The 111828-nt window shown below is 73.2% G+C and carries 101 protein-coding genes and 2 pseudogenes (1 of these 103 running past the window's edge); 40 read left to right on the forward strand and 63 right to left on the reverse strand.

Annotation, left to right across the window (positions count from 1 at the left end; genetic code table 11):
* On the reverse strand, nucleotides 1-452 hold the beginning of the coding sequence (locus tag ACFRAC_RS16590; RefSeq protein ID WP_382924599.1) for an acyl-CoA dehydrogenase family protein. The gene continues 700 nt to the left of window position 1, outside the view; only the first 452 of its 1152 coding nucleotides appear in the window; it begins with the start codon at nucleotides 450-452; its stop codon lies beyond the left edge, outside the window.
* Nucleotides 453-518: 66 nt separating this feature from the next.
* Here ACFRAC_RS16590 and ACFRAC_RS16595 point away from each other — a divergent pair, with 66 nt between their 5' ends.
* Both ACFRAC_RS16595 and ACFRAC_RS16600 read left to right on the forward strand, forming a co-directional pair.
* Nucleotides 519-1160 carry a TetR/AcrR family transcriptional regulator gene (locus ACFRAC_RS16595; RefSeq protein ID WP_361339812.1) on the forward strand — a complete coding sequence of 214 codons (642 nt, stop codon included), beginning with the start codon at nucleotides 519-521 and terminating at the stop codon, nucleotides 1158-1160.
* Between the two features lie 286 nt (nucleotides 1161-1446).
* Complete coding sequence (locus ACFRAC_RS16600; RefSeq protein ID WP_382924600.1) at nucleotides 1447-2394, forward strand: DMT family transporter; 948 nt, start codon at nucleotides 1447-1449, stop codon at nucleotides 2392-2394.
* A 24-nt stretch (nucleotides 2395-2418) separates the two neighbouring features.
* Here the strand turns inward: ACFRAC_RS16600 and ACFRAC_RS16605 are convergent, their stop codons facing one another.
* The 10 genes from ACFRAC_RS16605 to ACFRAC_RS16650 form a co-directional block, all read right to left on the reverse strand.
* A complete protein-coding gene (locus tag ACFRAC_RS16605; protein ID WP_382924601.1) occupies nucleotides 2419-3501 on the reverse strand; it encodes a Zn-dependent alcohol dehydrogenase in 1083 nt (360 codons plus the stop codon).
* Nucleotides 3502-3542: 41 nt separating this feature from the next.
* The gene (locus tag ACFRAC_RS16610) at nucleotides 3543-4931 is read right to left on the reverse strand and encodes an aldehyde dehydrogenase family protein (RefSeq protein ID WP_382924602.1); all 1389 of its coding nucleotides are present in this window, start codon (nucleotides 4929-4931) and stop codon (nucleotides 3543-3545) included.
* A 149-nt stretch (nucleotides 4932-5080) separates the two neighbouring features.
* Nucleotides 5081-6418, reverse strand: a complete 1338-nt coding sequence (locus ACFRAC_RS16615; RefSeq protein ID WP_382924603.1) for an ABC transporter ATP-binding protein — start codon at nucleotides 6416-6418, stop codon at nucleotides 5081-5083.
* Nucleotides 6419-6569: 151 nt separating this feature from the next.
* A complete protein-coding gene (locus tag ACFRAC_RS16620; protein ID WP_382924604.1) occupies nucleotides 6570-7361 on the reverse strand; it encodes a class F sortase in 792 nt (263 codons plus the stop codon).
* Nucleotides 7351-7965 carry a hypothetical protein gene (locus ACFRAC_RS16625; RefSeq protein WP_361339797.1) on the reverse strand — a complete coding sequence of 205 codons (615 nt, stop codon included), beginning with the start codon at nucleotides 7963-7965 and terminating at the stop codon, nucleotides 7351-7353. Before ACFRAC_RS16625 ends, ACFRAC_RS16620 begins: the two co-directional genes overlap by 11 nt.
* Nucleotides 7966-8065: 100 nt before the next feature.
* Nucleotides 8066-9304 carry an MFS transporter gene (locus ACFRAC_RS16630; protein WP_382924605.1) on the reverse strand — a complete coding sequence of 413 codons (1239 nt, stop codon included), beginning with the start codon at nucleotides 9302-9304 and terminating at the stop codon, nucleotides 8066-8068.
* A gap of 40 nt (nucleotides 9305-9344) precedes the next feature.
* Nucleotides 9345-10790 (reverse strand): CitMHS family transporter, encoded by a 1446-nt coding sequence (locus ACFRAC_RS16635; protein ID WP_382924606.1) that lies wholly within the window; start codon nucleotides 10788-10790, stop codon nucleotides 9345-9347.
* Nucleotides 10791-10925: 135 nt separating this feature from the next.
* Complete coding sequence (locus ACFRAC_RS16640; protein WP_382924607.1) at nucleotides 10926-13178, reverse strand: molybdopterin oxidoreductase family protein; 2253 nt, start codon at nucleotides 13176-13178, stop codon at nucleotides 10926-10928.
* 101 nt (nucleotides 13179-13279) lie between these two features.
* Nucleotides 13280-13882, reverse strand: coding sequence for a TetR family transcriptional regulator (locus tag ACFRAC_RS16645; RefSeq protein WP_382924608.1), 603 nt, complete (start codon nucleotides 13880-13882; stop codon nucleotides 13280-13282).
* A gap of 65 nt (nucleotides 13883-13947) precedes the next feature.
* A complete protein-coding gene (locus ACFRAC_RS16650) occupies nucleotides 13948-14472 on the reverse strand; it encodes a hypothetical protein (protein WP_382924609.1) in 525 nt (174 codons plus the stop codon).
* A 183-nt stretch (nucleotides 14473-14655) separates the two neighbouring features.
* On the opposite strand from ACFRAC_RS16650, the gene hmgA reads away from it, so the two are divergent.
* The 3 genes from hmgA to ACFRAC_RS16665 are packed head-to-tail and all read left to right on the forward strand — an operon-like array spanning nucleotide 14656 to nucleotide 17918.
* Nucleotides 14656-15972, forward strand: coding sequence for a homogentisate 1,2-dioxygenase (hmgA, locus tag ACFRAC_RS16655; protein WP_382924610.1), 1317 nt, complete (start codon nucleotides 14656-14658; stop codon nucleotides 15970-15972).
* Nucleotides 15973-15999: 27 nt separating this feature from the next.
* Nucleotides 16000-16749, forward strand: coding sequence for a GntR family transcriptional regulator (locus ACFRAC_RS16660; RefSeq protein WP_382924611.1), 750 nt, complete (start codon nucleotides 16000-16002; stop codon nucleotides 16747-16749).
* Between the two features lie 26 nt (nucleotides 16750-16775).
* On the forward strand, nucleotides 16776-17918 hold the full coding sequence (locus ACFRAC_RS16665; protein ID WP_382924612.1) for a type ISP restriction/modification enzyme: 1143 nt from the start codon (nucleotides 16776-16778) through the stop codon (nucleotides 17916-17918).
* A 4-nt stretch (nucleotides 17919-17922) separates the two neighbouring features.
* On the opposite strand, the gene ACFRAC_RS16670 is transcribed toward ACFRAC_RS16665, so the two are convergent.
* Entirely contained in the window at nucleotides 17923-18636 is a 714-nt protein-coding gene (locus ACFRAC_RS16670) for a TetR/AcrR family transcriptional regulator (protein ID WP_382924613.1), read from the reverse strand.
* A gap of 63 nt (nucleotides 18637-18699) precedes the next feature.
* On the opposite strand from ACFRAC_RS16670, the gene ACFRAC_RS16675 reads away from it, so the two are divergent.
* Both ACFRAC_RS16675 and ACFRAC_RS16680 read left to right on the forward strand, forming a co-directional pair.
* Nucleotides 18700-19638, forward strand: coding sequence for an ATP-binding cassette domain-containing protein (locus ACFRAC_RS16675; RefSeq protein WP_382924614.1), 939 nt, complete (start codon nucleotides 18700-18702; stop codon nucleotides 19636-19638).
* Nucleotides 19635-20417, forward strand: coding sequence for an ABC transporter permease (locus ACFRAC_RS16680; protein ID WP_382924615.1), 783 nt, complete (start codon nucleotides 19635-19637; stop codon nucleotides 20415-20417). The genes ACFRAC_RS16675 and ACFRAC_RS16680 overlap by 4 nt, the downstream gene beginning before the upstream one ends.
* 244 nt (nucleotides 20418-20661) lie before the next feature.
* Here the strand turns inward: ACFRAC_RS16680 and ACFRAC_RS16685 are convergent, their stop codons facing one another.
* From ACFRAC_RS16685 to ACFRAC_RS16695, 3 genes are all read right to left on the reverse strand, one after another.
* Nucleotides 20662-20931, reverse strand: coding sequence for a hypothetical protein (locus ACFRAC_RS16685; RefSeq protein WP_382924616.1), 270 nt, complete (start codon nucleotides 20929-20931; stop codon nucleotides 20662-20664).
* A 126-nt stretch (nucleotides 20932-21057) separates the two neighbouring features.
* Nucleotides 21058-21870: an anti-sigma factor domain-containing protein gene (locus tag ACFRAC_RS16690; protein WP_382924617.1), complete on the reverse strand. Its 813-nt coding sequence runs from the start codon at nucleotides 21868-21870 to the stop codon at nucleotides 21058-21060.
* Nucleotides 21867-22409, reverse strand: coding sequence for a sigma-70 family RNA polymerase sigma factor (locus tag ACFRAC_RS16695; RefSeq protein WP_382924618.1), 543 nt, complete (start codon nucleotides 22407-22409; stop codon nucleotides 21867-21869). Before ACFRAC_RS16695 ends, ACFRAC_RS16690 begins: the two co-directional genes overlap by 4 nt.
* Nucleotides 22410-22618: 209 nt before the next feature.
* Between ACFRAC_RS16695 and ACFRAC_RS16700 the strand changes: the two genes are divergently transcribed.
* From ACFRAC_RS16700 to ACFRAC_RS16715, 4 genes are all read left to right on the forward strand, one after another.
* Entirely contained in the window at nucleotides 22619-24154 is a 1536-nt protein-coding gene (locus ACFRAC_RS16700; protein ID WP_382924619.1) for a DUF4331 domain-containing protein, read from the forward strand.
* A gap of 113 nt (nucleotides 24155-24267) precedes the next feature.
* The gene (locus ACFRAC_RS16705) at nucleotides 24268-25773 is read left to right on the forward strand and encodes a tetratricopeptide repeat protein (protein WP_382924620.1); all 1506 of its coding nucleotides are present in this window, start codon (nucleotides 24268-24270) and stop codon (nucleotides 25771-25773) included.
* Nucleotides 25770-27422 (forward strand): nickel transporter, encoded by a 1653-nt coding sequence (locus ACFRAC_RS16710; protein WP_382924621.1) that lies wholly within the window; start codon nucleotides 25770-25772, stop codon nucleotides 27420-27422. The genes ACFRAC_RS16705 and ACFRAC_RS16710 overlap by 4 nt, the downstream gene beginning before the upstream one ends.
* 72 nt (nucleotides 27423-27494) lie before the next feature.
* Nucleotides 27495-29084 carry a serine/threonine-protein kinase gene (locus tag ACFRAC_RS16715; RefSeq protein ID WP_382924690.1) on the forward strand — a complete coding sequence of 530 codons (1590 nt, stop codon included), beginning with the start codon at nucleotides 27495-27497 and terminating at the stop codon, nucleotides 29082-29084.
* 14 nt (nucleotides 29085-29098) lie between these two features.
* Here the strand turns inward: ACFRAC_RS16715 and ACFRAC_RS16720 are convergent, their stop codons facing one another.
* Complete coding sequence (locus tag ACFRAC_RS16720) at nucleotides 29099-29908, reverse strand: SGNH/GDSL hydrolase family protein (protein WP_382924622.1); 810 nt, start codon at nucleotides 29906-29908, stop codon at nucleotides 29099-29101.
* Nucleotides 29909-30222: 314 nt separating this feature from the next.
* On the opposite strand from ACFRAC_RS16720, the gene ACFRAC_RS16725 reads away from it, so the two are divergent.
* The 7 genes from ACFRAC_RS16725 to ACFRAC_RS16755 all read left to right on the forward strand — a co-directional run bounded on the left by ACFRAC_RS16725 (nucleotide 30223) and on the right by ACFRAC_RS16755 (nucleotide 39996).
* A complete protein-coding gene (locus tag ACFRAC_RS16725) occupies nucleotides 30223-31431 on the forward strand; it encodes a S8 family peptidase (RefSeq protein ID WP_382924623.1) in 1209 nt (402 codons plus the stop codon).
* A 295-nt stretch (nucleotides 31432-31726) separates the two neighbouring features.
* The gene (locus ACFRAC_RS16730; protein ID WP_382924624.1) at nucleotides 31727-32047 is read left to right on the forward strand and encodes a hypothetical protein; all 321 of its coding nucleotides are present in this window, start codon (nucleotides 31727-31729) and stop codon (nucleotides 32045-32047) included.
* Nucleotide 32048: 1 nt separating this feature from the next.
* Nucleotides 32049-33146 (forward strand): GNAT family N-acetyltransferase, encoded by a 1098-nt coding sequence (locus ACFRAC_RS16735; protein WP_382924625.1) that lies wholly within the window; start codon nucleotides 32049-32051, stop codon nucleotides 33144-33146.
* A gap of 371 nt (nucleotides 33147-33517) precedes the next feature.
* Nucleotides 33518-34360 (forward strand): glycosyltransferase family 2 protein, encoded by an 843-nt coding sequence (locus tag ACFRAC_RS16740; protein WP_382924626.1) that lies wholly within the window; start codon nucleotides 33518-33520, stop codon nucleotides 34358-34360.
* A complete protein-coding gene (locus tag ACFRAC_RS16745; protein WP_382924627.1) occupies nucleotides 34357-35361 on the forward strand; it encodes a glycosyltransferase family 2 protein in 1005 nt (334 codons plus the stop codon). Before ACFRAC_RS16740 ends, ACFRAC_RS16745 begins: the two co-directional genes overlap by 4 nt.
* Nucleotides 35358-36158 (forward strand): polysaccharide deacetylase family protein, encoded by an 801-nt coding sequence (locus ACFRAC_RS16750; protein ID WP_382924628.1) that lies wholly within the window; start codon nucleotides 35358-35360, stop codon nucleotides 36156-36158. Before ACFRAC_RS16745 ends, ACFRAC_RS16750 begins: the two co-directional genes overlap by 4 nt.
* The gene (locus ACFRAC_RS16755) at nucleotides 36151-39996 is read left to right on the forward strand and encodes a lipopolysaccharide biosynthesis protein (RefSeq protein ID WP_382924629.1); all 3846 of its coding nucleotides are present in this window, start codon (nucleotides 36151-36153) and stop codon (nucleotides 39994-39996) included. The genes ACFRAC_RS16750 and ACFRAC_RS16755 overlap by 8 nt, the downstream gene beginning before the upstream one ends.
* Nucleotides 39997-40011: 15 nt before the next feature.
* Here ACFRAC_RS16755 and ACFRAC_RS16760 read toward each other — a convergent pair whose 3' ends face one another.
* Complete coding sequence (locus tag ACFRAC_RS16760; RefSeq protein ID WP_382924630.1) at nucleotides 40012-41424, reverse strand: xylan 1,4-beta-xylosidase; 1413 nt, start codon at nucleotides 41422-41424, stop codon at nucleotides 40012-40014.
* A 132-nt stretch (nucleotides 41425-41556) separates the two neighbouring features.
* Between ACFRAC_RS16760 and ACFRAC_RS16765 the strand changes: the two genes are divergently transcribed.
* Together ACFRAC_RS16765 and ACFRAC_RS16770 are read left to right on the forward strand one after the other, a co-directional pair.
* Nucleotides 41557-42651: a DUF5925 domain-containing protein gene (locus ACFRAC_RS16765; protein WP_382924631.1), complete on the forward strand. Its 1095-nt coding sequence runs from the start codon at nucleotides 41557-41559 to the stop codon at nucleotides 42649-42651.
* 43 nt (nucleotides 42652-42694) lie between these two features.
* Nucleotides 42695-43489, forward strand: a complete 795-nt coding sequence (locus ACFRAC_RS16770; protein WP_382924632.1) for a DUF72 domain-containing protein — start codon at nucleotides 42695-42697, stop codon at nucleotides 43487-43489.
* Here ACFRAC_RS16770 and ACFRAC_RS16775 read toward each other — a convergent pair.
* Nucleotides 43477-43848 (reverse strand): GntR family transcriptional regulator, encoded by a 372-nt coding sequence (locus ACFRAC_RS16775; protein ID WP_361339715.1) that lies wholly within the window; start codon nucleotides 43846-43848, stop codon nucleotides 43477-43479. The genes ACFRAC_RS16770 and ACFRAC_RS16775 overlap by 13 nt on opposite strands.
* Before the next feature lie 70 nt (nucleotides 43849-43918).
* Here ACFRAC_RS16775 and ACFRAC_RS16780 point away from each other — a divergent pair, with 70 nt between their 5' ends.
* Both ACFRAC_RS16780 and ACFRAC_RS16785 read left to right on the forward strand, forming a co-directional pair.
* On the forward strand, nucleotides 43919-44848 hold the full coding sequence (locus ACFRAC_RS16780) for a GNAT family N-acetyltransferase (protein WP_382924633.1): 930 nt from the start codon (nucleotides 43919-43921) through the stop codon (nucleotides 44846-44848).
* Nucleotides 44829-45332 (forward strand): DUF402 domain-containing protein, encoded by a 504-nt coding sequence (locus ACFRAC_RS16785; RefSeq protein WP_382924634.1) that lies wholly within the window; start codon nucleotides 44829-44831, stop codon nucleotides 45330-45332. Before ACFRAC_RS16780 ends, ACFRAC_RS16785 begins: the two co-directional genes overlap by 20 nt.
* A gap of 75 nt (nucleotides 45333-45407) precedes the next feature.
* Here ACFRAC_RS16785 and ACFRAC_RS16790 read toward each other — a convergent pair whose 3' ends face one another.
* On the reverse strand, nucleotides 45408-46022 hold the full coding sequence (locus ACFRAC_RS16790) for a class I SAM-dependent methyltransferase (RefSeq protein ID WP_382924635.1): 615 nt from the start codon (nucleotides 46020-46022) through the stop codon (nucleotides 45408-45410).
* Between the two features lie 145 nt (nucleotides 46023-46167).
* On the opposite strand from ACFRAC_RS16790, the gene ACFRAC_RS16795 reads away from it, so the two are divergent.
* Nucleotides 46168-46302 (forward strand): hypothetical protein, encoded by a 135-nt coding sequence (locus tag ACFRAC_RS16795; RefSeq protein WP_382924636.1) that lies wholly within the window; start codon nucleotides 46168-46170, stop codon nucleotides 46300-46302.
* Between the two features lie 36 nt (nucleotides 46303-46338).
* Here the strand turns inward: ACFRAC_RS16795 and ACFRAC_RS16800 are convergent, their stop codons facing one another.
* The gene (locus tag ACFRAC_RS16800) at nucleotides 46339-46788 is read right to left on the reverse strand and encodes a GNAT family N-acetyltransferase (protein ID WP_382924637.1); all 450 of its coding nucleotides are present in this window, start codon (nucleotides 46786-46788) and stop codon (nucleotides 46339-46341) included.
* Nucleotides 46789-46951: 163 nt separating this feature from the next.
* Between ACFRAC_RS16800 and ACFRAC_RS16805 the strand changes: the two genes are divergently transcribed.
* Complete coding sequence (locus ACFRAC_RS16805) at nucleotides 46952-47953, forward strand: lytic polysaccharide monooxygenase (protein WP_382924638.1); 1002 nt, start codon at nucleotides 46952-46954, stop codon at nucleotides 47951-47953.
* Nucleotides 47954-48024: 71 nt separating this feature from the next.
* Here ACFRAC_RS16805 and ACFRAC_RS16810 read toward each other — a convergent pair whose 3' ends face one another.
* Together ACFRAC_RS16810 and ACFRAC_RS16815 are read right to left on the reverse strand one after the other, a co-directional pair.
* Entirely contained in the window at nucleotides 48025-48894 is an 870-nt protein-coding gene (locus tag ACFRAC_RS16810; protein WP_382924639.1) for an esterase/lipase family protein, read from the reverse strand.
* 178 nt (nucleotides 48895-49072) lie between these two features.
* Complete coding sequence (locus tag ACFRAC_RS16815) at nucleotides 49073-49519, reverse strand: MarR family winged helix-turn-helix transcriptional regulator (protein WP_382924640.1); 447 nt, start codon at nucleotides 49517-49519, stop codon at nucleotides 49073-49075.
* Between the two features lie 84 nt (nucleotides 49520-49603).
* Between ACFRAC_RS16815 and ACFRAC_RS16820 the strand changes: the two genes are divergently transcribed.
* Nucleotides 49604-49978, forward strand: coding sequence for a cupin domain-containing protein (locus ACFRAC_RS16820; RefSeq protein WP_382924641.1), 375 nt, complete (start codon nucleotides 49604-49606; stop codon nucleotides 49976-49978).
* 3 nt (nucleotides 49979-49981) lie between these two features.
* On the opposite strand, the gene ACFRAC_RS16825 is transcribed toward ACFRAC_RS16820, so the two are convergent.
* Together ACFRAC_RS16825 and ACFRAC_RS16830 are read right to left on the reverse strand one after the other, a co-directional pair.
* Nucleotides 49982-50962 (reverse strand): hypothetical protein, encoded by a 981-nt coding sequence (locus ACFRAC_RS16825; RefSeq protein ID WP_382924642.1) that lies wholly within the window; start codon nucleotides 50960-50962, stop codon nucleotides 49982-49984.
* Nucleotides 50952-54467, reverse strand: coding sequence for a DNA polymerase III subunit alpha (locus tag ACFRAC_RS16830; protein ID WP_382924643.1), 3516 nt, complete (start codon nucleotides 54465-54467; stop codon nucleotides 50952-50954). The genes ACFRAC_RS16825 and ACFRAC_RS16830 overlap by 11 nt, the downstream gene beginning before the upstream one ends.
* Nucleotides 54468-54623: 156 nt before the next feature.
* Between ACFRAC_RS16830 and ACFRAC_RS16835 the strand changes: the two genes are divergently transcribed.
* The gene (locus tag ACFRAC_RS16835) at nucleotides 54624-55730 is read left to right on the forward strand and encodes a DUF3533 domain-containing protein (protein ID WP_382924644.1); all 1107 of its coding nucleotides are present in this window, start codon (nucleotides 54624-54626) and stop codon (nucleotides 55728-55730) included.
* A gap of 7 nt (nucleotides 55731-55737) precedes the next feature.
* On the opposite strand, the gene ACFRAC_RS16840 is transcribed toward ACFRAC_RS16835, so the two are convergent.
* From ACFRAC_RS16840 to ACFRAC_RS16850, 3 genes are all read right to left on the reverse strand, one after another.
* The gene (locus ACFRAC_RS16840; protein ID WP_382924645.1) at nucleotides 55738-56820 is read right to left on the reverse strand and encodes a S1 family peptidase; all 1083 of its coding nucleotides are present in this window, start codon (nucleotides 56818-56820) and stop codon (nucleotides 55738-55740) included.
* Between the two features lie 427 nt (nucleotides 56821-57247).
* Entirely contained in the window at nucleotides 57248-58153 is a 906-nt protein-coding gene (locus tag ACFRAC_RS16845; RefSeq protein ID WP_382924646.1) for a S1 family peptidase, read from the reverse strand.
* A gap of 543 nt (nucleotides 58154-58696) precedes the next feature.
* Nucleotides 58697-59935, reverse strand: a complete 1239-nt coding sequence (locus ACFRAC_RS16850) for a DUF5685 family protein (protein WP_382924647.1) — start codon at nucleotides 59933-59935, stop codon at nucleotides 58697-58699.
* 314 nt (nucleotides 59936-60249) lie between these two features.
* On the opposite strand from ACFRAC_RS16850, the gene ACFRAC_RS16855 reads away from it, so the two are divergent.
* Complete coding sequence (locus tag ACFRAC_RS16855; protein ID WP_055622772.1) at nucleotides 60250-60687, forward strand: cell division protein SepF; 438 nt, start codon at nucleotides 60250-60252, stop codon at nucleotides 60685-60687.
* Between the two features lie 37 nt (nucleotides 60688-60724).
* Here the strand turns inward: ACFRAC_RS16855 and ACFRAC_RS16860 are convergent, their stop codons facing one another.
* Complete coding sequence (locus tag ACFRAC_RS16860; RefSeq protein ID WP_382924648.1) at nucleotides 60725-61915, reverse strand: acyl-CoA dehydrogenase family protein; 1191 nt, start codon at nucleotides 61913-61915, stop codon at nucleotides 60725-60727.
* 125 nt (nucleotides 61916-62040) lie between these two features.
* A complete protein-coding gene (locus ACFRAC_RS16865; protein ID WP_382924649.1) occupies nucleotides 62041-63642 on the reverse strand; it encodes an MFS transporter in 1602 nt (533 codons plus the stop codon).
* Between the two features lie 455 nt (nucleotides 63643-64097).
* Between ACFRAC_RS16865 and ACFRAC_RS16870 the strand changes: the two genes are divergently transcribed.
* A complete protein-coding gene (locus tag ACFRAC_RS16870) occupies nucleotides 64098-65123 on the forward strand; it encodes a phosphatase PAP2 family protein (RefSeq protein ID WP_382924650.1) in 1026 nt (341 codons plus the stop codon).
* Nucleotides 65124-65217: 94 nt separating this feature from the next.
* Here ACFRAC_RS16870 and ACFRAC_RS16875 read toward each other — a convergent pair whose 3' ends face one another.
* Nucleotides 65218-65433 carry an I78 family peptidase inhibitor gene (locus tag ACFRAC_RS16875; protein WP_382924651.1) on the reverse strand — a complete coding sequence of 72 codons (216 nt, stop codon included), beginning with the start codon at nucleotides 65431-65433 and terminating at the stop codon, nucleotides 65218-65220.
* A 470-nt stretch (nucleotides 65434-65903) separates the two neighbouring features.
* Here ACFRAC_RS16875 and ctaD point away from each other — a divergent pair, with 470 nt between their 5' ends.
* Nucleotides 65904-67586, forward strand: coding sequence for a cytochrome c oxidase subunit I (gene ctaD, locus ACFRAC_RS16880; protein WP_382924652.1), 1683 nt, complete (start codon nucleotides 65904-65906; stop codon nucleotides 67584-67586).
* Here the strand turns inward: ctaD and ACFRAC_RS16885 are convergent.
* Nucleotides 67477-67947, reverse strand: coding sequence for a hypothetical protein (locus tag ACFRAC_RS16885; protein WP_382924653.1), 471 nt, complete (start codon nucleotides 67945-67947; stop codon nucleotides 67477-67479). The genes ctaD and ACFRAC_RS16885 overlap by 110 nt on opposite strands.
* 68 nt (nucleotides 67948-68015) lie before the next feature.
* Nucleotides 68016-68337, reverse strand: a pseudogene (locus ACFRAC_RS16890) (amino acid ABC transporter substrate-binding protein); the annotation flags it as partial.
* Between the two features lie 45 nt (nucleotides 68338-68382).
* Here ACFRAC_RS16890 and ACFRAC_RS16895 point away from each other — a divergent pair.
* Complete coding sequence (locus ACFRAC_RS16895; protein ID WP_382924654.1) at nucleotides 68383-68904, forward strand: ATP-binding cassette domain-containing protein; 522 nt, start codon at nucleotides 68383-68385, stop codon at nucleotides 68902-68904.
* Nucleotides 68901-69579 (forward strand): annotated as a pseudogene (locus ACFRAC_RS16900) (ATP-binding cassette domain-containing protein). The gene ACFRAC_RS16895 and the pseudogene ACFRAC_RS16900 overlap by 4 nt, the downstream one beginning before the upstream one ends.
* Here the strand turns inward: ACFRAC_RS16900 and ACFRAC_RS16905 are convergent.
* Nucleotides 69509-70360: a transglycosylase family protein gene (locus tag ACFRAC_RS16905; protein WP_382924655.1), complete on the reverse strand. Its 852-nt coding sequence runs from the start codon at nucleotides 70358-70360 to the stop codon at nucleotides 69509-69511. The pseudogene ACFRAC_RS16900 and the gene ACFRAC_RS16905 overlap by 71 nt on opposite strands.
* A gap of 110 nt (nucleotides 70361-70470) precedes the next feature.
* Complete coding sequence (locus ACFRAC_RS16910) at nucleotides 70471-71148, reverse strand: transglycosylase family protein (RefSeq protein WP_382924656.1); 678 nt, start codon at nucleotides 71146-71148, stop codon at nucleotides 70471-70473.
* A 543-nt stretch (nucleotides 71149-71691) separates the two neighbouring features.
* On the opposite strand from ACFRAC_RS16910, the gene ACFRAC_RS16915 reads away from it, so the two are divergent.
* Together ACFRAC_RS16915 and ACFRAC_RS16920 are read left to right on the forward strand one after the other, a co-directional pair.
* Nucleotides 71692-72474, forward strand: coding sequence for a hypothetical protein (locus ACFRAC_RS16915; protein ID WP_382924657.1), 783 nt, complete (start codon nucleotides 71692-71694; stop codon nucleotides 72472-72474).
* Between the two features lie 130 nt (nucleotides 72475-72604).
* A complete protein-coding gene (locus tag ACFRAC_RS16920) occupies nucleotides 72605-72958 on the forward strand; it encodes a hypothetical protein (protein WP_382924658.1) in 354 nt (117 codons plus the stop codon).
* Between the two features lie 51 nt (nucleotides 72959-73009).
* On the opposite strand, the gene der is transcribed toward ACFRAC_RS16920, so the two are convergent.
* The 5 genes from der to aroH all read right to left on the reverse strand — a co-directional run bounded on the left by der (nucleotide 73010) and on the right by aroH (nucleotide 77470).
* Nucleotides 73010-74488 carry a ribosome biogenesis GTPase Der gene (gene der, locus ACFRAC_RS16925; protein WP_382924659.1) on the reverse strand — a complete coding sequence of 493 codons (1479 nt, stop codon included), beginning with the start codon at nucleotides 74486-74488 and terminating at the stop codon, nucleotides 73010-73012.
* 78 nt (nucleotides 74489-74566) lie between these two features.
* Nucleotides 74567-75154: a lysophospholipid acyltransferase family protein gene (locus ACFRAC_RS16930; protein ID WP_382924691.1), complete on the reverse strand. Its 588-nt coding sequence runs from the start codon at nucleotides 75152-75154 to the stop codon at nucleotides 74567-74569.
* Between the two features lie 53 nt (nucleotides 75155-75207).
* On the reverse strand, nucleotides 75208-75894 hold the full coding sequence (cmk, locus tag ACFRAC_RS16935; protein ID WP_382924660.1) for a (d)CMP kinase: 687 nt from the start codon (nucleotides 75892-75894) through the stop codon (nucleotides 75208-75210).
* 131 nt (nucleotides 75895-76025) lie between these two features.
* Nucleotides 76026-77111, reverse strand: coding sequence for a prephenate dehydrogenase (locus tag ACFRAC_RS16940; RefSeq protein WP_382924661.1), 1086 nt, complete (start codon nucleotides 77109-77111; stop codon nucleotides 76026-76028).
* Nucleotides 77108-77470 (reverse strand): chorismate mutase, encoded by a 363-nt coding sequence (gene aroH / locus ACFRAC_RS16945; RefSeq protein WP_382924662.1) that lies wholly within the window; start codon nucleotides 77468-77470, stop codon nucleotides 77108-77110. The genes ACFRAC_RS16940 and aroH overlap by 4 nt, the downstream gene beginning before the upstream one ends.
* Nucleotides 77471-77715: 245 nt before the next feature.
* Between aroH and ACFRAC_RS16950 the strand changes: the two genes are divergently transcribed.
* Both ACFRAC_RS16950 and ACFRAC_RS16955 read left to right on the forward strand, forming a co-directional pair.
* Nucleotides 77716-78141, forward strand: a complete 426-nt coding sequence (locus ACFRAC_RS16950) for a Rieske (2Fe-2S) protein (RefSeq protein ID WP_382924663.1) — start codon at nucleotides 77716-77718, stop codon at nucleotides 78139-78141.
* 22 nt (nucleotides 78142-78163) lie between these two features.
* A complete protein-coding gene (locus ACFRAC_RS16955; protein ID WP_382924664.1) occupies nucleotides 78164-78907 on the forward strand; it encodes a DNA polymerase beta superfamily protein in 744 nt (247 codons plus the stop codon).
* Here the strand turns inward: ACFRAC_RS16955 and ACFRAC_RS16960 are convergent.
* From ACFRAC_RS16960 to ACFRAC_RS17015, 12 genes are all read right to left on the reverse strand, one after another.
* Nucleotides 78833-79576, reverse strand: a complete 744-nt coding sequence (locus ACFRAC_RS16960) for a DNA polymerase beta superfamily protein (RefSeq protein WP_382924665.1) — start codon at nucleotides 79574-79576, stop codon at nucleotides 78833-78835. The genes ACFRAC_RS16955 and ACFRAC_RS16960 overlap by 75 nt on opposite strands.
* Before the next feature lie 3 nt (nucleotides 79577-79579).
* On the reverse strand, nucleotides 79580-80602 hold the full coding sequence (locus tag ACFRAC_RS16965; protein WP_382924666.1) for an ADP-ribosylglycohydrolase family protein: 1023 nt from the start codon (nucleotides 80600-80602) through the stop codon (nucleotides 79580-79582).
* On the reverse strand, nucleotides 80599-81336 hold the full coding sequence (locus tag ACFRAC_RS16970) for an NUDIX domain-containing protein (protein WP_382924667.1): 738 nt from the start codon (nucleotides 81334-81336) through the stop codon (nucleotides 80599-80601). Before ACFRAC_RS16970 ends, ACFRAC_RS16965 begins: the two co-directional genes overlap by 4 nt.
* Before the next feature lie 268 nt (nucleotides 81337-81604).
* Nucleotides 81605-82720, reverse strand: coding sequence for a pseudouridine synthase (locus tag ACFRAC_RS16975; protein WP_382924668.1), 1116 nt, complete (start codon nucleotides 82718-82720; stop codon nucleotides 81605-81607).
* The gene (gene scpB, locus ACFRAC_RS16980) at nucleotides 82720-83370 is read right to left on the reverse strand and encodes an SMC-Scp complex subunit ScpB (protein ID WP_382924669.1); all 651 of its coding nucleotides are present in this window, start codon (nucleotides 83368-83370) and stop codon (nucleotides 82720-82722) included. Before scpB ends, ACFRAC_RS16975 begins: the two co-directional genes overlap by 1 nt.
* Nucleotides 83367-84500: a segregation and condensation protein A gene (locus tag ACFRAC_RS16985; protein WP_382924670.1), complete on the reverse strand. Its 1134-nt coding sequence runs from the start codon at nucleotides 84498-84500 to the stop codon at nucleotides 83367-83369. The genes scpB and ACFRAC_RS16985 overlap by 4 nt, the downstream gene beginning before the upstream one ends.
* Before the next feature lie 18 nt (nucleotides 84501-84518).
* Nucleotides 84519-85088: a hypothetical protein gene (locus ACFRAC_RS16990; RefSeq protein ID WP_382924671.1), complete on the reverse strand. Its 570-nt coding sequence runs from the start codon at nucleotides 85086-85088 to the stop codon at nucleotides 84519-84521.
* On the reverse strand, nucleotides 85073-86209 hold the full coding sequence (locus tag ACFRAC_RS16995; RefSeq protein ID WP_382924672.1) for a ParA family protein: 1137 nt from the start codon (nucleotides 86207-86209) through the stop codon (nucleotides 85073-85075). The genes ACFRAC_RS16990 and ACFRAC_RS16995 overlap by 16 nt, the downstream gene beginning before the upstream one ends.
* Before the next feature lie 399 nt (nucleotides 86210-86608).
* Nucleotides 86609-87733, reverse strand: coding sequence for an alanine dehydrogenase (gene ald, locus ACFRAC_RS17000; RefSeq protein ID WP_382924673.1), 1125 nt, complete (start codon nucleotides 87731-87733; stop codon nucleotides 86609-86611).
* A gap of 135 nt (nucleotides 87734-87868) precedes the next feature.
* On the reverse strand, nucleotides 87869-89965 hold the full coding sequence (locus tag ACFRAC_RS17005; RefSeq protein WP_382924674.1) for a tetratricopeptide repeat protein: 2097 nt from the start codon (nucleotides 89963-89965) through the stop codon (nucleotides 87869-87871).
* Between the two features lie 168 nt (nucleotides 89966-90133).
* Entirely contained in the window at nucleotides 90134-90760 is a 627-nt protein-coding gene (locus ACFRAC_RS17010) for an NUDIX domain-containing protein (RefSeq protein WP_382924675.1), read from the reverse strand.
* An 82-nt stretch (nucleotides 90761-90842) separates the two neighbouring features.
* On the reverse strand, nucleotides 90843-92510 hold the full coding sequence (locus tag ACFRAC_RS17015) for a CTP synthase (protein ID WP_382924676.1): 1668 nt from the start codon (nucleotides 92508-92510) through the stop codon (nucleotides 90843-90845).
* Nucleotides 92511-93010: 500 nt separating this feature from the next.
* Between ACFRAC_RS17015 and ACFRAC_RS17020 the strand changes: the two genes are divergently transcribed.
* The 3 genes from ACFRAC_RS17020 to ACFRAC_RS17030 all read left to right on the forward strand — a co-directional run bounded on the left by ACFRAC_RS17020 (nucleotide 93011) and on the right by ACFRAC_RS17030 (nucleotide 98007).
* Nucleotides 93011-94813, forward strand: coding sequence for a glycoside hydrolase family 15 protein (locus ACFRAC_RS17020; RefSeq protein WP_382924692.1), 1803 nt, complete (start codon nucleotides 93011-93013; stop codon nucleotides 94811-94813).
* Between the two features lie 67 nt (nucleotides 94814-94880).
* A complete protein-coding gene (locus ACFRAC_RS17025; RefSeq protein WP_382924677.1) occupies nucleotides 94881-96263 on the forward strand; it encodes an FAD-binding protein in 1383 nt (460 codons plus the stop codon).
* A gap of 67 nt (nucleotides 96264-96330) precedes the next feature.
* The gene (locus tag ACFRAC_RS17030; protein ID WP_382924678.1) at nucleotides 96331-98007 is read left to right on the forward strand and encodes a PucR family transcriptional regulator; all 1677 of its coding nucleotides are present in this window, start codon (nucleotides 96331-96333) and stop codon (nucleotides 98005-98007) included.
* An 11-nt stretch (nucleotides 98008-98018) separates the two neighbouring features.
* Here ACFRAC_RS17030 and ACFRAC_RS17035 read toward each other — a convergent pair whose 3' ends face one another.
* The 6 genes from ACFRAC_RS17035 to ACFRAC_RS17060 form a co-directional block, all read right to left on the reverse strand.
* Nucleotides 98019-99158 carry a glycosyltransferase family 4 protein gene (locus tag ACFRAC_RS17035; RefSeq protein WP_382924679.1) on the reverse strand — a complete coding sequence of 380 codons (1140 nt, stop codon included), beginning with the start codon at nucleotides 99156-99158 and terminating at the stop codon, nucleotides 98019-98021.
* 332 nt (nucleotides 99159-99490) lie between these two features.
* On the reverse strand, nucleotides 99491-100255 hold the full coding sequence (locus ACFRAC_RS17040) for a hypothetical protein (RefSeq protein ID WP_382924680.1): 765 nt from the start codon (nucleotides 100253-100255) through the stop codon (nucleotides 99491-99493).
* A 52-nt stretch (nucleotides 100256-100307) separates the two neighbouring features.
* Nucleotides 100308-102026 (reverse strand): DNA repair protein RecN, encoded by a 1719-nt coding sequence (recN, locus tag ACFRAC_RS17045; RefSeq protein WP_382924693.1) that lies wholly within the window; start codon nucleotides 102024-102026, stop codon nucleotides 100308-100310.
* 203 nt (nucleotides 102027-102229) lie between these two features.
* The gene (locus ACFRAC_RS17050; protein ID WP_382924681.1) at nucleotides 102230-103135 is read right to left on the reverse strand and encodes an NAD kinase; all 906 of its coding nucleotides are present in this window, start codon (nucleotides 103133-103135) and stop codon (nucleotides 102230-102232) included.
* The gene (locus tag ACFRAC_RS17055; protein ID WP_382924682.1) at nucleotides 103132-103947 is read right to left on the reverse strand and encodes a TlyA family RNA methyltransferase; all 816 of its coding nucleotides are present in this window, start codon (nucleotides 103945-103947) and stop codon (nucleotides 103132-103134) included. The genes ACFRAC_RS17050 and ACFRAC_RS17055 overlap by 4 nt, the downstream gene beginning before the upstream one ends.
* Before the next feature lie 7 nt (nucleotides 103948-103954).
* A complete protein-coding gene (locus ACFRAC_RS17060; protein ID WP_382924683.1) occupies nucleotides 103955-104284 on the reverse strand; it encodes a hypothetical protein in 330 nt (109 codons plus the stop codon).
* A 42-nt stretch (nucleotides 104285-104326) separates the two neighbouring features.
* On the opposite strand from ACFRAC_RS17060, the gene ACFRAC_RS17065 reads away from it, so the two are divergent.
* Nucleotides 104327-104674, forward strand: a complete 348-nt coding sequence (locus ACFRAC_RS17065; protein WP_382924684.1) for a sterol-binding protein — start codon at nucleotides 104327-104329, stop codon at nucleotides 104672-104674.
* On the opposite strand, the gene ACFRAC_RS17070 is transcribed toward ACFRAC_RS17065, so the two are convergent.
* From ACFRAC_RS17070 to ACFRAC_RS17085, 4 genes are all read right to left on the reverse strand, one after another.
* The gene (locus ACFRAC_RS17070) at nucleotides 104658-105524 is read right to left on the reverse strand and encodes an ABC transporter ATP-binding protein (RefSeq protein WP_382924685.1); all 867 of its coding nucleotides are present in this window, start codon (nucleotides 105522-105524) and stop codon (nucleotides 104658-104660) included. The two genes, ACFRAC_RS17065 and ACFRAC_RS17070, sit on opposite strands and share 17 nt — an antisense overlap.
* A complete protein-coding gene (locus ACFRAC_RS17075; RefSeq protein WP_382924694.1) occupies nucleotides 105521-106540 on the reverse strand; it encodes a FecCD family ABC transporter permease in 1020 nt (339 codons plus the stop codon). The genes ACFRAC_RS17070 and ACFRAC_RS17075 overlap by 4 nt, the downstream gene beginning before the upstream one ends.
* A 71-nt stretch (nucleotides 106541-106611) precedes the next feature.
* Entirely contained in the window at nucleotides 106612-107655 is a 1044-nt protein-coding gene (locus tag ACFRAC_RS17080; protein WP_382924686.1) for a FecCD family ABC transporter permease, read from the reverse strand.
* A gap of 69 nt (nucleotides 107656-107724) precedes the next feature.
* Nucleotides 107725-108753, reverse strand: coding sequence for an HAD hydrolase-like protein (locus tag ACFRAC_RS17085; RefSeq protein ID WP_382924687.1), 1029 nt, complete (start codon nucleotides 108751-108753; stop codon nucleotides 107725-107727).
* A 72-nt stretch (nucleotides 108754-108825) separates the two neighbouring features.
* On the opposite strand from ACFRAC_RS17085, the gene ACFRAC_RS17090 reads away from it, so the two are divergent.
* The gene (locus tag ACFRAC_RS17090; protein ID WP_382924688.1) at nucleotides 108826-110118 is read left to right on the forward strand and encodes a DUF1015 family protein; all 1293 of its coding nucleotides are present in this window, start codon (nucleotides 108826-108828) and stop codon (nucleotides 110116-110118) included.
* 54 nt (nucleotides 110119-110172) lie between these two features.
* Here the strand turns inward: ACFRAC_RS17090 and ACFRAC_RS17095 are convergent, their stop codons facing one another.
* A complete protein-coding gene (locus ACFRAC_RS17095; RefSeq protein WP_382924695.1) occupies nucleotides 110173-110907 on the reverse strand; it encodes a hypothetical protein in 735 nt (244 codons plus the stop codon).
* Nucleotides 110799-111695, reverse strand: coding sequence for a hypothetical protein (locus ACFRAC_RS17100; protein WP_382924696.1), 897 nt, complete (start codon nucleotides 111693-111695; stop codon nucleotides 110799-110801). Before ACFRAC_RS17100 ends, ACFRAC_RS17095 begins: the two co-directional genes overlap by 109 nt.
* Nucleotides 111696-111828: the final 133 nt, after the last annotated feature.

A 111828-nucleotide genomic window follows, 5' to 3' on the forward strand; every position in this document is an offset into this window, starting at 1 on the left:
GAGATGACGTAGTCGTCGCCGTCGCGTACGGCCCGCGTGGCGAGGCTGCCCGCGTCGGAGCCGGTGCCCGGCTCGGTGAGGCCGAAGCAGCCGACCAGCTCGCCCGCGGTGAGCCCGGGCAGCCAGCGCCGCTTCTGCTCCTCGCTGCCCCAGGCCGCGATCGTCTTGGCGACCAGGCCCAGCGAGACGGACACGATGCCGCGCACGGACGAGTCGCCCCGCCCCAGCTCCTCGGTGACCAGGCAGTACGCGAGGTGGTCGCCGCCCGAGCCGCCGTACTCCTCGTCGATGGTCAGGCCCAGGAAGCCGACCTCGCCGAGCTTCTTGACGATCGAGCGGTCCACCTCCTCGGCGCGGTCCCAGGCGACGGCGTGCGGGGCGATCTCACGTGCGACGAAGTCCCCGGCGAGCCGGCGGACGGCGGCCTGCTCCTCGCTGAGCTCCAGGTTCATGCGGCGGACACCTCACCATTAAACTAACACTGCTAGTTTCCATCGGGCAGCCCTACTATGTGCGCCATGGCCCGACCGCGCAAGCCCCTCCTCAACTACGACCGGATCGTCGCGACGGCCCGCGAACTCGTGGACACGGAAGGCCTGTCGGCTCTCTCCACGCGTCGGCTCGCCGCCGAGCTGGGCGTCAGCGGCCCCTCCCTGTACAACCACTTCCGCACCAAGGACGAGATCCTGGAGGCGGTCGCCGACTCGGTGAGCGCCCAGGTCGACCTGTCGATGTTCGAGGACGGCCGCGACTGGCGGACCGCGCTGCACGACTGGGCCGTCTCCTACCGGGCGGCCCTGCGCGACCACCCCAACATCGTCCCGGTGCTGGCCCGCGGCCCCGGCCGCCGCCCGGCCGCGCTGCGGCTCGCGGACGCCGTCTACGGCGCGATGGTCGAGGCGGGCTGGCCCGCGTCCCAGGCCACCTCCATCGGCGCGCTGATGCGGTACTTCATCATGGGCTCGGCGCTCGGCTCCTTCGCGGGCGGTTTCGTGGACGACGCCAGCGCGTACGACCCCGCGGACTACCCCCACCTCGGCCAGGCCCACCTCCTCGCCGAGCAGCAGGAGAAGGTCGACGAGCGGGCCTTCGAGACGGGCCTCGCCGCCCTGCTGGACGGGCTGGCCCTGCAGTACGCGCGCCTGGCCGGCGAGAGCTGACGCGGGCGAACGGACCGTTCGGCGCCGGCCGAAACGTCCGTGCCCCGTCCTGGCAGGCATGGCCACCAGGGAACCCCAGGCACCGCGGCTCGCCCGGCTCGCGGCGCCCATCGCCGACGAGACAGCGGGCGTTCCTCGGCCTGCTCGGCGTCGAGGTGGGCGCCCTTCGCTGAAGGCCGCCGTCCGCAGCTGAAGGCCGCCGTCCGAAAACCACTTTCGCCGAGCCCCGTTCCCGGTCCACGATCCACCGGTCCCCACCCGACTCCTCCCGACGCCCGGAGCCTTGATGACCGCCTCCCTCGCCTCCCCGTCCCGCCGTACCGGGCTGCTCGCCGCGGGCGCCGCCACCGTCACCGTCGTGCTGTGGGCCTCGGCGTTCGTGTCGATCCGCCGCGCGGGCGAGGAGTACTCCCCGGGCGCGCTGGCGCTCGGACGGCTGCTCGTCGGCGCCGCGGTGCTGGGCGCCCTCTGCCTGATCCGGCGCGAGGGACCGCCGCCCCGGGCGGCCTGGCCCGGTGTCGCGATATCGGGCTTCCTCTGGTTCGGCCTCTACAGCGTGGTGCTGAACTGGGGCGAGCAGGAGGTCGACGCGGGCACGGCGGCCCTGGTGGTGAACGTCGGGCCCCTCCTCATCGCCCTGCTGGGCGCCCGGCTGCTCGGCGACCCGATGCCGCCGCGGCTGCTGGCCGGGATGGCGGTCTCCTTCGCCGGTGCGGTGACCGTGGGCGTGTCGATGTCGGGCGGGGGCGGTTCCTCGGTGCTGGGTGTGGGACTGTGCCTGCTGGCCGCCGTGGGGTACGCGGGCGGGGTCGTGGCGCAGAAGCCGGCGCTGGGCCACGCCAGCGCCCTCCAGGTGACGACGTACGGGTGCCTGGTGGGCGCGGTGCTGTGCCTGCCGTTCGCCGGCCGACTGGTCACGGAGGTGGGGGACGCCTCGCTGCCGGCCACGCTCCACATGGTCTACCTGGGGGTGTTCTCGCTCGCGGTGGCCTTCACCACCTGGGCGTACGCCCTGGCCCGCACGACCGCCAGCCGGATGGGCGCGACGACCTACGCGGTGCCCGCGCTGGTGGTCCTGATGTCGTGGCTGGCGCTGGACGAGGTGCCCGGGCCGTTCACGCTGGCGGGCGGGGCGTTGTGCCTGGCCGGCGTCGCCGTGTCGCGGTCGGGCTCGCGGGCCGCCCGGGTGGTGGCCGGGGCACCGCGCACCGGGCGGACCCACGAGTCGCTGTGACCGGGCCCTGAGCGCCGGGGCCGGTCAGAAGACGACCAGGGCCCGGCCTCCCTTGCCGGCGAGCATGTTCTCGAAGGCGGCCGGGATGCCGTCCAGGGCGATCCGCTCCGTCACCAGGGCGCCGAGGTCGAGGCGGCCCTCCCGGGCGTGTCCGGCGAGGACGGGCACGTCCCGCGCCGGGTCGGAGTTGCCGTAGACACAGCCCGCGAGGGTGCGGCCCCAGTGGAAGATCTCCAGAGCGTTGAAGGTGACCTGCTGGTCCTTGCCGCCGATGCCGACGACCGTGGTGCGGCCGCCGCGCCGGGTGGAGTCCCAGGCGGCGCGGATCGTGGTGGCGCGGCCCACGCACTCGACGGCGACGTCCACGCCCTGCCGGCCGGTCAGGCCGCGGATCTCCCGGGCGGTGTGCTCGGAGGCGACGACGTAGTCGGTGGCGCCCGCCGCGCGTGCCAGTTCCTCCTTCGCCGGGGAGACGTCGACGGCCACGATCCGTCCGGCGCCCGCGATCCGGGCGGACTGGAGCGCGGCCAGGCCCACGCCCCCGACGCCGAACACGGCGACGCTCTCGCCGGCCCGGACCCGCGCCGAGTGGTGCACGGCGCCGTAGCCGGTGAGGACGGCGCAGCCCAGCAGGGCGGCGTCGGTGAGCGGCACCCCGTCCGGCAGGGGCAGGACGCAGTTCACCGGGACGACCGTCTCCTCCGCGAACGCCGCGACGTTGAGGCCGGGGTGGAGCTCGGTGCCGTCGGCGGTCCGGGCGTGGACGTTCGCGGCGCCGTTCAGCGCGTTGGCGCACAGCCACACCTCGCCCAGCCCGCAGGCGTGGCAACTCCCGCAGGACGGAGCCCAGTTCAGGACGACCCGGTCGCCGGGGGCGACACCGGCGACGCCCTCGCCGACGGCGACGACGGTGCCCGCGCCCTCATGGCCGAGCACGGCGGGGACGGGGACGCGCATCGTCCCGTCGGACAGGGACAGGTCGGAGTGGCAGACACCGGCGGCGGCGAGCCGGACGCGGACCTGGCCGGGTCCGGGGTCGGGCAGGACGATCTCGGTGACCTCGAGCGGGGCCCCGACGGCGGGCAGGACGGCGGCGCGGACGGCCATGGCGGACGACTCCTCGGTCCTAGAAGGGCTGGTGGCGGGCCTCAGAACTGCAGGGACTTGGTCTGGAGGTACTCGGTCAGGCCGTGTGCGCCCAGTTCCCGGCCGACGCCCGACTGCTTGTAGCCGCCGAAGGGGGCCAGCGGGTTGAACCGGCCTCCGTTGATGTCGACCTGGCCGGTGTCCATGCGGCGCGCGAAGGCCACGGCCTGTGCGTCGTCAGCGGCCCAGACGGCACCCGCGAGACCGTACACGGTCCCGTTGGCGATCCGCAGGGCGTCCTCCTCGTCCTCGTAACGCAGGATCGACAGGACCGGCCCGAAGATCTCCTCCTGGGCGATCGTCATGTCGGGACCGACGTCGGCGAAGACGGTCGGGCTGACGAAGTAGCCCTTCTCGCGCGGCGCTTCCGGGCCGCCCGCCACCATCCGGGCCCCTTCGGCGACGCCCTTCTCGATGTAGCCGAGCACCCGCTCCTGCTGCCGGGCGCTGACCACGGGGCCGATGCGCTCGCCGTACTTCGCGGCGGCCTGCGCGGCCAGCTCCACGGCCTCGTCGTACCGGTCGCGGTGGACCAGCATGCGGGTCCAGGCGCTGCACGTCTGGCCGGAGTTGGACATCACGTTGGCGACACCGACGTTGACCGCCTTGGCCAGGTCGGCGCCCGGCAGGACGACGTTGGCCGACTTGCCGCCGAGCTCCAGGGCGACCTTCTTGACGGCGGCGCCGGCCACCGAGGCGATCCGCCGCCCGACGGCCGTGGAGCCGGTGAAGGAGACCAGGTCGACGCCCGGGTGCTCGGCGAGCGCCTGCCCGGCGACCGGGCCGAGCCCGGTGACCAGGTTGAAGACGCCCGCGGGGAGCCCGGCCTCGTGCACCGCCTCGGCGAACAGCTGGGCGACCAGCGGGGTGTTCTCGGCGGGCTTCACGACGATCGTGCAGCCCGCGGCGAGCGCCGGGGCGGCCTTGGCGACGATCTGGTGGAGCGGGTAGTTCCAGGGCGTGATGGCGCCGACCACGCCGATCGGCTCGTGGTACACGGTCGAGTTGCCGACCTTCTCCTCGAACGCGTACGTGCCCGCCAGCTCCGCGTACGAACCGGCCACCGCGATCGGCACGGCCGCGTGGACGGCCTGGGAGAACTTCAGCGGGGCGCCGAGTTCGGCGGTGACCGTCGTGGCGATCTCGTCCCGGCGGGCGTCGAGGACGTCCCGCAGCGCGGTCAGCCGCGCGGCGCGCTCGGCGGGCGGGGTGGCGGCCCACCCCGGCAGCGCGGCCCGGGCGGCCCGTACGGCGGCGTCGATGTCGGCGGCGGTGCCGGCCGGAACCGTCCCGATGACCTGCTCGTCGGCCGGGTTCACCACCTCGATGACGTCCTGGCCGGCGGCGGGGCGCCAGGCTCCGTCGATGTACATGCCGTCGTGTGCCTTCATGGCGGTTCCTCCCGGGGCGGGCCGTCGACCGGCCGCCGCCGCGTTCGTCGTTCCGGCTGTGGTCATCCGGTCCATAAACTAGCGGCGATAGTTTTAGCGCGCCAGGGACCCCGGGGGATCGGCCCGCTCCAGGAGCCACCTTCACGCCGTCACTCCTCCAGGTCCGGCAGCCGCGCCGGGGCGGGACAGATCCGGTCGCCGTGCTGGTCGAAGACGAACAGGTGGGCGATGTCCACGAGCAGCGGCACCTGCATCCCGTGCCGCAGCGCGAGGTCGGGGGTGGTGCGCACGATGAGGTCGCCCGGGAGCCGCCCCTCGGGCGGCGCCGGTTCGCCGGCCGGACCGGTGGGTTCCTCCACCGTCGCCACCGGGCCGGCCCGCAGGGCGCCCGCCCGGCCGCGCAGCCGCTCCAGCACGGTGCCGCCCCCGCGGCGGCGCCGCCGGTGCGGCGGGGCGGGACGCGGCGCCTCCAGGTAGGGGACGACGGCGGGCCGGGAGCCGGTGTTGAAGTGGACGAGCATCTCGTGCCCCTGGAACTCCAGATGCTCGACCAGTCCCGTGATGTGCGCCTCGCCGGGCCGGGCGGCGGCCCGGTCGCCGATCCGCACGGCCTCCGAGCGCAGGCCCACGATGACCTCGCGGCCCTGCTGCACCCGGAGCAACTGGTGGTCCAGGCTGAGGGGTTCGGGCAGCCGCAGGTACTGCTTGCCGAGGCTGATGGTCATGGCGCCGTCGAGCGGGGCGCGGACGACGCCGCGCAGCAGGTTGATGCGCGGGGTGCCGATGAAGGCGGCGACGAAGACGTTGCGGGGCAGCGCGTACACCGTGCGCGGGGTGCCGACCTGCTGGAGGACGCCGCCGCGCAGCACGGCGACCCGGTCGCCGAGCGACATGGCCTCGGCCTGGTCGTGGGTGACGTACACCGTGGTGACGCCGAGCGTGCGGGTCAGGCCCGATATCTCGGCGCGCAGATGGTTGCGGAGCTTGGCGTCGAGGTTGGACAGCGGCTCGTCCATCAGGAACGCGGTGGGGCGGCGGGCGATGGCCCGGCCCATGGCGACGCGCTGGCGCTCCCCGCCGGAGAGCTGGCCGGGGAAGCGGTCGAGCAGTTCCTCGATGCCGAGCAGGCGGGCGGTGGCCTCGACGCGCGGGCGGGGGTCGGCGCCGGGCGACTCGATGCGCAGCGGGAAGCCGATGTTGTCGCGGCTGGTCATGCTCGGGTAGAGCGCGAAGTTCTGGAAGACCATGGCCATCCGGCGGTCCGCGGGCAGCAGATCGTTGGCGTACTCGCCGTCCAGGAACAGTTCGCCGTCGTCGATCTCCTCCAGTCCGGCGATCATGCGGAGCACGGTGGACTTGCCGCATCCGGAGGGCCCGAGCAGGACGAGGAACTCACCGGGCCGGATGTCCAGCGAGAGCCGGTCGACGATGCGGGCGCCCCGCGTGTACGACTTGCTCACGGCGTGCAGAGAAATGGCGCGTGTCATGGCGGATGCCCCCGGGGGCTCACTCGATCGCCTCGTGCGGTCGTACGGGGCGTGTGAGTCACGGAAGTTAACGGAATGTGTGCGGCCGGGGGAAGGGAACGGGCGGGATCGGGCTGCGCGGTCCAGCACGTGAGAAAGCGGACGCTCCCGTTCAGCCCTTGCGCGCGGGTTCCCGGGTGCCGGTGAGATGCGCGAAGACGACCACGTTGCCCGAGTAGCCGGTCCTGCGGTCGTAGTTGCCGCCGCAGGTGATGAGCCGCAGCTCCGGACGGTTGCGCGTGCCGTAGACCAGCCGGTTGGGGAACTTGTCCTTCTCGTACGACTTGATGGCGTCGACCGTGTAGACGGCGGTGCGCCCGTCGGCGCGCCGGACCTCGACCCGCTTGCCGCGCTTGAGCTCACCGAGGCCGCCGAAGACGGCGGGGCCGGTGTTGGTGTCCAGGTGGCCCACGGCGACGGCGGTGCCCGGCTCCCCGGGGGACGGCCCGTCCGTATACCAGCCGGCCAGTTCGGGCTTGTCCTCGGGCGGTGTGGTCAGCCGGCGCTCGCTGTCCAGGCCCAGGTCCATGAGGTCGGCGTCGACGCCGATGTAGGGGATGACGATGCGGGTCGCCCGCGAGCGGGGCAGCGTGCGGGGCGCCGGGCGCCCGGACGCCGCCTCGGGGCGGGGCGCGGCGGACGTGCGCGCCGGACGCGGGGACGGGGTCCCGGGGCCGGCGGTCCCGGGGGGTGCGGAGGTGGACGGGTCGGGGGAGGCCCCGGGGCGCGCGTCACCGGCCTCGACGGCCCGGGGCTCCGGAGCCGGCGCGGCCGTGCCGGCTCCGGGGCCTTCCCGGTGGGCGATCCGGCTGCCGCCCACCGCCAGGACGACGGCCAGGACCGCCGTCCTGGCCAGCCGGTAGGCGCGCCTGCGGTACCAGGGCCGGCGCCGTCTACGCGCCATGCGACCGGCGACGGAGCCGGAACCACATCACCCCGCCCACGGCGGTCAGGCCGACGGCGGCGGCACCGGCGACCGTGGTGAAGGCCTGGTCACGGGCGATGCCGCCACCCCCGGCGGCCGGTCCGCCCTGCGGGGCGGGCGAGGGGGTCGACATGGAGGCCCGGCAGTCGACGGTGAAGGTCTTCTCCCGGTTGGGGGCGGTGGCACCCGTGAACTCCCAGGTGAGCCGGTACTGGCCGTCCGGCAGTGTCAGGTCCTCGCTGTGCCCGATGCCCCGGTTGAGGGTCACGGTGCCGTTGAGCGTGGCTCCGCTCGGGACCGTCGGCTGAGTCACGATGTTCCAGGTCACGGTCCCGACGGTCTCGAAGTTCGCCAGGTCGAGGTAGAAGCGGCAGACCCTGGGCTCGTCGATGGCGTCGCCGTAGTCCGTGCGCCGGACCCCGTCCCACGGCGCCGTGTGGATCTTGACGGTGCCGTTGTCCCCCGGGGCCATCGGAGCGGCGGCTCCGGCCGACGGCAGCCCGGTGAGCGGGGTCAGCGCGGCGGTGAGCGCCGTGACGGCGGCGATGCGCGCGGCTCGGCGTCGAAGAGGCGTGGTGGGCATGCGAGTCCTCCGAGTCAGACGATTTTCGTACAAATCGCTCGTCTCTGACTCTCTTTCACATCTGCCCTTCAAGATCGTGGAAGCAGGGCCTTACGGGCCATCAGATACCACTCTTTCGACGCAACACGGCCTCCGGTCCGCGTCGCGCGCCGTCGTCCCCCGCCTCTCCGGCCGGCCGCGCGGGCGAGCGCAGGGCCGTCCCCGCCGAGACCAGCAGCAGCGCCCCCAGCATCACGAACGGCGCCGCCACCCCGGCCAGTCCCGCCACCAGGCCCGCCGACGCCGGGGCGGCGACCTGCCCGAGGCGGTTGCCGGTCAGCCGCAGCGCGAGGGCGGTGGAGCGGGCACCCTCGGGGGCCGCCTGGACGACCGTCGTCATGGACAGCGGCTGGCCGACGCCGAGGCAGAACCCGAGCACCGTCAGCATCGCGGCGAGCGCCCACACCGGCACCGGCAGCGCGACACCCGCGCACAGCAGGGCGCCGAGCAGGCAGGTGACGGTCAGCAGCGCCGTGCGGCCGAGCAGCCGCAGCAGGGGCGTCAGGACCAGCCGGCAGGCGATGGTCGCGGCGGCGCGCAGGCTGAGCAGGACGCCGATCACGGAGGGCGCGATGCCCCGGTGCTCGCCGACCACCGGAAGGTAGGCGGTGAGGATGTCGGTGGCGGAGAGCACGGAGAGGCTGACGAAGATGCCCGCGGGGACGCCCCGTGCGCGCAGGATGCGCCGGACGGGCACCCGGTCCCCCGGCGTCGTCAGGGACCCGTCGGCCGTACGGCTCTCTATGCGCCACAGCGAGGAGAAGGCGACCGCGCATCCGGCGCCCGCCACCAGCAGGGCGAGCGCGCTGCCGTGCGCCCGGTCCGGGCCGCCGATCAGCGCGCCCGCCGCGATCGGCCCGACCAACTGGCCGAGGGAGGCGCCGATGGTGAAGTGCCCGAAGTTGCGGTCCTGTTCGTGCGGGGCGGACTGCCGGGCGACGAGGGACTGCGCGCCGATGACGAAGCAGAGGTGGCCGAGGCCCATCACACCGCTCCAGACGGCCATCGCGCCCAGCGAGCCGGCCAGGCCGCTGAGCGCGCAGCCGCCGGATATCAGCACGACTCCGGCCGGCAGCAGCGGCGCACAGCGCCCGTGGTCGGTGCGACGGCCCAGCGGGACCGCGGCGAACAGCGGGAGCAGGGCGTACACCCCCGCGATCACGCCGACCGCCCGCTCGTCGGCGCCGAGCGCGAGGGCCCGGTAGGAGACGGCGGGCCGGGCCATCGACACCGCCCCCTGCGCGAAGCTGAAGGCGATGACGAGGCGGAGCAGCCAGCCGCGGCTCCCACCGGGCTTCATGGTCGTCTCCTTCCGGGACGGGCCGAACGGGGCCTGGGGATCAGACGATTCCGAAGAGGACGCCCGCCGCGAGGACGACGAGGCAGGTGAGCGCGGCCCACTTCACCACGAACCGCGTGTGGTCGCCGAACTCGACCTTGGCCATGCCGACGAGGACGTAGACGGCCGGGACGAGCGGACTCGACATGTGCAGCGGCTGGCCGACCAGGGAGGCGCGGGCCATCTCCAGCGGGGTGACTCCGTGCGCGGCCCCGGCCTCGGCGAGGACGGGCAGGACACCGAAGTAGAAGCCGTCGTTGGACATGAAGTAGGTGAGCGGGAGGCTCAGCACCCCGGTGACCAGGGCCATGTGCGGGCCCATGCCCTCGGGGATGACGTCCACCATCCATGTGGCCATGTGGTCCACCATGCCCGTGCCCTGGAGGACACCGGTGAAGACGGCGGCGGCGAAGACCATGCCGGAGACGTTGAGGACGTTGTCGGCGTGGGCGGCCAGGCGGGCCTTCTGGTCCGGGATGTGCGGGAAGTTCACGGAGAGGGCGAGCGCGGCGCCGAGCAGGAACAGCACCGGGATGGGCAGCAGTTCCATGATCATGGCGGTCAGCAGGGCGACCGTGAGCAGCGCGTTGAACCAGTAGAGGCGGGGGCGCGGGGTGGGCCGGTCCGGGTCGAGCGCGGCGAAGCGCTCGTCGTCGGCGCCGTCCGAGCCGGTGCTGTCCGAGCCGGTGCCCTCGGCGCCGTCTGGGGCGGTGCCCTCGGCGCCGGTGCCCGAACTGTCGCCGACCGCCGGGGAGCCGGCCGTCGCGCCGCCGGCGCCCACGAGGACCGTCTCGGTCTCCTTCTCCGTCACCAGGACCTCGTCCAGGGCGAGCACGCCGAGGCGCCTGCGCTCGCGCACCCCGAGGACGTACGACAGGACGAGGACGGCCAGCAGGCCCACGGCGAGGGCCGGGATCATCGGGACGAAGACGTCGCCGGCGTCGACCTTGAGCGCGGTGGCGGCGCGGGCGGTCGGGCCGCCCCAAGGCAGCGTGTTCATCACACCGTTGGCCATCGCGGCGACGCCGGTCATCACGACCAGGCTCATCTTCAGGCGCTTGTACAGCGGGTACATCGCCGAGACCGTGATCATGAAGGTGGTCGAGCCGTCGCCGTCGAGCGAGACGACCGCGGCGAGGACCGCCGTGCCGACGACGATCCGCATCGGGTCGGCCTTGCAGAACCGCAGGATGCCCCGCACGATCGGGTCGAACAGGCCGACGTCGATCATCACCCCGAAGTAGACGATCGCGAACATGAGCATCGCCGCGGTGGGCGCGAGGCTGGTGACGCCGTCGATGACGTAGTCGCCGAGCTTCGCGCCCTTTCCGACGAAGACGCAGAACGCGGCCGGGATCAGCACGAGTGCCGCGATCGGTGACATCTTCTTCATCATGATCAGGACCAGGAAGGTCGCGATCATGGCGAAGCCGAGAATGGTCAGCATGAATGGATACCTAACGTTCGCCTTTGAACGACCCACCAGGGCCGGCGGTGCGTTGGACGTTAGGTCCCGCCGAACGGCGTTAACAAGACGTTGACATGCGAGCAATAAGCGCAGAACTCCAGGTCAGAGCTTTGCTCAGGTCAGCGCGCTGATCGTTTCGGCCACCGGTGACACCTCGACGGGCACGCCGTTGAGCACCGCGTTGCCGGACAGCGGGTCGAGCGCGCGGCCGTCGAGGAGCTGGTTGACGTTGACGCCGGGGTCGCCGGAGGCGTGGCCCAGCCGGGTGCCGGGGCGGTCGTGGCCCCAGCCGTGCGGCAGGCTCACCACGCCGGGGCGCACGGCGTCGGTGACCTCGGCGGGCGCGGTCACCTCTCCCCCGGCGCCCTTCAGGCGTACGGGTGCCCCGTCGCGGACGCCGAGGCGTTCGGCGTCGTCGGGGTGGATGTGCAGGGTGCAGCGGTTGGAACCGCCGGTGAGGGCGGGCACGTTGTGCATCCAGCTGTTGTTGGAGCGCAGGTGCCGGCGGCCGACCAGGACGAGTCCGTCGGGGCGTTCGCGCAGGGCCGCCCTGAGCCGGGGCAGGTCGCCCGCGAGGGGTTCGGGCAGCAGCTCCACCTGGCCGCTGACGGTCTTCAGCGGCTGCGGCAGCCGGGAGGCGAGGGGCCCCAGGTCGATGCCGTGCGGGTGGGCGAGGAGCCGGTCGAGGGTGAGCCCGTCCGGCCGGGCGCCGAAGCCGTCGCCGTAGGGGCCGAGGCGCAGCATCATGTCGAGGCGCCGCTCGGGGCCGCTGACGCCCGTGAGGAGGGCGGCGAGTTCGCGCGGGTCGCGGCCGTGCACCGGGGAGTGCGGTTCGGCGACGGCCTTGCCGAGGGTCTGCCCGATGACCATGTCGTCCACGGCGGAGGGGTCGGTGCCGTGCAGGCCGGTCGCGGCCAGGACGAGCCGGGCCATGATCTCGGTCTCGGCCATACGGCCCGGCTCCAGCGCGATCGCGGGCCGGGTGTAGCGGACCTGGTTGCGCACGGCGAGGGTGTTGAAGGCGAAGTCGTGGTGCGGGCTCTGCGACGGCGGGGGCGGCGGGAGGACCACGTGCGCGTGCCGGGAGGTCTCGTTGAGATAGGGGTCGACGCTGACCATGAACTCCAGGGAGTCCAGCGCCTTGTCGAGGCGGTCGCCGTCGGGCGCGGAGAGCACGGGGTTGGCGGCGACGGCGATCAGGGCGCGGACGGGCGTGCCCTCGTCGGTGGCGGTGTCGATCTCCTCGGCGAGCGCGGAGAGCGGCAGTTCGCCCTTGGCCTCGGGGTGGCCGCTCACCCGGGAGCGCCAGCGGCCCAGCGCGAAGCCGTGGCCGGGTCCGGCCGGGCGGGGCGTGCGGTCGGTGGCGGCCTGCGGGAAGAGGGCGCCGCCGGGGCGGTCGAGGTTGCCGGTGAGGATGGTGCAGACGTCCACGAGCCAGCTGGCCAGGGTGCCGTGCGGGACGGTGCAGCTGCCGATGCGCCCGTAGACGGCGGCGGTGGGGGCGGCGGCGAGCTCCCGGGCGAGGGTCCGGATGGTGCCGGCGTCCACGTCGCACGCCCCGGCGACGGCCTCGGGTGTGAAGTCCCGCAGCGCGTCCCGGAGTTCACCGAGACCCTGGAGGTGCGGGGCGAGCTCCCCCGGGTCGGTGAGGTCTTCCTCGAACAGCGTGTGCGCGATCGCCGCGAGGAGCAGCGCGTCCGTGCCGGGCCGGATGGCGATGTGCCGGTCGGCGAGCCGGGCGGTGCGGGTGCGGCGCGGGTCGACGACGGTGAGGGTGCCGCCGCGGGCCTTGAGGGCCTTCAGCCGGCCGGGGAAGTCGGGGGCGGTGCACAGACTGCCGTTGGAATCCAGCGGGTTGGCCCCGATCAGCAGCAGGTGCGCGGTGTGGTCGAGGTCCGGTACGGGGATCGCGTTGGCGTCGCCGTACAGGAGTCCGCTGGAGACGTGCTTGGGCATCTGGTCGACCGTGGAGGCGGTGAACAGGCTGCGGGTGCGCAGGCCGGCGAGGAGGACCGGCGGGTAGAGGGCGCCGGCCATGGTGTGCACGTTGGGGTTGCCGAGCACGATGCCCACCGCGTCCGGCCCGTCCCGCTCGACGACTGTGCGGAGGCCGGCGGCCACGGCGTCGAAGGCCTCCTCCCAGGTGGCCTCGCGCAGGACGCCGTCCCGGCGCACGAGCGGGGTGCGCAGCCGGTCGGGGTCCGCGTCGACGGCGCCGAAGGCGGCGCCCTTGGGGCAGATGAACCCCTTGCTGAAGACGTCGTCGCGGTCGCCGCGGGCGCCGGTGACCTTGGTCCCCTCGATGGTGAGCGTCAGGCCGCAGGTGGCCTCGCACAGGGGGCAGATGCGCAGTGCGGTGCGGGACACGGGTCCTCCCGGGGTGGGTGACGGCGGCGGTGCCCGCCGCCGTGCGCCGAGCATACCGACCGGTACGCATGGTGGGGAGTCCCCGGTCGGAGCGGCAGCCCTCAGTCGAGCACCCGGCCGAGATACGCCCGGAGCAGTTCCCGCGCCTCCTGAAGGATCCGCTCGTCGCCCTCCGGAGCCATCCGGAAGGCGAGGTGGACCAGGGTGTCGGCGGTCTCCACGGCGACGAGGAAGGTCCGGCGCAGGTCGTCGTCCGGTTCGTGGCCGAGGTGGCCGGCGAGCAGGTCGGTGAGCCGGTCGGCGACGCGGCGGTTGGGCTCGCCCCGGGTGCCGACCGGGATCTGGTTGCCGAAGTCGACGAGGGAGAACCCGGGCGCGGTGCGCTTCATGGCGACGTACTCGCCCAGGAGGGCGTCCAGCGCGACCCGCCAGCCGCCGCCGGCCTCCTTCAGCCGCTCGGTGACACGGGCGCCGTAGCGCTCCAGGTTGCGCTGGGCCAGGGCGTCGGCCATCTGGCGTTTGTTGCCGAAGAACCGGTAGACCGAGCCGATGGGGACGCCCGCGCGCTGCGCGACGGCCCGGGTGCTCAGTTCGTCGTAGCCGACCTCGTCGAGGAGGTCGGCGCAGGCGTCCAGGATCCTGGTGAGCCGTTCGGCGCTGCGCCGCTGCACGGGCGCCCGGCGGAGCGATGCGGGATGGGGCACGGTCTCATGATGCCCGTCGGCCGCACCCCGGTGAACGTCGGCCCCCGGGCGCCCGGCGCACCTCTTCACGGGGCCGGCCGGCCCGTCGCCTCCGCCTCGGAGGCGGTGATGTCGGCCGTCCGCTCGACGGGCTCGTCGCCCACGGCCCACACCGTGCCGTCGTCGGCGTAGAGCCGGACGGTGACCTGGTGCGTGCCGCGCGGGACGAGGGAGGCGGGGATGCGGTACCGGTCGGTGCGCAGCTCGGCGACGAGGCGGCCGTCCACGAGGAGGCGGGCGAGCCCCCGCCCGGGGGCCGGCTCCGCGCGCGTGTCCGCGGGCGAGAAGCGGAAGTTGCGGAGGCTGAGCCGGACGTCCCAGTCGCCGGCGCGGGCCGGGTCGGGCTGGACCTCGATGCCCACGCCGGGTGCGCCCTGCTCCCCGACCTCGCGGTAGTGCCGGCCCTCGCCGTCCGTGTCGTCCAGGACCTTGCCGACGGGCGAGGAGGCGACGCCGTCCCGGTCTCCGGGCGTGCCGGAGCCGCAGGCGGCCGATCCGGCCAGCAGGAGGGCGGCCGCGAGGGCCGCGGAAAGGGACCGTGTCCACGACATGTCCGGAGACTAGAACACGGGCCTGACAGCCGGGATCCCCCTTGAGTCGGGTCCGTGTCCGCCTCGCGGCGTAGGCGGGCCGGGGCCCGGCGGATCTTCCTGGACGAGTCGGGCGGATCTCTTGCGTGCGGGAAATCGCAATCCTACGGTGAAGCATAGGAATCGGATCGCAAGGGAGCGAGCATGAGCGGGGACGCGCGGAAGACCGCCGAGGGCCTGTCCTATCTGTCCGGGTTCGGCAACGAGCACAGCTCGGAGGCGGTGCCGGGCGCCCTCCCCGAGGGCCGCAACTCCCCCCAGCGCGCCCCGCTGGGTCTGTACGCGGAGCAGCTGAGCGGTTCGGCCTTCACCGAGCCGAGGGCGCACAACCGGCGCTCGTGGCTCTACCGCATCCGCCCCTCGGCCCAGCACCCGGCGTTCACCCGCACCGGCAACGGCGCGCTCCGCACGGCGCCCTTCACCGAGACGGTGCCGGACCCGAACCGGCTGCGCTGGAACCCCCTTCCCGAGCCGTCGCCCGGCACCGACTTCCTGGCCGGGCTGTGGACCCTGGGCGGCAACGGCGACGCCACCCAGCGCGCCGGGATGGCCGTGCACCTGTACCACGCCAACGCCTCGATGGACCGGGTGTTCAGCGACGCCGACGGCGAGCTGCTGATCGTCCCGGAGCGCGGCGGGCTGCTGCTGCGCACCGAGTTCGGACTGCTGCATGTGGAGCCGGGACACATCGCGCTGATCCCCCGTGGGGTGCGCTTCCGTGTGGAGCTCCTGGACGACTCCGCCCGGGGTTATGTGTGCGAGAACTATGGTGCGCCGTTCCGGCTGCCCGACCTCGGCCCGATCGGCGCCAACGGCCTCGCGAACGCCCGGGACTTCAGGGCGCCGGTGGCGGCGTACGAGGACACCGAGGGACCGGTGGAGGTGGTCAGCAAGTTCTGCGGCAACCTGTGGACCGCGACCTACGACCACTCCCCCCTCGACGTGGTCGCCTGGCACGGCAACCATGTGCCCTACATCTACGATCTGCACCGTTTCAATGTGATGGGCACCATTTCCTACGATCACCCCGACCCGTCGATCTTCACGGTGCTGACGTCCCCGTCCGACACCCCCGGACTGGCGGGCGTCGACTTCGTGGTCTTCGCGCCGCGCTGGCTGGTCGGCGAGGACACCTTCCGGCCCCCGTACTTCCACCGCAACGTGATGAGCGAGTACATGGGGCTCGTCGAGGGCGCCTACGACGCGAAGGCGGAGGGCTTCGTGCCCGGCGGCGGTTCGCTGCACAACATGATGTCCGCGCACGGCCCGGACCGGGAGACGTTCGACCGCGCGAGCGCCGCCGAGCTGAAGCCGCAGAAGATCGACGACGGGCTGGCGTTCATGTTCGAGACCCGCTGGCCGGTGACGCTCACCCCCCAGGCGGCCGGCGCCGAGCACCTGCAGCAGCGCTACGACGACGTCTGGGACGGCCTGGAGCGTCACTTCCGTCCGTTGCGCTGACCGATCCGCGGAAGGTACGGATAGCCCGTGACCCCCTTCGCCCCGGACTCCATCGTCCTCAACCGCAAACTGCCGCTCTGGTACCAGGTGTCGCAGTCGCTGCGCGCCTCCATACTGGGCCGCCGGCCGCAGGACCCGTTGCGCCTGCCCACCGAGGAGCAGCTCGCGGAGCACTACGGCGTGAGCGTGCTGACGATGCGCCAGGCGCTGAAGGAGCTGGAGGACGAGGGCCTGATCACGCGGCACCGCCGGCGCGGCACCTTCATCGAGCCGGACGCCCGCCGCGGCGCCCCCGTGCGGCTGCTCGGCTCGGTGGACGCGATCGTGGCCCAGCAGTCCGGCATGACGGCCGAACTGCTGGACCACGGCCCGGCGCCGGTGCCCGCCGAGGTCGCCGAGCACTTCCCGGACCTCGACGAGGTGGCGACGTACCACCGGCTGCGCAGCGACGGGACGACGGGCGAACCGACCAACCACGCCCGCAACTACGTCCGTCCCGAACTGGCCGCGCGCATCGACCCGGACGACCTGCTGCGCTGGCCGATGACCAAGGTGCTGCGGGACGTCGTCGGGGCGGGCATCAGCCGGATCACGGACACCGTGGAGGCCCGGCTCGCCGACCCGGAGACGGCGAGGCTGCTCCAGGTCCCGCTGCTGAGCCCGATCCTGCACTACACCGGCGTGACCTACGACGCGGGCGGCCGGGTGCTGGACGCGGCGGTCATCCACTACCGCGGCGACCGCTTCTCCTTCACGGTGACCCTGGAGGCCACCTGACCCCCGGGCGGCCCGCAGGCCGTACGATGCCGGGCGTGACGCACGACGACGCTCCGCCGCTGGCGGACCTCATGCCGTGGTCCGTCGCACCGCCGCGGCTCGGCCGGGGCTGGCCGGCGGGCCCCGACGCGGCGTCCCTGAGGGCCCGTTGGGACGCGTTCGTGAAGGCCGAGGGCCCGGACCGGGAGGCCCTGCTGGAGCCGACCCGCTCGCGCACCCTGCGCTCGGCGGCCGCGCAGCTGCCCGGCCAGGCCACCGGCACCGGGAAGCTGCTGCGGGCCTCGGGCCCCTGCCCGGAGCCGGTGCGTGTCCTGGCCGCCCCGTTCGACGAGCAGTGGCTGATCCCGGACCACCGGCTGATCGACGCCGCCCGGCCGGAGCTGTGGCGGGTGGCGGACGCACACCAGGTCTTCGTCGTGGAGACACCGGAGTCCGGGCTGCTGGCGACCTCGCTGCTCCCGCTGGTCCGGCCGGGCCGCGTCCGCCCGCTCTACCGGCGCCCACACGGCACGGAACCCAATCTGGCGCCGGGCCTGCTGCCCTATCTCGAAGGCCGCCTGGGCGTCCCGGTCGAACCGTTCGACGTGCTCGCGTGGACGTTCGCGGCCGTCCGCCCGGACCTGCGGGTGCCGCTCACCGACGACCCCGCGCTGTGGGCGCGCGGCGTGGAGGCGGGCCGGCGTGTCCTGTGGCTGATGCGCCGCGACGGCGACCGCCCCAAGCTGCCCGGCGGGCGCCGCCCCTACGTGCGCGCTCCCCTGCCGTCCCGGCCGCCGGCCCTGGAGTACGACCGCGACGAGGAGGTCCTGTCGCTCGGCGAGGGCCGCGTCTCGCCGGTGCCGGCGTCCGCCTGGGACCTCACGGTGGGCGGGGAGCGGGTGCTGGAGCAGTGGTTCGCGGCGCGCACGGCCGCCCCGCAACCGGGCACCCTGGCCGCGATCCGCCCGGCGGCCTGGCCGCAGGAGTGGACCTCGGAATTGCTGGAGCTCGTCACGGTCCTGGCCCTGCTGGCGGAGGCCGAGCCGCTGGGCGAAGACCTGCCGTCCACGGTCACGGCGGCGGATCTGCGGGCGGCGGGCGTGCTGCCGGTCCCGCACGCGGCCCGCCGGCCGGCGTCGGTGCTGGAGGGCCAGGAGGAGGGCCCGGAGGGCCAGCTCGCGCTGATCTGAGACGTCAGCGGGTGGGGTCGAAGGCGTCCAGCACCCGTTCGAGGGCCCGCCGGAACACTCCTTCCAGGTCGATCGGGCCGCTGCTCTCGGCGAAGGCGGCGGCCAGCCGGGGGTAGGCGCCGGTGGCGACCTGACTGCCCAGGTAGGCGATGCGGACCGCGTTCTCCTCCTCCTCGGACCACGGCATGGAGCGGGTGCGTTCGGACGTGGCGATCTCGTTCGCCGTGTAGGTCGTCACCACGCCGTTGAGGAGCGCGACCAGCTCCATCTTCTCGCTGTACGGGGCCTCCAGCGGCTCCAGGCAGTCCAGGCAGTGCTCCAGGTAGCGCAGGCTGTTGGGGCTGAAGCCGTAGACCCCGGACATCAGCCGGGGCGCCCAGGTGTGCCGGTGCAGGATCGCGCGGGTCTCCAGCGCGTTGCGGATCATGTCGGCCCGCCAGTCGCCCGAGGGGGCGCGGATCTCGTGCTCGGCGCCGATGGCGTCGAGCATCAGCTCGTACAGGTCCTCCTTGCGGGGGACGTAGTTGTAGAGCGACATCGTGCCGCAGCCGATCTCCGCGGCCACGTGCCGCATGGAGACGGCGTCCAGTCCGCCGTCGTCGGCGACGCGCACCGCCGCGGCCGCGATGTCCGCGCGGGTGAACGCGGGCCGGGGACCGCGTCCCGTCCGCTCGGGTCGCGCCCAGATCACGCTCGGTACGGACGCCTTGCCGGCCATGGATCACCACCTCGCCCTCCATCCTAGTTACGTACACCGTACGTAGTGCGCTATGGTCGGGCCATGACTTCTACGTACGCTGTACTTAGTGAAGGTCTGCGCAAACGGTTCGGTGAGGTCGAGGCCCTGCGCGGGCTGGATCTCGCCGTCGCGCGGGGCACGGTCTGCGGCCTGCTCGGGCCGAACGGCGCCGGCAAGACGACCGCCGTACGCCTTCTCGCCACGCTGCTGCGGCCGGACGCCGGTTCGGCCCGGGTCGCCGGGCACGACCTGCTCCGCGATCCGGCGGCCGTGCGCCGCCACATCGGGGTCACCGGTCAGTACGCCAGCGTCGACGGCGATCTGACCGGCCGCCAGAACCTCCGGCTGTTCGCCCGGCTGCACCGGGTGCGCGGGCCCGCCGGGCGCGCCGACGAGCTGCTGGACCGCTTCGGGCTGACCGAGGCCGCCGACCGGCCGGCGTCCACCTACTCCGGCGGGATGCGCCGCCGCCTCGACCTCGCGGCGAGCCTCGTCCGCCGTCCGGATGTGCTCTTCCTGGACGAGCCCACGACCGGGCTCGACCCGGCGGGCCGGGGCCGGATCCAAGAGGCGGTGCGGGAGCTGGCCGCGGACGGCACGGCCGTGCTGCTGACCACGCAGTATCTGGAGGAGGCCGACCAGCTCGCCGACGACATCGCGCTGCTGGACCGGGGGCGGATCGCGCACACGGGCTCACCGGCCCGGCTCAAGGCGGTGCTGGGCACCCAGGTCGAGGTGGTGGTCGGCGACGTGGGCGCGATGGTGGACGCCGCGGCGGTGCTGGACCGGCTCACCGGCGCCGAGCCCTCGCTCGATCCCGAGCGGCGGGCCGTGGGCGCCCGCACCCGGGACGCCACCCTCACCCTCCCCCGCCTCGTCCGCGAACTCGACGCGGCGGGCGTGCCGTTGGTCGACGCGAGCCTGCGGCCGCCGACTCTCGACGACGTCTTCCTCCGTCTCACCGAGGAGCGTGCGGCATGAGCGCACTGGTGTACGACGGCGGCGCGATGCTGGGCCGGCAGCTGCGGCGGGTCCGCAACAACCCGGGGCTGCTGATCCTCACCCAGACGATGCCGATCAGCATGCTGCTCTTCTTCGGGTACGTCTTCGGCAGCGCCCTCGCGATGCCGGGCGAGCGGTACCGGTCCTTCCTGCTGCCCGGTCTGCTGGTGGCGACCGCGGCGAACGGGATCATGACCGGCATGTTCCAGGCCGCGCAGGACACGCACCGGGGAGTGACGGACCGTTTCCGGACGCTGCCGATGAGCCGGGCGGCGGCTCCGCTCGGGCTGGCGGTCGCGGATCTGGTGGTGACGGCGGTGGGGACGGTGCCGCTGCTGCTGACCGGGCTCGCGGTGGGCTGGCGGATCGAGGGGTCGGCGCTCGGAGCGGGCGGCGCGCTGGGGCTGTTGCTGCTGTTCCGGTTCGCGATGACGTGGCTCGGGGTGTTCCTGGGGCTGCTCACCCGGAGCGAGGAGGCCGCGGGGCAGCTGGGCGGGGCGACGTTCCTGCTGCCCCTGCTGTCCAACGCCTACATCCCGGCCGACGGGCTGCCGGGGTGGCTGCGCACGGTCGCCGAGTGGAATCCGATCAGCGCGGTCACGACGGCGCTGCGGGAGCTGTTCGGCAACGCGCCGGTGCCGGACGGGGCGGCCTGGCCCGTCGCGCACCCGGTCGCCGGGTCGCTGGCCTGGTGCGCGGTGCTGCTCGCGGTGTTCGTGCCGCTCGCGGTGCGCCGGTACGCGCGCGGCGAGGGCTGAGCGGCCCCGCCGGGAGCACGGCGAAGGCCCCGTCGACATCCGTGGCGGAGCCAGGCCGTGACACGGAGAGGACGGGGCCGGTGAGCGCGGGGGTGGATTCCGGGGGAACCGCCCGCACCCGGGTGGCACTCCGGGACGCCGCTGCGGTGCCGTGGGGATGACGGCGGCGACAGCGCGGCGGCACCGGGACGGAAGGGCCGGCCGGGTACGGGCCTGGAGACGTCGCTCGGCGGTGACCCGTGGGTCAGCGTCCGCCGAACAGCGAGCGACGGAGCCTGCGCAGCGGGGCGAAGAGCGAGACGCGGCGTACGCGCGCGGTCCGGTCGCTGCGCTCGTGCACGGTGTCCCGCGTGGTCAGCTCACGCATCAGCGAAGTCGCCTCGGCAGCCTCCCGCTGGGGCACGGCGGGACCCGCCAGCACCGAGAGATGGCGGTCGAGGCGCGAACTGGTCGCGCTGCTCCCGCAGGTGATCGCAGGGACCCTGGCCCTGCTGCGCACTGTTATCTGATCCATGTCACTCCCCACCCGTACGAGTCCACCCGGCCCGGGCAGGTTAACCCTATCGTCCCGGTGGAGCACGCGTGTATCGCGGTCACAGGATTCACCTTCCCCGTAAGGGTGTTGACGACCCGTAGGCGATTACTCTCCGAATCCGACCGATTTCAGGGCGACTTGGACAATCGGTTGGCTGGTCGGTTGCGGAGATCCTCCGCCGGGCTCGACAGTGACGGCCAGTGACGTCGACGAGGTGCCCAGACCCGACGCGATCAGGGGCGTGTCGCCCTCGAAGAGCCCGAGGGAGCGTGGTTGCGCGCCGGAGCGCATGAGCCAGAGCTGATGCACCCGGCCGCCGGGGGGATCGCCGTACCCGCTCAGAGTGACGACCGCGCGCCCCTCCGATGCGGAAGCCACCACTCCGATCCGTCGGCCCTTCGCGTCCTCGCCGGTGCTCGCGCGGGCGTCGGGCGCGCCCAGAACGTCGGCGATCTCACTCGCCCGGGCCCGTTGGGCGGCCAGATCGTCCCGCGCCTCGTTCGCCTGGACGGCGAACAGGGAGGCGACGACGAGTGCCGCGGCGGCGGTGGCGGTGGCGAACGGCACGAACAGCGGGCGACGGCTCGCACGGCCGCGCGGCGGCGGCTGGCCGCCCCACACGTGCGGCGGCAACTGGGGAGCACGCGCGCGGGCCGGCCCCCCGGCGCTCTCCTGCGGCAGGGTCCGTACGGCGGACAGCACCCGCTCACGCAGCGCGGCCGGCGGGGCCGCGGCCGTCGACCAGGCCAGCCGGACGGCGTCCTCGGTCAGCGCGCGCACCTCGGCCGCACAGACCTCACACGTGCTCAGATGCTTCTCGAAGCGCTGCCGTTCGGCCCGTTCCAGGGCGTCCAGGGCGTAGGGGGCGGCGAGGGAGTGCAGGTCCTCGCGTCTCAGCAGGCGGGCGACGAAGCTCACGCGACTCCTCCCAGGCACTTGCGCAGCTGGGTGAGTCCGTCGCGCATCCGGGTCTTGACCGTGCCCAGCGGCAGGGACAGCCGCTCGGCGACCTCACGGTAGGTGTAGCCCTCGTAGTAGGCCAGGGTGACCGACTGGCGCTGGAGGGCGGTGAGGCGTTCCAGGCAGCGGCGCACCCACTCGCGCTCCAGCCCGGCCTCGACCTCCTCGGAGACGTGGTCGAAGGCGGGCTGCCCGGAGCGCAGGGCCTCGCGCTGCTCGCGTTCGCCGGCGGCGCGGGCGCTGCGCACCCGGTCGACGGCGCGGCGGTGCGCGAGGGTGAGGACCCACGACAGGGCGCTGCCCCGCCGCGGGTCGAACCGCCCGGCCGACCGCCACAGTTCGAGCAGCACCTCCTGCGCCACCTCCTCCGACTGGGCGGGGTCGCGCACGACCCGCCGTACGAGTCCGTAGACCGGTCCCGAGACCAGCCCGTACAGGTCTTCGAACGCCTTCTGGTCACCGCCCGCCACGAGCACCAGCAGCTCGTCCGCGTCCAACTCGCCTCCCCCTCCAGCCAGACCGCATCTCGGCCGTTCCGTCCCACGAGGTCTTCGCAACGAACACACCTCCGGATGGGGTTACGGATCGAGGAGCCGAAAAAGCGGGTCGGACGGGCACGGAAATTCTTTTCGGGATCGACCAATCCGGCCCCGCCCCCACTCCGAATCCCGGTGCGTCAGGCAAGTTGGCACTGAGGACGGACGGCATGACACCTACTTCCAGGAGCGGGGCGGGACGCAGGGGACTCGCGACCCTCGTATGCGGTGCGTTGGCCGCCGGCGGGCTCGCAGCCGCCGGTGTGACCGCGCTGGAACCGGGGGCGGCCTCCGCCTCCAGCCACCGCGAGGCCCCGCTGATCTCGGGGACACCGCAGTACGACAACACGGACGTGTACGCGTTCGTCAGCCCGGACAAGCCGGACACGACGACGATCGTGGCGAACTGGATCCCGTTCGAGGAGCCCGCGGGCGGACCGAACTTCTTCCCGTTCGCCGAGGACGCCCAGTACGACATCCACATCGACAACAACGGGGACGCGCAGGGCGAGCTGCTCTACCGCTTCACGTTCGACACGCACGTCAAGAACAAGAAGACGTTCCTCTACAACACGGGGCCCGTCGAGAGCCTCGACGACCCCGACCTCAACATCACGCAGACGTACGACATCGAGCTGCTGAAGCTGAAGGACCAGCACCTGGTCTCGAAGACGAAGGTCGCCAACGACGTCCCCGTGGCACCGTCGAACGTCGGCAAGGCCTCGATGCCCGACTACGCGAAGCTGCGCGAGGAGGCCGTGCACGAGCTCCACGGCGGCACCACGTCGTTCGCGGGCCAGGCCGACGACCCGTTCTTCCTGGACCTGCGGGTCTTCGACCTGCTGTACGGCGGGAACCTCTCCGAGGTCGGCAACGACACCCTCAAGGGCTACAACGTCAACTCCATAGCCCTGCAGGTCCCGAACCACATGCTCGCCGAGTCGGCTGACCAGCCGATCGTCGGCATCTGGTCGACGACCCAGCGCAAGAACGCCAAGGGCTACTTCGAGCAGGTCTCGCGCCTGGGCAGCCCCCTGGTCAACGAGGTCGTCAACCCGCTCAAGGACAAGGACCGGTTCAACGCGTCCGCGCCCTGGGACGACGCCAAGTTCCTGAAGAACGTCACCAACCCCGAACTGCCGAAGCTCATCGAGGCGATCTACAAGATCCCGGCGCCCGCCGAGCCGCGCAACGACCTGGTCGACGTCTTCCTCAAGGGTGTGAAGGGCCTCAACCAGCCGCCACACGTGACGCCTTCGGAGATGCTGCGTCTGAACACCTCGATCAAGCCGACCGACAAGCCCAAGCGGCTCGGCGTGCTCGACGGTGACAACGCGGGCTTCCCGAACGGCCGCCGGCTCACCGACGACGTGATCGACGCCTCCCTCCAGGTGGTCGAGGGCGAACTGCTGGGCTCGAAGAACGACCTGGGCGACGCGGTCGACAAGAACGACAAGGACTTCGAGAAGTCCTTCCCGTACGTCGCCCTGCCGACGGAGGGCTCGCGCGGACCGCTCGCCAAGGGCACGGACGGCGAGACCGACGTCCGCAGCCAGCTCGGCGACGCGCTCCAGCCGGCCGGGGCGTCCGGCGGCATGGGGAACACGGCGCTGATCGCCGGATCGGCGGGCGCCGGCGCCCTGGGCATCCTGCTGATCGGCGGCGCCCTGCTGTGGTGGCGCCGGATGCGGGACCGGGCGTACTAGCCGACCGCGTACCGGCCTTCGACCGGCGCGGCCCGTGACGTACCCATCCCCCACGGCGCGGGCCGCGCCACACCGGACGAGCACCACCGTTTCGAGACCCACGAGGAGGGGGCATGGCCCCGCCCACGCACGACACCCCGCAGGATCCCGGGCCCGACCGTGACGCGGGTCCGGACACGGCGGCCCCGGCCGGGGGCGAAGGGGCGGGGCCCCCGGAGGACGGGACCAGCGCGGACGGCCGGGCCGGGGCGCGGGACGGCAGCCGGGTCGCCGCGCTGCGCCGCTTCGCCGCCGCCCGCCGCCGCGCCCTGCACCTCACCGGCTGCGCGGCCCTGCTGGCCGTGGCCGTCACCGGCGGCTCGGTGGCACTCGGCGCCGGAGGCGAGGGAACCGCCCCGCGGACCGCCCCCGCCTCGGCGGCCGTCTCCCCCGGTCTGCTCGCCTCCAAGGACCTGGACGCGGGCATCACGGCCCTCCAGTCCCATCTGCGGGGCCAGCCACGGGACTTCGGCGGCTGGGCCACCCTGGGCCTGGCCTACGTCGAACAGGCCCGGACGAAGGGTGACCCCTCCCGCTATCCGCAGGCCGAGCGGGCGTTCGAGCGCTCCCTGGCGCTGGCGCCCGGCACCGACCAGGCCCTGGCGGGCCGCGCCGCCCTCGCGGCCGCCCGGCACGACTTCGAGGGCGCCCTGGCCGACGCCGACCGGGCCCTGAAGGTGAACCCCTACAGCGAACGCGCCCTGTGTGTACGGGTGGACGCGCTCGTCGAACTCGGCCGGTACCGCGACGCCGCCGAGGCGGCGGACACCGCCGACGACCGCCGCCCGGGCATCCCGGTGTTCACGCGCTACGCCTACGTCCACGAACTGCGCGGCGACGTCCGCACGGCCCGGCGCGTGCTGGAGCAGGCGCTGTCCTCGGCGTCCGCCCCCGGCGACATCGCCTACGTCGCCACCCAGCTCGGCCAGCTCGCCTGGAACCAGGGCGACTACGGCACGGCCCTCACCCACTACGCCCGCGCGCTCGCCGCCGACGAGGACTACGTCCCCGCGCTGGAGGGCCGGGCCCGCGCCCGGGCCGCGAGCGGGGACCGGGCCGGCGCGATCGCGGGCCTGAAGGACGTCGTCGCCCGCTTCCCCCTGCCCGGTCCGCTCGTCGCCCTGGGCGAGCTGTACGAGGCGGCCGGCGACCGGGCCGCGGCCGCCGACCAGTACGCCCTGGTCGATGCCTGGACGTCCCTGGCCCGCGCCAACGGCGTGGACGCCGACCTGGACACCGCGCTGGCGGCCGCCGACCACGGCGACAAGGCGGCGGCGCTGCGGGCGGCCCGCGCCGAGTGGGACCGCCGCCGCACCGTGCACACCGCGGACGCCCTCGCCTGGGCCCTGCACGTCAACGGCAAGGACGACGAGGCCCTGCCGTACGCCCGCCGGGCCACGGCCACCGGCTACCGCAACGCCGTGTTCCTCCATCACCGCGGGATCATCGAGCGCGCCACCGGCCGCGCGGACGACGCCCGCACACACCTGCGCGCCGCGCTGAAGCTGAACCCGGGCTTCGCACCGCTGGGCGCCCGCGACGCGCGTGCGGCGCTCAAGGCCCTGGAGGCGGACCAGTGACCCTTCGCCGGCTCGCCGCCACGGGCTCCGCCGTCCTCACGGCGGCCTGCGCGCTCGCCCTCGTGCCCTCGTCGCCCGCGAGCGCGCACCCCCTCGGCAACTTCACGGTCAACCGGTACGACGGCCTGGTGGTCGCCCCCGGAGAGCTGCGCGTCGACCATGTCGAGGACCTGGCCGAGATTCCGGCGACCCAGGCCGGGCCCGCGATCGAGAAGGCGGGTCCGACGGCCTGGGCCCGGCAGCGCTGCGCGAGCGCGGCGCGGGACAGCGCGGTCACCCTGGAGGGCCGCGAGACTCCCTTGACGGTGACGAGCAGTCATGTGCGCGTGCGGCCAGGCCAGGCGGGGCTCGACACGCTCCGGGTGGAGTGCGGGCTGACGGCACCGCTCCCCCGAGGGGCCCCGCTCGCGCTGGAGTTCAAGGGCGCGGGTGGCGGGACCGGGCCCGGCTGGCGGGAGATCACGGCGCGCGGCGACCGGACGACGCTGACCGCCTCGGACGTGCCGAAGGACTCGGCGTCCGCGAAACTGACCTCGTATCCACGGGAGTTGCTGTCCTCCCCCGCCGACACGAGGACGGCGTCCCTGCGGGTGCGGCCCGGCGGCCCGGCCCTCGCCGCCTCCGGCGAGGACGCCCCGGAGCCCTCCTCCGTCCTGCCGCGCGGCGCCGATCGCTGGACGCGGGCCCTGGACGACCTGGTCTCCCGCCGCGAGCTGACCGTGGGCTTCGCCGCGCTCGCCCTGCTCCTCGCGCTCTTCCTCGGCGCGCTGCACGCGCTCGCCCCGGGGCACGGCAAGACGATGATGGCGGCGGTGGCGACCGCGCGCGGCGGCCGGGCCCGGCTCCGGGACGTCCTGCCGCTGGCCGCCTCGGTGACGGTCACCCACACCCTGGGCGTGGTGGCGCTGGGGCTGCTGGTCACCGCGGGTTCGGCGGCGGCGCCCTCGGTGGTCACCTGGCTGGGGGTCGCGAGCGGCGCCCTGGTGACGGCGGCGGGCGTGACCCTGGCCCGCCGGGCCTGGCGGCTGCGCGGTCCCGGCCATCCGCACCCGCACGACCACGACAGCCACCCGCACCCGCATCCCGGTGAGCCCGCGCCCGGCCACGCCCCCGTGCGCCGGCCGGTGCTGGTCGGCGCTCCCGCCGGCGCCGCCCCGGAACCATCCGCCGCGCCGGTCACCCCCCATCCCCACGACCACGTCCGTCCGCACCCCCACGACCACGTCCATGAACACGCCGACCACGGTCACACCCACACCCACACCCACACCCACGGCGGCGTCCCCCACACGCACCCCACCGCCCCCACCCTCCGCGGCACGATCCTGCTCGGCTTCGCCGGGGGGCTCGTCCCCAGCCCGTCCGCCGTCGTCGTGCTGGTCGGCGCCGCCGCCCTCGGCAAGGCCTGGTTCGGGCTGCTGCTCGTCGTCGCCTACGGCGCCGGGCTGGCCCTCACGCTCACCGCGGCCGGGTTCGCCGTCGTCCGGCTGGGTACAGGGGCGATGCGGGTGCTGGACCGGCGTCCGCGCGCGCTGACCCATCCCGTGACGGTCCTCGTCCGCCGTACGGCGCCGCTGGCGTCCGCGGTGCTCGTCGTCCTGATCGGGGCGGGACTCGTGGTCCAGGGGGCGGCATCCGCACTCGGCTGAGCTACTTTTGTGGAGAATGCGCACGGATGCGAAGGGGGGACGCCCGTGTCCGACGACCATGGCGCTGACCGGATGATCGCGGGCCGCTACCGCCTGCTCTCCCCGCTCGGCGAGGGCGGCATGGGCACCGTGTGGCGGGCCCGCGACGAGCTGCTGCATCGCGAGGTGGCCGTCAAGGAGGTCCGCGCACCCGCCGGGCTGGCCGCCTCGGACGTCGAGCGGATGTACGCCCGGCTGGAGCGCGAGGCGTGGGCGGCGGCGCGGGTCGCCGACCGCAATGTCGTCACGGTGTACGACGTGGCCACCCAGGACGGGCGGCCGTGGATCGTGATGGAGCTGGTCCGGGGCATCTCCCTGGCGGAACTGCTGGACGCGGAAGGCCCGTTGAGTCCTCGGAGGGCCGCGCACATCGGCGCCGAGGTGCTGTCCGCGCTGCGGTCCGCGCACGGGGCGGGGGTGCTGCACCGGGACGTGAAACCGGCCAACGTGCTGCTGTCGAACGACGATCGCGTGGTGCTGACCGACTTCGGCATCGCCATGGTCGAGGGCAGCTCGGCGCTGACCATGACGGGCGAGGTCATCGGCTCCCCGGAGTTCCTCGCGCCGGAGCGGGCGCTGGGCCGTACGCCCGGCCCGGAGTCCGACCTGTGGTCGCTCGGCGTGCTGCTGTACGCGGCCGTGGAAGGCAACTCGCCGTTCCGTCAGGACACTCCGCTCAGCACCCTGCGCGCCATCGTCGACGAGGAGCTGCCGCCGCCGCGCCGCGCCGGTCCGCTGGCCCCGGTCATCGAGGGTCTGCTGCGCAAGGATCCGGCCGAGCGGCTGCCGGCGGCGCGGGCGCAGGAGGATCTGCGGGTCGTCGCGGCCGGGGGCACCCCTCGCGGCGGCGGTGCGGGCGCGGTCCCGTACGCCCCGACGATCGCCGCGTTCCCCGCGCCGTCCGGGACCGCCCCGACCGCTCCGGTCCCGCCGCCCGGCCCGACCCGGCCCGCCGGCGCCCAGGTGGCCGGCACGGCTCCGGTGCGCTCCGGACGCGACCGTCGTGCCGCGCCGGTGCTGATCGCGGGCGTCGTCGTGCTCGCCCTCGCGGTCGGGGGACTGACGTACGCGCTGCTCAACCGGGGCGACGACGGCAGGAAGAGCGCCGGCGGGAAGACCGCCACCGCGACAGGCGGGCGGACCGCGGCGACCGGCACGAAGGAGGAGCCCGCCACCAGGGAGCCGAGCACGACGCCGAGCCCGAGCCGGAGCGCGTCGCCGTCGGCCGCGCCGCAGTCGGTGCGGGTGTCGCTGACCGGCTCCCACACGGACTACTCGGGTGCCTGTCCGCCGCCTCGCGGCCAGGCCCCGTCGTTCACGGCGACGTTCACGGTGGGCAGGCTGCCCGCGCAGGTCACCTACCGCTGGGTGTCCGAGGACGGCGACGTCATGGACGAGGGCTGGAAGACCCTGTCCTTCCCGGCGGGCGGCGACCGGACCAGGCAGGACAGGGCGTTCCTGACGACGTACGACGAGAGCGGCACGTTCGCGAGCGAGATCGCCGTCGAGGTGCGCGATCCGGTGCGGACGAGGTCCGCCTCGGTGCCGTTCTCGGTGACCTGTGCGAGCGAGACCCCGTCGGGCGGGGCCTCGCCGTCGTCCGGCGGGTCACCGGACGCGTAGCCGCCGCGGGTGGCTCAACCGGCGGAGTTGAGCGCCGCCAGATATCCACCCGACTGGCCCGCGGCCGTCGGGTGGTACGACTCCGAGATGCTGAGCCAGTTCACGGAGTGCATCCACGGACTGCCGGAGCACAGTTCGTGGCCGGCGAACGTGGTCCGTACGTCGCCGAAGGCGAAGCCGTGGTCGCGGGCCCGCTTCTCGATGGCGGCGTCGATGTGGTCCGCGGCGTCGTTGAGCGCCCGGCGCTTGGTCTCGGACAGGCCGACGCAGCCCGAGGCGCCCAGCTTGTAGAAGCGGGGGTAGCCGAGCACGACGACCCGGGCGGCGGGTGCCCGGGAGCGGATGGCGTTGTACACGGCGTCCAGCCGGCCCGGCAGGGTCGAGTCGACGAACGCCTTGGCGGTGTTGATGCGTGAGACGCAGGCGCTGTCGCCCTGGAGCACACAGGTCGTCATGATGTCGGCGAACCCGGCGTCGTTGCCGCCGATGGACACGGACACCAGGGCGGTGGAGGCGCTGAGCGGGCCGAGCTGACTGGCGGTGACATCACCCGTCTGGGCGCCCGAGCACGCGGTGAAGTCGAACGACGAGGGTGAGTTGGCGGCGGCCCACAGGGCCGGGTACGCCTTCGAGCTGCGCTTGCAGTCCCCACTGTTGCTGAGGTAGCTGCCGGCGCCGAGGCCCGAGGAGTAGGAGTCGCCGAGTGCCACGTAACCGCCCGCGGCGGCGGTGTCGGCGGCCTGCGCCGTGGCAGCCCCGGTGAGGGCGGTGCCGACGGCGAGGAGGAGTGAGGCGACGTGTACGGAAAGTCGGGAACGTCTCATGGAACCTCCCTATAGCAGGATCTCTGCCGTAACCGTCGTACCAACTACGCGTGTTGAGTGGAAGTGTTCATGCCAAAACTTTTGCCGGGCGCCACCCGTCCGAGGGACCTCTTCGCGCCCGCGTTTCATTTCGTGTACATGGCAAGGTTGTTGACAGGTCGTCAACTCCCTTGTCGGCCGACCAGGTGTTGCGGAGCCTTGTCCTCGGCCCGGTACGGGACTCCCCGCACCGGGCCGTGCGTGCGACGACGCACGCACCCCCCACATGTGCGCGCACCACCCCTGCGCACCGCCTTGAGGAGGACTCCCCCGCAATGGCACCACTGCCTAACACCAAGCTCCGGTACGCCGCGATAGCCGGCCTGGCCGCCGCCGCCCTGGTCGGCGGGACCGGCTCGCTGCCCGCCCAGGCCGCCCCGGCCGAGGGCACGGTCCTGGCGGCCGGCTCCCCCACGGCCGTCAAGGACAGCTACCTCGTCACGCTCAAGGACACCGCCGGGCTGAAGGCCGCCTCCGGCACGGGCAAGAGCCTCGTCAAGCGGTACGGCGGCTCCGTGAAGAAGACGTTCGGCGCCGCGCTGAACGGCTACTCCGCCACCCTCTCGGCCACCGAGGCGAGGAGACTCGCGGCCGACCCGGCCGTCGCGTCGGTCGAACAGAACCAGACCGTCCGCCTGGCCGACACCACCCAGAGCAACGCCCCCTGGGGCCTGGACCGCGTCGACCAGAGCGCCCTGCCGCTCTCGGGCACCTACACCTACCCCGACAGCGCGGGCAGCGGGGTGACCGCGTACGTCATCGACACCGGCGTGCGCATCACCCACCAGCAGATCAGCGGCCGCGCCTCCTACGGCTACGACGCCGTCGACGGCGACACCACCGCCTCCGACGGCAACGGCCACGGCACCCATGTGGCCACCACCATCGCCGGCTCCACGTACGGCGTGGCCAAGAAGGCGAAGGTCGTCGCGGTCCGGGTGCTCGACAACAACGGCTCCGGCACCACGGCCGGTGTGATCGCGGGCATCGACTGGGTGACGGCGAACCACTCCGGTCCCTCGGTGGCCAACCTGTCCCTCGGCGGCGGCGCCTCCACCACCCTGGACACCGCCGTCCGCAACTCCATCTCCAGCGGCGTGACCTACGCCGTCGCGGCCGGCAACAGCAGCGCCAACGCCGCCTCGTACTCACCGGCCCGGGTCACCGAGGCGATCACCGTCGGCGCCACCACCAGCACGGACGCCCGCGCCGGCTACTCCAACTACGGCTCGGTGCTCGACCTGTTCGCACCGGGCTCCTCGATCACGGCGGGCTGGCACACCAGCGACACCGCGACCAACACCATCTCCGGTACGTCGATGGCGACCCCGCACGTCGCCGGAGCGGCCGCCGTCTACCTGGCGGGCCACCCCTCGGCCACCCCGGCCGCGGTCGCCTCGGCCCTGACCTCCGGCGCCACCGCCAACGTGGTCACGAGCCCGGGCAGCGGCTCCCCGAACCGGCTCCTGAGGCTCGTACGGTGAGACACCCCCGCACCCTGAACCACCGCACCACCTGAACCAGCGGCCCCCGGAGGCGTCACACCACCGGGGGCCGCCCCCGCGGGAACCGAGGACGAACCGTTGTCAAGGGGCCATCGGCATCTTGACGGCAGATATACCCCTGAGCCACATTGAAGCCCGGCATCCGGCGCTTCGGGGGGCAAAGTCGCCAATGCAGACCATCCATGGCACAACAGCTGTGTCCGACGACGCCGGGCGTGCGCGACCAGGTCCGGGGAGGGACCTGATCCCACTGCTCGCGGGCGCCGCGACGGCTGTGGGGGGAATCGGCGCGGTCCTCGCGCTCGCCGGCTCCGACTCGCCGCTGCGCGGCCCGTTCACCCTGTTCTTCCTGCTCGCGGCACCGGCCGCGGCGATCGCCGCCGCGCTGCGCGGGCTGGATCCCTTCGGCCGCGTCGTGACCTCGGTCGCGGGCGCCGTCGTCCTCGACATGCTCGTGGCCCAGGCCATGCTGGCCCTGCACCAGTGGTCGGTACGCGGCGGGATCGTGGCGGTGACCACGATCAGCGCGCTCATCCTCCTGCTGGTCACGGCACAGCGGCTGCGTGGCCGTACGACCCGAGAGCGGACGGTCTGACGTGGACATCAGCGTGTACCGCCCCGGCGAGCTCAGCGCCGCCGACCGGGCGGCCTGGACCTCCATCCAGTCCAAGGCCCATCTCCAGGGAGCGCCCGAGCTGGGCAACCCCTTCCTCTCACCGGAGTTCACGCTCGCCGTGGGCCGCTGCCGGCGCGGGGTGCGGATCGCGGTCGTCCGGGAGGGCGGGGAGCCGGCCGCGTTCCTCCCGTTCCAGCGGACCGCCACGGGCGTGGGCCGGGCCATCGGCCTCGGTGTCTCGGACGCCCAGGGTCTCGTGCACCGGCCGGGGTTCACCGTCGACACCCAAAAGCTGCTGAAGGCGTGCGGGCTCGCGGTGTGGGAGTTCGACCACCTGGTCGACGGCCAGGCGGCGTTCGCGCCGGCCGCCACCGGCAGCTATCCGTCGCCCGTGATGGACGTCGACCAGGGGTACGACGCCTATCTGGCCCATCTGCGGGAGCACGCGCCGAAGTTCACCCGCACGACCCTGGCCAAGGAGCGCAAGCTGGCCCGCGACCACGAGGGCGTGCGGTACGTGCACGACGAGCGTGATCCGGCCGCGCTGCGCACCCTGATGTCCTGGAAGTCGGCCCAGTACCGCAGGACGGGCCGCAGCGACCGCTTCGCGCAGGAGTGGATCACCCGGCTCGTGGAGCACCTGTTCCACACCCGCTCGGACTCGTTCGCGGGCGTCCTGTCGGTGCTGTACGCGGACGGCCGGCCGGTCGCCGCGCACTTCGGGCTGCGCAGCGAGCGGATCCTGGCCTGCTGGTTCCCGGCCTACGACCCGGCGTTCTCGAAGTACTCCCCGGGCCTGGTGCTGCATCTGCGCATGGCCGAGGCGGCGGCCGCCGACGGCATCGCGCACCTGGATCTCGGCCGGGGCCAGAAGGAGTACAAGGACTCCCTGAAGACACGCGAGCTCACGGTGTCCGAGGGGTGGGTGACTCGGCGTCACCCGGTCGCGTTCGGACACCGGGCACGGCGTGCCCCGGTCCGGGCGCTGCGCAACACCGTGCAGTCACGGCCGGAGCTCTTCGGACCGGCGGACCGGCTCCTGAAACGCATGGGGAAGATCCGTTCGAGCCGTACGTAACGGCCAAACCTACAAAAATGCGAGAACTGGTTCCAGCTCTTGCCATACAGGCGCAATCATCAATACCGTCGTACATCTCACCCGCATCGGACGGTCGGCCCGCGGCTCCAGGGGAGGGACCGAGGGACCGCAGGACGGCACCGGAGCGGGACGCGGTAGGGGGGTGCTCGGTGAAGGTGTCCGCACCGTCGACCGAGTCGTGCCGCGCGACCGGCCGCCGCTCTTCGGGGTGGCCGGCCAGACATGCCAGCTCACCGGACGCACGGGGAGAGACAGCCGCCGTGCTCGGGTGACACAACCCCCCTTTCGAACCGGACACTTCACCGGGCCGCCCAGGGGCGGGCGGTCCACCGGACGAGAGGGACCGACTCATGAGTTCTGTGCTGCGCCCGGCGGTCGCGGGCCACGATCCGTCACCGGCCGGGTACCGGCCCGTCTCCTCACACCTGGCCATCGCACCGCCGGTGAGCGTGGTGATCCCGGCCATGAACGAGGCGGAGAACCTTCCGTACGTCTTCAAGACCCTGCCGGACTGGATCCACGAAGTGGTGCTGGTGGACGGCAACTCCACCGACGGCACCGTCGAGGTAGCCCGTGAGCTGTGGCCCGAGGTCAAGGTCGTGCGCCAGCGCGGCAAAGGCAAGGGGGACGCCCTGATCACCGGGTTCGAGGCGGCCACCGGCGACATCATCGTCATGGTCGACGCGGACGGCTCCGCCGACGGCAACGAGATCCTCAGCTATGTCTCCGCCCTGGTCTCGGGCGCGGACTTCGCCAAGGGGTCCCGCTTCGCCAACGGCGGCGGAACCGACGACATGACGTTCATCCGCAAGCTGGGCAACTGGGCGCTGTGCACAGCCGTCAACCGCAAGTTCGGCGCCCGCTACACCGATCTCTGCTACGGATACAACGCGTTCTGGCGGCACTGCCTGGACAAGATCGACCTCGACTGCACCGGCTTCGAGGTCGAGACCCTGATGAACATCCGGGTCGTCAAGGCCGGGCTGAAGGTGCAGGAGATACCGAGCCACGAGTACCTCCGCATCCACGGCACCAGCAATCTGCGGGCCGTCCGCGACGGCCTGCGGGTGCTGAGGGTCATCCTCAAGGAGCGCTCCAACCGACGTGCGCTGCGCCGCCGCAGCGCCGCCGCGCACTCCCCCGTGCTGGCCTCGGTCGGCTCGCGCTCCCAGGCCCGGGGAGAGATGCCTTGAGCGGTCCCGGCATCTCCGTCGTGATCTGCGTCTACACCGAGGACCGCTGGGAGGACATCCTCGCCGCGGTCGCCTCGGTGCGGGCGCAGGCGTACCCGGCCCTGGAGACCCTGCTGGTCGTCGACCACAACGAGGCGCTGCTGGACCGGCTGGCCAAGGAGTACAAGGAGACGCCCGAGGTGCGGGTGCTGGCCAACGCGGGCCCGCGCGGCCTGTCGGCCGGCCGCAACACGGGCATCGCGGCGTGCCGCGGAGAGGTCGTCGCGTTCCTCGACGACGACGCCGTGGCCGAGCGGGACTGGCTGACGTACTTCGCGGCCGGGTACGGCGACCCGCGGGTCATGGCCGTGGGCGGGCGCACCGAGCCGATCTGGGCGTCCGGCCGCCGGCCGGACTGGTTCCCGGAGGAGTTCGACTGGGTCGTGGGCTGCACCTACCGGGGCCTGCCCGGCGGCCGGACGAAGGTCCGCAACGTCCTCGGCGGCAACGCCTCCTTCCGCCGTACGGCGTTCGACGCCGCGGGCGGTTTCGCGACCGGCATCGGCCGCGACGGCGACCGGCTGCCGCTGGGCTGCGAGGAGACGGAGCTGTGCATCCGGCTCACCCGGGCACGGCCCGACGCGGTGCTGCTGATCGACGACCGCGCGATCATCCACCACCGGGTGCCCGGTCCGCGGGAGCGCTTCCGGTACTTCCGCACCCGCACCTACGCGGAGGGTCTGTCCAAGGCCCTGGTGGCCCGCAGCGTCGGCGCGGACAAGGGACTGGAGTCCGAACGCCGGTACACCACACGGGTCCTGCCGGCCGGGGTGGCGCGCGGTCTGCGGGACGCACTGCTCGCCCGGCCCGGGGGCGCGGGGCGGGCGGGCGCGATCGTGGCGGGGGTGCTGACGGCGGCGGGCGGGTACGTCGTCGGGAGTGTCCGCGCGCGCCGGGGCGGCGCCACGTACGCGGTGGCCGGGATCGAGGGATCGCCGGGCGCCGGAGGGGGGACGGGATGAGCGGGTCGCGGGTGCCGATCCTGATGTACCACGCGGTGTCCACCGCGCCGAACGACGCCACCCGGGAGCTGTCGGTGGCGCCGGAGGCGTTCGCGGAGCAGATGGCCCTGATCGGCGACCTGGGCCTCACGCCGGTGCGTACGGCGCAGCTCGCCGAGCACTGGCGCTCCGGGAAGCCGCTGCCCGAGCGGCCGGTGCTGATCACCTTCGACGACGGCTACGCGGGCGTGCACCGGCACGCCCTGCCCGTGCTGCGCGCCCACGGTTTCACGGCCACGGTGTTCGTCTCCACGGGCTGGCTGAAGGGCCCGCACGACATGGGCGGCGGCCTGGACACCATGCTGGACTGGGAGCAGGTACGCGAACTGGCTGCCGCCGGCGTCGAGATCGGCGGTCACAGCCACACCCACCCGCAACTGGACCAGCTCCCGGACGACCGGCTCCGCTCGGAGCTGATCCTCTGCAGGGAGATCGTCTCGGACCACCTGGGCACCGCCCCGGCCTCGTTCGCCTATCCGTACGGCTACTCCAGCCGCCGGGTGCGTGAGGCGGTGCGGGAGACCGGGTACGCCCAGGCGCTCGCCGTCAACAACGGCCTCGCCCGGCGCCGGCAGGGGCCGTACGCGCTCACCCGGCTCACCGTGCGCCGCACCACCGGCATCGAGGAGTTCGGCCGGCTGGTCGAAGGCCGTGCCGTCGCCCGTACGTTCGCCAGGGACCGCGCCCTGACCAAGGGGTACGCCGTGGTCCGCAGAGCCCGTCAGGTCCGCCGGAAGGCCATCCGTACCCGTGTCTGACACGACGACCACGACCGAGCCCGCCTCGACCGACGCGCCGCCGCCCGGGCGGCCGGGGCGCCGCCTCCGCCTGCCCGGCCTGGGCAGGTCCTCCGGCGGCGGCAGCCAGCTGTTCCGCAACGCCTACGCCCTGATGATCAACACCGGTGTCTCGGCGGTGCTGGGACTGGGCTTCTGGCTGGCCGCCGCCCGCTACTACTCCGAGTCCGCGGTCGGCCAGGGGTCGGCCGCGATCGCGGCGATGAAGTTCCTCGCCGGGCTGACGGCGGTGACGCTGACCGGGGCGCTGGCCCGGTTCATCCCGGTGGCCGGGCGGTCGACGGGGCGCCTGATCCTCCGTACGTACGCCGGAAGCTGTGTGGTGGTGGCGCTGGCCGCCGGGGTCTTCCTGCTGACGCTGGACCTGTGGGGACCGTCGTACCGGTTCCTGCACGGGCCGCTGAACGGGCTGTTCTTCGTCGTCGCCGTCATCGCCTGGAACCTGCTCACCCTCCAGGACGGGGTGCTGACCGGACTGCGCAGCGCGCTGTGGGTGCCCGTCGGCAACACCGTGTTCTCGGCGGTGAAGCTGGGGCTGCTGGTGGCGTTCGCGGTGGCGATCCCGACCGCAGGCGTCTTCGTGTCGTGGGTGGCGGCGATCGCGGTGTCGGTGCTGCCGCTGGGCTGGCTGGTGTTCCGCCGACTGGTGCCCCGGCACATGGCGGCGACCGAGGACCACGCGCGGCCGCCGTCGCTGCGGGAGGTCGGCCGGTTCCTGGCCGGGGACTACACCGGCTCGCTGTTCTCGCTCGCCGTCGTCTACCTCGTCCCGGTGATCGTGGCGGCGCGGGTCTCCGCCGAGGACAACGCGTACTTCTACATCACCGCCACCATCGGCGGCACCGTCAACCTGCTCGCCATCAACATGGGCGCCTCCCTGACCGTGGAGGGCTCGCACGCCCCGGGGCGGCTGGCCGCCGACACCCGGGCGGCACTGACCCGCATGGCCCGCATCATGCTGCCGGTCTCGGCGGTCCTGTTCTTCGGGGCGCCCTGGATCCTGGGCGTCTTCGGCGCGGGCTACGCGGACGCGGCGACCCCGCTGCTGCGCTGGTTCGCGGTGGGCGGGCTGCTGCGGGTCGTCATGGAGACGTACTTCGCGGTCCTGCGGGCGCAGAGCCGGACGGCCGGGCTGGCGTGGCTGCAGGGGCTGTTGTGTGCCCTGGTGCTCGGGCTGACGCTGCTCCTGCTGCCCCGGATGGGCCTGACGGGCGCCGGGGTCGCCGAGATCGCCGCGCTCTCGGTGATCGTGGCGATCGCCGCGCCCCGGCTGTACCGGACGGTGCGGGGCTCCGGGGCGGACGTGCCCGAGGACGCGGCCCCCGACGGGGACCTGGCCGACCTGGGGACCCGGGAGGTGTCCGCCGGGGCGCGCAAGCGCGGGCCCGGCTGGGCGCTGGACAGCGACACCCTCGCGCTCGGCATCCACGTCGACTTCGACCATCTGGAACGCCGGCCCGACGTCCGGCCCGGACCGGGCACCCCGCCCACGGGCACGCCGCGCGTCCGCCCGGAGCACCGGCCCGCCTGGGCCCGCGCGGCGGAGGCCGGGCTGCCGGTGGAGTCGGGGCGCGAGCCGGGCTCGGAGGCGTCGGCGGGTCCCGCCGAGGTGGACGCGCCGTTCGATGACGCGTTCGACGCGGGCAGGGGCGAGGTGACCGCCGCCGTGGAGGAACCCGACGAGACCGCCGCGCCGCCGGAACCCGAAGCGGCACCGGAGCCGCCCGGTCCGGGGGAGCCGCACCGGCGGTCGGACGCGCCCGCGGGCGGCCGGCGCGAGCGGCTGCTGCCGACCCGGGTCGGCGTCGTGCTGGGCTGCCTGCTGGTCGCGGCGCTCCTGCTGTACTGGGTGCCCGCGCTGCGGCTCGGCGAGAGCGACCTGGACCGCATGGGCGGGCTCGGGCTGATCTCGGTGCTGCCGCCGCCGACGCTGCTGGGGGCGGCCCTGCTGGCCGTCGTGTTCGCCTCGCTGCTGTGGCTGAACCGCGAGCACCGGGCCCTGCTGCTGGTCACCCTGCTGGCGACGGTGGTGTCGCTGCACGCCCTGCCCGCGCTGATCGAGACCGAGCCGCGGTTCGCGACGGCCTGGCAGCACCTGGGCTTCCTCGACTACATCGACCGCACCGGCTCCGCCGTCCCGGATCTGGACGCGCGCTGGAGCTGGCCGGGATTCTTCGCGGTGGCCGCGTTCACCGCGCGGGCCTGCGGGGTCGACGATCTGACCGAGGTCGTCCGCTGGTGGCCGACGGCCGTCCAACTGCTGTACCTGGTCCCGATGTTCCTGCTGGTGCGCCATATGCGGGCGAGCTGGCGGGCGAAGTGGACCGGTGTCTGGGTCTTCGTGCTCGCCGGCTGGGTGGGCCAGGACTACTTCTCCCCGCAGGGCTTCACGTATCTGCTGTACCTGGTCTTCGCGGCGGTCCTGCTGGTCTGGTTCCGCGCGCCGCGCGTGATCTGGACGCGGCGCCGGCCCGGCGAGCTGGAGGTGGAACCGGCGAACCGGCGGCAGCGGGCCGTCCTGCTGGCCGTCGTGATGGGGCTGTTCGCGGCCAGTGTCCCGGCCCACCAGCTGACGCCGTTCGTGATGCTGGGCGTGGTGACGGCGCTGGTGCTGCTCGGCCGGTGCGAACTGCGCGGCCTGCCCGTCCTGTTCGGCGTGATGGTGACCGCCTGGATCGGCTTCCTGGCCGAGCCGTACTGGTCGGGGCACTTCGACGAACTGTTCGGCGGGGTCGGCGGGGTCGGCGGCAACGTCACCTCCTCCGTCTCCGGCCGGATCGAGGGCGGCAGCTCGACCCACCAGCTCGTGCTGTACGTCCGTGTCCTGCTGGCCGGCGGGGTGATGGCGTTCGCCTGCTGGGGCTGGTGGCGCCGGCGCTTCCACCACTACCGGGAGCGCTCGCTGCTCATCCTGACCTTCGTGCCGTTCCTCGGCTTCGGCATGCAGTCGTACGGCGGTGAGATGGCACTGCGGGTCTTCATGTTCGCCCTGCCCGGGGCGGCCCTGCTCACGGGGCTGGCCCTGTTCCCGCGGACCGGCGTCACCGCCGAGGAGCGTGAACGGGACCGGGTGAGTCTCGCCCCACTGGCCGCGCTCATGGCGGGGCTGGTGCTCATGGGCGGCTTCCTGGTGGCCCGGTGGGGCAACGAGCCGTTCGAGCGGGTGCGGCCGGGCGAGGTCGCCGCCATGGAGTACGTGTACGCCCACGACGATCCGAGTCTGCGTCTGCTGTGGCTGAGCAGCGACCCGGTCGAGGACGTGACGCCCGCGATGCCGTGGGGCGCCCGGGACATGGAGAAGGTCTCCTATCTGCCGACGCAGGCGCCGGCCGACCCGGTCCTGGTGTCGGGCCTGGTGAAGGCGCTGAAGGACGCGGGCCCGAACTCGTATCTGATGGTCAACCGCGGTCAGGTCACGTTCCTGCGGCTGGACGTGGGCTACTCGCCGACATGGGAGACCCGGCTGCTGCGGAACCTGGACCGGCGGCCGGAGCTGAAGCGGGTCTTCGCCAACGCGGACGTGACGATGTACGCGCTGCGCGAGCAGCCGGCGGGGGCGGTGCCGAAGGCCGATCCGGGTCCGGTCGGGCCGCAGGTGACATGGACGCCGTGGTCGGTGGTCGGCGGTCTCGCGGCCGTCGCGCTGATCCTGCTGCTGGCGGCCCGGGAGATCGTGCGGGTGGCGACCGCGCCGAGCGTGCGGCAGCTGAGCCGGCTGCAGAGCAGTTTCTGGTTCTCGCTGCCGCTGCTGGCGGTGCTGCTGGCCTCGCTGGTGCAGCGGTTCCTGACGATCGAGTGACGGGTGCCGGCTGGCTCAGCGCTCGAGCCACTCGACCTGGTAGGCGTGCAGGGTGACCTTCCTGCCGTCGACCCGGCCGCTGATCTGCCGGTCGCGGGTGTTGACGACCAGCACCGTCTCGTCGGTGGCCAGCACCCGCACGCCTGCCCCGTCCACGGGCACCCGCTCGAACCGGGTGCCCGGCCCGAACTCCTCGCCGAACCGGGAGAGCAGTGCGTACATGGGCAGCTCGGCGCCGCCGCGCGTGGTCGCGGTGGGCGTCCACAGACAGCCCGCGCAGGCGGTGCCCTTCTCGTTCTCCGGGTTCCAGTAGAACGCGGAGGTGGTGCCGCCCTCGGCCAGCGCGATCAGCCCGGTGGCGTGGACGGCGACCCGGCGGGCCTCGGACCAGCCCTCGCGTTCGTCGTCGCCGTCGGCCGGCTCGACGTAGTACTCGGCCCACCACAGCGGGAGGTCACCGGTCTGCTCGCGCACCCACCGGCTGACGTCGGTGAACTTGGCGGTGGCCGCGAACTCGTCGGGCAGCAGTTCGTCGTCGCGGGTGTAGCTGGAGCCGTCCACGACGACGAAGTCGGCGCCGGCCTTGTGCTCGTTCCAGTACCGGAAGGCGTCGACGGTCCGCTGGTCGAGGGCGCCCCACGGGCCCCTGAGGGCTTTGGACGCCTCGTGCGCGCGGGGGTCGACGCTGTCCATCACCAGGTAGGGGCCGCCCACCATGATGTCCCGGTCGACCTTCTTCAGCGCCCGGTAGACCAGGTTGTAGAGCTTCGTGTAGCCCTCGTGGTCCCAGCGGGCCTCGGCGTCGTTCCAGAACCCCTTGAACTCGTTCCAGACGACGAAGTGCCGTACGTCCGGGTAGCGTCTGGCGACCGTCACGGCCAGCGCCGCGTAGTCGTCGTAGTGCTCGGGCTCGGGCGCGGTCTCCAGGGCCGCCTGACTCCAGTCGGTGGCGTCGACGCCGGGCTCGCCGCCCTTCATCCAGTCCGGCGCGCAGCACAGGGTGACGACCGGGGTGCCGCCGGAGGCGCGCACGAAGTCGATGCGACGGTCCATCGCCTCGAAGTCGTAACGCCCGCGCACGGGCTCGGGGTTGTCGGCACCCCAGCCCATGACGTGCTGGATCTGCGGCAGTCCCCCGTCGTCGGCGATCCGGCGCTCGACGCGTGCGACGGCGGCCGGGGCTCCCTCGTCGGCGCTGTGCTGGGTGTGCGTGAACCCCCAGCCGACCTCGGGGTCGCGCGCGTGCGGCGCGGCCGTCGGGGTGCCGTGCACCTTGTCGCCGTCGCGTGTGGTGCCGTCGGCGTCCACGCCGTTGCCGGGAAGTGTGCTCAGGAGGGTCACGATCAGGGCCAGAGCCGCCGCGCCCACCCCGAGCAGCGCGGTGAACCGCCACCGCCGTGCCCCCGAATTCCACCCATGACGTCCCATCAAGGACAACGGTAACGGGGGCGTCGGCCCCCTGGGCAGGTTTCCGCGGCACACGGTGCCCCCACGGCACGGGACGGGGACGCGACGGGGAAACCGCGTGCACGGCGACCCGCTGTGACGGATCATGGCCGCATGTCTGCGAACCCACACGACGCTCTGCCGATCAGGCTCAACGTCGACGACAGCGACTCGCCGTCCGACGTCGTCGACGCGCTGTTCCTCGGCCGCTTCGCGACGGGCGAGCAGCCGTACGCGCACGCGGCGAACATCGACCGCGTCCGGTCCGGGGCGACCCTGCTGCCGGCGGGCGCGCGGGTGCTGCGCGCGGCCCGCGACGACGACCGCAGCGCGACGCTGGCGGAGGGCGACGGCTGGACGCTGCTCGTCTCCCGCTGGAACCGCGGCGCCGACGTCACCGTGACCGCCACCAGCGAGGAACTGGCGGCGCGCGTCCTGAGCGAGGCGACGGACGGCGCGGCGGACGAACCGGAACCGCAGCCGGAGAACGTGACCATGGGCTTCTGGTACGTCTCCCCGCGGCGCGGCCCGCACCGCACGACCCGGCAGATCTCCGCCGGCACCTGGGAGGAGGTGCGGCCCAACTACACGGCACCGGTGGCGGACGCGATGGACCGGCTGATGAAGACGACGCCGGAGGACATCGCGGGCCGTCTCCTGCTGCTGCACGGCCCGCCCGGCACCGGCAAGACGTCGGCGCTGCGGACCCTGGCCCGCTCGTGGCGCGACTGGTGCCAGGTGGACTGCGTACTGGACCCCGAGCGCCTGTTCGGCGACGTCGGGTACCTGATGGACATCGCGATCGGCGAGGACGACTCCACGGGCAAGGGCCGCTGGCGGCTGCTGCTCCTGGAGGACTGCGACGAACTGATCCGGGGCGAGGCGAAGCACACCGCGGGCCAGGCCCTGTCGCGGCTGCTGAACCTCACGGACGGCCTGCTGGGCCAGGGCCGCAACGTCCTGGTCGGCGTCACCACCAACGAGGACCTGGAGCGGCTGCACCCCGCCGTGGTCCGCCCGGGCCGCTGTCTGGCCCGGATCGAGGTGGGGCCGCTGACCCGCCCGGAGGCGATCGGCTGGCTCGGCACGGACGAGGGCGTGGGCCGTGAGGGCGCCACCCTGGCGGAGCTGTACGCGCTGAAGCGGGGCACCTCGCCGACGTCGCTCCCGGACCCGCGGGACGGCGCCGACGCGGGCCTGTACCTGTGACGGCGTTCCCGCCCCCGGCCACCCCGGATGCTTTGATGGATACATGACCCTGTTCGTCGGCACCTCGGGGTGGCAGTACCGGGACTGGCGGAACGTCCTGTACCCGGCGGACGTGCCCATGCGGCGGTGGCTGGAGGAGTACACGGCCCGGTTCGCCACGGTCGAGCTCAACAACGCCTTCTACCGGCTGCCGTCGCGCGAGAACTTCGAGGCGTGGCGCGAGCGGGTGCCGGACGACTTCGTGTTCGCGGTGAAGGCGAGCCGCTATCTGACCCACATCAAGCGGCTGAAGGATCCCGAGGAGCCGGTGCGCCGGCTGATGACCCACGCCGAGGGCCTCGGCGACCGGCTGGGCCCGGTCCTCCTGCAATTGCCGCCGACCCTGCGCGCGGACGCCGGGCTGCTGGACGCCTGCCTGGCGTGCTTCCCGTCCGGCGTCCGGGTCGCCGTCGAGCCCCGGCACGACAGCTGGTGGACGTCCGGCACGCGGGACGTCCTGGAGGCCCGGGGTGCCGCCCTGTGCTGGGCCGACGTGCAGTCGCGCCCGGTGACCCCGCTGTGGCGCACCGCGGGTTGGGGGTACGTCCGCTTCCACGTGGGCCGCGCCCGGCGCTGGCCGCACTACGGCCGGCAGGCGCTGGACACCTGGGTGCGGCGCATCGCCGGCACCTGGTCCGCCGGCGAGGACGTGTACGCGTACTTCAACAACGACCCGACGGGCGCGGCGGTCGAGGACGCCATGACGTTCGCGCGGGCGGCGCGCAGGGCGGGCCGGGAGCCGACCCGCACGCCGGAGCGCCTGCTGGGCCCGGCGCGGGACGCGGCTCAGTCCTCGTAGGCCGCCCGCAGCGCGTCCCGTACGGCCTCCAGCGCCGCGTCCTCGTCCAGGCCGAGCCGGCGGACCCGCTCGGCGTAGACCTGGGCGGCCGATGCCGCCTCCCGTTCCGCGGCCGATCCGGCGGCGGCCACGAACGTGCCGTTGCGTCCCCGGGTCTCGATCACCCCGTCGTTCTCCAGCGCCCGGTACGCCTTGGCGACGGTGTTGGCGGCCAGCCCCAGCGACTGGGCGAGCCCGCGCACGGTCGGCAGCCGGTAGCCCACCGGCAGCACCCCCGACCGTGCCTGCTCGGAGATCTGCGTCCGCACCTGTTCGTACGGCGCGACGGCACTGTCGTCGATGTGGATCTTCAAGGTCACAGGCCGATTGTCCCGTACCCGCCGGAAAATGAGAGGCACCACCGGCAGCTCCCCGATTAGCGTGCGCGCCATGACCGTGATCGTGCGCGACCTCCGCATCGAAGACCCCGACGACGTCGAGCGGTTCGTCCACAGCCGCCACCTCGGTCTTCCGTACATCCTGTGGAACGAGGACGCGGTGCGCCACCGCCAGGCGCATACACACCCCGGCGCGCACTACCGCTCCCTGGTGGCGGAGGAGGACGGCGAGACGATCGGCACGGCCCAGCTCGGACTGGCGCACGACAGCCCGGAGCCGGGCCAGGGCTACCTCAACGTCTATGTGCGGCCGGACCGCACGGGGCGCGGCGCGGGCAGGCTGCTGGTGCGGGCCGCCGAGGAGCATCTGGCGGCGCGGGGCGCGACCAGGCTGTTCTCGTGGGTCCTGGACGCGCCGGGGCACCGCGCGTTCGCCGAACGCCGCGGCTACCGGCCCAGCCGTTCCTCGCACTTCCTGCGTCTGGACCTGGCCGGTGCGGCACTGCCCCCGCTCCAGGACCCGCCGCCCGGCGTGGAACTGCGCACGGCCGCCGACTTCGCGGACGACCCCCGCCCGCTGTTCCTCCTGGACACCGAGGTGACGTCGGACGAACCGGGCGATGTGCAGGCCGAGTTCACCGACTACGAGGTCTGGCTGCGCGAGACCTGGCGGCACCCCCTCCTCGACCTCGACCTCACCTCGGTCGCGGTGGTCGACGGCCGCCCCGTCGCCTTCAGCGCCGCCCACGCGGACCGCGCCGGCCGCTACGCGACGGCCATGACCGGGACCGCGCGCGCCTTCCGCGGGCGGGGCCTGGCCAAACTCGCCAAGAACCACTCCCTGCACCGCGCCCGCGCCGCGGGGTACGAGGAGGCGCTGACCGGCAACGACAGCGAGAACGCACCCATGCTGGCGGTCAACCGCTGGTTCGGGTACGAGATCTGCGCGACGGAGGTGCGGCATGTCCGCGAACTCGGCTGACCGGCCCGGCCGGCTGGACGTGGTGCTCGTCAAGGGCGGGCGTACGAAGATCCGTTACGCGGCGGAGCTGCTGGACGACGACGGCGTCCGCATCGCCGTCCGCGCCCCGTGGGCGGGCTCCGGGGTCCGCGACTTCGGCTTCGTGCGCTTCGAGCCGGGCGACGTCTTCACCGAGTACTACTGGCGCGACCGCTGGTACGCGGTGAAGGAGGTCCGCGCCGCGTCGGGCGCCCGCAAGGGCTGGTACTGCGACGTCACCCGTCCGGCCACGCGGTCCGGCGGCGAGCTGGTGGTGGAGGACCTCGACCTGGACCTGTGGTGCTCGGCCGACGGCGCGCAGGTGCGCCGGCTCGACGAGGACGAGTTCGCCGAGAGCGGTCTGACCGAGGCGGACCCCGAGGCCGCCGCCGCGGCGGTCGCCGCCCTGGACGCGCTGGAGGCGTGCGCGAGGGGCGAGGGCGGCCTGGAGTCTCTGCTCGGCTAGGGGGTGTCCTGTCGGTCAGGCCGGATCAGCGCTGCCCAGCCCTCCAAGACGCCACGGACAGCCCCAACCTGTGTGCTACGGCACGGCGACGACCGCGTACCGCTCGTCGGTCACGGTCCTCCCCCACAGCCGGGCGTCGTCCGACAGATGCTCCACGCGGGCGTCCCCGGCGAGGGGGGCGAGCAGGCCGGTGAGCCGGTCCGCCGGTATGCCGACCGGGCTGACCGTGCCCCACACCCCTTCCACCAGCACCAGCCGCCCTCCGGGCCGCAGCAGGCCCGCCCAGCGCCGCAGCACGCGCGCGGGGTCCGCCAGCGTCCACAGGACGTGCCGGACGAGCACGGCGTCGAAGCGGTCCTCGCCGACCGGTGGCGCCGTCGCGTCACCGACGAGGAACACGGCGTCACGTCCGGCGAGCTTGGCGCGGGCGCGCTCCACCATCGCCGGGGACAGGTCCACGCCCGTCACCCGGTGTCCTTGCTCGGCCGCGAGCAGCGAGAGGCTGCCGGTGCCGCAGCCGACGTCGAGGACGTCGCCGGGACGGTCGGGCAGCCAGGAGCGCAGCCGGTCCGCCCACGCCTGCCGCACCTCGGGGTCGCGCAGGCCGTGGTCGGGCTCGTCGTCGAAGGCGGGCGCGGCGGCGTCCCAGTCCGTGTACGCGCTGCTGAGTGACTGTTCACCGTTGGTCATGGACCCAGCGTGACACCCGCCACTGACAGCGGGATTCGTGACGCCCGCCACTGACAGGACCTGCGGCGATGAGGAACTCTCCCCGGACCCGTCTACCTCCGCGCCGACGCGGAACACGGTAGGCACTGCACTGAAGGAGGCAGCCATGCACCGGACGACCGTGCAGAAGCCCCTGAAGAAGCCGGACGCCCGCAAGGTCCGCGAGGAGGCGGACCAGTCTCCGTCGGGACGGCCCGAGATCCGCAAGGACATCGCCCGCACCTGGTGGCCGGAAGGCTGAGACGCCACGCCGTCCGCCGGACCGGACCGAACCGGATCAGCCGAGCCGCTTGCGGTAGTGCAGACGGTCGTAGGGACCGCTCACGCGCCGCTCGACGAGTTCGTAGCCGTACCTCGGGTAGATCATCTGGTTCTCCCACATCAGGGCGTTGGTGAAGAGCCTGACCTCTGGCAGGCCGAGCGCACGCGCGTGCGTCTCCACGAACCGCAGCAGCCGTCCCCCGACGCCCTGCCCCTGGGCATCGGGGTGCACGGCGACGGTGTCGAGGTACAGGTGGTCGGGGTACGCCTCGACGACGACCAGCCCGGTGACGGGCCGGCCCGTCACATACACCTTCCCCGCCGCCACGTTCGCCGCGTGGTCGGCCTCCATGGGCACGGGGACGACCCCGATGCGCTCGATGTACGGCGTGAACGCCGCGTCGGTCACCGCCTTCACGGCCGGCACGTCGGCGGCCGTGGCCGGCCGGATCTGCTCGCTCGTCATGGGACGACGGTATCTACCTGATCCCAGGCTGAGCGGTTCCTTAAGGCGACCCTAAAGATCGCCATCACCCCTCTCCGGCAGGCGATTTCGTCGTCCGTTCGGGCTAACTTCTGATCGCCCCCACGGGATCACCCCCTGCACCAGGCCCCTGAGGAGATCCGCCATGCCCGCACGCCGCAAGGCCGCCGCCGTCGCCGCGCTCGGTCTGACGCCGCTCGCCCTGACCGCACTCGCCGCCGCGCCCGCCTCGGCGCACGGGTCGATGGGCGACCCGGTCAGCCGGGTCTCGCAGTGCTACGCGGAGGGCCCGGAGAGCCCGAAGTCCGCGGCGTGCGGGGCGGCCGTCGCGGCCGGCGGCACTCAGGCCCTGTACGACTGGAACGGCATCCGCATCGGCGACGCGGGCGGCCGGCACCAGGAGCTGATCCCGGACGGGAAGCTGTGCAGCGCGAACAACGAGGAGTTCAAGGGGCTCGACCTGGCCCGCGCGGACTGGCCGGCGACGAGCGTGAGCAGCGGGTCGTACACCTTCAAGTACCGGGTCACGGCCCCCCACAAGGGCACGTTCAAGGTGTACGTCACCAAGCCCGGCTACGACCCGTCGAAGCCGCTGGCCTGGGGTGACCTGGATCTGGCGAACCCGGTGGCGAGCGCCACCGACCCGGTGGCCGAGGGCGGCTTCTACACGTTCTCCGGCACGCTGCCCGAGCGGTCGGGCAAGCAGGTGCTGTACGCGGTCTGGCAGCGCTCGGACAGCCCGGAGGCGTTCTACTCCTGCTCGGACGTCACCTTCGGCGGCAGCGGCGGGGGCACCGCGGGCGGCGGTTCCCCCGCGGCTCCCGAGGCGTCGGCGGCGCCGAGCGCGTCCGCGCCCTCCGAGGAGCAGATCGAGGCCGGTACGGAGAAGTCGACGGTCGAGCACGGCGGGCACGGGGACCAGGACGCCCGCACGTCGGCGGAGCCGGCCGCGGCCGAGGACACGCCGTCCGTCGCGGCGAACCGGCCGAAGGCCGCGAGCGCCGGGGAGAACCTGGCGGAGACGGGAGGGGACGCCTCCACCGGGTATCTGGCGGTGGGCGGGGCCGCCACGCTCGCGCTGGGTTCGGCGGTCCTGTTCGCGTCGGTGCGCCGGCGGGCGGCGGGCGGCGCCCGGCACGGCGGCTGATCCCTCGGGTTCCGGGGCCTGAACGGCGGCTCAGGCCGGTCAGGCCCCGGCGGTGTGTCCGCGGTCAGCCGCTAACTGATCGCGGACGCGCAGGTGGTGGGGGTGGCGTGGGCCGGGTCGAGGGCGTTGGCCACCTCGTGGAAGGCGATGCGGTCGGTCAGGCCCACGAGGACGTGTTCGGACAGGTCGATCGCGCACTTGTCCTGGATGAGGACGTTCTTCACGGAGGAGCCGGACAGGAACTGGGTCCGGTACGGGGTGACCACCTCGTCGTACTTGGTGGCGATGACGGTGTAGCGCACCCCGGGGACGGTGTCGCCGCCCGCGTTGAGCCGGTTCATGAAGTCGGACCCGGCGACCTGCTGGGCGAGGGCGGGGGTGGCGGCGTTCAGCAGGTCGCCGGCGCCGGGGAAGTACGGCAGCAGGTTGGCGAGCCCGGACAGGGTGGTGCCGTGGTTGTTGGGCGCGATGCCGACGAGGGCGTTCACCTTGGGTGCGCCACCGAGGAACTTGAGGTAGTAGCGGGGCATCATGCCGCCCTGGGAGTGGCCGACGAGGTCGGCCTCGGCGGCGCCGGTGGCCGCGAGCACCTTGTCGACGAAGGCCGACAGCTGTTCGGCGGACTTGTCGATGGGGCCGAGGGCGTGGAAGAGCGGCACGCCGGACAGCTGGCCGTAGTCGAGGGAGAAGACGCAGTAGCCCCGGTCGGTCAGGTAGGGGGCGAGGACCAGCCAGTTGTCGACGGAGTTGGCGAAGGTGCCGTGCACCAGGACGACGGGGTGGGGGTGGGCGGCGGAGGGCTTGCAGGAGTAGTCGTTCCAGCCGCTGCTGGGTGCTGGCGCCGTCGGGGCGGCCTGGGCGGCGGTGGCGGGGACGACGGCGACCGCGGCGGTCAGCAGCAGCGCGGCCAGGGGTCTGAGCACTCGTTTCCAGGGCAGCATCGGGTGATCTCCTCGCGGCTCAGGGGGGAGGTACGACGGCCTTACGCCCTGTGATCCGGATCACGAAGGATGCTGTTCACTCGTCAAGTTACGGGCGAGTAGCGGTGGTGGGAAGTTACGTGTCGGTAAAAAACTTCCAGTGGTAACCGGGGGTTCTGATAATGGCCCTGACAGGCCGTCACCAACTGGGGCGAACCGGGCCGTGCGAGGCGATCCGCGTCAGCCCGTGCAGCAGGGCCCGCAGGTCGCCTTCGCCCAGCTCCTCGGCCCAGGTCCCCACGACCTCCGCCGCCGCCGCCTCGGCGGCGCGGGTGCAGGCCCACCCCCGCTCGGTGAGCACGACCAGCCGGGCGCGCGCGTCACCGGGGTGCGGACGGCGCTCGGCGTAGCCCTTGCGCACGATCTCGTCGACGAGCTGGCTCGCGGCCTGCTTGGTGACGCCGAGATGGGTGGCGAGCTCGGTGACCGTGGCGCCGTCCGGGGCGAGCCGGGCGAACGCGAACCCGTGCGCGGGCCGCAGCCCCTCGAAACCCCGGGCGACCACGCCGTCGTGAATGCGCCGGGTGAGGTCACCGGCGGCGGCGAGCAGGGCGGCGGACAGGGCCATGGCGTCGGAGTTCTGCACGCAGGCATTGAAACACCCTTGACCTGTCGGTCAAGCTGCTTGACCATATAGTCAAGTAGCTTGACCATTGTGAAGGAGTCCGTCATGCCCGTCGTCCGTCCGTCCGACGCCGTGGTGCACGAGATGCACGGCGCCCGTTTCGTCTCGTACGCCACCCCGCGCACCGGCAGCCGGGACCTGTGCGCCTGGCGCGGTGAGGTGCCGGCCGGTACCCGCGCGCCCGCGCACACCGTCAGCAAGGAGGAGATCCTGCACGTCCTCGACGGCGAACTACGCGTCACCCTCGACGGGGAGACGACCCGCGTCACCGCGGGCGACACGCTCATCGTCACCGCCGGTGCCACTCTCACCGTCGAGAACCCGGGCGCGCGTCCCGCGATCACCTGGGTGACCACGCTCGTCGGCCTGGAGGCGGAACTCGCGGACGGGACGCGCATCGTGCCCCCGTGGACCCGCTGAGGGTCACGCGGCCGGCGCCCCCGGCAGCACCGCGCGCGCCCCGAACTTCGCCCGCACACGGTCCGCGACCTCCTCGACGCGGCGCACCTTCTCGTCCACCGGGTCGAAGGTGAGCTGGTACGAGGCCCGTTCGGCCGGGTCGAGACCCTCGGCGCGCAGCGCGACCGCCCGGACGCGGGCGCGCTCGAGGCCCAGGGCGTCGTACAGGTGGTAGGCGGTCCTGGTGAGCGCCACCGAGTGGGCCGCGGGTTCGGCCAGGGTGCGGCTGCGCGTGGTGGAAAGGGAGTCGGCGGAGCGCACGGTGAGGGTCAGGGTGCGGCAGACCTTGTCCAGGGCGCGCAGCCGGGCGCCCAGTTCCTCGGCGGCGGAGAGCAGTGCGCGCCGGTGCCGTCCGGGGTTCGGTTCGTCGCGGGTGAAGGGGCGTTCGGTGGCCGGCGAGCGGGACTCGGCGTTCGGGACGACCCGGCCGCGGTCGATGCCGCTCGCCCTCTCGCGCAGTTCCCGGCCGGCCCGGGCGCCGATCAGCCGCTGAAGGGTGGACAAGGGCGCGGCGGCGACCTGGCCGAGGGTGTCGAGGCCGTACGCGCCCAGGGTGCGGACGGTGGCCGGGCCGACGCCGGGCAGCGTCGCGACGGGCCGCTCGGCCAGGAACTCCGCGAGGGCGTCCGGTTCGCCGGGTGCCACGCCGGTCACGCCGGGCCGGGCGTCCCGCAGGGCCACGCGGGCCGGCATCGGTCCGGGACCCGCGCCGATCGCGCAGTCGACCCCGAGGTGGGCGAGGGCCCGCACCCGGATCATCGCCGCCAGTTCGACGGCGTCCCGCCCGAAGTACCGCTCGGCGCCGCGCAGATCGGCCAGCGCCATGTCCGGGGGCAGCGCCTGGACGACGGGCGTGAAGTCCTCCAGCAGTCCGAGCAGCCCGGGCAGGGCCGTCTCGTCCCCGGTCGGCAGCTGGAAACGTACGCCGAGATGGTCATCCCGCACTCCCCGGACTCTGGTGCCACAACTTCCGTCCCCCCGCGGGCCCTTCGCCCGCGGGACGCAGATCGGCCCAGGGGTGCATCTCGTACCCCGTGGACATGCGGATCGTCCGCTGCCGCTCCATGCGGTCCTGGGCCGCGGAGCCGGCCGGCGCGGGCGCCCCCTCCGATCCGGCCAGCCGGCGGCGCGCCGCCCCCTCGCCGTCGGCGCCGGGGCCGCTCCCGGGGCCGCCGTCACCGGCCAGCCGGGCGGCGACGCCCTCCAGCCCCTCGCGCCGGCGCACCTCCAGCAGGTCCGCGAGGTTCCAGGCGGCGGAGCCCACGACGCTGAGGCTGCGCGGCCCGCGCCGCTGCACGACGCCCCGCACCAGCAGCAGCCAGGAGTGGAAGACGGTGTGGGCGCAGGCGTCGTGCGAGTCGTCGAAGAAGGCGAGGTCGACCAGGCCCGTCCCGTCGTCGAGCGTGCTGAAGATGACCCGCTTGCCGGACCGGATCGGCGGGGTCTGGGTGGCCGCCTTGGCGCCCGCGACCAGCACGGTCTCCCCGTGCCGCGCCTCCCGCAGCCGGCGCGCGCCGACCACGCCCAGCTCCTGGAGGAACTCCCGGTGGTCGTCCATCAGATTGCGCGAGGCGTCCATCGACAGCACTCCCAGCTCGGCGCTGAGGCGCTCCTCCGAGGTCAGGTCGGGCAGTCCGGCCGGGGCCGTCCGCCGGCCGCCGGCCAGCGGGAGCTGGTCCCCGCCGCCGCCCCGGGCGCCCCGGTGCAGTTCGGTCAGGTGCAGTTGCAGGTCCCGCCGGTTGGCGCCGAACGCGTCCAGCGCGCCGACCTGGGCGAGCCGCTGGGCGAGCGGGCGGCTGGGGCGGGCCCGCTCCCAGAAGTCGAGCAGGGAGGCGTACGGCTGCCCGGCCGCGATCCGGGCCGCCTCGGCCTCGCTGATGCCGTGCACGTCGGAGAGGGCGAGCCGCAGCCCCCAGGTGCCGCCGGACTCCCCCGAATCAGACACCAGTTCGGTCCGATGGGTGACGCCCGAGACGTTCACGTCCAGCGGCAGGATCGGCACCCCGCGCCGCCGCGCGTCCGCCAGTAGCAGCCGCTTCGGGTACATCCCGGGATCGTGGGTGAGCAGCCCGGCGTAGAAGGCGGCCGGGTGGTGGGCCTTCAGCCAGGCCGACTGGTAGGTCGGCACGGCGAAGGCGACCGCGTGCGCCTTGCAGAAGCCGTACGATCCGAACGCCTCGACGATCTCCCAGGTGCGCCCGATGGTCTCCGCGTCGTACCCCTTCGCGGCCGCGTGCTGGGCGAACCACACCCGGATCCGCCCCTGCGACTCCGGGTCGGAGAGCCCGCGCCGCACCCGGTCGGCCTCGTCCCGTCCGCAGCCGGTCATGAGGTGCACGATGTCGATGATCTGCTCGTGGAAGACGACGACCCCGTACGTGTCGCGCAGCGGTTCCGCCAGGTCCGGGTGCGGGTAGCGCACCGGCGCCCGCCCGTGCCGGGCCTCGATGAACGGCCGCACCATGTCGGCGGCGACCGGTCCGGGCCGGAAGAGCGAGATGTCCACGACCAGGTCGTGGAAGGTGGCCGGCTGGAGCCGTCCGACGAGGTCCCGCTGACCCGGCGACTCGATCTGGAAGCAGCCGAGCGTCTCGGCGGACCGGATCAGCCCGTAGGTCGCCGGGTCGCCGTCCGGCACCCCGTCCAGGTCGATCCGCTCGCCCGTGGCCCGCTCCACCTCGGCGACCGCGTGCGCCATCGCCGACTGCATCCGCACCCCGAGCACGTCGAGCTTGAGCAGCCCGAGGTCCTCCACGTCCTCCTTGTCGAACTGCGACATGGGCAGGCTCTCACCGCTGGTCGGCACGACGGGCGTCCGGGAGTGCAGGGAGGCGTCGGACAGGAGCACCCCGCACGGGTGCATGGCGATGCCGCGCGGCAGGGCGTCCAGTGCCTCCACCAGCTCCCACAGCCTGCCGTACCGCTCCCGCTCCCCGGCCAGCCGGCGCAGCTCGGGCAGTTCGTCCAGGGCCGCGCGGGCGTCCCGGGCCCGGATGTGCGGGAAGGACTTGGCGATGCGGTCGATGTCGGCCGGGTCCATGGACAGGGCCGCGCCCACGTCCCGGATCGCGTGCCGCACCCGGTAGGTCTCCGGCATCGAGACGGTCGCCACCCGCTCGCTCCCGAACCGGTCGATGATCGCGCGGTACACCTCCAGCCGCCGTGCGGACTCCACGTCGATGTCGATGTCCGGCAGCACCAGCCGCCGCTTGGACAGGAAGCGCTCCATCAGCAGCCCGTGCTCGACGGGGTCGGCGTGCGCGATGCCCAGCAGGTGGTTGACGAGCGAGCCCGCGCCGGACCCCCGGGCGGCCACCCGGATCCCCATGGCCCGTACGTCGTCGACGACCTGGGCCACCGTGAGGAAGTAGGAGGCGAACCCGTGGTGGGCGATGATGTCCAGCTCGTGGTGCATCCGCTCCCAGTACGCCCGCCGCCCGTCGTAGCCGCGCCGCACCATTCCGGCCACCGCCCGGGAGGCGAGCGCCCGCTGGGCGGTGCGCCGGCCGGCGCCGACGAGATACGGCTCGGGGAAGTGGACGGTGCCGATGCCGAGATCGTCCTCGGGGTCGACGCGGCACTCGGCGGCGGTCGCCCCGGTCTGCTCCAGCAGCCGGCGCGCGGCGTCGCGCCGGAAGCCCGCCGCCTCCACGACCCCCTCGGCGACCCGCTCCATCTCCTCGGCGCCCTTGAGCCAGGCTTCCCCCGAGTCCCGTTCCCCGAGGGCGTCGACCGGCACGAGCCGGCGCGCGGCGTCCAGCACGTCGGCGACCGGTCCGAGGCCGGGGTCCGCGTACCGCACGGCGTTGCTCAGCACGGGCCGGACCCGCTGCTCGGCGGCGAAGCCCACGGTCCGGGCGGCGAGCCGCAGCGACCCCGGCCCGGTGCCCTGGCGCCCGTGCCACACGGCCTCCAGCCGCAGGGCGTCGCCGTAGAGCTCCCGCCAGGGCTCGAGCAGCCGGGCCGCCCGGTCGGGACGGCCGGCGGCGAGCGCGCGGCCCACGTCGGACGCGGGTCCGAGCAGGACGGTCAGCCCGTCCCCCCGGTTGTCCGCCCGGGGCAGCAGGGGCGGGCCGTCGCCGCGGTGGGCGGCGGAGACGAGCCGGCACAGGTCGGCCCAGCCGTGGGCCCCGTCCCGGGCGAGGAAGGTCACCCGCTGCGCGGGCTCCTCGACGAACGCGCCGCCGCGCACCGGGGTCCGCCGGCGCCCCGCCGCCTCCCCGCGCGGCGCGGACTCCTCCACCGCCAGCTCCACGCCGTACAGCGGGCGCACCCCGGCCGCGGCGCAGGCCTTGGTGAAGCGGACGGCGCCGGAGAGCGAGTCGCGGTCGGTGAGGGCCAGGGCGTCCATGCCCCGCTCGGCGGCCCGCTCGGCCAGCCGCTCCGGATGGGAGGCGCCGTGCCGCAGGGAGAAGCCGGAGACGGTGTGCAGATGCGTGAAGCCCGACACACGCACCTCCCTGGCGGGCCCGCGATCGACCCTCGAACATCAGTTCCCTACTCCCTCACCATAGACCATCTCCGCGCCCTTTATCGAACACCCGTACGACACTCATTCGGTCCTCCCCCACCTGCGCGAAGACCGCCGCCCACGGAGCGTGGAGGCATGACGCAGCCCAGCCCCTTCCTCGCCGAGGTGAAGGAGGCCGTCACCCCCCGGGCCACCCTGCTCGTGGCCGGCGTACTCGCCCTCAGCCTGCTCTTCATCACCTCCTACGTGGGTGCCCTCCACGACCCGAAGCCCAGGGACGTCCCCGTCGGCGTCGTGGCACCCCCGGCGGTCGCCGGGCATACGGTGGACCGGCTGGCCGGGCTGCCCGGCAGTCCCCTGGACCCCCGCGCACTCCCCGACGCGAAGACCGCCCGCGCCCGGATCCTGAACCGCGACATCTACGGCGCCCTGGTGATCGACCCGGCCGGCGCCCGGGACACCCTCCTGGTCGCCAGCGGCGGCGGAAGGGTCCTGGCCCTCGCGCTGGAGACCCTCTTCACCGATCTGGAGCGACCACAGGACCGCACCCTGCGCACCGTCGACGTGGTCCCGGCCGACCCGCAGGACGCCAACGGGCTCACGCCCTTCTATCTGACCGTGGGCTGGTGCGTGGGCGGCTACCTGTGCGCGTCGATCATGACGATCAGCTCCGGCGCCCGCCGCCCCACCCCGCGGCGCACCCTGATCCGCCTCTTCGCGATGGCCGTCGTCGCCGTCGTCGCGGGGCTCGGCGGCACCCTGATCGTCGGGCCGGTCCTCGGGGCGCTCCCGGGCAGCATCCCCGCCCTGTGGGGCCTGGGCACCCTGACCGTCTTCGCGGTCGGCGCGGCCACCCTCGCCTTCCAGTCCCTCATCGGCCTGGCCGGCATCGGCCTGGCCATCCTGATCATGGTGATCCTCGGCAACCCGAGCGCGGGCGGCGCCCTGCCGCCCCCGCTGCTCCCCCCGTTCTGGAAGGACATCGGCCCCGCCCTGCCCCCGGGCGCGGGCACCTGGGCGGCCCGCTCGATCGCCTACTTCAGGGGCAACGACTCCACGGGCTCCCTGCTGGTGCTGTCGGCGTGGGCGGCCGGCGGCGTGGCCGTCGCGCTCCTGACGGCGACACTGCGGGGCAGGGGCAGGGGCAGGGGCAGGGGCCAGGACCGGACCGGGACCGCGGCCGCCCCGCGAGGGGACGGCGAAGAGCCCCGCCCCCCGACAGCGGGGGCGGGGCTCTCCTGAAGAGGCGTCAGCCGATCTCGGTACCCGTGGCGGACAGCGCCTCGGTCACCGGCTGGAAGAAGGTCTCGCCGCCGGAGGCGCAGTCACCGCTGCCACCGGAGGTGAGGCCGACCGCCTTGTCGCCGGAGAACAGTGAGCCGCCGCTGTCGCCGGGCTCGGCGCAGACGTCGGTCTGGATCAGCCCGTTGACGATGTCGCCGTTGCCGTAGTTCACGGTGGCGTCCAGGCCGGTCACCTTGCCCTCGTGCACCTGGGTGGTCGAACCGCTCCGGGTGACCGCCATGCCCACGGTGGCCTCGGCGGCACCGCTGATGGCCTGCGAGGAACCGTTGTAGAGGTTGACCTCGCTCGGGTGGTCGACGCCGGCGGTGTACTCGACCAGGCCGTAGTCGTCGTCCGGGAAGCTCGAGTCCGCGTTGGTGCCGATCTGCCGGCCGCTGGAGTCGGACCAGGTCGAGATGGACTCGGTGCAGTGCCCGGCCGTCAGGAAGAACGGCTCGCCGCCCTTGACGACGTTGAAGCCGAGCGAGCACCGCCCGCCGCCGCCGGTGATCGCGTCACCGCCCGCGATGAAGGGCTTGAACTCCCCCTTCGACCGCTTCAGTTCGACCGTGGCGCCCAGCCCGTCGGCCACTTCGGTGAGCTTGGCCCACTCGGCCTTGGAGACCGTGCGGTCGGCGGTGACCACGACCTTGTTGGCGGTCGGGTCCGTCACCCAGGCGGTGCCCGGGATGGTGGCGTCCTTCTGCAGTGTGGTGCGGGCGCTTCTGAGCTCGGCGAGCGAGTTCCGGACGACCCGCGCCTCGGCGCCGGCGGCCTCCACGGCGTCGGCGGCGTCCTCGTCGAGGACGTTCACCACGAGGCTCCTGGCCTCGGCGTCGTAGTAGGTGCCCGCGGTGTCGGTGCCGAGGTCCTTCACGAGGGTCGAGGCGAGCTTTCCGGCCGCGCCGGCCGACAGGGTCTTCGGCGCGGACGCCTCCGGCGTCTCACTCGCGTTCGCAGACTGCAAGGCCACTCCCGCGGCGACCAGTGCGGCGATGCCCGCACCTGCCACGGCGACCCGGCGCCTGGGTATGCGTCGGTGCTTCAACTCACGTCCTCCTGTGGGGGGTCGGTCCGGGAGGTTGTGGGGACCTCGTCGGACCGGAAGGCGTACGGCGACGGGGACGACTCACAACAAAAGCCGCACCCGCGCCGGTTGAACACGCCTCACTATTCCTATGTTCGACAGAAGCACACAAGGTCGACTTCAGGACGCGCACAGAACACACGCACACACCCCCCACTCTTGACCATGCACAGTCACACCTGCCGCCTTCGCTCAGCAAACACCGCGAGCGAACGGGGCATCAGCAGCGGGTGAGGTCTACTCCTGTCTTGAAATCACCCCTGGCATGCCGGACATCGACGACCCCGGAAAAGCCCGGACGCACAACGACGAGCCCCCGCACGCGATCGCGTGCGGGGGCTCGGCCCGATGCCGTGCGGACCTCACGTGTGCCGTGCCGGCACGACGGTCAGTAGACGCTGACGCCGTAGGCGGACAGGGCCTCGGTGACCGGCTGGAAGAAGGTCGTGCCGCCGGAGGTGCAGTTGCCGCTGCCACCGGAGGTCAGACCGTAGGCCGTGCCGTTGCTGCCGTAGAGCGAACCGCCGGAGTCGCCGGGCTCGGCGCAGACCGTGGTCTGGATCAGGCCGGAGACGACGTCGCCGCCACCGTAGTTGACGGTCGCGTTGAGGGCGGTGACCTGGCCGCTGTGCGTACCGGTGGTCGAGCCGTCCCGGATGACCGTCGTGCCCACGCTCGGCGTGGCGGCGCGGGTGATGTCCACGCCGTTGGCGGTGCCGGGCCGGCTGACGGAGCCGGTGTAGCGCACGATGCCGTAGTCGTTGCCCGGGAAGCTGGAACCGGCGGTCGAGCCGATGACCGTGGTGCGCCCGGAGTTGGAGTACCAGGTCCCGGCGCCGTCGGTGCAGTGGCCGGCGGTCAGGAAGTACTGGTTGCCGCTGCTGTCCTGGACGTTGAAGCCGAGCGAGCAGCGCCAGCTGCTCGCGTAGATGGCGTCACCGCCCTGGATGAACTTCTGGAACTTGCCGGAGGTGCGCTTGATCGTGAGCGCGTCGGCGTCGGACCCGGCCTGCTCCTTGATCTTCGCTATCTCGGCCTGGGAGACCGTGCTGTCGACGGTCACCGTGACGCGGTTGGTCTTGCTGTCGACGGCCCAGGCGGTGCCCGGGACGTCGGCCTTCAGCACGGAGCCGCTGACGCTCTTGAGCTGGGCGGCGCTGAAGGCGGTGGGGGTTTCCGCGGCGGTCGCGTTGGGGATCGCGAAGGCCGCCGCAGCGACGAGTCCGGAGGACACGGCGATCAGCCGGGTCCGTCTGGTGATGCCGCTGCGGGGGGTGGTGCGCTTGATCCTCACGTTTCGTTCCCTCCAAGGGAAGTCGGGGGGCCCGCGTGGGGTCGGGGCCCGTGAGGCGCAGGCAGGGGGCCGATCGTCCGGATTCCGAACATGCCGTGCCCCTGACAAGCGCTGAGGGGAGTATTCGGCCGAACGACCGGTCGGCACAAGGGTGCCTTTCGGCCGTCAACATTTGAACTATGTGTGCCTGTTGGCCGAGGCTGTCCGCATCGGCGCCGGTCAGGGCAGGTTGCGCGCCCCCTCGCCCGGCGCGCCCCCGACGGCCCGGAAGGGAGCGGAGAGGTGCCCGCCGCCCGCACAAGAGGGGCGCGGGCCATGGTCACAGCAGGGACTTCGACCGGCGTCCGTCGCCGGAATCCGGCACACGGCGTACGCGCCCCGGACCTTCGCGCACCACGCGCCCCGACGCGCATCGGCCCGCCTGACCCGCGCTCCCGCGTACGCCTCCACCCTTCGCCGGGTGGCCGGAATTAGCCCCTCCGGATAGCGCCGCCGCCCTCCCGCCATCCGGACGACGCCCTGCCCGCGTTGCGGCGAACGGTTCTAGCAGCCGTCGCACGGGCAGCAGCAGTCGCACCCGTCGCAGTCGCAGTCGCGGCAGCAGCCTTCGCGCTTCTTCCGGGACCAGGGGCCCTCGTACTCCTCCGCGCAGCACAGCTTGCAGGTGCAGCACAGCAGCCAGAACATCCCGCAGCCGGCCCAGAATCCGCGCCGCCCCTTCGGGGGCTGTGGTGCCGGGCCACCGCCGAAGCCGCCGAAGCCGCCACCACCCCCGCCGGGCGCTCCCCCGCCACCGGCGAAGGGGTTGCCCCCGGCGTACGGATTCCCGCCACCGGCGTACGGGTTCTGCTGCGCGCCGTGCGGTCCCTGCTGCGGCGGCTGCCCGTAGGGGCCCGGCTGACCCGGCTGATGGGAGGAGCAGACCGGCGTCGTACCGAACGCCCGGTCCACGGAGCGCCGCAGTTCGTGCACGAGCAGCAGATGCGCGAGCCCGGGCTCGGTGAACTCCACCTCACGCAGCGCCAGCCGTACGCCGTGCACGGCGTCGTCGGCGAGCCGCCGCGCCTCCGCGAGCGAGGTCCCGGTCGCGGTCAGCGGGTTCCACGCACCGGCCTCGGCGTCGGCGGCCAGGTCCTCCACCGCGTCCAGGAGGTGTGCCAGCCGCCCGAAGAGCCGGCCGGCCTCGGCCAGCGGCCCGGCGTTGCCCGGCCGCCCGGCGAGGACCGCGGTGTGCGCGAAGGCGGCGGCGGTCGCGGTCTCCGTCGGCTCGGTGACGGTGAGGATCGGTGTGCCGGGTCCGGCGAGTGTCTCGATGCCGAGCTGCCGGTCGACGGCGTCGACAAGGACGGCCGTGTCGAAGCCGACGGCAGAGCCGGAGCGCAGCCCCGCCGCGCCCCAGCCGGCGGCCACCCGCCGCGCGGCGAGCGCCACCGGCCTGCGGGCCAGCAGCCCGTCCCCGTCGGCCACATGGTCGCGCACCTTCGCCGAGGCGAGCACCAGCGAGACGGCGGCGGCCAGCCGGGCGCCCTCGCCCTGAGCGACGGACGCGGTGCGCATTCCGCGCAACGGGCACGGCCCCGCCGTACGCCGCAGCGCACCGGAGCCGTCGGACTGAGCCTCCGTCAGGACGGATATCAGCAGCCCGTCGTAGTTCGTGACCACCCGGGCCAGCTGACCGTGGTCCCCGCGCAGCGCGAGGCACAGCCCGCACAGATGCGCCATCCATTCACTGGTGAACCGCTCCCCGAGCCGGTGACGGCAGGGCCTGACCATTCCGAACATGACGCTCCCCCGAGGTTGTTCCGCTGTGCCGAGCTGCCGCATCGTACCGGCCGTCCGTGCCTTTCCCCCGGGCGCGTCGTTCACCCGGACGCACCCCTCATCACCCGGACGCCGTGAAGAATCATATTTCACTCATAGTCAGCAGCCGTTTGTGGCACGCCCCTTGGGGGACACGGACTCTCGACGGATTCGCTGTGCACCAGTACCGTCACAAACCCCCCGCGCGGCGTCTATCCACTTGGCGCGACGTCCGCATCATGGATGACGATAGGGATGCGGAATGGAACGAAAGACCGCTGTGAGAGGAGGCGTCCATGGGATCGGTGCGCAAGGCGAGTGCCTGGCTGGGCCTCGTTGACGACAACGATGACGAGCGTTACTACGACGACGACTACTCCGAAGGGACCGAGTCCGGGGACGCCTGGGTCACCGATCCGCGGGTCAAGGTGGCCACGGACGTCGCCGAGGAGAAGGGCCGCCGTATCGGCACGGTCACCCCGGACAGCTTCCGGGACGCCCGCGCGATCGGCGAGCTGTTCCGGGACGGCGTCCCGGTCATCATGAACCTCACGGCCATGGAGCCCGCCGACGCCAAGCGTGTCGTCGACTTCGCGGCGGGGCTCATCTTCGGTCTGCGCGGTTCGATCGACCGCGTGTCCAACCGGGTGTTCCTGCTGTCCCCCGCCGACACCGAGATCGTCAGCGGCGAGCCGGCGGCGCACCGCGCGGACGGCTTCTACAACCAGAGCTGAGGCAGGGCCGCTCGCCGGCCCTGCCCGCTGGTGGTGTTCACCGGAAGGCGTCCAGCCCGGTGAGCGCCTTGCCCAGCACGAGCTGGTGCATCTCGACGGTGCCCTCGTAGGTGAGCACCGATTCGAGGTTGGTCGCGTGCCGCATCACGGGGTATTCGAGCGAGATCCCGTTGGCACCGAGGATCGTCCGGGACGTACGGCAGATGTCGATGGCCTCGCGGACGTTGTTGAGCTTGCCGAAGCTGACCTGCTCGGGACGCAGGCGGCCGGCGTCCATCCGCCGCCCGAGATGGTGGGCGAGCAGAATCCCCTTGTGCAGTTCGAGCGCCATGTCGGCGAGCTTGGCCTGGGTGAGCTGGAAGCCCCCGATCGGCCGGCCGAACTGCTCCCGCGTCTTCGCGTAGTCGACGGCGGCCTCGAAGCAGGACCGCGCCGCCCCCATGGCCCCCCACACGATCCCGTACCGGGCGTGCGAGAGACAGCTGAGCGGACCCTTCAGCCCGACCACCTCCGGCAGCACGGCGTCGGCCGGCAGCCGTACGTCGTCCAGCACCAGCTCGCTGGTGACGGAGGCCCGCAGCGACAGCTTGTGCTTGATCTCCGGCGCGGAGAACCCGGCGCTGTCGGTGGGCACGACGAATCCGCGGATGCCCTCGTCGGTCTGCGCCCACACGACGGCGACCCCGGAGACGGACCCGTTGGTGATCCACATCTTGCGTCCGCCGAGCACCCAGTCGGAGCCGTCCTTCTTGGCGTAGGTGCGCAGGGAGGCGGGGTCGGAACCGTGGTCGGGCTCGGTCAGGCCGAAGCACCCGATGACCTCGCCGGAGGCCATCCGGGGCAGCCAGGTCTGCTTCTGCTCCTCGCTGCCGAAGCGGTGGATGGCGTACATGGCGAGGGAGCCCTGCACGGAGACGAGGGAGCGGATACCGGAGTCGGCGGCCTCCAGCTCCAGGCACGCCAGCCCGTACTGCACGGCGGAGGCGCCGGCGCAGCCGTAGCCGGTGAGGGACATCCCGAGGGCGCCGATCGCGCCGAGCTCCCGCGCCAGCTCCCGGATCTGAGGCAGCTCGCCCTTCTCGTACCACTCCGCGACATGGGGCAGGACCCGGTCCGCCGCCCACTGCCGCACAGTCGCCCGGACCGCCAGGTCCTCGGGTTCGAGGAGGTCGTCGATGCCGAGGGGGTCGGCGGGGTCGAACGGGGGCAACTTCACGGACGCGGACATGGAACACCCTCCGGCAGCACGAAAACTAGCACCGCTCATCATCATCGACCGGCCCGACGCTACGACGCGCTCCCCCCGCACGTCCAGTGCGCACGGCACCGCGGGGCCCCCTCACGAGGGCCGGGTCAGGCGGAGACGCGGGGCTCCACGGCCTCGCGCGGCTTGGGCAGTTCCACGGGCGGGGCCTCGCACTGCATGACGCGGGGCAGGCGCAGCGCCATCGCGGCCCCGAGCAGCAGCAGCCCGGCGCTGACGAGGAGCGTCACATGCAGCCCGTGCACGAAGGAGTCCCGTGCCGCGTACCGCAGCGCCTGGCCCGCGCGTCCGCCGAGTTGCGTGGCGATCTCGTAGGCCTCGCCCAGCGAGTGCGAGGCGGATGAGGAGGAGGACGCCGGCACGCCCTCGACATGGGTGAGGCCGGGGGCGTAGGCCGCGTTCATCACGCTGCCGAGCAGCGCGATCCCGATGCCGGCGCCCAGCTGGTAGGACGTCTCGCCGATGGCCGCCGCGCCCCCGGACTGCTCCTGCGGCGCCTCGGAGAGCATCGACTCGTACGCCCCGAAGAGCGTGGTCTCCAGCCCGAAGCCGAGCAGCACGAATCCGGCGACCATGAGCGCGCAGTTGTCGGTCCGCCCCATGAACGTCAGCAGCACCACGGCGGCGGCCGTCAGGCAGAAGCCGAAGCACACCATCGCCCGCGGCCCGAACCGGCGCAGCATCCGCGCCCCCGCGAGCCCGGCCGCCATCGCGGCGAAGGTCAGCGGCAGCAGCCGCAGCCCGGTCTCCAGCGGGGACAGCCCGAGGACCAGCTGGAGGTACTGCGCGGCGATCAGTTCGAGGCCGACCAGGGCGAGCATGGCGAGCACGATGCACCCGACGGACGTGCTGAACGCGGGCCGCGCGAACATCCGGAGATCCACCAGCGGATACGTCCGACGCCGCTGCCGTCGTGCGAAGAGGACCAGCAGGGCCGCGCCGACCAGGAGCGGTGCCAGGGTGAGCGCGCTCACCACGGGCTCCCCGCCGCCGAGCCGCTTCACGCCCAGCACCACGCCGAACAGTCCGGCCGCCGCCATCAGGGCGCCGACGACGTCCCAGGGGCCTTGGCCGTCGCCCTTCGACTCGGGCAGCAGCAGACGTCCCACCGGCAGGCTGACCAGCATCAGCGGGATGTTGACGAGGAAGACCGAGCCCCACCAGAAGTGCTCCAGCAGGAAGCCGCCGAGCAGGGGCCCGACCGCCGCGCCCACGGCGGCGACGGCGCTCCAGATACCGATGGCGAGGGCGCGTTCGCGCCGGTCGGGGAAGACCTGGCGCAGGATGGACAGGGTGGCCGGCATGATCATGGCGCCGCCGACGCCGAGCAGCGCGCGGGCGAGGATCAGCACCTGTGGATCGTGGGCGAGGGCGGCCAGGCCCGAGGCGAGGCCGAAGAGGCCGTACCCCAGGAGCAGCACGCGTCTGCGGCCCACGCGGTCGCCGAGCGTGCCGAAGAGGATCAGCAGCGAGGCGCAGACGAGCGGGTAGACGTCGACGATCCAGAGCAGTTCTATCGCGCCGGGCCGGAGGTCCTCGGTGACGGCGGGTACCGCCACGTGCAGGACGGTGGCGTCGACGGCGACCAGCAGCAGGCTGACGCAGAGGACGACGAGGACGACCCAGCGGTTGGCACCGGCCCCGGCCGCCCGACGGCGCAGCGCAGCGGCGGCCGTGGTCGTCCCGGACATGTACGTACCTCCCAGATGTTCCCTCGCCCCGGCGGGCTCACGGGGTGGGGACTCCCCGAGACTCGGCCGGAGTAAGCGGTGTCTCCGGCCCGCGCGACGAAGGGCGAGTGACTCGTCAGAGTACGCGAGTCCGCGAGGGCGCCGAGTGGCGGACCTCTCAGAGCTCCGCCCGGCGCCTGTGGCGTATGCCACACCACCGGCCGTACCGGCCCCCGTCCGGCCCCACCCCGGAGGGTGATCGGCGGGCAAAGGTCACCCGAGGCTCCGATGAACGAATTCATAAGGCGGGAATAACAAAGAGCCGAGACGATCAATGGAATTGAAGGAACGGACGCCCGCTGATTAGCGATTCACAGGAATTTAAGGTCTCGCTGAGAGGAATGCCACATCACATCGTCATCACAAAGCCGTGGAATCGCCGATGCACCGCGCTCACTCGCTGTAGCGTCGATTGGGTGTGTACCGAACCAAAGCTGACCCGTCTGGACCGGGTCTTCGCCAGGCTGGACCGGGAGCCCGAACGCCCGGCCCACATCGATGTGCCGCGGATGACCCCGCACCGGGTCGTGCTGTTCGCGGCGGCCCTCGCCTTCTACGGGGCCATCGTGTGGGCCGTCGTCGTCACCTCGTGGCTGGTCCGGCTGGACTGGCAGGTCATGTTCTTCCGCCCGTACCAGCAGTGGGCCGAGATCCACGCCTTCGTCGACTACTACGTGGTGCTGGGCCAGCGCGGCCCCACCGCCGTGATGGTCGCCGCGTGGCTGGGCTGGCGCTCCTGGCGGCAGCACACCCTGCGTCCGCTGCTCGCGCTCGGCGTCTCCCTGCTGTTGCTGAACGTGACCGTCGGCGCCGCCAAGCTCGGCATGGGCCGTCTCGGACCGCACTACGCGACCGAGATCGGCTCGAACGAGATGTGGCTCGGCGGCGATATATTTCCGAGCGGTCACACCGCGAACGCCGTGGTCACGTGGGGGATCCTCGCCTACCTGGCCTCCACCCCGAGAGCCCGCCGCTGGCTGTCCGCCCTGTCGGCGGTGACCTCACTGGGCGTCGGCATGTCCACCGTCTACCTCGGCACGCACTGGCTGAGCGACGTGGTGCTCGGCTGGACCGCCGGCCTGCTGATCCTGCTCGCCCTGCCCTGGTTCGAGCCGCTGATCGCCCGCGCCGAGACCTGGCTGCTCGACCTGCGCGACCGCCGGCGGGAGCGCCGGGCCACCGGAGCGGCCGTGCCGGTCGCGCCGGTCGAGGCCCCGGTGCTGCTCTCCTCGCTCCCCACGGCCGTGGAGGACGAGGCCGCGGCCCGGGAGGCGAGCCCTCCGACCCGCTCCCCCAGGGCGCCGGTCTATCTGGCGCCCGGCCCGCACACCTCCCGCGCCGAGCGCGCCCCGGGGACACCGGCCGGCAGCCGCCGGCCGCCGCACACGGAGCGCACCGCACGCGGCGCCGCCTCCACGGCCCGCCCGGTGACGGGCGGCTGACACCCCGGCGGCGGGGTCCGGTACACACACATGAGGCCCCGCGGCACGCCGAAGGCCCCGGCCCCCTCCACGGGAGCCGGGGCCTTCGGCCTGCTCAGCCCTTCCAGGCCCGCACGACCTGGCCGTCCTTCACCTCGAAGTTCAGCCGTCCCGAGCGGTACTCCATCGTGATGATCGCCCCCGGCGGCAGCGCGCGCACCGTGGACCACCCCCGGGTCCGGGCGCGCCGCTCGGCCTCGTCGGCGTCGAGGCCGACGTAGGTGTCCGGGTCGTCCTGGGGTTCGGTGGGGGGATGCGGAATCGGTGCCATGCGGCCCACGCTAGGGCCTCGGCGCGGGATCGGGCCAGAGGGCCCGCGACCGTGCCCCACCATGCTCCTCCGCCGTCCGCGTCCCCTCGGGGTCACGCTTTTGTCACAGCATCACGACACGCGTTTCGGTCACCTGAACGGCTGTGGAAGACACGATGAGCCGTCACACGAACGAGTGATTTCCAAGGCCCGCTGCGGGCATTCGAACGTAATTCCCGCGTGTCGCCGAAGGCCCCCGGAAGTGGGGCGCGAGAGTTCCCGCACAAGCGCCTCGGCACTCCTTTTCCCGGGATTTCGCGCGGGCTCCGGCTGCCGATGCCGCACGAAAAGTACATGGTTCTACCACAGAACCTCCGTACGCCCTCTGTCGCCGCACCGCCGACGCGAGCATCATGGCGTGAGCTCGCGTCGGCGCGTGCGGCGCGGGTTCAGCGGGCCCGGGGCACGGCGAGCGAAGGGGCGAGCGAGCGATGGGGACGCAGACCGTACCGGCGACGGCACGACCCATACGGAGCGAGAGGCCCGGCGGCCGCGTGGTCGTCGACTGGCTGACCACGACCGACCACAAGAAGATCGGGCACCTCTACCTGATCACGTCGTTCGTGTTCTTCCTGGCCGGTGGTCTGATGGCGCTGCTGATGCGGGCGGAGCTGGCCCGGCCGGGCCTGCAGATCGTGAACAACGAGCAGTTCAACCAGCTCTTCACCCTGCACGGCACGATCATGCTGCTGCTGTTCGCGACGCCGACCTTCGCGGGGTTCGCCAACGAGCTGATGCCGCTGCAGATCGGCGCCCCGGACGTGGCCTTCCCCCGGCTGAACATGTTCTCGTACTGGCTGTTCCTCTTCGGCGGGCTGATCGTGATGGGCTCGCTGATCGTGCCGGACGGGCCGGCGTCCTTCGGCTGGTTCGCCTACGCGCCGCTCAACAGCCTCCAGCGCTCCCCCGGCATCGGCCCCGACCTGTGGATCATGGGCCTGGCCCTGGCCGGCTTCGGCACGATCCTGGGCGCCGTCAACTTCATCACCACGATCATCGGGATGCGCGCCCCCGGGATGACGATGTTCCGGATGCCGATCTTCACCTGGAACACGCTGTTCACGTCGATCCTCATCCTGATGGCGTTCCCGGTCCTGGCCGCCGCGCTGCTGGTGCTGGAGGCGGACCGCCGGTTCGGCTCGGTGGTGTTCGAGGCGGGCAACGGCGGGGCGCTGCTGTGGCAGCACCTGTTCTGGTTCTTCGGGCATCCCGAGGTCTACATCATCGCGCTGCCGTTCTTCGGCATCATCACGGAGATCATCCCGGTCTTCAGCCGGAAGCCGATCTTCGGCTATCTGACGCTGGTCGGCGCGACGATGGCGATCACCGGGCTGTCGATCGTGGTGTGGGCCCACCACATGTTCGTCACGGGCGCGGTGCTGCTGCCGTTCTTCTCCTTCATGAGCTTCCTGATCGCGGTCCCCACCGGGGTGAAGTTCTTCAACTGGACCGGGACCATGATCAAGGGCTCGCTGTCCTTCGAGACGCCGATGCTGTGGGCGACGGGCTTCCTGGTGACGTTCCTGTTCGGCGGTCTGACGGGGGTGATCCTCGCGTCGCCGCCGCTGGACTTCCACGTGTCCGACACGTACTTCGTGGTCGCCCACTTCCACTACGTCGTCTTCGGCACCGTGGTGTTCGCGATCTTCGCCGGATTCCACTTCTGGTGGCCCAAGTTCACCGGGAAGATGCTCGACGAGCGGCTCGGCAAGATCCACTTCTGGACGCTGTTCACCGGCTTCCACACGACGTTCCTGGTGCAGCACTGGCTGGGCGCGGAGGGCATGCCCCGCCGGTACGCCGACTACCTCGCCGCCGACGGCTTCACCGCCCTGAACACCGTCTCGACGATCGGCGCGTTCCTCCTCGGCCTGTCGACGCTGCCGTTCCTCTACAACGTCTGGAAGACGGCCCGGTACGGCGAGAAGGTCGAGGTCGACGACCCCTGGGGATACGGCCGCTCGCTGGAGTGGGCGACCTCCTGCCCGCCGCCGCGGCACAACTTCACGACGCTGCCGCGGATCCGCTCGGAGGCCCCGGCGTTCGACCTGCACCATCCACAGCACGCGCTGGAGGCGCCGCAGCCCGAACCGCCGTCCCACCAGGCGTCCTGAGCGCTAAGCGGCTCTCGACGCTCAGGTTGCCCTGCCGGGTCACGTACGGGACGCGGGAGGCCGACGGGTGGACGTCCATGGCGCCCGACGCCACCCGGTGGTCGGGGGCTTCCGCGGTCACGCTCGCGTAGGCGTCCCAGTGGCCCTCCGGCAGGACGACGCTGCTGGGCAGGGCCGCGCGCAGCCGGCCCCGGGCCGCCGGGGCGAGCGGCAGGGTGACCTCCTCGGGCCCCTCGCGGTGGCGCAGCACGAGATGGGCCGTGGCGTTCGCGTCGGGCGCGGTGACGTCGAACGTGAGCCCGCCGGCCGAGTCGGCGATGCAGTCGGCGCGCAGGGGCGCGGCCTGCGGCACGGTCGTCATGCGCTGCGGTTCCTCCTCGGCTCGGGGCTACGTCGGTTGGACCGGCGATGCCGCCGTTTGGTTGCCCCTCAGGGCCGGTACGGCAGCTGCGGCACCTCGAAGCACGTGCGGTTCATGTCTCCCTGGGAGACCCAGCCCCGGCGTCCTCCCGGCGGGCCACCGACAGACAGGTGCGGCGGCTCTTCGGCGGCTCGGGCAGCCGCTCGAACACGACGGGGAGCAGCAACCCGTCCGCGGTGAACCCTTGGCTGCGGTTCATTGGTCGTCCACGCACGCGCGGGTGACGCCCCGGCCGGCGCACGCCCGGGCCGCCTCGGTGAACCAGCGGGCCGCGGCCCGTCCCTCCCACTGCCACTGGGAGTGCGTCGGGAGTCCCTTCGTCGCGTCCCGGACTTTCACTGCCTGGCCGGCACCCGTCGCCCCGCCCGCGGGCGGGTGCTCCTGGGCGAACGGGACGTCACCCGGCTGCCCGCCCACGCCCGGACCCGGCTCGGCGTCGCCCGCACCTTCCAGCAACTGGCCGTCTTCCCCTCCCTGACCGTGGCGGAGAACGTCCGCGTGGGCACCGAGCAGGGCCGGGTCCGGGACCCGGCGGCCGTCGAGCGGGCCCTGCGGCTGCTGGGGCTGGACGGTCCCGTCCGCGCGCTGCCCGCCGCCGGACTCCCCACCGGCACCCTCCGGCGCGTCGAGCTCGCCCGGGCGCTCGCCGGCGACCCGCACGTCCTGCTGCTCGACGAACCCACCGCCGGACTCGACACGGCGGAGGTCGCCGCGCTCGCCCGGATCCTGCGGGCCCTCGCCGCCGACGGGACGGCCCTGCTGGTCGTCGAACACGATCTCGACCTGGTCGCGGACCTCGCCGACACGGTGCACGTCATGGCGGCCGGCCGCATCGTCGTCTCCGGCCCGCCCGGCCGGGTCCTGGACGCGGCCGGGGCCCTGGAGACGCCCGCGTGACGACCGTCTCCCTGCGCCACGCGCGCGTGCGCTACGGCCCCCTGGAGACCCTGCACGGCGTCACGCTCGCCGCCGCCGGTCCGGGCGTCACCGTGCTGGTGGGCCGCAACGGCAGCGGCCGTACGACGGTCCTGCGCGCCCTGGCCGGGGTCGTGCCCCTGGCGGCGGGCGCCGTGGTGTGGGACGGCGCCGACGTGACCCGGACGCCCGCGTACGAGCGGGCCCGCCGGGGGATGTGCCTGGTGCCCGAGCGCCAGGCCGTGTTCGGCTCCCTCACCGTGCGCGAGAACCTCGAACGCGTCGCCTCTCCCCTCGACATGGCGCTGGAGGCCTACCCCGCGCTCGCCCCGCTCCTGGCGCGCCGCGCCGGCACGCTCTCCGGGGCGAGCAGCGCATGCCGGCCCTGTCCCGCGCCCTGCCGGCCCGCGCGCGGGTCGTCCTGGTGGACGAGCCCGCGCAGGGCATGGCACCGGCGGTGGCAACCCGGACGTACGACCTGCCGGCCGGGCTCGACGCGTGCGTGGTCGTCGCCGAGCAACGACTGCCGCCCGCCCTGCGGGAGAGGCGGCGGTCGTCCACGAACTGCGGCGCGGGGCGGTCGTCCTCAGTGGTGAGAGCGCTGAGTACCGGCGCCGGGCCGCGGCACGGGCAGGAGGGTCGACCCCCTCGGCATGAGCAGCAGGGCACCGGGGATGAGCAGGTCCTCGAGCCTGTGGTCGGGGTAGGCGGGCTGGTCGGCGCCCGTGTCCCAGCCGGGGGCGGTGGCCTTCTCGGGCTCGGTCGCCGGCGCGGTCTCCGGGGACTCGCCGGCCCCGGTCGACGCACCGGTCCCGGAACCCGACCCGGACCCGGCGGGCTTGCCCTCCTTCTTCGGCTTGCCCTGCGTCGGCTCATCATCCTTCGCGGGCTTCTCGCCCTTGGCCGGCTTCTCGTTCTTCGCGGGCTTGTCCGGCTTGCTGGGCTTCGCCGGCTTGCTGGGCTTGTCCGGCTTCTCGGCGTCCGGCTTGCCGCCCTTGCCGGGCTCGGTGACGGCGGGCTTCTCCAGCTCCATCCGGCCGGCGAGCCCGTACCGGCGGGAGCACTGCGGCCAGGCGCCCCAGCCCTGGACCGCCACCACCTTGACGGCGATGGTGATCTGCTCCTCGCGGGTGGCGAGGTCCGCGCGCGGGGCGAACTTCAGCCCGCCGAAGCCCGCCCAGGTGGACTGCGAGAACTGCAGCCCGCCGTAATGGCCGTTGCCGGTGTTGATGTGCCAGTCGCCGCCGCTCTCGCACTGGGCGACGCAGCCCCAGGGCCACTGGTCCTTGGCACAGCTCAGGGACGCGGGTTTGGGCGGAGGCCCGGACATATATGGTGCGGAGGCCCCCCGGGGGGCATACGTGGCCTGCGACGTCCCCGGGGTGACGGCGGTCAGCAGGACGGCGGCCAGGACGATGGTCAGCGGTGCGTTCTTCATATGAGCACGCTAGGCAGCTCCTTGCGGCCGTCCCGGCGCGGCGCGTCCGACAACGGCCGGGCCCCACCCGGTCGGCGGACCGGGCGGGGCCCGCATCAGGCGTGCGCGGGTCAGAGTTCGAGTCGCTGCCCCGGCACGATCAGGTCGGGGTCGTCGCCGATGACGGCCCGGTTGGCGGTGTGCAGCCGCTGCCAGGTGGTGCCGTGCCGGGCGGCGATGCCGCTCAGCGTGTCGCCCGCGCGGACGGTGTAGTCACCCCGCGAGGAGCCGCGTGCGGGGTGTCCGGGCTGACGGTCCGGTGTCCGTGCGGGAGTCGACGGGGCCGCCTTCTTCGCCGTGGCGGACGAGGAGGCCGTCGAGCCGTACGTGGAGGCCTCGGGGGCGCTCCCGTTGGCGCCGGCCCGGGCCGAGCAGGTGGGCCAGGCGCCCCAACCCTGGGCGCGCTGGACCTTGGTGGCCACGGCGATCTGCTGCTCCCTGGACGCGCGGTCCGCCGTGGGCGCGTAGGCGGTGCCGCCGTAGGCCCGCCAGGTGGAGGAGGCGAACTGGAGCCCGCCGTAGTAGCCGTTGCCGGTGTTGATGTGCCAGTCTCCGCCGCTCTCGCAGTGCGCGATGCGGTCCCACACGCCGCTGTCCGCCGCCGCGGCGTCGCCGGTGGCGGCCAGGAGTCCGAGCGGAGCGAGCAGTGCCGCTCCGGCGAGGACGGCTCCCGCCCTGGTCCGGCTTCCGCCCGGGGCCTTCGGCGTCCTGCGGACGTCGCGGTGAGTGGTATCGGCACATTCGGACATATGGTTCCCTCTCCGAGGACCCGGGGTCCCCGGGCGGTACGCCGCCGTACGCGCCATGGGACGCGTGGCCGGCGCCCGCCCCGTCCGCCGGGAGGCTGGTACTGCGTTCCGGCGGGTGCTGCTTGCCGGTTGGCGGACGTACCCGGGCGGTGCTCGTTGCACACGGCGGAGGAATCTAAGGAGCCGGGCCGCCCGCATCAACCAACTCCTTGTCCTTCCAGGCCAGTTCGTCGTTACCTCGGGTATCGGCGATTTTCGGCCACCCACTTCATTCCGTGATTTCAGGATTTGTCGACTGTGGGCCGCCGCGATCTGTGACACACCCCACGCAACCAACTTCCGTACATCTCCCTTTACTTGACGGTGAGTAGGCGGTTCCGGACCGATGGTGACCGAGTGCGTCGGATGGTTCGATTCCGTTCGCCCTGATGCGTGACTCCCGCCACAGATCGTCCGTTGTCTTCTTCATGAGCCCGGGACCAGCCCGGTTCACGGGCCGGGAGCCACCCGGCCCCGCCACGCCACATCCCGAGGGAGCCATCCGTGCCGCGCATGCTCGACGTCAGCGACGAGGTACGTGCCGAGATCGGCGACGAGGAAGCCGACCGGCTGCTCGCCGGGGAGAACGCCCCGGGCAGCTACGACTGCACGTCCTGCCGCACCCCGGGCGACTCCGGACAGGAGCGCACCAGCACCGTCCTGTTCATCGGCGAGGAGACCGCCGTCCTCGCCTTCGCCCACGCCACCTGCCTGCCCTCGCAGGTCGTCCAGGTCACCGAGGACCAGCTGCGGGGAGCGGTGAAGTCCATCACCGGCGACCGCGTCGATCCGGAGCCCGAGCGGGTCGTGCCGGAGCAGGCGGTGCTGGGCGTGACCAGCGGGCTGATCCTGATCGCCGGGGAGCTGCACCCCGCCCTGGTCGTCGAGCCGACCGGCCCGATCGTGCGGCCCGGCGCGACCGGCACCGGCGACGACTTCCTGCCGCTGCTGATCGAGCAGGGGTTCATGCCGGCGACCGAACTGGCGGACGTCCCGCCGGTGCTGCACGGCTGGTCCGTGCTGCTGGCCATGGGGCAGCTGCACGCCGTCCTGCAGCCGGGGCCGAACGGCGGTCAGCCGGTGGCCTGGTGGCAGGCCCACCAGCCCCTCCAGGTGACCGACGGCTGGCGGGCCGCCGCCAACAAGCACCAGCAGGTGCTGATGTTCGCGGCCCCGGTGGGCTCCATCGGCCGCCAGCCCCGGGAGGACCTGCTGCGCGGCGCGCTGGACAAGGCGGCGGCCAACGGGCAGCTGGTGGCGGCCGCGCTGCCGCTCGCGGGGACCTGACCGCGCCCGTCCGGCGGGCCCGTCACCCGCGGGCGGACGGGCCGGGGCAGCCGCACACCGGGGGCGCCGCACGCCCCTTTGGTGCGCTCACCGGCCGCATCCCTTCCGGTGCCGGGTCGTTTGGACATACGTGCATGCATACGACGTTCCCCGCTTCCAGGGCGGCTCCTCGCCCACCCCGATCTACGACGCGCTCTACGCCGAATACGTCAAGTCCTTCCGCTCCCTGCCGGGAGACCGCAGCGGCGAGGAGGATCTGGGGTTCGTCGCCTTCGGCAACATCCAGCGCGGCACGGGCAGTTACTACGGCGGCCACCGCCCGGGGTCGTTCAGCGGCTCGTACAGCGCCTACAGCGCGGGGGCGCACAGCGCCCGGCAGCACGGCGGGCAGCAGCCGCAGTGGCAGCGTGTCGGGCACATCGGGCCCCAGGGCTCCGGGATGCAGCACGTGCCGGCGGCGCTGCCACCGGCACGCAGAGGCTGAAGGACAGGGCGAAGGGGCGGTCCCGAGTGGGACCGCCCCTTCGCCCTGTCGTCACTTCTTCTTGCCGCGCTTCTCGCGCACGCGCACGGAGATGTGGATCGGCGTGCCCTCGAAGCCGAACTCCTCCCGCAGCCGGCGCTCGATGAAGCGGCGGTAGCCCGCCTCGATGAAGCCGGAGGCGAACAGCACGAACCGCGGGGGCTTGGTGCCGGCCTGGGTGCCGAAGAGGATGCGGGGCTGCTTGCCGCCGCGGACCGGGTGCGGGTGGGCGGCGACCAGCTCACCGAGGAAGGCGTTCAGACGGCCGGTGGGGACCCGGGTCTCCCAGCCCGCGAGCGCCGTCTCGATCGCCGGGACCAGCTTCTCCATGTGCCGCCCGGTGCGGGCCGACACGTTCACCCGGGGCGCCCAGGAGACCTGGCCGAACTCGGTCTCGATCTCCCGCTCCAGGTAGTAGCGGCGCTCCTCGTCGAGGTTGTCCCACTTGTTGTAGGCGATGACCATGGCGCGGCCGGCCTCGACGGCCATCGTCACGATCCGCTGGTCCTGGACCGAGATGGACTCCGAGGCGTCGATCAGGATGACCGCCACCTCGGCCTTCTCCACGGCGGCCGCGGTGCGCAGCGAGGCGTAGTAGTCGGCGCCCTGCTGCAGGTGGACCCGCTTGCGGATGCCGGCGGTGTCGACGAACTTCCAGGTGACGCCGCCGAGTTCGATCAGCTCGTCGACCGGGTCGCGGGTGGTGCCGGCGAGTTCGTTGACGACGACGCGCTCCTCGTTCGCGACCTTGTTCAGCAGGGAGGACTTGCCGACGTTGGGGCGCCCGATGAGGGCGATGCGGCGCGGGCCGCCGACGGCCGTGCCGCCGAAGGTCTGCGCGGGCGCGGTGGGCAGGACCTCCAGGACGGCGTCCAGCATGTCGCCGGTGCCGCGGCCGTGCAGCGCGGAGACCGGGTGCGGCTCGCCGAGCCCGAGGGACCACAGGTAGGCCGCGTCGGCCTCGCCGCTGGGGCCGTCCACCTTGTTGGCGGCCAGCACGACGGGCTTGCCGGCCTTGCGCAGCAGCCGGACGACCGCCTCGTCGGTGTCGGTGGCGCCGACCTTGGCGTCGACGACGAACACGACGGCGTCGGCGGCCTCGATCGCGTACTCGGCCTGGGCGGCCACGGAGGCGTCGATGCCGAGGACGTCCTGCTCCCAGCCGCCGGTGTCGACGACCTTGAAGCGGCGGCCCGCCCACTCGGCCTCGTAGGTCACGCGGTCGCGGGTGACGCCGGGCTTGTCCTCGACGACGGCCTCGCGGCGCCCGATGATCCGGTTGACGAGGGTCGACTTGCCGACATTGGGCCGGCCGACGACGGCGAGGACGGGCAGCGGGCCGTGCCCGGCCGCCTCGATCGCCCCCTCGACGTCCTCGAGGTCGAAGCCCTCTTCCGCGGCGAGCTCCATGAACTCCGCGTACTCGGCGTCGCCAAGCTCTCCGTGGTCGTGCTCCTCGCCCGAGCCCTCGGAGTGGATGTGGTCGTTCATGAAGTCCGTACCTTCGTTCATCGTGGTGATCGGTGGATCGGCCGGTGGTCCACCCGCTGATCCACTACTCAGTGTCGCCTAGCGACCGGTCAGCCGCCTGGCGTTTTCCAGGTGTGCGGTGAGCTCCTTCTGGATGCGCTCCGTCGCCTCGTCGAGCGCGCGACGAGTGCGCCGCCCGCTGCCGTCGCCCGCGTCGAACGGGTCGCCGAAGACGACGTCCACGCGGTGCCGCAGCGGGGGCAGCCCCTTGATCAACCGTCCGCGCCTCTCGGAACTTCCCAGCACCGCGACCGGGACGATAGGGGCGCCGCCGCGCACGGCGAAGTACGCGAGTCCGGCGCGCAGCGACGCGAAGTCGCCCTCGCCCCGGGTGCCCTCGGGGAATATGCCGAGGACGCCGCCCTGGTCCAGCACCCCGAGCGCCCGGGTGATGGCCGTGCGGTCGGCGGCGTGCCGGTCCACCTTCAGCTGCCCGATGCCGGTCAGGAAGGGGTCGAGCGGGCCGACGAAGGCTTCCTTCTTGATCAGGAAGTGCACGGGCCGGGGAGCGACGCCCATCACCATGGGCCCGTCGATGTTGTGGCTGTGGTTGACCGCGATGATCAGCGGCCCGGCGGCGGGCACTTTCCAGGCGCCCAGGACCCGCGGTCGCCACAGCCCGTACATCAGGCCGACGCCGATCCGCCGCCCGATGTCGGCACCCCGCTCGGATGGAGCTGTCACTTCGCGGCCCGCTTCTCCTCGACGAGCGTGACGACGCACTCGATGACCTGCTGGAGCGTGAGCGCGGTGGTGTCCACCTCGACCGCGTCGTCCGCCTTGGCCAGCGGGGAGGTCTTGCGGCTGGAGTCGGCCGCGTCCCGCTTCAGCAGCGCCTCGCGGGTGGAGTGCACGTCGGCGCCCTTGAGCTCACCGCTGCGGCGGGCGGCGCGGGCCTCCGCGGAGGCGGTGAGGAAGATCTTCAGGTCGGCGTCGGGAAGGACGGTGGTGCCGATGTCGCGTCCCTCGACGACGATGCCGCGCTCGGCGGAGGTGGCGGTCATGCGCTGCAGCTCGGTGATCCGGGCGCGCACCTCGGGCACCGCGCTGACCGCGCTGACCTGGGAGGTGACCTCCTGGGTGCGGATCGGGCCGGCCACGTCGACGCCGTCCACGGTGATCGTCGGGGCCGACGGGTCGGTGCCGGAGACGATCTCGGGCTTGCCCGCCACGGCGGCGATCGCGGACGGGTCCCCTATGTCGATGCCGTTGGTCACCATCCACCAGGTGATCGCCCGGTACTGGGCCCCGGTGTCCAGGTAGCGCAGTCCGAGCTGCGCGGCGACGGCCTTCGAGGTGCTCGACTTGCCTGTGCCGGAGGGGCCGTCGATGGCGACAATCACGGGCTTGGCGGCACCGTTTTCCACGGGAGGACACCTTCCTGGTGCTGTGGGGCGTGAGTGGGGGAACGCGAGGGCGCCCCGCACAAGGTTACTGGGTGCGCGTCACTCGTCCGGCCGCGCCCGGAACGGACGGCCGGCGCCGGCCGCGGGGCCGCCTACTGCCGGATCGCCCAGCCCCGCTCCCGCAGGGCCGCGGTGAGCACCGGGGCCGCCTTGGGCTCCACCATGAGCTGCACCAGACCGGCCTGCTGCCCGGTGGCGTGCTCGATGCGGACGTCCTCGATGTTGACGCCGGCCCGGTCGGCGTCGGCGAAGATCCGCGCCAGCTGTCCGGGCTGGTCGTCGATGAGCACGGCCACGACGTCGTAGACCCGCGGGGCCGTGCCGTGCTTGCCGGGGACCCGCACCTGGCCGGCGTTCCCCCGGCGCAGGACGTCCTCGATGCCGGCCACGCCCTCGAGCCGCTTGTCCTCGTCGGAGGACTGCAGTGCCCGCAGCGCCCGGACGGTCTCCTCCAGGTCGGCTGCGACGTCCGTGAGCAGGTCCGCGACCGGTCCGGGGTTCGCGGAGAGGATGTCGATCCACATCCGGGGGTCGGAGGCCGCGATCCGGGTCACGTCCCGTACGCCCTGGCCGCACAGCCGGACGGCCGCCTCCTCGGCGCCCTCCAGGCGGGCGGCGACCATGCTGGACACCAGGTGGGGCATGTGGGAGACCAGGGCGACCGCGCGGTCGTGGGCGTCGGCGTCCATCACGACCGGGACCGCGCGGCAGTGCGAGACCAGTTCCAGGGCGAGGTTCAGCACCTCGGTGTCGGTGTCCCGGGTGGGGGTGAGTACCCAGGGGCGGCCCTCGAAGAGGTCGCCGGTGGCGGCCAGCGGCCCGGACTTCTCACGGCCCGACATCGGGTGGGTGCCGAGGTAGGCGGACAGGTCGAGGCCCAGCGCCTCCAGCTCGCGGCGCGGTCCGCCCTTGACGCTGGCGACGTCGAGGTAGCCGCGGGCGACGCCCCGGCGCATCGCGTCGGCGAGGACGGCCGCCACGTGCGCGGGGGGCGCGGCGACGATCGCGAGGTCGACGGGGCCGTCGGGCGCCTCGTCCGTGCCGGCGCCGAGCGCGGCGGCTGTGCGGGCCTGCTCGGGATCGTGGTCGGCGAGGTGGACGGTGACGCCCCGCTGGGACAGGGCGAGGGCGGCGGAGGTGCCGATGAGTCCGGTGCCGATGACGAGTGCGGTTCTCACTGGGCGATGTCCTTGCGCAGGGCGGCCGCGGCACCGAGGTAGACGTGGGCGATGCCGGCGCGGGGCCGGTCGGACTCGATGTGCGCGAGGATCCGGACGACCCGGGGCATGGCGCCCTCGACGTCGAGTTCCTGGGCGCAGATCAGCGGGACGTCCACGATCCCGAGCTTGCGGGCGGCGGCCGCGGGGAAGTCGCTGTGCAGGTCGGGGGTGGCCGTGAACCAGATGCTGATCAGGTCGTCCGCGGTGAGGTCGTTGCGTTCGAGGACGGCGGTGAGCAGGGCTCCGACCCGCTCCTCCATGTGCCCGGCCTCGTCCCGCTCCAGCTGGACGGCCCCCCGGACCGCTCGTACCGCCACGGCGCTGCTCCTCGCTGACGTACCGATCGCCTCTACGCCGGTCCAGCCTAGTCAGCCCGCACGCCGCCCACGCACCGCGCCCGTACGCTGAGACACCGCCCGGGACGGGCCGAATGCTCGATTTGCGGTGTGGTTCCCGAATTACCACTTCTTGGGCTCTTTGGATGCGAAGATGCTGCTGCTCCTGTCCGGAGCGGGTCGCCCCCGACCTCTTCGCCCCTTCCGCGCACCCCCGGAGTGACGACATGACCAACCGTCCGACGCGACGCGACCTCCTCATCGCGACGGGCACGGCGGGCGCCGCGGCGCTCACCGTCAGCTGCGGCGACTCCGGCGGCGACTCGTCGTCGAGCACCTCCCCCGGCCGGTCGGGCGCTACGCCCGGCCAGGAGCTCACCACGACCGACGACATCCCGGTGGGCGGCGGCAAGATCTTCGCCGACGAGAAGGTGGTGGTGACCCAGCCGGAGGCCGGCGAGTTCAAGGCGTTCTCCGCCGTCTGCACGCATCAGCAGTGCCTGGTCACCACCGTCGCCGACGGCACGATCGACTGCCCGTGCCACGGCAGCAAATTCAAGATCACGGACGGTGCGGTGGCGCACCCGCCGGCCACCCAGCCGCTGCCGCCGAAGGACATCGTGGTGGAGGGAAAATCGATCCGCCTTGTGTGACCGGCCCCGTACGCTGCCGGGCATGCGCCCCGAGACCCTGGTCCGCGACCACACGATCTACTCCTGTGTCATGGGGTCGCGCGCCTTCGGTCTGGCGACGGACGGCAGCGACACCGACCGCCGGGGCGTGTTCCTCGCCCCCACCGCCCTGTTCTGGCGCTTCGACAAGCCGCCCACGCATGTCGAGGGACCGCTGCCCGAGCAGTTCGGCTGGGAGCTGGAACGCTTCTGCGAGCTGGCCCTGCGCGCCAACCCGAACATCCTGGAGTGCCTGCACTCCCCGCTCGTCGAGTACGCCGACACCACCGGGCACGAGCTCCTCGCCCTGCGTGAGGCGTTCCTGTCCCGGCAGGCGTACGAGACGTTCACGCGGTACGCGCTCGGCCAGCGCGGAAAGCTGGAGGCGGCCCTGCGCGCGCACGGCACCCCGCGCTGGAAGCACGCCATGCACATGCTGCGCCTCCTGGCGAGCGCCCGCGATCTGCTGCGCACCGGCCGCATGACGGTCGACGTGGGCGACGCGCGCGCGTCCCTGCTGGAGGTCAAGCGCGGCGAGGTCCCCTGGCCGGAGGTGGAGTCCCGGATGACCCGCCTCGCCGCACAGGCGGAGGAGGCGCTGCACCGCAGTCCGCTGCCGGCCGAGCCCGACCGGCGCCGGGTGGAGGACTTCCTGGTCCGGGTCCGGCGCGCCTCAGCCCTCGAGCCGTACGCGGACGACGAAGGCGTGCAGGGCGTCGTGGCCGCTCGGGGCGTCGGGCAGCGCTGAGGCGGCCTGCGCCTCGTCGAGCACGGCGTGCAGACGCTCCACGTCGGCCGCCACGCGCGCGTGGTCGACGCCCGCCTCCCCGTGCTCGCGTTCGGCCTTCGCGGCGATCAGCTCGGGCAGGTAGGCGGGCGCGTCGACCGCCTGGAGCAGGGTGGGCAGGTGGGGCTCGACCTCGCCGCTGCGCATCAGGTGGATGCCGGTGAGCAGCACACGGAAGGTGTACAGCAGCGGTTTGAGCTCCCCGGTCCGCTCGAACAGCCGCCACTGCGTGGTGGCGAACCCCCGGTAGTGGTGGGCGTGGTGCGCGGTCAGCACGCCCGGCGCGAGCTCGGCCAGCTCGCGGTGGGCGTCGGTGGTGTGCACGACCAGCGGCGAGAGCAGCTGCTCCAGCACATAGCCGTTGCGGCGCAGCATCAGCCGTACGAACTTGCGCAGGTCGTGGGTGACCAGGTCCATCTCCACGCCGTCGCGCACCCACATCCGTGAGCGTGTCTCGTCCGGCTCCCGCAGCCCGACGAGGTCGGCGGCCGGCAGCAGGTGCACCCCGCGCAGGTCGACGTCCGAGTCACGTGACGGGAAGCCGTACAGGTGGGCGCCGGAGACGGTCGCGAACAGCACGGGGTCGGGCTGTTCCGCGACGACGGGGGCGAGGTCGAGGGCGTCGAGCATCGGTCAAGCGTCCCAGAGCGCTCCGAGGGCCATCAGGTCGCCCCGGTACTCGATCCGTCCGGCCCAGTCGGCGGGCCAGGCGTCCGCGCCGAGGTGGGCTCCGGCGAACGCCCCGGCCAGGCAGGCGATCGAGTCGGAGTCCCCGGCCGTGCAGGCGGCCCGGCGCAGGGCGGTCAGCGGCTCGTCGACGAACCAGAGGAAGCACAGCAGACCGGTGGCCAGCGCCTCCTCGGCGATCCAGCCCTCGCCGGTGGCCAGGCAGGGGTCGGTCTCCGGCGACACGGACCGGACGGCCTCCTGGAGCCGGTCCAGCACGGCCAGGCAGTCGTCCCAGCCGCGCGCGATGAAGTGCTCGGGGGTGGGGTCCTGGGAGCGGGTCCACAGGTCGCCGAGCCAGCGCTCGTGGTAGCGCGTGCGGTTGTCGTAGGCGTACGACCGCAGCAGCCCGACCAGTCCGGCCGGGTCGGCGCCGTGCGCGAGGAGGTGTACGGCGTGCGCGGTCAGGTCGGAGGCGGCGAGCGCCGTGGGGTGCCCGTGGGTGAGCCCGGACTGCAGCTGTGCGGCGCCGGCGCGCTGTTCGTCGCCGAGTCCCGGGACGAGGCCGAGGGGGGCGACACGCATGTTGGCGCCGCAGCCCTTGGAGCCGATCTGTGAGGCGTCCTGCCAGGGCCTGCTGTCGTCCTTCAGCAGATTGCAGGCGACCAGGCAGGTCCTGCCCGGCGCCCGGTTGTTCTCCGGTGACCGGTACCAGTCCACGAATTCCTCACGTAGGGGCCGCTCCAGCCGCTTGGGCCCGAGCAGACCCCGGTCCATCGCCGTCCGCAGCCCCTTCCCCAGCGCCAGGGTCATCTGGGTGTCGTCGGTGACGATCGCCGGCGCCGGCAGGGCCATCTGCCGCCACGGCCCGCACTTGGCGAGGATCGACGGCACGTCGTTGAACTCCGTGGGGAAGCCGAGCGCGTCACCGAGGGCGAGGCCGAGCAGGGAGCCGGTGGCGGCGCGCTTGCGGACGGTGGTGGCGGTCATGCGGGGCGTCCTTCCGGGGTGGGCCTGAGCAGGGGCGGGTGGAGGGTGGTCGCGGTGCCCGCGCGGTACAGCGCGGCGGGTTTGCCGCGGCCGCCGGTGAGCCGGGCCGCGCCGGGGACGGGTTCGACGAAGCCGGGGGTGGCGAGCACCTTGCGCCGGAAGTTGGGCCGGTCCAGGGCGGTGCCCCACACCACCTCGTAGACCTTCTGGAGCTCGCCGAGCGTGAACTCGGGCGGGCAGAAGGCGGTGGCGAGACCGGAGTACTCCAGCTGGGCGCCGATCCGCTCGTGGGCGTCGGCCAGGATCCGGTCGTGGTCGAAGGCGAGCGGCCGGGCCTCGTCGTACGGCACCCAGCGGGCCTGTGCCGCGTCGCTGCCGCCGTGCGGTTCGGGCGGGTCGGGCAGCAGGGCGGTGAAGGCGACGGTCACGACCCGCATGCGGGGGTCGCGGTCCGGCTCGCTGTAGGTGCGCAGCTGCTCGAGGTGGAGGCCGCTGACGTCCGACAGGCCGGTCTCCTCGGCGAGTTCGCGCCGGGCGGCCGTCTCGGCGGACTCGTCGGGCTGCACGAAGCCGCCAGGCAGGGCCCAGTGGCCCCGGTACGGCTCCTGTCCGCGCTCGACGAGCAGGACGTGCAGGGCTCCGTCGCGCAGGGTGAGGACGGCGAGGTCGGCGGTGACGGCGAAGGGCTCGTGGGCGTGCTTGTCGTAGCCGTCGGGCACGACGGGTCCGGGCATACCGGGCCACCCCCTTAATGGTCAGCACGACTATTAGTCACTCTGACCCTAAAGGCTCGGCGCACGCTTCCACAACACCCGCGGCCCGCGCATCGGCGGCAAAGGCCCCGCAGGGCCCCCTGGCGGCCTTCTGCGGCCCTCCGGAGCCGGAGCCCGCCCCTGAGGCCTCTCGCCCCTTCCCGGCCCCCCACAGGCCCACGGGGGGCGGGAAACGCGACGGCCGGCCCGGGGAGTCCCGGACCGGCCGTCGCCACGCACACACGCGCGTCTACAGATCGACTTCGTTCATCAGCATGCCGACCTCGGTGTTCGACAGCCGGCGCAGCCAGCCGGACTTCTGGTCGCCGAGGGTGATCGGGCCGAAGGCGACCCGCACCAGCTTGTCGACCGGGAACCCGGCCTCGGCCAGCATGCGGCGCACGATGTGCTTGCGGCCCTCGTGCAGGGTGACCTCGACCAGGTAGTTCTTGCCGGTCTGCTCGACGACCCGGAAGTGGTCGGCGCGCGCGTAGCCGTCCTCCAGCTGGATGCCGTCCTTGAGCCGCTTGCCCAGGTCGCGCGGGATCGGGCCGACGATGTGCGCGAGGTAGGTCTTGCGCACGCCGTACTTGGGGTGGGTGAGGCGGTGGGCCAGCTCGCCGTGGTTGGTGAGCAGGATGACGCCCTCGGTCTCGGTGTCGAGCCGCCCGACGTGGAACAGCCGGGTCTCCCGGTTGGTGACGTAGTCGCCGAGGCACTGCCGGCCCTCGGGGTCCTCCATCGTGGAGACGACGCCGGCGGGCTTGTTGAGCGAGAAGAACTGGTACGACTGCGTGGCGACGGTCAGCCCGTCGACCTTGATCTCGTCCTTCTCGGGGTCGACCCGCAGGCCCTGCTCGACGACGATCTCGCCGTTGACCTCGACGCGCGACTCGTCGATCAGCTCCTCGCAGGCGCGCCGCGAGCCGTAGCCGGCGCGCGCGAGCACCTTCTGCAGCCGCTCGCCCTCCTGCTCGGCGCCCGGGAACGTCTTGGGCGGCTTGACGTCCTTCTTGCCCGCGTACCGCTCGCGGTTGCGCTCCTCGGCACGCGCCTCGTACTCGCGGGACGTGGCCGGGACCGAGCGGCCCCGCTGCAGGGGCTTCTTCGGCCCGCCCTTGGCACCTCCGCGGGCCGTGGGGCCGCGACCCGACTTGGGGCCCTCCTGGGTGGCGCCGGGACCCACGTCGTAGCGTCGCTCCTCCGGGCGCGGCTTCTTCGGACGACCGCCCTGCCGGTCGTCGCGGTCGTTGCCGGCACCGCGGTGATGACCGCGGCCACCGCCGCTCCCGCCGCGGCCGCCGCTGTTGCCACCACGGCTCCCGCCGTTGTTTCCGCTGCTGTTCCTGCCGCTGCTGCTTCGCATCAAAGTTCCGTCTTGTCGTCTGCGTCCTCGGAATCCGGGGCGTCCGGATCGAACGACGGGACCGCTTCCAGTGTCTCGGCCTCGATCGCCTCCGCCTCGGGGAGGAAGGGCGCGAGTTCGGGGAGCTCGTCCAGGCCGCGCAGGCCCATCCGCTCCAGGAAGTAGTTCGTCGTCCTGTACAGGATCGCACCTGTTTCGGGTTCCGCGCCCGCCTCCTCGACCAACCCGCGCTGCAGCAGGGTGCGCATCACGCCGTCGCAGTTCACCCCGCGCACGGCCGAGACGCGGCTGCGGCTGACCGGCTGGCGGTACGCGACGACCGCGAGGGTCTCCAGGGCGGCCTGGGTGAGGCGGGCCGTCTGCCCGTCCAGCACCAGGCGCTCGACGGCCGCCGCGTACTCGGGCCGGGTGTAGAAGCGCCAGCCGCCCGCGACGAACCGCAGCTCGAAGCCGCGGCCCTGCACGGCGTACTCGTCGGCGAGCTCCCGCAGCGCGTCCGCGACCTGCCGCCGCGGCCGCTCCAGCAGCTTCGCGAGGTGCTCCTCGGCCGCGGGCTCGTCCACGACCATGAGCATCGCCTCCAGGGCGGGCTTGAGGTCGAGGTCCGCGACGGCGCCCGACCCGGCGGGCAGCCCGGTGATCTCGCTCACACCTTCTTCTCCTCCTGCTCGGGCGGCTCCGGCGGCCGGTCGAACTCGTCGGTCACCCTCGGCTGCGCGTCCCCGGCCCCGCCGGTCCAGCGCACCACGAGGTCGCCGAGCGCCGTCTCCTGGTCGAGGGCCACGGCCTTCTCGCGGTACAGCTCGAGCAGCGCCAGGAAGCGCGCCACGACCGTGAGGGTGTCGTTTGTGTCCGCCACGAGGTCCCGGAAGCTCGCCTCGCCCAGCTCCTTGAGCCGCGCGACGACGATCCCGGCCTGTTCCTGCACGCTGACCAGCGGCGCGTGGATGTGCTCGACGTACACCTGCGGCTTCGGCTTGGGCTGCATCGCCTTGACCGCGAGCCTGGCGAATCCTTCCGCCCCGATGCTGATGACCACCTCGGGCAGCAGCTCGGCTTGGTGCGGTTCCAGGCCGACGGTACGGGGGTAGCGGCGCGCCTCGTCGTCGAGCCGCCCGCTGAGGATGTCGGCGATCCGCTTGTACGCCCGGTACTGCAGCAGCCGCGCGAACAGCAGGTCCCGCGCCTCCAGGAGCGCCAGGTCGGCCTCGTCCTCCACCTCGGCGGCGGGGAGCAGCCGGGCCGCCTTGAGGTCCAGCAGCGTGGCGGCGACCACCAGGAACTCCGTCGTCTCGTCCAGGTCCCAGTCCGGTCCCATGGCCCGGATGTGCGCCATGAACTCGTCGGTCACCTTGGACAGGGCGACCTCGGTGACGTCCAGCTTGTGCTTGGAGATCAGCTGGAGGAGCAGGTCGAAGGGGCCCTCGAAGTTGGCGAGCCGGACCTTGAAGACACCGTCGGTCTCCGCGTCGGCGCCGTCCCGCGGCGCCGGGGTCTCCACGGCCACCGCCGTCGGGACGGCCCGCGGTTCCGGCTCGGCGACGGCGGGCACTGCCGTCCGCACGGCGAGCGACGGCTCGGGCGCGCGGCCGGCCGGCCGCTCCTGCGGCGCGGGCGCCGGAGCCTCGGGAGCGCCGGGGTCGGGTTCCGGTTCCGCGGGCGACCGCTCCGGTGCCGGAACCGGCGGGACCGCCGGCGCCGCGCCCGGTCCCCTGCCCAGCGCACGCCGGCGGCCGGCGGGGGCGCCGGCGCGCGGGGCGGGGAGGTCGTTCGAGGTCATGGCCCCCGCAGGCTACCGCTACCGCCCGCGGAGCCGTCGTACGAGAATGCTGGCGTCGCCCCGGCTCTCCAGGTCGGCCAGGACCACGGCCACCGCCTCGCGGACGATCCGCCCGCGGTCGACGGCGAGCCCGTGCTCGCCGCGGAGCACCAGACGCGCGTGCTCCAGATCCATGAGTTCCTCGGCGGAGACGTAGACGGTGATCTTCTCGTCGTGCCGTTCGCGTCCGCTGGGCCTGCGTGCGGCGGCACGTCCCCGCTTGCGCGGCGCTGCGGCGCCCCCGGCAGAACCTTCCTGCGCGCCCTGACGCCGTCCGGAGCGCTCCGCGGCGGCGGACCGGCTGCGGGACTCCCCCGCCTCGGCCTGCTCGGTGTCGGCGGCCACGTGCTCGGCGCCCTCGCCGTCGCCGCCCTGCGCGGGCACCGACTGCGGCCCGTCCTCGGCGGCCGCGGCGTCACTCTCCCCCGCGGGGGCCGGCACCCGGGCCTCGCCGTTGGCCGGGCGCCGGGGAGTGGACGGCTGGAGCGCCGTACCCCCTGTCGTGCGGAACAGTTCGTCGGCCCCCGGCAGACTCACTCGGCGTGACACCGGGCGAGCACCTCCCTGGCGAGCTGGCGGTAGGCGGCGGCACCGACGGAGTTGGAGGCGTACGTGGTGATCGGCTCACCGGCGACCGTGGTCTCCGGGAAGCGGACCGTCCGCCCGATGACCGTGTGGTAGACGTGGTCGTCGAACGCCTCGACCACGCGCGCCAGGACCTCACGGCTGTGGACCGTGCGCGAGTCGTACATCGTGGCGAGGATCCCGTCGAGCTCCAGCTCCGGGTTCAGCCGCTCCTGGACCTTCTCGATGGTCTCGGTCAGCAGCGCCACGCCGCGCAGGGCGAAGAACTCGCACTCCAGCGGCACGATCACCTTGTGCGCGGCCGTCAGGGCGTTGACCGTGAGCAGGCCGAGCGAGGGCTGGCAGTCGATGACGATGAAGTCGTAGTCGTCCATCAGCGGCTTCAGGGCCCGCTGGAGCGTGGACTCCCGGGCGACCTCGCTGACGAGCTGGACCTCGGCGGCGGACAGGTCGATGTTGCTGGGCAGCAGGTCCATGTTGGGGACCGCCGTCTTCAGCAGCACCTCGTCGGCCGACATGCCCCGCTCCATGAGCAGGTTGTAGACCGTGAGGTCGAGCTCCATCGGGTTCACACCGAGTCCGACCGACAGCGCGCCCTGCGGGTCGAAGTCCACCAGCAGCACGCGGCGACCGTACTCGGCGAGGGCGGCACCCAGGTTGATGGTCGACGTCGTCTTGCCGACGCCGCCCTTCTGGTTGCACATCGCGATGATCTTCGCGGGACCGTGGTCGGTCAGCGGACCCGGGATCGGGAAGTACGGCAGCGGGCGTCCGGTCGGGCCGACGCGCTCGCGGCGCTGCCGGGCAGCGTCGGGCGCGAGGGTGGCCGCGTACTCGGGGTCGGGCTCGTACTCCGCGTCGGGGTCGTAGAAGTGCCCTTCGGGCAGTTCGTCGTAGTCGGCGAAGTGGTTGCGGGGCGCGCCACTTCCGTCGCCGGCCATGGCGTTCACGTGATGGCCATCCATGCTCTTGTTTGCTGTCAGAGCCGTGTGGGGGCTGGTCTGGCTCTGGTGGGCTGCGAAGGTTCGGACAGCGACGGAGCCGACAGCCTCGAATCCCGCGGGACCCTGGCCCCGTACAGGCATTCCTGGTTGACCACCCCCGGGAGAAAATGTCGACTCATTCACAAGTCGTCTTACCTCCTTGGTGACCAGGAAACTTCTAGACAGGTCAGCGTGGCACCATGCCGACGGTTGGCGACTCTATGGCGTGTCGGCGGTTCGCAGCAACACAATCCACCGGACCGGGCAGATGTGTCGACAATGAAACATCCCGCTGTCAAGGGCGTACGACCGTCGCACAGCAGGTTTCACCGGTGTGCGAATCGGGCGAAGGGTTGCGTTCGAGGCGAGTTGACCGAGCGTCGCAAAGTGACCATACACACATCCAGCCGGACCTTTTCGAGCAAGGTCCGGCTGGGTGCGCGGGGTTGACGACCTGTGTTGACGTATCGCCTTTACCAGAAAGTGACTTGCCGGTCCGGCTCAGCCGAGGAGCGACTCGAGCTCGACGTGCTCCAGGCCGTGCGCCTCGGCGACCTCGCGGTAAACGACCTTGCCGTCATGCGTGTTGAGGCCCTTGGCCAGCGCGGGGTCACGGCGCAGCGCCTCGACCCAGCCCTTGTTGGCCAGCTCGACGATGTACGGCAGCGTGGCGTTGGTCAGCGCGTAGGTGGAGGTGTTGGGCACCGCGCCGGGCATGTTGGCGACGCAGTAGAAGACCGAGTTGTGGACCAGGAAGGTCGGCTCGGTGTGCGTCGTCGGACGGGAGTCCTCGAAGCAGCCGCCCTGGTCGATCGCGATGTCGACAAGGACACTTCCCGGCTTCATGCGGGAGACCAGCTCGTTGGTGACCAGCTTCGGGGCCTTGGCGCCGGGGATGAGGACGGCGCCGACGACGAGGTCCGCCTCCAGGCAGGCCTTCTCCAGCTCGAAGGCGTTGGAGACGACGGTCTGGATCTTCGTGCCGAAGATCTTGTCCGCCTCGCGCAGCTTGTTGATGTCCTTGTCGAGCAGGGTCACGTGGAAGCCCAGGCCGATGGCGATCTGCGCGGCGTTCCAGCCGGAGACACCTCCGCCGATGACCACGGCACGGCCGGCGAGCACACCGGGGACACCACCGGGCAGCACACCGCGGCCGCCGTTGGCGCGCATCAGGTGGTAGGCGCCGACCTGCGGGGCGAGGCGACCCGCGACCTCGGACATCGGGGCGAGCAGCGGCAGGGCGCGGTTGGGCAGCTCGACCGTCTCGTAGGCGATCGCGGTGGTGCCGGACTCGATGAGGGCGTCCGTGCACTCCTTGGACGCGGCCAGGTGCAGGTAGGTGAAGAGCGTCTGGTCCTTGCGGAGGCGGTGGTACTCCTCGGCGACGGGCTCCTTGACCTTCAGCACCAGGTCGGCGGCGGCCCACACCTCGTCCGCGGTGGGCAGGATCCGGGCGCCCGCGGCCACGTACTCGCTGTCCGGGATCGACGAGCCGAGTCCGGCGCCCTGCTCGACGACGACCTGGTGGCCGTTGCGCACCAGCTCGAGCACGCCGGCGGGGGTGATGGCCACCCGGAACTCGTTGTTCTTGACCTCGCGGGGGATGCCGACCTTCACGTCGATCACGGTCCTTGACTCAGGGGGTGTGGGGCATTGCTACACAATCCCGGGCATGCGGTGGCATACCAGGAGACACCGCAGGAGAAGGTGCGGCAGAGCCAGTCTAATGAAGGCGTTCCCGCTGTCTAGCCTTTCATTGCATCAATCTTCGTTCGATGTGCTACGGATTTCGCAGGCGTCAGCGTCGTGTTTCGGCTCGAGGGCCTGGTCCGCGGGCCCGGACCCGGCCGCATCGGCCTCCTCGGCCGCATCGGTCTCCTCCACCAGGATCCGCCGCGCGGCGCCCCGGTGCAGCTCAGCGGCCGCGGGATCGCCGAGCCGGTCCAGGGTGTCGGCGAGCCGCAGATACAGCGCGCCCTGGAGCCGTACGTCCTCGGCGCGGCGGGCCAGTTCCACCGCCTCCTGGCAGGTGCGCAGCGAGTCGTCGAGCCGCCCGGCGTACTCCTGGACCCGGGCCAGCTCACTCAGGGCACGCGCGTGACCTGCGACGTCGCCGTTCTTGCGGTGCACGGCGATCGCGGCCCGCCAGTCGCGCCGGGCCTCTCCGTACCGGCCGGCGTAGGTGTGCGCCTCGGCGGTCCTGGCGTACAGCCGGGCGGTCTCGGCGCGCTCCCCGCGGGCCAGCCGCTGGGCGAGGGCCCGGCCGAACCAGTCGGCGGCCCGGTCGTAGTCCCCGAGCTCCAGGTGGGCGCCGCCTACGGATTCCATCGCGCGGCCGGTCGCATACGGGTCGTCCGCCTCGCGTCCGGCGTCCAGCGCGGCCCGGAACCGCGTCAGCGCCTCGCGGGTCCGCCCCGTGCGGGCGTCCAGGTCGCCGAGGTTCAGCAGGGCCGCCGCCTTCTCCCTGGGCAGGTTCCGGCGCTCGGCCACGTCCAGGACGAGACCGTGGATCTCGTACAGGTCGCCGGCGGCGGCCTGGGTGCCGAAGTGCGCGGCCATCGCCCTGACCAGCTGCGACATCAGGCGTCTGGCGAGGGTGTCCAGCTCCCCGTCGGCGACCGCGGCCCGGGCCGAGGCCAGCAGGGCGGGCCGGCGCAGGCGCAGCCAGTCGGCGGCCGCCCGGGGGTTCGGGAAGCGCAGGGCGCGGGGCACGTCGAGGAGCTTCCGGCGGGTCTCGGGGCTGTCGGTCTCGGTGATCGCCCGGCAGGACTGGAGCAGCCGTACGGTCCGCTCCAGCATGCGGGCGCGGGCGAGCTGCACCTCGGCGGGCCGGTCCTGGGTCTCGCTGAGGGCCTGCAGGAGCGGGTGCAGACAGCCCGGGACCCGGTACTGCGGCAGCGGCGAGTCGACGCGGTGCAGCAGCCCGAGGGCGGCCAGGTCCTCCAGGGTGCGGTGGGCGCCGTCCACCGAGCAGCCGGCGAGGGCGGAGGCGACGTGCGGGTCGACGAGGCCGGCGGGGGCCAGCGTCAGCAGGCGCAGCGTCCGGGCGGCGGGCACGGGCAGCGAGGCGTGGACGAGTCTCAGCAGGCGGCCGAGCGGGGTGCCCTCCTCGCCCTCGGCCCGCAGTTGTTTAGCCAGGTCGGAGACGGCGGACTTGGGGCGGGCCGCGAGCCAGCCGCCGGCCAGCGTCAGCGCGGCGGGCTGCCCCTGGCACACCTCCACGAGCCCTTCGGCGGCCCTCGGGTCGACGGTGATGCGGACGGAGCCGGAGAGCCGGGTGAGCAGTCGCACGGCCGACTTGGTGTCGAGGCCGCCGAGCGTGCAGGGCCGGACGTCGGAGATGCCGGTCAGCGGGCCGCCGGAGACGACGACGGCCAGGCACTCCGGGGTGTCCGGCAGCAGCGCGTCGACCTGCTCGGCGTCGGCCGCGTCGTCGAGCAGCAGCAGGGCCCGGCGATCGGCCAGCGCCTCGCGCAGGGCCGCCGCCAGGTCGTCCTCGGCGGCGCCGGGCGGTGCGGGCACGTCGAGGTCGGTGAGCAGGTCGCGGGCGGTGCGCGCGACGGGTACGGGGGTGCCGTCGGGCTCGCTGAGCCGGGCGCGGAGCACACCGTCGGGGTAGCGGCCGGCCACCTGGCGGGCCAGTTCCCCGGCGAGTGCCGTACGGCCGGAACCGGGGCGGCCGGCGATGAGCAGGACGCGCGCGCGGGGTGCTTTGCGGCCGGAGAGGGTGTCCAGGCCCGCGCGCTCGATGTCGGCGCGCAGCTCCTTCAACTCGCGCGTGCGGCCCAGGAAATGACTGCCGTCGGGGGTCCGGGCCGACGTCCGGACGTCGCCTGTGTCCACCACCTGGTCCGTCACGGGCCACACTCCCGTCCCACGCACGCGCAAGCCCGCCGGGACTCCGGTTCGGGCGTGCTCAGAGCCTAGTTGACGCTCTGGTACGTTCCGGGCGGAGTGCGGCGGGCACGGCGGGGACATCGCCCGATCGGATCAGCCGATCTTCACACTGCGGGTGCTGCGCTCCGGTCAGGAGGCGAAGGGCCGCGCGGGCCAGGGGGCCTCCGCCGGGCGCAGCGCGTCCAGCCCGTCGCCGGTGCGGGCGGCGACCAGCGACAGCACGCCCACGACGAGGCAGTTGTTGTGCACGTCACCGGCGAGGACGTGGCGGACGAGGTCGTCGACCGGCACGCGCGCGTGCTCCATGTCGGCCTCCTCGTCCTCCACCACGAACCGCTCGCCCTCGGCCTCGGACAGCTGCCGGGCGAGGAAGATCCGCACGGCCTCGTCGCAGCCGCCCGGGCTGGTGTAGACGTCGGTCAGGACTCGCCAGTCCTCGGCCTTGACGTGGGCCTCCTCGTACAGCTCGCGCTGGGCGGCGTGCAGAGGGTTCTCGCCGGGGACGTCGAGCAGGCCGGCGGGGATCTCCCACAGCTTGTGGCGGACCGGGTGGCGGTACTGCTTGATGAGCAGCACACGGTCCTCGTCGTCCAGGGCGAGCACGGCGACCGAGCCGGGGTGGACCTGGTAGTCGCGTCGCACCACCGAGCCGTCCGGCATGACCACGTCGTCCGTGCGGACGGAGGTCTTGTTGCCCACGAAGGGGGTCTCGGTCGCCCGGACCTCCCACTCCTCGGGGGTGTCCTTGATCGTCATGCCCTGCCCTTCCACGTGCGCAAAGAAAACCGGGGCGCCCACCGTTGAAGGTTCGCGCCCCGGCCACCGTACAACTCTCGTGTTACTTCGAAATCTTGCGCTCCACCGCGGCCTTCACGAGCCCGGCGAACAGCGGGTGCGGGCGCGTCGGGCGCGACCGCAGCTCCGGGTGGGCCTGCGTGGCCACCAGGTAGGGGTGGGTCTCGCGCGGGTACTCCACGTACTCGACGAGCTTGCCGTCGGGCGAGGTGCCGGAGAACAGGATGCCCGCCTTCTTCTCCAGCTCGGCCCGGTAGGCGTTGTTCACCTCGTACCGGTGGCGGTGCCGCTCCTCGACGTACTCCTTGCCGTCGTACACCTCGCGCACGATGGAGCCCTCGGCCAGCTTGGCCGGGTACATGCCGAGCCGCATCGTGCCGCCCATGTCGCCCTCACCGGCGACGATGTCCATCTGCTCGGCCATCGTGGAGATGACCGGGTGGGAGGTGGCCGGGTCGAACTCGGTGGAGTTGGCGTCGGAGATGTCGGCCAGGTTGCGTGCGGCCTCGATCACGATGCACTGCAGCCCCAGGCACAGGCCCAGCAGCGGGATCTTGTTTTCGCGGGCGTACTTGATCGCGCCGACCTTGCCGTTCACCCCGCGCTCACCGAAGCCGCCGGGGATGCAGATGCCGTCCACGTCACCGAGCTGGGCGGCGGCGCCGGCCGGCGTCTTGCAGTCGTCCGAGGTGACCCACTTGATCTTCACGCGGGCCTTGTTGGCGAAGCCGCCCGCGCGCAGCGCCTCGGTGACCGAGAGGTAGGCGTCGGGCAGGTCGATGTACTTGCCGACCAGCGCGAGGGTGATCTCGTGGTCCGGGTTGTGGACGCGGTCGAGCAGATCGTCCCAGGTCGTCCAGTCCACGTCGCGGAACGGCAGGTCGAGCTTGCGGACGACATAGGCGTCCAGTCCCTCGCCGTGCACGGTCTTCGGAATGTCGTAGATGGACCGCGCGTCGGGGCAGGCCACCACGGCCGCCTCGTCGACGTCGCACATCAGCGAGATCTTCCGCTTGATCGCGGTGGGGACCTCACGGTCGCAGCGCAGCACGATCGCGTCTGGCTGGATACCGATGTTGCGCAGGGCCGCAACCGAGTGCTGCGTCGGCTTCGTCTTCAGCTCCCCGGAGGGGCCGATGTACGGCAGGAGCGAGATGTGGACGACGAAGACGTTGTCGCGGCCGACCTCGTGGCGGACCTGGCGGACGGTCTCCAGGAACGGCAGCGACTCGATGTCGCCGACCGTGCCGCCGACCTCCGTGATGACGACGTCGACCTCGTCCGTCGCCATGCGGCGGATGCGATGCTTGATCTCGTTGGTGATGTGCGGGATGACCTGCACGGTGTCGCCGAGGTACTCGCCGCGCCGCTCCTTGGCGATCACCGTGGAGTAGACCTGGCCGGTGGTGACGTTGGCCGATCCGTCCAGGTCACGGTCGAGGAAGCGCTCGTAGTGGCCGATGTCCAGGTCGGTCTCGGCACCGTCGTTGGTGACGAACACCTCACCGTGCTGGAAGGGGTTCATCGTGCCAGGGTCGACATTGAGGTACGGGTCGAGCTTCTGCATGACGACGCGGAGACCACGCGCCTTCAGGAGCATGCCGAGGCTGGAGGCCGTCAAGCCCTTGCCGAGCGAGGAGGCGACACCCCCGGTGACGAAGATGTGCTTGGTCGTCGTGGCTGCGTTGGTTCGGAAAGCAGCGGGCGGCATGGGCAAGAGGGGGCTCCCGTGGTCGCGATCTTGAAGTGCGGTTCGGGGGTCTTCACGCCCACCGGTCCACGGGCTACCAGGGTATCAGCGACCGGGACCGATCCCTTCCGGCCACGCTCCGCGCACGCTCCGGCACGGATCCGCACACTTCACCGGGCCCCCACGGCCCGGTCACCCACTGCTCACCCGTTCGGCCGACCCGGGTTGCCCGGAGCGGCACGCAGATCATCTACGTGCGTCGTATCCTGCTCGGACATTCGCTGCCGAGCCCGGCCGGCACAAGGGCACCACCCCACGCCCGCACGCACCGGAACAACGAGAGCTCGTCAGTTCGTCGAGCAGAGATCGTCGAGCAGTGACCACCGTTTTGCCTCACGGCCGGGGCGACTGCTTTGCTTCACCGCTCAACGACGTTTTACAACCACCCCTTGACCGCACTAGCGAGAGCCCCCTTGTCGCACCGAGGAGGGGGTGACGTGGCCGTTCGACTGGAGTTGCACGTGGCCGGGCGCATCGAAGACTACGCACTCATCGGAGACATGCAGACCGCGGCGCTGGTCTGCCGGGACGGCACAGTCGACTGGCTGTGCCTGCCCCGCTTCGACTCGCACGCCATCTTCGCCGGCCTGCTGGGCACCGAGGAGCACGGCTTCTGGCGGCTCGGGCCGGCGCACGCCTCCGACTCCCAGCCGCCGACGGCGACCCGCCGGGGGTACCGGGGCGACTCCCTGATCCTGGAGTCCGAGTGGGACACCCCGCGCGGCACGGTCCGGGTGATCGACTTCATGCCTCCCCGGGACGGCGCGCCCCAGCTCATCCGCATCGTGGAGGGCGTCTCCGGCCGGGTGCCGATGCGCTCGACGCTGCGGATGCGCTTCTCGTACGGCCGGGTGGTGCCGTGGGTGCACAAGCACGAGGGGCGTACGGTCGCCGTCGCCGGGCCGGACTCCGTGTGGTTCGACACGGACGCCGAGACCTACGGCAAGTCGCTGACGACCTACTCGGACTTCACGGTCGCGCCGGGCGAGCGGATCGCCTTCACCATCTCCTGGGAGCCCTCGCACAAGCAGCCCCCGGCCCTCCCCGAGCCGGAGCAGTCGCTGGAGGCCACGGAGGACTTCTGGCGCGACTGGGTCGAGCACTGTACGTACCACGGGCCCTACCGCGAGGCGGTCATCCGCTCCCTGATCACCCTGAAGGCCCTCACGTACGCCCCGACGGGCGGCATCGTCGCCGCCCCGACGACCTCCCTTCCCGAGGACATCGGCGGCGTGCGCAACTGGGACTACCGCTACACCTGGCTGCGCGACGCGGCGATCACCCTGTCGTCGCTGCTGCGCACCGGCTACCGCGAGGAGGCCCGCGCCTGGCGCGAGTGGCTGCTGCGAGCGGTCGCCGGCGACCCGGAGAACCTGCAGATCATGTACGGCATCGCCGGTGAGCGCGAGCTCGGCGAGGCCGAGCTGGACTGGCTGCCGGGCTACGAGAACTCGACCCCGGTGCGGGTCGGCAACGGCGCCGCCCACCAGCTCCAGCTCGACGTGTACGGCGAGGTCACCGAGGCGCTGCACCTGGCCCACATGACGGGCCTCGCCCGCAACGACTACGCCTCCCTGCTCCAGCTGAAGCTGATCCGCTACCTGGAGGACCACTGGGACGAGCCGGACGAGGGCATCTGGGAGGTGCGCGGCCCGCGCCGCCACTTCGTGCACTCCAAGGTCATGGCCTGGGTCGCCGTGGACCGGACGATCAAGCTCATCGAGTCCGGCGACGCGGACGGCCCGCTGGAGCGATGGAAGGAGCTGCGCGACGAGATCCACCGGGACGTGTGCGAGAAGGGCTACGACAAGGAGCGCAACACGTTCACGCAGTCGTACGGCTCGAAGGAGCTGGACGCCGCCCTGCTGCTGATCCCGCAGGTGGGCTTCCTGCCGCCGGACGACAAGCGGGTCATCGGCACCGTCGAGGCGATCCAGCGCGAGCTGTCCACGACGGACGGCTTCATCCTGCGCTACCCCACGGAGGGCGAGGACGAGGGCGTCGACGGTCTCCCCGGCGACGAGGGCGCCTTCCTCGCCTGCTCGTTCTGGCTGGCGGACGACCTGGCGATGATCGGCCGCGTCGACGAGGCCCGCAAGCTGTTCGAGAAGCTGCTGTCGCTGCGCAACGACCTCGGTCTGCTCGCCGAGGAGTGGGACCCGGTCCGCCAGCGCCAGGTCGGCAACTTCCCGCAGGCCTTCAGCCACGTCCCCCTGATCGACACCGCGCTGCGCCTGACGGCGTCGGGGGCCTACGGCGGCTGAACAGGAGCGGCGGCCGGAGCCTGCCTAAGGTGGGAGCCATCAGCCCCTGCGCGGAAGGGGGCGCCTCATGGCCTCCCATTCGAAGGCGGGCGCGGCCCTCGCCGCGCTGCGCGAGGAACTGGTGGGCGATGTGTTCGCCCCGTGGGACGCGGGCTACGACGAGGCGCGCACCGTCTTCAACGCCATGATCGACAAACGGCCCGCCGTCATCGCGCAGTGCGTCAACGAGGACGACGTCGTGCGGGCCGTGCGGTTCGGCAGGGACCTCGACCTGAACATCGCGGTGCGCGGCGGCGGGCACAGCGTCGCCGGCTCGGCCGTCAACGACAACGGGCTCGTCGTCGATCTGCGGCACATGCGCGCGGTCTCGGTCGATACCGCGGCCGAGGCGGTGCGGATCGCGGGTGGCGCCACCATGAGCGACCTGGACCGGGCGTGCCGGCCGCACGGCCTGGCCACCACCGGCGGCCGGGCCTCCACGACCGGGGTCGGCGGCTTCGTCCTCGGGGGCGGCACCGGCTGGCTGGGCCGCTCGTTCGGCCTGGCCGTCGACAACCTCCTCGCCGTCGAACTCGTCACCTCGGACGGCGGCGAGCGGGTCCACGCGAGCGCCGACGAGAACCCGGAGCTGTTCTGGGGCCTGCACGGCGGCGGCGGCAACTTCGGGGTCGCGACCGCCCTCACCCTGAGGCTCCACCCCCTGCCCGACTTCGCGATCGCCCTGCTGCTGTACCAGCCGGAGTTCGGCCGCGAGGTGACCCGCACCTACCGCGAGGTGATCGCCGCGGCTCCCGACGAGGCGAGCGGGGCGGTGCTGTATCTCACCGGGCCGCCCGAGGACTTCGTGCCCCCGCACCTGGTCGGCTCGCTGCTGTGCGGCGCGCTGCTCACGTACGCCGGGTCCGAGGAGGACCTGCGCAAGCTGGCCCAGCCCCTGCTGGCGCTGCCGCACGAGCAGGAGATCGTCGGCGCGATGCCGTACGCCGACGTCCAGCGCATGCTCGATGATCCGCCGGGGATGCGGAACTACTGGTCGGCCGAGTATCTGACGGGCGTGCCCGACGCCTACGTGGACGTGTTCTGCGCGGCCGGCGAGGCCCTGCCGCCCGGCGGCACCATCCTTCTGCTGTTCCCGCAGGGCGGGGCGATCGCGGCGGGCCCGCACGACTACCCGGTGCCCTACCGGGACGCGCCCTGGGCCGTCCACCCCTTCGCGATCTGGGAGGACCCCGCGGACGACGAGCGGTGTGTGCAGTGGGTGCGGGACGTGCGCGCCGGCGCGCGACCGTACAGCACGGGCGCCGTGTACCTCAATTTCATCGGGGACGAGGGCACGGACCGCGTGGAGGCCGGACTGGGGACCGAGAACACCCGGCGGCTCGCCGCCCTCAAACGCCGCTACGACCCGGACAACGTGTTCCGCTTCAACCACAACATCGCTCCGGCCTGACGGGCGGACTCCGTCGTCGCAGGGTGCTGATGTGCCGCCGGGGCGCGCCCGCGGGTAGCGTCCGGCTATGGACAGCCGCAGGGACAGCGCGTTCGACACCCACAGCGCCGGGATCACCGTGCGCCGGGCCCTGGAGCTGCCCGGACTGCGCAGCGGGCTGCCCGAGGTCCTCGCGGGCGGCGACCGGCTGGGGCGCACCGTGCGCTGGGTCCACGCGGGCGAGGTGCCCAACATCGCCTCGCTGCTCAAGGGCGGGGAACTGCTGCTGACCACGGGCTACGGCCTCGGCACCCGGCCCGCCGACCAGCGGGCGTTCGTGCGCACCCTGGCGGACCGGGGCATCGCGGCCCTGGTGGTGGAACTCGGCGCACGCTTCAGCCGGCTGCCCGCCGCGCTGGTCGACACGGCGCGCGCGGCGGGGCTGCCGCTGGTCCAGCTCCATCGCGAGGTGCCGTTCGTCACGGTCACCGAGGAGATCCACACCGAGATCGTCAACGGCCACTACGCGCTGCTGCAGCGGGCGGAGGAGGTGCACCGCCGGTGCACGGAGGCGCTGCTCGGCGGGGGCGGGGTGCCGCAGGTGCTCGCCATCCTGGCCGACTTCGCCGGCAACCCGGTCTTCCTGGAGACCTCGGACGGCCGGCTGCTGTACGCGGCGGGCGCCGGGCCCGAGGGCACGGATCCGCTGCAGGTGTGGGAGGGCCTGCGCGGCCCGCACAAGGAGGCGCCGCCGCCCGCCGGGTCGGTGCTGGTCGAGGTGCCCGGCGGCGGCGCGGGCACCGGGTCGGTGCGCGCCCGGCTCGTTCTGCTGCCGGTGCGCGCGCCGCTGGCGCCGGTGCACCGGATCGCGGCGGAGCGCGCGGCGGGCATCCTGGCCGTGGTGCTGATGCAGGCGCGGCAGGAGGAGGAGCTGGCCGCCCGGGGGCGGGGCGACTTCCTGACCGATCTCGCGGAGGGCCGGGTCACCCCGGAGGACGCCCCGGCGCAGGCCCGGGTGCTGGGCTTCAAGCCGGGTTCCGGTCCGCTGCTGCCGGTCGTGATGCGGCTCGGCGACGGGCTGGCGGCGCCCGGGGGTGCGTCCCGCCCCGGCGCGGAGAGCGGAGGCGGCTGGGCGGTGCTGGCCCGCGCGGTCGGCGAGGAGCTGGCCTCGGTGGGGGTGCCGGTGCTGCTGGGCGTGCGGCCGGTGGAGGGCCGGGTGCCGCTGCTGCTGGGGCTGCGCTCGGAGTCGGAGCGGCCGGCGGTGGCGGACCGGGTCGCGGCGGCGCTGCGGGCGGGCGCGGAGCGGGCCGGGATGCGGCGGCCGGGCGCGCCGCCGCCGGTCGTGGTCGTCGGGGAGGCGGGCGGCTGGCCGGCGGCCTCGGCGTCACTGCGGCACGCGGCGGAGACGGCGACGGCCGCGCAGGGGCTGCCGGACGTGCCCTGGTACGACGCCCGGCGGCTGGACATCGACCTGTTGCTGTGGCGGCTGCGCGACCATCCCGGCCTGGCGGCGTTCGTGGACCGGGCGATCGGCCCGCTGCGCGCGCACGACGAACGGTCCCGGCCGCCCCTGCTGCCCACGCTGGAGACGTACCTGGCGCACGCGGGCCGCAAGGCGGAGACGGCCCGCGAACTGCATCTGAACCGGCAGACGCTCTACAACCGCCTCGCGCGCATCGGCGAGTTGCTCGGCACCGACCTCGACGACCCGCACACGGTGCTGGCGTTGAGCCTCGCGCTGCGGGCGCGGCGGTACGTGCCGTAGGCCCGGGCGGTTCAGATCATGGGCTGGGGCTGCGTCAACTCGTCGTAGACGCTGAGGACCTGGGCCACGGTCTCGTCCTCGGTCGGCCAGGTCGCGGCCTGCCGCACCCCGCGCTCCCTGAGCAGGTCCCGCCGGGCGGGATCGCCGAGGAGCCGCACGACGGCGGCGGCGAGGGCGTGCGCGTCGCCGTACGGGACGAGTTCGGCGGCGTCGCCGACGAGTTCGGGCACGCCGCCGGCCCCGGTGGCGACGAGCGGCACGCGCGCGTGAAGTGCCTCCTGGGCGAGGACGGACCGCGCCTCCCAACGGCTGGGCAGCAGCGCGATGTCGGCGGCGGCCAGCAGGTCGGTGACGTCGTCGCGGCGCCCGAGGAGGCGTACGGGCAGGGCCTCCTCCTCGATCCGCTGCTGGAGCGCGGCCCGCAGCGGTCCCTCCCCAGCGATCACGACGAGCGGCGCGGGATCGAGGGCCCGCCAGGCGCGCGCGGCGTCCAGCAGCACGTCGTACCCGCGGTGCCGTTCGAGGGCGCCGACCGCGATCAGCAACGGGCGTCCGGTGGCGCCGAGTTCGGCGCGGGCCTTGGCGGTGAGCCGGTCGGGGTCGTCGCGCTCGGCGGCCGCCCGGCGCGGCCGGGGCAGGGCGACCGCGGCGAGCCGGGCGTCGCGCGCGCCGGTGCGGCGGGCCCTCTCGACCAGGGCGGAGGTGGTGCCGAGCACCACGGAGGCGTTCCTGACGACCCGTCGCTCCAGCAGCCGGACGAGATGCGCCCGGGCGCCCTCGGCGTGGGCCCGGTCGTGCCAGGTGACGACGAGCGGCGTACGCCGGCCGCTCAGCGCGAGGACGCTGCGGAAGGAGGCGTGCAGACCATGCGCGTGCACCAGGTCGGCGTCGGCGCACGCGGCGCGCAGGGCGGCCACCGAGGCGGGGTCGCTGCTGCGGGGCACGTGCGCGTGTTCGGCTCCGGCGCCCTGGAAGTCGTAGAGGTGATCGGCTTCGAGGGGGGCGCATACGGTGACCCGCACGCCCCGCGCGACCAGCCCCGAGGACAGCGATCGCACATGCGCGCTACTGCCGGCGTTGCCGCCGCCCAGTACCTGCACGGTGCGCAGCGACGACTGGCCGTGCGGTGAGTGGCTGCTCACGGGGGTCACGTGGCCAAGTCTCCTGCTTCGGGTCGGGCAGTCACGAAGAACGTACAGAAGGATCGGGCGGAGGGGGTGTACGCCTGAATCCCTACGCGTACGACATGTTTACGCCAAGGATGCCAGGACGCGGGGCCGTTCCGGGACCGGTGGGAGGGAGGTGGCCGGGCAACGCGGCACGGCGGGTCACCTGCACGAGTGAGGCGCATGGCGGACGGTCCACGAACACGCGCGCGTGGTGCGCTTTTCGGCACCCGCCGTGATCCCGTGCGCCGGATCGGCCCTCTCCTGCGATCGCGCCCCCGCGCCCCGCCGCGCGCCCGTCCGGTGCCGACGCCGTCTCAGACCGGGCCCGCCCCGCCCGCGACGGCGCTCACCGTGTCGCCGTACACGGCCGCCGCGACCACGGCGGCGGCGTGGACGGCCAGTCCGGTACGGCCGTTGCCCGCGACGACGGCGGCGCCGAGGGCCGCGCCCAGCGCGTGGGCACCGGTGTCGCCGATCATCGTCCGCTCCGCCAGGTCGTCGGCGAGCACGGGGGCGACGGCCCCCATGGCGGCGGCGGCGATCCGGGCACCCGGCCCGGCGCGCAGCAGCCCCGGCGCTCCGAGCGCCAGCACACCCAGGGCGGCCCGCCCCGGCCGTACGTCGACCAGGTTCACCGCGTGGGCGGCCCCGGCGATGACCACGCCCGCGAGCAGCCTGTCCAGAGGCCGCTCCTTGAGGACGGCGCCCGCGACGAGCCCGGCCGCCGAGATCCCGGCCAACTTGACGAGACCGCTGGTGACTTCGCCGTCCCGCAGGGCGGACAGATGGGCGCGGAAACCCCGCCTGGAGTCACCGGCCCCCGCGATGTCGTCGTAGGCGCCGCAGGCCCCGGCGACGGCCACGGCGAATCCGGCGGCGGGCGACACACGCGCGGTTCCCAGCGCGGTGGCGAACGCGCAGGCCGGCCCGGCGTGCAGCGTCACGGTCCGGCCCGCGTAGTTCTTCCGCTCCCAACGGCCCGGCCCACCGGGGGACTTGGCGCGCAGCACGCCACCGACGGCCCGGGTGAGGACCGCGGAGAGGGCGAAGGAGGTGACCCGGCGGGCGCGTTCGATCATCCGGCCAGCCTAGGCGGCACCACTGACAACGCCCCCGCCGGGCCCTGACTCCCTACACGTCCGCGCGGGCCGTCTCCAGCAGTTCCTCGGCGTGCGCCCGGGCCGCCTCCGAGTCCTCCTGGCCGGCGAGCATCCGGGACAGCTCCCTGATGCGCTCCTCGCCCTCCAGGACCTTCACACCGGACCGGGTGACGGACCCGTCGTTGGTCTTCTCCACCAGCAGCTGCCGGTCGGCGAACGCGGCGACCTGCGGCAGATGGGTCACGACGACCACCTGGGCGGACTTGGCCAGCCGGGCCAGCCTGCGCCCGATCTCCACGGCGGCCTTGCCGCCGACGCCCGCGTCGACCTCGTCGAAGAGGTAGGTCGGCACCGGGTCGGTGCCGGCGAAGACCACCTCGACGGCGAGCATCACACGCGAGAGCTCACCGCCGGAGGCGCCCTTGGCGATCGGGCGCGCCGGCGCCCCGGGGTGCGGGGCGAGCAGCAGCTCGACCTCGTCCGCGCCGGACGGGCCGTAGGCGACGGTGCGCCCGCCGACCTCCACGCCCTCCGGGTCCTCGGTCTGCCGGATCGCGAACGACACGCGCGCGTGCGGCATGGCGAGCGAGGCCAGCTCGGCGGTCACGGCCGCCGCGAACCGCTCCGCGGCCTCCGCGCGCGCGTCGGTCAGGGCCTGGGCGAGCCCGCCCAGCTCGGCGCGGAGCGCGTCGCGCTCCGCGGTCAGCTCCTCGATGCGCTCGTCGTCGCCGTCCAGCTCGGTCAGCCGCCGGCCGCTCTCCTCGGCCCAGGCGAGCACGGCGGCGACGTCCTCGCCGTACTTGCGGGTCAGCCCGGTCAGCGCGGCCCGCCGTTCCTCGACGGCCGCCAGCCGCAGCGGATCGGCGTCCAGGTCGTCGGCGTACCCGGCCAGCTCCCCGGCGACGTCGCCGAGCAGGATGCCGATCTCCCCGATCCGGTCGGCCAGCGCGGACAGCGCCGGGTCGTGCGACCGGACGGCTTCCAGGGCCCGCTGGGCGCCCGCGACGAGCGTCGCCGCGTCGATGCCCTCGGGGTCCTCCGGATTGCCCGCGAGGGCGGCGTGCGCGGCCGTGGCGGCCGACGACAGCGCCTCGGCGTGCCCGAGCCGCTCGGCCTCCTCGGCGAGCTCGACGTCCTCACCGGCCCGCGGCTCGACCGCGGCGATCTCGTCGAGCCCGAACCGCAGCAGGTCGGCCTCCTGGGCGCGCTCCCGCGCGCGCGTGACGATCTCCTCCAGCTCCGTGGAGACCGCCCGCAGCCGCCGGTACGCCTCGCCGTACTTGGCGAGCGGCACGGCGACGGCGTCCCCCGCGTACCGGTCGAGCGCCTGCCGCTGCCGGGTCAGCTTCAGCAGACCCTGCTGGTCGGTCTGCCCGTGCACGGCCACCAGCTCGTCGGCGAGCTCGGCCAGCATCCCCACGGGGACGCTGCGCCCGCCGAGGTACGCGCGGGACCGCCCTTCGGCGGAAACGGTACGGCTGATGAGCAGCGCGCCGTCGTCGAGCTCGGCGCCTGCCTCCTCGGCCCGTACGGCGGCCGACGCGTCCGGGGGAACGGTGATCCGTCCCTCCACGACCGCCTTCTCGGCCCCGATCCGCACCAGCGCCGGGTCCGCTCGCCCTCCGAGCAGCAGCCCGAGGCTCGTGACGACCATGGTCTTGCCCGCGCCCGTCTCACCCGTGACGGCGGTGAATCCGGGCGACAGCTCGACCACCGCGTCGTCGATGACTCCGAGCGACCGTATCCGCATCTCCTCCAACACGGACACGACCTTACGAGGTCCGGGGCCGGGGATGCGACGGGCCCCGGTCCCAGTCGTGTGAAGGTCCAGGTGACGAATGGGTACGGACCCCACCTTGTCACCCGGGCGGGTGGCCTTTTCCCAGGTCCCCGGGTCGTGTCCGCGACGCCCCCGCCCGCCGTCCGGCGTCCGGCGTGATCGGCGGGAAACTCCTAGTGGGGCGCCCCACGCCACCCGGAGACGGGCAGCGCGAACTTCGCCACCAGCCGGTCCGTGAAGGACGCGTGATGCAGCCGGGCCAGCCGTACCGGCACCGCTCCGCGCCGCACCTCGACCCGCGCCCCCGGTGGCAGTTCCACGGTCCGCCGCCCGTCGCACCACAGCACCCCCGGCGGGATGTGCGGCAGCACCTCCACGGCGAGCACCGAGTCCGGCGAGGTCACCAGCGGCTTCGCGAACAGGGCGTGCGCGCTGATCGGCACCATCAGCAGCGCCTCGACCTCCGGCCACACCACGGGCCCGCCGGCCGAGAAGGCGTACGCCGTCGACCCGGTCGGCGTCGACAGCACGATGCCGTCGCAGCCGAACCCGGTGACCGGCCGCCCGTCGATCTCCAGCACGACCTCGAGCAGCTTCTCGGCGGAGACCTTCTGCACGGCCGCCTCGTTCAGGGCCCAGTCGGTGTGCACGATGTCGCCGTTCTTGTGCACGACGACGTCGACGGTCATCCGCTCCTCGACCTCGTACGCCTTGCTGACGACCCGGTCGACGACCTTGTCCAGGTCGTCACGCTCGGCCTCCGCGAGGAAGCCGACCCGCCCCAGGTTGACGCCCAGCATCGGCACGCCGGACGCCCGCGCGAACTCGGCGCCGCGCAGCAGCGTCCCGTCACCGCCGAGGACGATGAGCAGCTCGCAGCCGTCGAGGCACTGCGGGGTCGCCTCCTTGACGAGTTCCACCTCGTCCGGCAGCGGCAGGTCCTCCGCCTCGGCCTCCAGCACCCGCACGCCGATCCCCGAGCGCAGCAGGCCGCCGACCACGAGTTCGGCGCTGCGGATGGCCGCGGGCCGCCCGGTGTGGGCGAGCAGGAAAACAGTACGAGCTCGGTTCGGTGTCAACGCGGCCCCTCCGCCACTGCACGGTCGATGTCGGCCGGGTCCGGAGCGGGCGCCCCGGCACGCAGCCACAGAAAGTACTCCACGTTCCCGGACGGTCCCGGCAACGGACTGGCGGTGACCCCGTTCACCCCGAGCCCGAGCCCCCAGGCCTTCCCGGCCACCGTCCGCACGGCCTCCGCCCGCAGCTGCGGACTCCGTACGACTCCCCCACTGCCCAGCCGTTCCTTCCCCACCTCGAACTGCGGCTTGACCATCATCACCAGATCGGCGTCCGGCTTCACGCACCGCACCAGGGCGGGCAGCACCAGACCGAGCGGGATGAAGGACAGATCTCCGACGACAAGATCCACAGGCTCCCCATCGATCGCATCGAGCGTCAACTCGCGTACGTTCGTACGGTCCTTGACGGTGACACGTTCATCGCTCTGCAGAGTCCAGGCGAGTTGTCCGTATCCGACGTCCACGGCGACGACGTGCGCGGCGCCCGCCCGCAGCAGGACGTCCGTGAAACCGCCCGTGGACGCGCCGGCGTCCAGGGCGCGCCGGCCCTCCACGACGAGCCCCTCCGGCACGAACGCCGCCAGCGCGCCCGCCAGCTTGTGCCCGCCGCGGGAGACGTAGTCGGGGTCGCTGTCGTCGGCCCGCACGACGATGGCGGCCGCGGTCTCGACCTGGGTGGCGGGCTTGATCGCCACGGTCTTGCCGACGGTGACCCGCCCGGCCGCGATCAGCTGGCCGGCGTGCTCGCGCGAGCGCGCCAGCTTGCGGCGGACCAGCTCCGCGTCCAGACGGCGGCGTGCGACTCCTGCCACGTTCGGTTCAGCTCCTGTTTCGGTACGGCGGAGAGGGCGCCGGGGGTCCCGGGCGGGCGTCGAGCGCGGTGAGCGCGTCGCGCAGCCCTCGGTGTACATCCTCGTACACCTCGAGGTGCCCGTCGGTCGCCAGGTGGTCGGCGTCACCCAGCCGCTCCAGCCAGGCGTCCACGTCCGCGTTCCCGGTGGGGACGCGCGGGACGTCCAGCGGGGCGGGGGCCGCCGGGTCGTGCTCCGGTCCGACCGGGCCGTCCGGCTCCACGGCGGGCACGGCGGGCACGGACTCCACGACCGCCTCGTCGACCGGTGTCGTGGCCTCGGGCACAGAGTCGCTCATGCCCAGACGCTACCGCGAACCGCTGGGGTACCGTCGATCCCGATGGCCACGATCGAGGAGTGCCGTGCCGCACTCGAGAAGCTCTCGGAGTCCATGCAGCGTGCCGAGGGGGACGCCCGCGCCGCGACCGCCCTGGACCGCTCGGTGAGCTGCCACATCACCGACCTGGACGTGACGTTCACCGGCCGGATGACCGGCGGCCTGATCCACGTCGACCACACCCTCCAGGGCCCGCCCCGCGACAAGGCGCAGATCCGCCTGAGCATGACCGGCGACGACCTGGTCGCCCTGGTCGCCGGCGAACTGCACTTCGCCAGGGCCTGGGGTGCGGGCCGGGTCAGGCTGCACGCGGACGTCCGCGATCTGCTGCTGCTCAGGAAGCTCCTGTGACGGACGCCTTCGCGCGGGCCCTGCGGGCCGCCGGCACCACCAGCGGCGTGCCCGTCTCCGGGTCGTCGATGACCTGACAGCGCAGCCCGAAGACCTCCTCGACCAGAGCGGCCGTCACGACGTCCCCCGGAGCGCCCTCGGCGACGACCCGCCCGTCCCGCAGAGCGATGAGGTGGGTGGCGTACCGGGCCGCGTGGTTGAGGTCGTGCAGCACGGCGACGAGGGTGCGGCCCTGCTCCTCGTGCAGCTCCGCGCACAGGTCCAGCACATCGATCTGGTGCTGGATGTCCAGATAGGTCGTCGGCTCGTCGAGCAGCAGCAGCGGCGTCTGCTGGGCCAGCGCCATGGCGATCCACACCCGCTGGCGCTGCCCGCCGGACAGCTCGTCGACATACCGGTCCGCGAGCTCGGCCACCCCGGTCTGCTCCATGGACTCCCGGACGACCCGCTCGTCCTCGGCCGACCACTGGCGCAGGATGCCCTGGTGCGGGTATCGGCCGCGGCCCACGAGGTCGGCGACCGTGATGCCGTCGGGCGCGATCGAGGACTGCGGCAGCAGGCCCAGGATGCGCGCGACCTTCTTCGGCGGCATCGACTGGATCGCCTTGCCGTCCAGCAGCACCCGCCCCTCGGCCGGCTTGAGCATCCGCGACAGGGCGCGCAGCAGCGTGGACTTGCCGCACGCGTTGGGGCCCACGATCACGGTGAAGGAGCGGTCGGGTATCTCCACCGACAGCTGCTCCGCGATGACCCGCTGGTCGTAGGCGAGGGTGACGTTGTCGGCGGACAGGCGGTTCACTGTGCTCCTTCGGTTGTTCGGCCCGTGGGTCGCCTCGCTGCCGGCGCTCATATCCGGCCCGCCCTGCGCTCGGTGACCAGCAGCCACAGCAGATACACGCCGCCGAGCACGCCCGTCACCACGCCCACCGGCAGCTGGTCCGCGCCGAAGACCCGCTGGGAGGTCCAGTCGGCGGTGACCAGGAGGGTGGCGCCCATGCACAGCGAGGGCAGCAGGTTCGGGCCGGGCGAGCGGGTCAGGCGCCGGGCCAGCTGCGGGGCGGTCAGTGCCACGAAGCTGACCGGGCCGGCTGCGGCGGTGGCGGCCGCGGTGAGCAGTACGGCGGCCAGCATCAGCAGCAGCCGGACCCGCTCGACCCGTACCCCGAGGGCGTACGACACGTCGTCGCCCATCTCCATCATCCGCAGCGCGCGCCCGTTGCCGAGGACGAGCGGGACGAGCACCGCGCACAGGCCGAGCAGCGGCCATACCTGCTCCCAGTCCCGGCCGCTGAGCGATCCGGTCATCCAGACCACCGCGCGGGCCGCGTCGACCATGTCGGCCTTGGTCAGCAGATAGCCGTTGACCGCCGTCATGATCGCCGACATGCCGATGCCGACCAGGACCAGCCGGTAGCCGTGCACGCCCCGCTTCCAGGCGAGCAGATAGATCGCCAGCCCGGTCGCGAGACCGCCGACGAGGGCGCCGACGGTCACCTGGCGGGCGTCCCCGGAGACCAGCACGATCACCACGAGCGCCCCGGCCGTGGCGCCCTGGCTGAGCCCGAGGATGTCGGGGCTGCCCAGCGGGTTGCGGGACAGCGCCTGGAACAGCGCCCCGCCCAGTCCCAGCGAGGCGCCGACCAGCAGGGCGACCAGGACCCGCGGCAGCCGCATGTCGGTGACGACCAGTTCCTGCCCCGGGTTGCCGTCGCCGAGCAGGGTCCTGATGACGTCCCGTGTGGTGATCGGGAACTCGCCGGTGCCGATCAGCAGGACGCTCGCGCCCAGCGCGGCGGCCAGCAGGACGACGACCACGGTCAGCGCCCGCACGTCCAGCCGGACGGAGAGCCCGCCCGGGGTCCGCACGGCGCGCGCGGCGCGACGGAGCTCGGCCGGGGTTCCCTCCTCGGCGCGCGGCGCCTGCTTCGATGCGGTGCTCACAGCTGGGCCGTCCTCCGCCGTCGTACGAGAAAGATGAAGACCGGTCCGCCGAGGATCGCGGTGACGATGCCGACCTGGAGCTCCGACGGCCGCGCGACGATCCGGCCGATCACATCGGCGCCGAGCAGCAGCACGGGCGACAGGACGGCCGCGTACGGCAGGATCCAGCGCAGGTCCGGGCCGGTGAAGGAACGCACCACGTGCGGCACCATCAGCCCGACGAACACGATCGGCCCGCAGGCGGCGGTCGCCGCACCGCACAGCACGGTGGCCGTGAGCATCGACAGCACCCTGGTCCGGTTCAGACGGGCGCCGAGGGCCCGAGCGGTGTCGTCGCCCATCTCCATCGCGTTGAGCGGCCGGGCCAGGCCCAGCGCGAGGACCATGCCGACGACGAGGAACGGCAGGACCTGCCGGATGGTCGAGTCCGTCGCCGAGGTCAGCGAACCCACCGTCCAGAAGCGCATCCTGTTCAGCGCCGCACTGTCCAAGATCATCACGGCTTGCAGATAGCCGTACAGGGCGGCGCTGATCGCCGTCCCCGCGAGCGCGAGCCGCACAGGGGTGGCACCCCGGCTGCCGCCGAGGAACCAGACCAACGCCCCGACCGCCGCCGCGCCGGCGAACGCGAACCACACATAGCCGCTCAGGCTCGTGACGCCGAGAAAGGTGATGGCCGTGACGACCGCGGCGGACGCCCCCGCGTTGATGCCGAGCAGCCCCGGATCGGCCAGCGGGTTGCGGGTGAGGGCCTGCAGAACGGCCCCCGCCAGCCCGAGCGCGGCCCCCGCGAGCACCCCGAGGAACGTACGCGAGATCCGGTCGTCGACGACGACGTCGGCATAGGTGCCCGTGCTCGCGAACAGGCCGTGCCAGACCTCGCCCGGCGACAGCTGTTTCGCCCCGACGGCGATGCTCGTCAGCACGACGGCCACCAGGATCAGGACGGAGACCGGCAACCCGACGGCACGCACCGCCCGTCGGCCCGGTGCCACGGGCACCGACCGGGCGCGCTCTTGGGGAGGACTGTCGACCAACACGCAGTTAGGTTAGCCTAGCCTGCCAATCGGCGATGATGGTCTCCCGGACGGCGAGGATCCTCCACGGCGTCACAGCCCCAGCCGCGCCAGCGCCTTCTGCGCGTCGAGCGTGCAGGCGCCGTCCCCGGCCCACGCCCAGGCGGCGGCGCACAGGGCGCGCAGCCCGTCCATGGCCGCGCCGTCCCCGTCGAGGTCCAGCCGCTCGCCGCGCGCCGAGGCCGTCCAGCCGCCGCACCGGAACCCGTCCCCCTCCGCGGTGACCTCCGGCTGCTCGGTGAGCAGCCCCCGCAGGTCCGCGTCCACATACGTCGGCCGGTGCTGCGGCGGCGCGGCGAGCAGCTGGGCGCCGTCCGTGACACCGGTCAGCACGAGCAGCGAGTCCACCCCGCCGTTGAACGCGCCCTCGATGTCCGTGTCCAGCCGGTCCCCGACCACCAGGGGCCGCACGGCACCCGTCCGCAGCACGGTCTCCCGGTGCATCGGGGGCAGCGGCTTGCCCGCCACCTGCGGCTCCGCACCGGTGGCGATCCGCACGACCTCCACCGCCGCGCCATTGCCCGGGGCGATCCCGCGCGCGCTCGGGATCGTCAGATCCGTGTTCGACGCGAACCACGGCACACCGCGCGCGATCGCGTAGCTCGCCTCCGCGAAGCGGCCCCACGGCAACTCGGGCCCTCCGTACCCCTGCGCCACCGCCGCCGGGTCGTCGTCCGCCGAGTCGACCGGCACGAGACCGCGCTCGCGCAGCGCCACCCGCAGCCCCTCCCCGCCGATCACCAGCACCCGGGCACCCTCCGGCACCTGCTCGCTGATCAGCCGCGCGACGGCCTGCGCGGAGTTGATCACGTCGTCCGCGCCGGTCGGTATGCCCAGCTCCGTCAGATGCGCCGCCACGGCGTCCGGGGTGCGCAGCGCGTTGTTCGTGACGTACGCCAGGTGCATCCCGCCCGCCCTGGCCGCCGCGAGCGAGTCCACGGCGTGCGCGATCGCGTCACCCCCGGCGTACACCACCCCGTCGAGATCGAGCAGCGCCGTGTCGTACGCCTCGCTCAGCACCTGGCCACTGCCCTCGGGCCTCGTCCTGACGCTCTGGCTCATCCCGCATCGCTCCTCGTTCGACGGCTTTCCCCCGATCATCCCCCATGCCACCGACACCCGTACGATGCCGGGATGAACACAGCAGGTCACCCGGAACCACCGGCGGGCCCCGGCCTGGAACTCACCCCGTTCCGCGGCCTTCGCTACGACCCCGACCGGGTCGGCGGTCTGGCGGCCGTGACATCGCCGCCGTACGACGTCGTCGTACGGCCCGACGGCCTGCACCACCTCCAGGACGCGGACCCGTTCAACATCGTCCGCCTCATCCTGCCGCAGGCCGAGAGCCCCGTCGCCCGCAACGAGCAGGCCGCGAAGACGCTGCGTCACTGGCTGTCCGAAGGCATCCTCAGGGCCGACCCCGAACCCGCCCTGTACGTGTACGAGCAGCGCTCCGACGACGGCATGCTCCAACGCGGCGTCATCGGCGCGCTGCGCCTGTCGGAACCGTCCGAGGGGCTCGTCCTGCCGCACGAGGACGTCATGCCGCACGTCGTCGCCGACCGCGCCGCCCTGATGCGCGCCACCTCGGCGAACCTCGAACCCCTGCTGCTCACCTACCGCGGCGACGGCACGGAGACCGACACCACCGCGGTCATCGAGCGCACGGCCGCCCGGTCGCCCCTGTTCGCCACCACCACGGAGGACGGCCACCGCCACCGCCTGTGGGCGCTCACCGACCCCGCCGACCTGGCCCACGTGCGCTCCGACCTGGCCCGCCGGCAGGCCCTGATCGCCGACGGCCACCACCGCTGGGCCACCTACCTGCGACTGCGGGACGAGCACCCCTCCCCCAGCCCCTGGGACCACGGCCTCGTCCTCCTGGTCGACACGGCCCGCTACCCCCTGCGGGTGAGGGCCATCCACCGTCTTCTGCACGACCTGGCGCCGGCCGACGCCCTGGCCGCGCTCGACGGCCACTTCCGCGTACGCCGCCTCGACGCGCCCCTCGCCGGGGCGCTGGAGCACCTGGCCGACGCGGCCCGGGAGGGCAACGCCTACCTGCTCGCCGGGGACGGCGCCTTCCATCTCGTCGACCGGCCGGACACCGCCCTGCTCGACCGCACGGTCCCCGCCGAACACCCGGCGGCCTGGCGCACCCTGGACGCCACCGTCCTGCACGCCACGCTCCTCGCCCACGTCTGGCGGATCGCCGAGGACGACCCGGCCCGCATCGCCTACATCCACGACACGGCCGCCACCGTGCGCAAGGCGGAACGCGACGGCGGTACGGCGGTGCTGATGCACCCGGTCCGCGAGGACGTCGTCCGCGACCTCGCCCGCCAGGGCGTGACGATGCCGCGCAAGTCGACGTCGTTCGGCCCGAAACCGGCCTCGGGCCTGGTGCTGCGCGCCCTGGACGTCTGAGAACGTCGAAGGGGCGGGACCCCAGCCGGGATCCCGCCCCTCCTCACACGTCACTCACTCGTCGTCCGCCGGCGTCGCCGCGTCACCGCCGTCGCCCTCGTCCTCCGACTCGTCGATGGCGTCGACGAACTCGACACCGTCCAGCTCCGCGAGCCGGTCCGAGGCATCCGTGCTGCCGTCCTTGTCGGCCTCCACGGCCTTGGCGAACCACTCCCGCGCCTCGCCCTGCCGCCCGGCGGCGAGCAGCGCGTCCGCGTACGCGTACCGCAGTCGCGCCGTCCACGGCTGGACGGAGTTGGACGCGAGCTCCGGGCTCTGCAGCGTCACGATCGCCGCGTCGAGCTGCCCCATGTCACGCCGGGCGCCGGCCGCGACCAGCCGCATCTCCACCTGGCCGGCCTTGTCGAGCTTGTGCACCTCGGGCGCACCGGCCATGTCCAGCGCCTTCTCCGGACGCCCGAGCCCACGCTCGCAGTCGGCCATGAGCGGCCACAGCTCCACGGTGCCGGTCATCCGCCGCGCGGCACGGAACTCCGCCAGCGCCTCCGCGTACTTCTGGTTGGCGTACGCCGCGAAGCCCGCCGCCTCCCGAACGGCCGCCACGCGCGACGCCAGCCGCAGCGCGACCCGCGAGTAGCCGTACGCGCCCTCGGGGTCCTCGTCGATCAGCCGCGCGACCATCACCAGGTTGCGGGCCACGTCCTCCGCGAGCGTCTTCGGCAGGCTCTGGAGCTCCTGCCGCACGTCCTTGTCGATCTCGTCGCCCGTGACGTCCTCGGGGATCGGCAGCCGCTTGATCGGCTCACGGTCACGGTCCCGCTCGTCACGGAAGCGCCCACCGCCCCGCCGGTCGTCCCTGCGGTCGTCGCGCCGGTCGTCCCTACGGTCGTCCCGCCCACGGAACCCTCCGGGGCGGCCCCCGCGGTCGTCCTGGCGAGGCCCACGCCCACCCCGGTCGTCCCGCCCACGGAACCCACCGCGGTCGTCACGGCGGTCATCGCGGCGGTCGTCCCGACGGTCATCACGGCGGAAGCCAGCCCGCTCACCGTCGCGTCGATCGTCACGGCGGTCGTCACGACGGAAGCCAGCCCGCTCACCGTCGCGTCGGTCGTCACGACGGTCATCGCGGCTTTCGTCACGACGGAAGCCGCGATCGCGGTCGCCACCCCGGTCGTCCCTGCGGTCGTCGCGCCGGAACCCACGGTCGCGGTCGTCGCGGCGGAACCCGCCACGATCGCCGCCACGATCGCCGTCACGGCGGTCGTCCCTGCGGAAGCCGCGGTCCCGGTCGCCGCCACGGTCGGCACGGTCGCCCCGGTCGTCACGCCGGAACCCACGGTCCCGGTCGTCATCCCGGCGAAAGCCGCGGTCCCGGTCCCGGTCGTCACGGCGCGGTGCGCCCGGCCGGTCGTCGCGACGGAACCCGGGACGCTGCCCGCGGTCGTCGCCAGGGCGAGCGTCCCTGCGGTCGTCACGGCGATCATCGCGACGGTCGTCACGCCGGCCGTAGCCGCCGCCGCTACTGCTGCTGCCCCCGCCGCGGTTGTCATCGCGGCGATCGTCACGCCGGTCGTCACGACGGTAGGACGGACGGTCCCCGTCACGACGGAAACCACGGTCCCGGTCCCGGTCGTCACGGCGCGGTGCGCCCGGCCGGTCGTCGCGACGGAACCCGGGACGCTGCCCGCGGTCGTCGCCAGGGCGAGCGTC

This window comes from Streptomyces sp. NPDC056628, from assembly GCF_042792555.1.
Lineage (GTDB): Bacteria > Actinomycetota > Actinomycetes > Streptomycetales > Streptomycetaceae > Streptomyces.

Coding starts and splice junctions, on each gene's coding strand:
- ACFRAC_RS16595 (WP_361339812.1), top strand. CDS start 519: ATGGCCCGACCGCGCAAGCCCCTCCTCAACTACGACCGGATCGTCGCG.
- ACFRAC_RS16600 (WP_382924600.1), top strand. CDS start 1,447: ATGACCGCCTCCCTCGCCTCCCCGTCCCGCCGTACCGGGCTGCTCGCC.
- ACFRAC_RS16605 (WP_382924601.1), bottom strand. CDS start 3,501: ATGGCCGTCCGCGCCGCCGTCCTGCCCGCCGTCGGGGCCCCGCTCGAG.
- ACFRAC_RS16610 (WP_382924602.1), bottom strand. CDS start 4,931: ATGAAGGCACACGACGGCATGTACATCGACGGAGCCTGGCGCCCCGCC.
- ACFRAC_RS16615 (WP_382924603.1), bottom strand. CDS start 6,418: ATGACACGCGCCATTTCTCTGCACGCCGTGAGCAAGTCGTACACGCGG.
- ACFRAC_RS16620 (WP_382924604.1), bottom strand. CDS start 7,361: ATGGCGCGTAGACGGCGCCGGCCCTGGTACCGCAGGCGCGCCTACCGG.
- ACFRAC_RS16625 (WP_361339797.1), bottom strand. CDS start 7,965: ATGCCCACCACGCCTCTTCGACGCCGAGCCGCGCGCATCGCCGCCGTC.
- ACFRAC_RS16630 (WP_382924605.1), bottom strand. CDS start 9,304: ATGAAGCCCGGTGGGAGCCGCGGCTGGCTGCTCCGCCTCGTCATCGCC.
- ACFRAC_RS16635 (WP_382924606.1), bottom strand. CDS start 10,790: ATGCTGACCATTCTCGGCTTCGCCATGATCGCGACCTTCCTGGTCCTG.
- ACFRAC_RS16650 (WP_382924609.1), bottom strand. CDS start 14,472: ATGTCGTGGACACGGTCCCTTTCCGCGGCCCTCGCGGCCGCCCTCCTG.
- hmgA (WP_382924610.1), top strand. CDS start 14,656: ATGAGCGGGGACGCGCGGAAGACCGCCGAGGGCCTGTCCTATCTGTCC.
- ACFRAC_RS16665 (WP_382924612.1), top strand. CDS start 16,776: ATGCCGGGCGTGACGCACGACGACGCTCCGCCGCTGGCGGACCTCATG.
- ACFRAC_RS16670 (WP_382924613.1), bottom strand. CDS start 18,636: ATGGCCGGCAAGGCGTCCGTACCGAGCGTGATCTGGGCGCGACCCGAG.
- ACFRAC_RS16675 (WP_382924614.1), top strand. CDS start 18,700: ATGACTTCTACGTACGCTGTACTTAGTGAAGGTCTGCGCAAACGGTTC.
- ACFRAC_RS16680 (WP_382924615.1), top strand. CDS start 19,635: ATGAGCGCACTGGTGTACGACGGCGGCGCGATGCTGGGCCGGCAGCTG.
- ACFRAC_RS16685 (WP_382924616.1), bottom strand. CDS start 20,931: ATGGATCAGATAACAGTGCGCAGCAGGGCCAGGGTCCCTGCGATCACC.
- ACFRAC_RS16700 (WP_382924619.1), top strand. CDS start 22,619: ATGACACCTACTTCCAGGAGCGGGGCGGGACGCAGGGGACTCGCGACC.
- ACFRAC_RS16705 (WP_382924620.1), top strand. CDS start 24,268: ATGGCCCCGCCCACGCACGACACCCCGCAGGATCCCGGGCCCGACCGT.
- ACFRAC_RS16715 (WP_382924690.1), top strand. CDS start 27,495: ATGATCGCGGGCCGCTACCGCCTGCTCTCCCCGCTCGGCGAGGGCGGC.
- ACFRAC_RS16720 (WP_382924622.1), bottom strand. CDS start 29,908: ATGAGACGTTCCCGACTTTCCGTACACGTCGCCTCACTCCTCCTCGCC.
- ACFRAC_RS16725 (WP_382924623.1), top strand. CDS start 30,223: ATGGCACCACTGCCTAACACCAAGCTCCGGTACGCCGCGATAGCCGGC.
- ACFRAC_RS16740 (WP_382924626.1), top strand. CDS start 33,518: ATGAGTTCTGTGCTGCGCCCGGCGGTCGCGGGCCACGATCCGTCACCG.
- ACFRAC_RS16750 (WP_382924628.1), top strand. CDS start 35,358: ATGAGCGGGTCGCGGGTGCCGATCCTGATGTACCACGCGGTGTCCACC.
- ACFRAC_RS16760 (WP_382924630.1), bottom strand. CDS start 41,424: ATGGGACGTCATGGGTGGAATTCGGGGGCACGGCGGTGGCGGTTCACC.
- ACFRAC_RS16765 (WP_382924631.1), top strand. CDS start 41,557: ATGTCTGCGAACCCACACGACGCTCTGCCGATCAGGCTCAACGTCGAC.
- ACFRAC_RS16770 (WP_382924632.1), top strand. CDS start 42,695: ATGACCCTGTTCGTCGGCACCTCGGGGTGGCAGTACCGGGACTGGCGG.
- ACFRAC_RS16780 (WP_382924633.1), top strand. CDS start 43,919: ATGACCGTGATCGTGCGCGACCTCCGCATCGAAGACCCCGACGACGTC.
- ACFRAC_RS16785 (WP_382924634.1), top strand. CDS start 44,829: ATGTCCGCGAACTCGGCTGACCGGCCCGGCCGGCTGGACGTGGTGCTC.
- ACFRAC_RS16790 (WP_382924635.1), bottom strand. CDS start 46,022: ATGACCAACGGTGAACAGTCACTCAGCAGCGCGTACACGGACTGGGAC.
- ACFRAC_RS16795 (WP_382924636.1), top strand. CDS start 46,168: ATGCACCGGACGACCGTGCAGAAGCCCCTGAAGAAGCCGGACGCCCGC.
- ACFRAC_RS16800 (WP_382924637.1), bottom strand. CDS start 46,788: ATGACGAGCGAGCAGATCCGGCCGGCCACGGCCGCCGACGTGCCGGCC.
- ACFRAC_RS16805 (WP_382924638.1), top strand. CDS start 46,952: ATGCCCGCACGCCGCAAGGCCGCCGCCGTCGCCGCGCTCGGTCTGACG.
- ACFRAC_RS16810 (WP_382924639.1), bottom strand. CDS start 48,894: ATGCTGCCCTGGAAACGAGTGCTCAGACCCCTGGCCGCGCTGCTGCTG.
- ACFRAC_RS16820 (WP_382924641.1), top strand. CDS start 49,604: ATGCCCGTCGTCCGTCCGTCCGACGCCGTGGTGCACGAGATGCACGGC.
- ACFRAC_RS16835 (WP_382924644.1), top strand. CDS start 54,624: ATGACGCAGCCCAGCCCCTTCCTCGCCGAGGTGAAGGAGGCCGTCACC.
- ACFRAC_RS16850 (WP_382924647.1), bottom strand. CDS start 59,935: ATGTTCGGAATGGTCAGGCCCTGCCGTCACCGGCTCGGGGAGCGGTTC.
- ACFRAC_RS16855 (WP_055622772.1), top strand. CDS start 60,250: ATGGGATCGGTGCGCAAGGCGAGTGCCTGGCTGGGCCTCGTTGACGAC.
- ACFRAC_RS16860 (WP_382924648.1), bottom strand. CDS start 61,915: ATGTCCGCGTCCGTGAAGTTGCCCCCGTTCGACCCCGCCGACCCCCTC.
- ACFRAC_RS16865 (WP_382924649.1), bottom strand. CDS start 63,642: ATGTCCGGGACGACCACGGCCGCCGCTGCGCTGCGCCGTCGGGCGGCC.
- ACFRAC_RS16875 (WP_382924651.1), bottom strand. CDS start 65,433: ATGGCACCGATTCCGCATCCCCCCACCGAACCCCAGGACGACCCGGAC.
- ctaD (WP_382924652.1), top strand. CDS start 65,904: ATGGGGACGCAGACCGTACCGGCGACGGCACGACCCATACGGAGCGAG.
- ACFRAC_RS16885 (WP_382924653.1), bottom strand. CDS start 67,947: ATGACGACCGTGCCGCAGGCCGCGCCCCTGCGCGCCGACTGCATCGCC.
- ACFRAC_RS16905 (WP_382924655.1), bottom strand. CDS start 70,360: ATGAAGAACGCACCGCTGACCATCGTCCTGGCCGCCGTCCTGCTGACC.
- ACFRAC_RS16910 (WP_382924656.1), bottom strand. CDS start 71,148: ATGTCCGAATGTGCCGATACCACTCACCGCGACGTCCGCAGGACGCCG.
- der (WP_382924659.1), bottom strand. CDS start 74,488: ATGAACGACCACATCCACTCCGAGGGCTCGGGCGAGGAGCACGACCAC.
- ACFRAC_RS16930 (WP_382924691.1), bottom strand. CDS start 75,154: ATGTACGGGCTGTGGCGACCGCGGGTCCTGGGCGCCTGGAAAGTGCCC.
- ACFRAC_RS16950 (WP_382924663.1), top strand. CDS start 77,716: ATGACCAACCGTCCGACGCGACGCGACCTCCTCATCGCGACGGGCACG.
- ACFRAC_RS16955 (WP_382924664.1), top strand. CDS start 78,164: ATGCGCCCCGAGACCCTGGTCCGCGACCACACGATCTACTCCTGTGTC.
- ACFRAC_RS16960 (WP_382924665.1), bottom strand. CDS start 79,576: ATGCTCGACGCCCTCGACCTCGCCCCCGTCGTCGCGGAACAGCCCGAC.
- ACFRAC_RS16965 (WP_382924666.1), bottom strand. CDS start 80,602: ATGACCGCCACCACCGTCCGCAAGCGCGCCGCCACCGGCTCCCTGCTC.
- ACFRAC_RS16970 (WP_382924667.1), bottom strand. CDS start 81,336: ATGCCCGGACCCGTCGTGCCCGACGGCTACGACAAGCACGCCCACGAG.
- ACFRAC_RS16975 (WP_382924668.1), bottom strand. CDS start 82,720: ATGCGAAGCAGCAGCGGCAGGAACAGCAGCGGAAACAACGGCGGGAGC.
- ACFRAC_RS16985 (WP_382924670.1), bottom strand. CDS start 84,500: ATGACCTCGAACGACCTCCCCGCCCCGCGCGCCGGCGCCCCCGCCGGC.
- ACFRAC_RS16995 (WP_382924672.1), bottom strand. CDS start 86,209: ATGCCTGTACGGGGCCAGGGTCCCGCGGGATTCGAGGCTGTCGGCTCC.
- ACFRAC_RS17010 (WP_382924675.1), bottom strand. CDS start 90,760: ATGACGATCAAGGACACCCCCGAGGAGTGGGAGGTCCGGGCGACCGAG.
- ACFRAC_RS17015 (WP_382924676.1), bottom strand. CDS start 92,510: ATGCCGCCCGCTGCTTTCCGAACCAACGCAGCCACGACGACCAAGCAC.
- ACFRAC_RS17025 (WP_382924677.1), top strand. CDS start 94,881: ATGGCCTCCCATTCGAAGGCGGGCGCGGCCCTCGCCGCGCTGCGCGAG.
- ACFRAC_RS17030 (WP_382924678.1), top strand. CDS start 96,331: ATGGACAGCCGCAGGGACAGCGCGTTCGACACCCACAGCGCCGGGATC.
- ACFRAC_RS17040 (WP_382924680.1), bottom strand. CDS start 100,255: ATGATCGAACGCGCCCGCCGGGTCACCTCCTTCGCCCTCTCCGCGGTC.
- recN (WP_382924693.1), bottom strand. CDS start 102,026: ATGCGGATACGGTCGCTCGGAGTCATCGACGACGCGGTGGTCGAGCTG.
- ACFRAC_RS17060 (WP_382924683.1), bottom strand. CDS start 104,284: ATGAGCGACTCTGTGCCCGAGGCCACGACACCGGTCGACGAGGCGGTC.
- ACFRAC_RS17065 (WP_382924684.1), top strand. CDS start 104,327: ATGGCCACGATCGAGGAGTGCCGTGCCGCACTCGAGAAGCTCTCGGAG.
- ACFRAC_RS17070 (WP_382924685.1), bottom strand. CDS start 105,524: ATGAGCGCCGGCAGCGAGGCGACCCACGGGCCGAACAACCGAAGGAGC.
- ACFRAC_RS17085 (WP_382924687.1), bottom strand. CDS start 108,753: ATGAGCCAGAGCGTCAGGACGAGGCCCGAGGGCAGTGGCCAGGTGCTG.
- ACFRAC_RS17090 (WP_382924688.1), top strand. CDS start 108,826: ATGAACACAGCAGGTCACCCGGAACCACCGGCGGGCCCCGGCCTGGAA.